Genomic DNA, 110,716 nt, shown 5'->3' with positions numbered 1-110,716 from the left:
CTGCTCCAGCTGCGGGCCCAGCACCGGCTGGAGCTGTCCCGCCTGGTGCAGGAGAACGACGAGCTGCGCGACCGAGTGGCCGAGCTGACCGGCGAGCCGCTGCCCCGGCGCCGCCAGCCCAGCGTCGAGCCGGCCACCCGCCAGCACTACGCTGCCTCCAGTGAGCGCCCCACCCCTGCCAAGCATCGCTAGCCCCCACCTGAGCGTCTCCAGCGTCAACGTCAACGGCGTCCGCGCCGCTGCCGGCAAGGGCCTGCTGGCCTGGCTGGCCGAGACCACGGTGGACGCGGTCTGCCTGCAGGAGACCCGCGCCGACGACACCCAGCTGCGCAAGGCCCTCGCCCCGGCGCTGGACGCCGGCTGGCACCTGGAGTCGGCCGAGCCGGCACTCAAGGGCCGCAACGGAGTCGCGGTGCTCACCCGCAGCCAGCCCAAGGCGGTACGGGTGGGCTTCGGTGCCCCGGAGTTCGAGGACTGCGGCCGCTACCTGGAGGTGGACCTGGCCACCGCGGACGGGGTCGTCACCGTGGCCAGCCTCTACCTGCCCTCCGGCGAGGTCGGCACCCCGCGGCAGGAGGAGAAGGAGCGGTTCATGGCCGACTTCGAGCCCTACCTGGCGAGCCTGGCCGACGGCGCTGCGGTGGTGTGTGGCGACTGGAACATCGCGCACACCGAGAGCGACCTGAAGAACTGGAAGGGCAACCGCAAGTCCTCCGGCTTCCTGCCGCACGAGCGGGAGTGGATGGACCGGGTGCTGTCCCCGGCGGGGGGCTGGGTGGACGTGGTGCGCGCGCAGCACCCCGGGGTGCCCGGCCCCTACACGTGGTGGTCCTACCGCGGCCGTGCCTTCGACAACGACGCCGGCTGGCGCATCGACTACCAGCTGGCCACCCGTGCGCTGGCCGACACCGTGGCCTGGGCCCGCGTGGAGCGTGCCGCCGAGCACGCGCTGCGCTGGTCCGACCACGCCCCCGTCACCGTCGGCTACCGCTGGGCCTCCTAGCGGGCCGACCGAAAGCTCCTGGCCGCTCCACCTGCGTGAGAGGATCACCACCCATGTCCACCCCTGCACCCACCAGCGGAGTCCCGCGCGTGCTGTCCGGCATCCAGCCGACGGCTGACTCCTTCCACCTGGGCAACTACCTGGGTGCGCTGCGGCAGTGGGCCCCGCTGCAGGACGACCACGACGCCTTCTACTGCGTGGTGGACCTGCACGCCATCACCGTCGAGCAGGACCCGCAGGTGCTGCGCCAGCGCACCCGGGTGGCCGCGGCGCAGATCCTGGCGCTGGGCATCGACCCGGCGCGGGCGTCGCTGTTCGTGCAGAGCCACGTGCCCGAGCACACCGAGCTGACCTGGGTGCTCAGCTGCCTCACCGGCTTCGGCGAGGCCAGCCGGATGACGCAGTTCAAGGACAAGTCGCAGCGCTTCGGTCACGACCGCTCCTCGGTGGGCCTGTTCACCTACCCCATCCTGATGGCCGCCGACATCCTGCTGTACCAGGCCGACCGGGTGCCCGTGGGCGAGGACCAGCGCCAGCACCTGGAGCTCACCCGTGACCTGGCGGCCCGCTTCAACACCCGCTACGGCACCACCTTCGTGGTGCCGGAGCCGCACATCATCAAGGACGTCGCCAAGATCTACGACCTGCAGAACCCCACGGCGAAGATGAGCAAGTCGGCCTCCAGCCCGGCCGGCATCGTGGACCTGCTCGACCCGGTGAAGAAGTCGGCCAAGAAGGTGCGCTCGGCGGTCACCGACGACGAGCGCGAGATCCGCTACGACGTGGCGAGCAAGCCCGGCGTCAGCAACCTGCTGACCATCCACTCTGCGCTGTCCGGGCAGTCGATCGCCGACCTGGAGACGAGCTACGCGGACAAGGGCTACGGCGACCTCAAGGTGGACGTGGCCACCGTGCTCACCGAGTTCGTGGAGCCCTTCCAGGCCGCGGTGCAGGGCTACCTGGACGATCCGGCCGAGCTGGACCGCATCCTCGCTGCGGGTGCGCGCCGGGCCCGCGAGGTCGCCTCGGCCACCGTCCGCGACGTCTACGACCGCGTCGGCTTCCTGCCCCCGGCCCGCTAGGCAGTGGCCACCGAGGGGGGAGCGGGGCGGCAGAGCGCGCTGGTGGCCCGGCTGCAGCGCGAGCGGCAGGACCGTCCCTGGCTGGACCACGCGGTGCGCACGGGGCTGCGGTACAAGGCGCAGAAGGGTGACTTCTACGCCGCGGCGATCACCTACTTCAGCGTGCTGGCCTTGTTCCCGCTGGCCATGGTCGGCTTCGCGGTGGCTGCCTTCGTCCTGGCCGACCGCCCCGACCTGCTGGTGGAGCTGCAGGAGTCGATCACCCGCAGCGTGCCCGGCTCGCTGGGCGCCACCATCAACGAGCTGATCACCAAGTCGCTGGCCTCCCGCGGCACCGTGGGGGTGATCGGCCTGCTCGGTGCGCTGTACGCGGGGCTGGGCTGGATGGCCAACCTGCGCGAGGCGCTCACCGAGCAGTGGGACACCCAGCACGACCGGCAGTCGTTCGCGCGCACCAAGGTCGGCGACCTGGGCGCGCTGGTGGGCCTGGGCCTGGCGCTGGTGGTGTCGCTGAGCCTGTCGGCGCTGGGCGGTGGCGGCTACGCCGTGGTGCTGCGCCTGCTCGGGGTGGAGGACGCGCCGGGGATCTTCCTGCTCACCGCGCTGCTGGCCATCGTGCTGTCCGTGGCTGCGACGTGGGGGGTGTTCGTCTGGGTGATCGCCCGGCTGCCGCGCGAGCCGGTCACCTGGCGCAGCGCGATCCGGGCGGCCCTGCTGGCGGCCGTGGCGTTCGAGGTGTTCAAGCAGGTGGGGGTGTTCTACCTGCAGCAGGTCACGGGAGGGCCGGCCGGTGTCACCTTCGGCCCGATCATCGGCATCCTGGTCTTCTTCTACGTCACCTCGCGGCTGGTGCTCTTCGCCACCGCCTGGGCGGCCACCGCCCGGGAGAACCAGGTGCTGCTGGCCACCACGCCGGTGCCCGGACCCGCCGTGATCGCCCCCCAGGTGCAGGTGCGCCGGGGCCCCGGGGTGGGCCTGGGCGTGCTGCTGGTGGGCGTGGGTGCGGCGCTGGCCACCCTGCTGGGCCGCCGCCGCTGAGCCGAGCTCGCGCTGGGACAATGGGCCCATGAGGCTCACTCGTGGATGGTCGTTGTTCCTGCTCGCGTTCGGCGTCTGGAGCTGGTTCATCTGGCCCAGCTTCCTGCGCAACATCTGGGCCGACGAGCGCTCCTTCACCGCCGCCGAGCTGGGCGGTGGCGCCACCCCGTTCTTCGTCGTGCACGCGCTGCTGGTGGCGACGTCGCTGGTGCTGGGGACCGCCATCGGGGTGCTCGGCATCCGGGGCCTGCTCGCCGCCCGGCGCACCGCCGCCTCGGCCGAGGCCCCGCAGGTCCCTGCCGGGCGCTGAGGAGCCCGCACACGAGACAGGACCGCCCTGCTCACCGGGTGGGGGAGCAGGGCGGTCCTGGTGGCGCTGAGGGGTGTCAGCGGGCGAAGAGCAGGGCCCGCTTGACCTCCTGGATGGCCTTGGTGACCTGGATGCCACGGGGGCAGGCGTCGGTGCAGTTGAAGGTGGTGCGGCAGCGCCACACCCCGTCGACGTCGTTGAGGATCTCCAGGCGCTCGGAGGAGCCCTCGTCGCGGCTGTCGAAGATGAACCGGTGCGCGTTGACGATGGCGGCAGGGCCGAAGTAGCTGCCGTCGGACCAGTACACCGGGCACGACGTGGTGCATGCCGCGCACAGGATGCACTTGGTGGTGTCGTCGAAGCGGGCCCGGTCAGCCGCCGACTGGTAGCGCTCGCGGGTGGGCTCGTTCCCGGTGGTGATGAGGAACGGCTTGACCGCGCGGTAGGCCGCGAAGAACGGCTCCATGTCCACCACGAGGTCCTTCTCCACGGGCAGGCCGCGGATGGGCTCGATGGTGATGGTGGTGTCCTTGCCGTCCTTCTCCAGCATGTCCCGCAGCAGGACCTTGCAGGCGAGACGGTTGACGCCGTTGATGCGCACCGCGTCGGAGCCGCAGACACCGTGGGCGCAGGAGCGCCGGAAGGTGAGCGTCCCGTCCAGGTACCACTTGATGTAGTGCAGCAGGTTGAGCACCCGGTCGGTGCGCTGCGCAGGGACCTGGAAGCTGTCCCAGCGGGCGTCGTCGGGAGCGTCGGCGTCGAAGCGACGGATCTTCACCGTCACCATCGTCGAGCCCTCGGAGACGGGCGGCGGCTTGGGGCCGGAGCTCTGCTGCGTGTGGGTCTTCTCTGCAGTGGCAGCCATCAGTACTTACGCTCCATCGGCTCGTAGCGGGTCTGCACGACCGGCTTGTAGTCCAGGCGAATGTCGGAGATGAGGTCGTCGCCCAGCTTGTACGCCATGGTGTGACGCATGAAGTTCACGTCGTCGCGCTCCTGGTAGTCCTCGCGAGCGTGGCCGCCGCGGGTCTCCTTGCGGGCGAGCGCGCCCACCACGGTGATCTCGGCGAGCTCCAGCAGGAAGCCGAGCTCGACCGCCTCGAGCAGGTCGGTGTTGTACCGCTTGCCCTTGTCCTGCACCGTGATCCGCGAGTAGCGCTCCTTGAGCCTGCGGATGTCGGCCAGCGCCTCCTTCAGCGACTCCTCGGTGCGGTACACCGAGGCGTTGCTGTCCATCGAGGCCTGCAGCTCGATGCGGATGTCGGCCACCCGCTCGTCACCGTGCTCGGAGAGGATGAGGGCCATCCAGTCCTCGACCATCTTCGACGGCGCCTCGGGCAGCTCGGTGTGCACCGTGCCGTTGGCGTACTCCGCGGCGGCGATGCCGGCGCGGCGACCGAAGACGTTGATGTCCAGCAGCGAGTTGGTGCCCAGGCGGTTGGAGCCGTGCACCGACACGCACGCGCACTCACCAGCGGCGTAGAGGCCCTTGACCACCGTGGTGTTGTCCGAGAGGACCTCACCGCGAACGTTGGTGGGGATGCCGCCCATGACGTAGTGGCAGGTGGGGAACACCGGCACCGGCTCGACGACGGGGTCGACGCCGAGGTAGGTGCGGGAGAACTCGGTGATGTCGGGCAGCTTGGCCTCGAGGACGTCGGCACCGAGGTGGGTGACGTCCAGGACCACGTAATCCTTGTCCGGTCCGCAGCCCCGGCCCTCGCGGACCTCCAGGACGATGGAGCGGGCCACGATGTCGCGGGGCGCCAGGTCCTTGATGGTGGGGGCGTAGCGCTCCATGAAGCGCTCACCGTCGGCGTTGCGCAGGATGCCGCCCTCACCACGCACGGCCTCGGAGATGAGGATGCCGAGGCCGGCCAGGCCGGTCGGGTGGAACTGGAAGAACTCCATGTCCTCCAGCGGCAGGCCCTTGCGGAAGACGATGCCCAGGCCGTCACCGGTGAGGGTGTGGGCGTTGGAGCTGGTCTTGTAGATCTTGCCCGCGCCGCCGGTGGCGAAGATGACCGACTTGGCGGAGAAGATGTGCAGCTCGCCGGTGGCCAGCTCGTAGGCGATGACGCCGGTGCAGACCTTGCCCTCGGGGGTGTCGGTGAGACACATGTCGAGGACGTAGAACTCGTTGTAGAACTCCACCTCGTGCTTGACGCACTGCTGGTAGAGGGTCTGCAGGATCATGTGACCGGTGCGGTCGGCGGCGTAGCAGGCCCGGCGGACCGCGGACTTGCCGTGGTCGCGGGTGTGCCCACCGAAGCGGCGCTGGTCGATCTTGCCCTCGGGGGTGCGGTTGAACGGCAGCCCCATCTTCTCCAGGTCGAGCACCGCGTCGATGGCCTCCTTGGCCATGATCTCCGCGGCGTCCTGGTCCACCAGGTAGTCGCCACCCTTGACGGTGTCAAAGGTGTGCCACTCCCAGTTGTCCTCCTCGACGTTGGCCAGGGCGGCACACATGCCGCCCTGGGCCGCGCCGGTGTGGGACCGGGTGGGGTAGAGCTTGGTGAGGACCGCGGTGCGTGCCCGCTGGCCCGACTCGATGGCCGCGCGCATACCGGCACCGCCGGCGCCCACGATGACCACGTCGTAAGTGTGTTCCTGCATCAGCAGCTCAGCTCCTGGCTGTAGATCGGGCCGGCGCGACGTGTCCCGGCGGCGTGAAGCAACACACGCCTCAGGCGATGTTGGGGTCGAAGGTGAAGATGACGTACGTGCCGAGCACCACGACGAGCACCACGGACACTGCGAGCAGCGTCTGCAGCCAGAACCGCGTGGAGTCCTTGCGGGCGTAGTCGTTGATGACGATGCGCAGGCCGTTGGCGCCGTGCAGCTCGGCCAGCCAGAGCATCAGCAGGTCCCAGGTCTGCCAGAAGGGGCTGGACCAGCGGCCGGCGACGAAGGCGAAGTTGATGCGGTGCACGCCGCCGTCGAGAACGTTCATGATCAGCAGGTGGCCCAGGACCAGCACCAGCAGGGCCAGGCCGGACACGCGCTGGAAGATCCAGCCGTACATCTCGAAGTTGGTCTTCGCCGGCCGGTGCTGCTTGTAGCCGGGGTGCGGGGCACGCGGGGCGGCAACGCTCGTGCTGTGGTCAGTAGCGGCCATGGTTAGGCACCCCCGAACAGGTCACGCACGGTGCGCTCCATCATGAAGTAGGTGCCGGGGATCATCACGACGATCCAGACGGCGAGGATGATCCAGAGCATCAGGCGCTGGAACTTCGGGCCCTTCTCCCAGAAGTCCACCAGGACGATGCGCACGCCGTTGAGCGCGTGGTACAGCACCGCGCCGACGAGCCCGACCTCCATGAGGTTGACCACGGGGTTCTTGTACGTCTCGATGATGACGTCGTAGTCGTGCGGGGAGACCCGGACGAGCGCGGTGTCGAGAACGTGGACGAAGAGGAAGAAAAAGGTCGCCACACCCGTGATGCGGTGTGCGACCCAGGACCACATTCCTGGGTCGCCCTTGTACAGCGACCGAGTGCGCGGGGCACTCTGTGCTGCCATTGTGCTTACCATCGCGTGCAACGCCTCCAACTTGGCCAGGTACTGCTCGGGACGGCCACCTGCCGTCCTCCTCCGTCGAGCTACCCAGGCACTCAGGCTTGAGCACGTCGAGCAGAGCAGTGCGTTTCTGAATCGTAAACCGGACGTGAACTTGCGCGACACTGGCCTGGGCCGGTGTGAGAAACCAGACAGATCAGCCGTCGGTTCTGGCCGAATCCGTTGGGGAGGACCGCCCGGACGACCTGGACCTATCCGACCAGCACAGCGTAGCCGGGCTTGATCACCTCATCGATGAGGGCCAGCCGTTGGTCGAACGGCAGGAACGAGGACTTCATCGCGTTGATGGTGAACCGCTGCAGATCGGTCCAGCCGTAGCCGAAGGTCTCCATCAGCTTGGCCATCTCCGAGCTCATGGTGCAGTCGCTCATCAGCCGGTTGTCGGTGTTCACGGTCACGCGGAAGCGCAGGTCGGCCAGCAGCCGGAACGGGTGCTCGGCCAGCGAGGCCACCGCCCCGGTCTGCACGTTCGACGACGGGCACAGCTCCAGCGGGATCCGCTTGTCCCGGACGAAGGACGCCAGCCGCCCCAGCTGCGCGGTGCCGTCCTCGGCGAAGGTGATGTCGTCGGTGATCCGCACCCCGTGGCCGAGCCGCTCGGCGCCGCACCACTGGATGGCCTGGTGGATCGACGGCAGCCCGAAGGCCTCGCCGGCGTGGATGGTGAAGTGTGCGTTGGCCTGGCGCAGGTACTCGAAGGCGTCCAGGTGACGGGTGGGTGGGTAGCCCGCCTCGGCGCCGGCGATGTCGAAGCCGACCACGCCGTCGTCGCGGAAGCGCACGGCCAGCTCGGCGATCTCCCGCGACCGAGCCGCGTGGCGCATCGCGGTGACCAGCACCCCGATGCGGATGGGGTGACCCAGCTCGGCCGCCTCGGCCATGCCCGCCCGGAAGCCGTCGAGCACCGCCTGGACCACCTCGTCCAGGCTCAGGCCGTCCTCCATGTGCTGCTCGGGGGCGAAGCGGGACTCGGCGTAGACCACCCCGTCGGCGGCCAGGTCGAGGGCACACTCCCGGGCCACGCGGACCAGGGCGGACCGGCTCTGCATCACCCCGACGGTGTGGGTGAACGTCTCCAGGTACCGCTCCAGCGACCCGGAGTCCGCCGACTCCCGGAACCAGCGCGACAGGCTCGCCGGGTCGTCGGCGGGCAGGTCGCGGTAGCCGCCCTCGCGAGCGAGGTCGAGCACGGTGGCCGGGCGCAGGCCACCGTCGAGGTGATCGTGCAGCAGCACCTTCGGCGCGAGCCGCAGCGCCTCCCCGGCCGGCGTGGTCATCGCCGTCGAAGCCGGTCGTCGAAGCCGGCCTCCAGCTCGCGCCAGGCCGCCGCCTCGCCGTCGAAGGGCGGGCTGGGGGCCAGCCGGGTCGGGTTGGGCCGGAGCACGAAGTCCACGAACCAGCCCAGCGGGGAGGAGCTCACCAGCGCGACGTCCACCGAGTCGTCCCCGGCGGCGTCCGCGGCGTCGGTGAACAGCTCCACCGCCAGCTCCAGCTGCGCCGGGTCGACCGCGCTCGGTCCGTCGGCGATGTCGTCGGCGATGCCGGGCAGCACGTAGGTGTTGTCGTCGGAGACGGTGATCTCCAGCTCGCCGGCCACGGCGGCCTGCTGCACCTCCTCGAAGGTGCTCAGCGCGGCCATGTCGTGGTCGGTGTCCTCGGCGAGGAACCGAGCCAGCGCCCGCGGGGAGGTGAAGACGTCGATCTTGCCGCCGCTGCCGAGGAAGAGAGGCTTGTCGTCGAGGTAGCAGCGCAGCGAGTGCAGCTCCTCGCCGCTGGTGATGATGGTGATCGGGTCGATGCCGACGTTCTCCCAGAAGCCGTCCTCGTGCGCCGCGTCGGCGTCGGGCTCCTCGTCCTCGTCCACCACGTCGAGGTCGTCGGTCTCCTCGGGGTCGTCGTCGGGCTGGGCGGCGAGGAGCTCGTCCCGCGCGGTCTCCAGCGCCTCCTCGTCCACCTCAGGCACGAACACCAGCCCGTCCAGGGCGTCGAGCACGTCGTCCCAGCGCTCGGCCAGCACGGTGCCGAGGTCGTCCCAGAGCTTGCGGCCGTCCTTGCCCAGGAACGCCGTGGGCCCGGCGGGCAGCGCGGCGAAGCCGTCGGTGGAGTCCAGCACCTCGGTGACCTTGTCCAGCTCGCAGACCTCGGCGAGCGCACCGACCATCTGCAGCACGTCGTCGAGCTGGTTCACCGTCCAGGCGTCGGGCTCGCCGGCGGCCAGCTCGGGCACCCCCACGATGTCGTAGCGGTGGTCCTCGTCCGGCTCCAGCTCGGCCACGGCCAGGCTGGTCACTGCCGGCCACGCCGGGTGCTCCACCAGGTCGTGCTCGTCCACCGTCCGGATGAAGGCAGCCAGCTCGGCGACCTCGTCGAAGCAGTAGAGGTGCTCGCCGTGCCCGAGGAAGGCTTCCCACTCCTCGCCGTCTTCCCGCCAGCGCGGCGCCCAGAGGGTGAGCACGTCACCCTCGGTGAGTCCGAGCTCGACCGGAACGATGTCCTGTGCCATGGGGCGAGCCTAGTGGCGACCGGGTGTGCCGGTTGCAGAGGCAGGCCGGCACCGGCGGCAGCGAGCCCGGCAGGCGCGCCGCATATCCTGCCCGCATGCACGTGCATCTGCTCGACCACCCGCTGGCCGCCGCTCGACTCACCACGATGCGCGACGCGCGCACCGACAACGCGGGCTTCCGAGCAGCGCTGGGGGAGCTGACCAAGATGCTGGTCTACGAGGCCACCAGCACCGCCCCGGTCCGCGAGTTCGACGTCCTGACCCCGCTCACCACCACCACCGGGTACGCCCTGGCCAAGCCGCCGCTGCTGGTCCCCGTGCTGCGCGCCGGGCTGGGCATGGTGGAGCAGGCGCACGCGCTGATCCCGGAGGCGCAGATGGGCTTCGTCGGCATGGCCCGGGACGAGGAGACCCACCAGCCGGTCACCTACCTGCAGTCCCTGCCCGACGACCTCTCCAGCACCCCGGTGTTCGTGCTCGACCCGATGCTGGCCACCGGCGGGTCGATGGTGGGCACCGTGGAGCTGCTCACCGGCCGCGGCGCCACCGACATCACCGTGCTGTGCGCGCTGGTCGCCCCCCAGGGAGTGCAGCGGCTGGAGGACAGCGGGCTGCCGATCCGGCTGATCACCGCCAGCATCGACGAGGACCTGGACGAGAACGCCTACATCGTGCCGGGCCTGGGCGACGCCGGCGACCGCCAGTTCGGCCCCCGCTAGCCCACGGCTGGGCCCCGCCCGGTCAGCCCAGGCCGGACACCCGCAGAGTGATGTTCAGCCGGCCCCGCGGCAGGCCGATGGGCACCTCGCAGCTGCCGGGCAGGGTGCGCACCACGCCGTGAAAGGCGAAGCGGGACGGTCCGCCGAAGACGAACAGGTCGCCCGATCGCAGCTCCAGGTCGGTCCACGGCTGGTTGCGGTTCTCGGTGTTGCCGAACCGGAAGACGGCGCTGTCGCCCAGGCTGAGGCTGACCACCGGGTCGTCGGCGCGCTCGTCCTTGTCCTGGTGCAGCCCCATCTTGGCGGTGTCGTCGTAGTAGTTCACCAGCGCCACGTCTGGCCGGTAGTCCGGGGCCGGCCGCCCGTGCGCGGCGGCCACCGCCTCCCGGCCCAGCTCGCCCAGCCAGTCCGGGAACGGCGTCACCGGGGCGTCGTCGACGTCCACCGCGGTGCGGGTGTAGCGGTAGGGCGACCAGTGCCAGCCCAGGCACACCGTCTGCACGCTCATCTGGCCACCGCCGGGTGTGCGGGCGGCGCGCATCGGCGCCGGGGCGGCCGACCACTCCCGGCAGGCGCGCACCAGGCGGCGCTGCGCGGCGAGGTCCAACCAGTCGGGCACGTGCACCGCGCCGGGGGCCACCTCGGTGCGCACGCGGGGGAACAGCTCGCTCACGCGGCGGCTCCCGCGCTCTCCAGCTCCAGCAGGGCGGTCTTGGCGGCCAGCCCACCGAGGTAGCCGCCCAGGGTGCCGTCCGACCGGAGCACCCGGTGGCAGGGGATCACCACCGGCAGGGGGTTGGTGGCGCAGGCGCTGCCCACCGCGCGCACCGCGCGGGGGCTGCCGGCCGCGACGGCGAGACCGCGGTAGCTGGCGGTGCGTCCATAGGCGATCTCCCGCATCCGGTCGAGCACCTGGCGCCGGAAGCCGGAGCTGAGCCGCAGGTCCACCGGCACCGTGAAGGTCTGCCGCTGCCCGGCGAAGTACTCGGCGAGCTCGCGGGCGGGCTGGTCCAGCCGGGCAGGTGCGTGCAGCACCCGAGGGCTGATGCGGGTGGCGAGTGCGGCGAGCACCGCGTCGTGGTCCTCACCGGCGAAGGCGACCCGCACCAGGCCCTGCTCGGTGGCCACCAGCAGCAGCGACCCGACGGGGCTGTCCACCGTGCGGTAGGCGAGGTCGAGCAGCCCGGCGGCGTCGGCGTCGGCGGCCAGCCGGGTGCGGAGGCGGTGCAGGGCGGGCGCCTCGTCGGCGGCTGGGAAGAGCTCTGCAGCGGGCTCGGGGCTGGTCATGGGCGGGCTCCTCGTGGGTAGCGGGCGCGCAGCGTCTTCATGCCGTCGGCCGCGGCGCGGCGGGCAGCGCTCTCGGTGTTCTCCAGCAGCACGGCCACCTCGGCGAACGGCAGGCCACCGACGTGGTGGTACGCGATGGCCTCGCGCTGCTTGCGGGGCAGCGCCGCCAGCGCCGACCACAGCGCGTCGTCCCGGTGCGCGGGGTGCGGGGCCGGGTCGGCCGCCTCCGGCACCTCGGCCACCGGCAGCGGGGTGCGGGCGCGCGTGCGGTGCACGTCGATGGCCTTGCGCTTGGCGATGGTCACCAGCCAGGCCTGGACGTTGGCGTCCTCGGGGAGCTGCGGGTAGGCGCGCAGCGCGGCCAGGAAGGTCTCCGACCAGGCGTCCTCGGCCTCGTCGGGGCCGAGGACGGCGCGACACACCCGCAGCACGGTGGCGCCGTGCTCGCGGACGACGTGCTCGAAAGGTCTCATGGCCACGTCCAGTAGACGCCGCGGGAGCGGCAGACGTGAGATCGCCCCCCGTGCTCGTCGCGCGTGGCCGCACCGCCTGTGGTCGACTCGTCGGGCACTGACCAGCAGAAATGATCGACAGACGACCCAGGGAGACACGATGTCTGAGCGCAACACGGTGATCAGGGCGATGCACGACCTGGGGGGTGCGGCCTGGTTCGGCGGGTCGCTGATGGGCGCGGTCGGACTCAACGGTGCCGCCTCGGACGTGGCCGACCCGGCAGAGCGGTCCCGGGTGGCCGCGGCGGGCTGGGCCCGGTGGGCGCCGGTCAACGCGGTGGCCATCGGGGCGCACCTCGTCGGGGGGCTCGGCCTCGTCCTGGTCAACCGCGGCCGGCTGGCCGGGCAGAAGGGGGCCACCGCCAACACGGTGGTCAAGGCGGCGCTCACCGCGGCGGCCGTGGGGGCCACCGCCTACAGCGGGACGCTGGGCGCCAAGGTCGCCCAGGCCGGCCAGACGCCGGCCGCCGGCGCGACCACCCCGGCGGACAGCACCCCGGAGGCGGTCGCCCAGGCGCAGAAGCAGCTCGCCGTGACGCAGTGGGCCATCCCGGTGCTCACCGGCGCGATCATGGTGCTCGGTTCCCAGCAGGGCGAGCAGCAGCGCCCCGCCGACCTGCTCCGCGGCCTCGCCGACCGACTGGTCTGAGGGCTCACCACCCCGGACGTCGGTCGGGCCACGTCGCGGACGTGGCCCGGCTGGTGCTCGGCGGCAGCTCAGCTCAGCGTGCGCGGCCCTCGGCCAGGGCGCACAGCCGCCGCAGGCTCTCCGTGTTGCGCGGCCAGATGCTGGCCCAGCGCAGCGGGTAGGGGACGAGGCGGCCGGGACCCCGGATCGCGTCCTCGGCCATGGTGACCAGCGTGCCGCCGTCGCGGGGCTCGGTGGTCACCACCACCCGGGCCTCACCGCCGGGGTTTCCGCGGGCCTGCAGCTCCAGGCAGCGGCCCGGGTCGACGCTGACCACCGAGGTGGAGTCGTTCAGGGTGAGCGGCCAGACGCCCACGGAGTGGTACAGCTTCGACTCCGGCTGCGGCCAGCTCTTGTCCACCTCACGAATGGTGGAGGTGCCCACCACCCAGCCGACGTAGAGCCAGCCGTCGTTGAGCACGTCCCACACCTGCTCCGGGGTTGCCGTCGTCGTGCGGGTCACGGTGATCACGGACGTGCTCCTCTGCTGGGGCCGGTTGCCGCGCTCGACCCAGGACTGGTGGCGTCGGCGCCCTTGCAGGATAGGGGCGCCCCCACCGTCCTGCGCGGTGACGACGCTCCAGTTGACGCGCTGGCGCGCAGCGAGAAGCGTGCGTGAGCACCCGATCGTGACGTGTTCTGCCCAGCCTGAGGAGCGCCCGTGACACCTGGCGACCAGACCTTGCCCACCCGCTGGCTCGGCGACCTGGAGGTGAGCGCGCAGGGCCTCGGCTGCATGGGCATGAGTGCCTTCTACGGCCCGCGCGACGACGCCGAGTCCACCGCCACCATCCACGAGGCGCTGGACCTCGGCGTGACGCTGCTGGACACCAGTGACATGTACGGCCCGCACACCAACGAGCGGCTGGTGGGCGCGGCCATCGCCGGCCGGCGCGAGCAGGTCGTGCTGGCCACGAAGTTCGGCATCACCGTGGATCCCGACGGCAACCGCGGGGTCAACGGCACCCCGGCGTACGTGCGCTCGTCCTGCGACGGCTCGCTGCAGCGGCTGGGGGTGGACCACATCGACCTGTACTACCTGCACCGGGTGGACCCGGACACCCCGATCGAGGAGACGGTGGGGGCCATGGCCGAGCTGGTGACGGCCGGCAAGGTGCGCCACCTGGGGCTGTCGGAGGCTGGTGCGGTGACGCTGCGGCGCGCGCACGCCGAGCACCCGATCGCTGCGCTGCAGAGCGAGTGGTCGCTGTGGAGCCGCGACATCGAGCCGGAGATCGTGCCCACCGCCCGCGAGCTGGGCATCGGGATCGTGGCCTACTCCCCGCTGGGCCGCGGCTTCCTCACCGGTGCCATCACCTCCCCGGACGACCTGGCCGACGACGACTTCCGCCGGGCCAACCCGCGCTTCGCGGAGGAGGCCTTCGAGGCCAACATGGCGGTGGTGCGCGGGCTGGAGGAGCTCGCCCGGGAGCGCGGCGTCACCGCGGGTCAGCTGGCCCTGGCCTGGGTGCAGGCCCGCGGCGAGGACGTGGTGCCGATCCCGGGCACCAAGCGCCGCACCTACCTGGAGCAGAACGTGGCGGCGGCGACGCTGGCGCTGACCGACGACGACCTGGTGCGCATCGACGCCCTGGCCCCGGCGGAGGCCTTCACCGGCAGCCGCTACCCCGCCGCCGCCATGCGCGGGCTGGGCATCTAGCCAGCGTCCGGCTGCCCGGGGACTGGCGGCTCGGGGGCACCGAGCAGCGCCAGCACCTCGGTGCGGAGGCGCTCCAGCCGGGCCGCTGCCTGAGCCCGCGCCGCGGGCAGGCTCGCCCGGTCGGCCACCGGCGCCACCACCTCCAGGTAGCACTTGAGCTTGGGCTCGGTGCCGGACGGGCGCACCACCACGCGGACGTCGGCGCCGCGGAGCACCACCGCGTCGGTGCGCGGACGCAGGTCCTCGGCGGCCACCGTGCTGCCGTCCAGGGCTGCGGGCAGCGCCGCCCGCAGCCGCTGCATCATCGCCGAGCTCTGCTCCACGTGCTGCACCCGCACCGACACCTGGTCGCCGGCGTGCAGGCCGTGGCGCAGGGCGAGCTCGTCCAGCACGTCCGGCAGCCCGCGGCCCTGCGCCCGCAGCGTCGCCGCCAGGTCGCAGGCCAGCACGGCCGCGGAGATGCCGTCCTTGTCGCGCACCGCGTCCGGGTCCACGCAGTAGCCGATGGCCTCCTCGTAGGCGTAGACCAGCCCCTCGCCGGCGCGCACCAGCCACTTGAACCCGGTGAGCGTCTCCGCGTGCCGGGCTCCGTGCTCGGCGGCCACCGCGGCCAGCAGCCGTGAGCTGACCACCGTGCTGGCCACCAGCGGGTCGGCGGCGTCCGCAGCGCCGGTGGTGTGCAGGGTGGACAGCACGTGCTGGCCCAGCAGCACCCCCAGCTCGTCGCCGCGCAGCATCCGCCAGCCGTCGGGCGTGGGCACCCCCACCGCACAGCGGTCGGCGTCCGGGTCCAGGGCGACGGCCAGGTCGGCGTCCACCTCCGCGGCCAGCGCCAGCAGCAGGTCGCAGGCACCAGGCTCCTCGGGGTTGGGGAAGGCCACGGTGGGGAAGTCCGGGTCGGGCTCGGCCTGCGCGGCCACCACGTGCACGTCGGTGAAGCCGGCCCGCCGCAGCGCCTCGACGCCCGCCTGCCCGCCCACCCCGTGCAGCGGGGTGAGCGCCACCCGCAGCCGGCGCTCCCGCCCGCGGGGCAGGGCGGCCACCCGGTCCAGGTAGGCCTGCAGCAGCGCCTCCGCCGGCCCCGCGTCCGGCTGCGGGTCGGGCTGGCGGGGCACCTGGTTGGCCGGGCCGACCGCGGCGGTCGCGGTCTCGATCTCGGAGTCGATGGGTGGCACCAGCTGGGCCCCGCCGGCCAGGTAGAGCTTGTAGCCGTTGTCGGCGGCGGGGTTGTGCGAGGCGGTCACCTGCACCCCGGCCACCGCACCCCAGGCGCGCACCGCGAAGGCCAGCACCGGCGTGGGCAGCGGTCGGGGCAGCTGGCGCACCGCAAAGCCGGCGGCGCGCAGCACCTGGGCCGTGGCCTCGGCGAACGCCGCGGAGCCGTGCCGGGCGTCGCGGCCCACCACCACCACGCCGCCGCCGTGGCCGTGCTCGTCCAGCCAGCGGGCCAGCCCGGCGGTGGTGCGCACCACCACGGCCACGTTCATCCCGTTCGGGCCAGCGCGCACCGGCCCGCGCAGCCCCGCGGTGCCGAAGCGCAGCGGCCCGGCGAAGCGCCGCGCCAGCTCCGGGGCGTCCGCGGCAGCCAGCGCGGCCAGCTCGCCGCGGGTGGGCTCGTCCGGGTCGCCGTCCAGCCAGTCCTGCACCTGCTGCGGGGTGGGGTTCACAGGCGGCTCAGCAGGCCGTGCAGCAGCGCGCCCATGTCCTCGGTGGCCGCAGCGCCCGCGGCGAGAACCTCCGCGTGGTCCAGCGGCTGGCCGGTGATGCCGGCGGCCAGGTTGGTCACCAGCGAGATGCCCAGCACGTCAGCGCCGTCGGCCCGGGCGGCGATGGTCTCGTGCACGGTGGACATGCCCACCAGGTCGGCGCCCAGGGTGCGCAGCATCCGGATCTCCGCCGGCGTCTCGTAGTGCGGGCCGGGCAGCCCGGCGTAGACGCCCTCGGTGAGCGTGGGGTCGAGCTCGCGGGCCGCCGCCCGCAGCGCGGGGGAGTAGGCGTCGGTCAGGTCCACGAAGCGCGGGCCCACCAGCGGGGAGCGGGCGGTGAGGTTGAGGTGGTCGGCGATGAGCACCGGCTGGCCCACCGCCATCCCCTCGCGCAGCCCGCCCGCGGCGTTGGTGAGCACCACCGTGCGCACGCCCGCCGCGCACGCCGCCCGCACCGGGTGCACCACGTCGGCCAGGTCGTAGCCCTCGTAGGCGTGGATGCGCCCCAGCAGCACCAGCACCCGCACGCTGCCCACCTGCACCGACCGCACCGCGTTCGCCTGCCCCGCCACGCTGGGGGCGGTGAAGCCGGGCAGCTCGCTCATGGCGATCTCGGCGTCGGCGGTGCCCAGCCGGTCGGCGGCGGGGCGCCAGCCCGAGCCCAGCACCACGGCCACGTCGTGGTGGCTGTGGCCGGTGCGCTCGGCAATGGCCGCAGCGGCCGCCCGGGCCGCGCCGGCGGGGTCGGTGGAGACGTCGGACGGTGGGGTGCTCGCACGGGGAGAGGTCACGCTCGCAGACCCTAGGACCTCCTGCGCCGGCGGTGCCCGGTCGCCGCAACCGGAGGTGCTTGGACGTGGCCTGGCACACGGCCATTAGCATCACCGGAATGACGACGGAGTCTGCACACGACGACGCGGGGCTGCCGGCCAGCGCGCTGGTCGGCGCATCGGACGGCATCGACCCCCAGGCCCTCGCGGCCTGGCGCAAGGCGGTGGCCGGCGTGCTGGCCAAGTCCCGCCGGGTGGAGCCGGCCGAGCTGGGCGAGGAGCCCGAGCGCCTGCTGGACACGCTGACCTACGACGGGATCACCGTCGCCCCGCTCTACACCCCTGGCGACTCGCTGCCCGAGCACCCGCTGCCCGGGGTCGCGCCGTTCACCCGGGGCCGCAACCCGCGCCCGGACGTGACGGTGGGCTGGCACGTGCGCACCCGGGTGGGCCGCGGCGTGGGCGCTGACGCCGACGCCGAGAAGCTCAACCAGGCGGTGCTCACCGACCTGGAGAACGGCGTCACCTCGCTGTGGCTGTCCCTGGGCGGGGACGACATGGCGATGTCCGCGCTGCCCAAGGTCCTCGAGGGCGTGTACCTGGACCTGGCCCCGGTGGTGCTGGACGCCGGCGCCGACTTCGCCGCCGCCGCGCAGGCCTTCCTGGACGTGGTCGACGCCAGCGGGGAGTTCGAGTCCGCCGACGTGGAGGCCTCCCTCGGCGCCGACCCGCTGACCGTGCTCATCCGCACCGGCCAGGACGTCATGCCCGCCGCGGTGGAGCTGGCCCAGCAGGCGGTGGAGCGTCCGGGCCTGCTGCGCAGCCTGGTGGTGGACGGCACCGTGTTCCACGACGCCGGCGCCAGCGACGCCCAGGAGCTGGGCGCGAGCCTGGCCGCCGGGGTGGAGTACCTGCGGGCCCTCACCGACGCCGGCCTGGAGGTCGCCGAGGCCCTGGCCCAGATCGACTTCCGGCACGCCGCCACCGACGACCAGTTCCAGACCATCGCCAAGCTGCGCGCCGGTCGCCGGCTGTGGGCCCGGGTGGCCGAGGTCGTCGGCGCCGCCGCGGCCGGTGGCGCCCGCCAGCACGTCGTCACCTCCGCGGCGATGATGAGCCAGCGCGACCCGTGGGTGAACATGCTGCGCACCACCGTCGCCGCCTTCGGCGCCGGCGTGGGCGGGGCGGACGCGGTCACCGTGCTGCCCTTCGACGCCGCCCTGCCCGACGGCGCACCGGGGGTCTCCGACGCCTTCGCCGCGCGCATCGCCCGCAACACCCAGCTGCTGCTGCTGGAGGAGTCGCACCTCGGTCGCGTGGTCGACCCGGCCGGTGGCTCCTACTACGTGGAGCAGCTCACCGACCAGGTCGCCGAGACGGCGTGGGCGTTCTTCCAGGAGCTCGAGGCGGCCGGCGGCTTCCGCGCGGCGCTGGACAAGGGCTTGCTGGACGAGCGCATCGCCGTCACCCGCGAGCGTCGCAAGGACGACATCGCGCACCGGCGCACCGCCCTCACCGGCGTCAACGAGTTCCCCAACCTGGACGAGGACCCGGTCGCCAACCCCGGGACCACCGGGGACACCGGCGCGCTGCCGGTGATCCGCTACGCCGCGGCGTTCGAGCGCCTGCGGGACCGCTCCGACGCGCACCTGGCGGCCACCGGCTCGCGCCCCACGGCCTTCCTGGCCACCCTGGGCCCCATCGCCGAGCACAACGTGCGGGCCGGCTTCATCACCAACCTGCTGGCCAGCGGCGGCATCGCGGTGGTCAACCCGGGTCCGCTGGACTCCGCCGACGCCGTCCGCGCGGCCTTCGCCGCGGCGGAGAGCCCGGTGGCCGTCGTCTGCGGCACCGACAAGCGCTACGGGGCCGACGGCTCCGCCGCGGTCGCCGCGCTGCGCGAGGCCGGGGCGGGCCAGGTGTTCGTCGCCGGGGCCAAGAAGGGCTTCGCCGACAACGAGCACCAGCCCGACGGCTTCCTGGGCGTGGGCATCAACGCCGTCACCGCACTGACCGGACTACTCGAGACCTTGGGGGTCAAGTGAGCATCCCGAACTTCGCCGAGGTCGAGCTGGGCGGGGACGCCGCCGAGACGGCCCCCACCGTCGCCGACACCGAGCAGTGGACCCAGGCCGCCGCCACCGAGGCGGGCCAGCCCGCCGAGGAGCTGGTGTGGAGCACCCCCGAGGGCATCGACGTCAAGCCGGTGTACACCCGCGCTGACCTCGAGGAGATCGCCAAGCCCAGCGACGGCGAGCCGCCGTACCCGCTGGGCAGCTTCCCCGGCGCGGCGCCCTACCTGCGTGGGCCCTACCCCACGATGTACGTCAACCAGCCGTGGACCATCCGCCAGTACGCGGGCTTCTCCACCGCCTCGGAGTCCAACGCCTTCTACCGCCGCAACCTCGCGGCCGGGCAGAAGGGGCTGTCGGTGGCCTTCGACCTGGCCACCCACCGCGGCTACGACTCCGACCACCCCCGGGTGGCCGGCGACGTGGGCATGGCCGGGGTGGCCATCGACTCCATCTACGACATGCGCGAGCTCTTCGACGGCATCCCGCTGGACCAGATCAGCGTCTCGATGACGATGAACGGTGCGGTGCTGCCCATCCTGGCGCTCTACGTGGCCGCGGCGGAGGAGCAGGGGGTGGAGCCGGAGAAGCTGGCCGGCACCATCCAGAACGACATCCTCAAAGAGTTCATGGTGCGCAACACCTACATCTACCCGCCGAAGCCGTCGATGCGGATCATCTCCGACATCTTCGCCTACACCAGCGAGCGGATGCCGCGCTACAACTCCATCTCCATCTCCGGCTACCACATCCAGGAGGCCGGAGCCACGGCCGACCTGGAGCTGGCCTACACCCTGGCCGACGGCATCGAGTACATCCGGGCCGGCCTGGCTGCCGGCATGGACGTCGACGCCTTCGCCCCGCGGCTGAGCTTCTTCTGGGCCATCGGGATGAACTTCTTCATGGAGGTGGCCAAGCTCCGCGCGGCCCGCCTGCTGTGGGCGGAGCTGGTGGCGGAGTTCGAGCCGAAGAACGCCAAGTCGCTGAGCCTGCGCACGCACAGCCAGACCTCGGGCTGGTCGCTGACCGCCCAGGACGTGTTCAACAACGTGGGCCGCACCTGCATCGAGGCGATGGCCGCGACGCAGGGCCACACCCAGAGCCTGCACACCAACGCCCTGGACGAGGCGCTGGCCCTGCCCACGGAGTTCTCCGCCCGCATTGCCCGCAACACCCAGCTGGTGCTGCAGCAGGAGTCGGGCACCGTGCGCCCGATCGACCCGTGGGGCGGCTCCTCCTACGTGGAGAAGCTCACCCACGACCTCGCCGCCCGCGCCCGCGCGCACATCCGCGAGGTGGAGGAGGCCGGCGGCATGGCGCAGGCCATCGACGAGGGCATCCCCAAGCTGCGCATCGAGGAGGCGGCGGCGCGCACCCAGGCGCGCATCGACTCCGGCCGCCAGCCGGTGGTGGGCGTGAACAAGTACGTGCCGGGTGAGCCCGACACCGTCGAGGTGCGCCGGGTGGACAACGCCCAGGTGCGCCGCGAGCAGCTGGACAAGCTGGAGCGGCTGCGCGCCGAGCGCGACAACGACGCCGTCGAGGCTGCGCTGGCCCAGCTCACCCGCGCCGCCGCGGCCACCGAGGGCGGTATGGAGAACAACCTGCTGGCCCTGGCCATCGACGCGGCCCGGGCCAAGGCCACGGTCGGGGAGATCTCCGAGGCGCTGGAGAAGGTCTACGGCCGGCACGCAGCGGAGATCCGCACCATCAGTGGTGTCTACCGGGACGAGGCGGGATCGGTGTCCAACATCAAGCACGCCACCGAGCTGGTGGAGCAGTTCGCCGAGGCGGAGGGCCGTCGCCCCCGCATCCTGGTGGCCAAGATGGGCCAGGACGGGCACGACCGCGGCCAGAAGGTCATCGCCACCGCGTTCGCCGACATCGGCTTCGACGTGGACGTCGGCCCGCTGTTCCAGACGCCGGAGGAGGTGGCCAACCAGGCCGCCGACGCCGACGTGCACATCATCGGGGTGTCCTCGCTGGCTGCCGGTCACCTCACCCTGGTGCCGGCGCTGCGCGACGCCCTCGCCGAGGTGGGTCGCCCGGACGTGATGATCGTCGTGGGTGGCGTCATCCCGCCGGGGGACTTCGACGAGCTGTACGCGGCCGGGGCCACGGCGATCTTCCCGCCCGGCACCGTCATCGCCGACGCTGCCGCGGGGCTGCTGGTCAAGCTGGCCGAGCAGAACGGGCACACCCTGCAGGGTGCGGACGCGCAGTCGGTGGACACCGGGGCCACGAGCAGCTCGGCCACCCGCACCGCCCCGGCCCAGCCGACCGACACCGCCGACGCCTGAGCATGGGCGCCGCACGTCCGCCGGTTGACGTCGACGCGCTGGCCGAGGGCATCACCGGGGGCAACCGCGCCCAGCTGGCCCGGGCGATCACCCTGGTGGAGTCCACCCGGGCGGACCACCGGCAGCAGGCGCAGGAGCTGCTGCTGAAGCTGCTGCCCAAGGCCGGCGGGGCACACCGGATCGGCATCACCGGTGTGCCCGGCGTGGGCAAGTCCACGTTCATCGACGCCCTGGGCACGCTGCTCACCGGGGACGGGCACCGGGTGGCGGTGCTGGCGGTCGACCCGTCCTCCACCCGCACCGGGGGGTCGATCCTGGGCGACAAGACGCGGATGACGCGGCTGGCCAACGACCCCCAGGCGTTCATCCGGCCCTCGCCCACGGCGGGGACGCTGGGTGGGGTGGCGCGGGCGACGCGCGAGACCATGGTGCTGCTGGAGGCCGCGGGCTTCGACGTGATCCTGGTGGAGACCGTCGGGGTGGGGCAGTCGGAGGTGACCGTGTCGAACATGGTCGACTGCTTCTGCTTCCTCACCCTGGCCCGCACCGGCGACCAGCTGCAGGGCATCAAGAAGGGTGTGCTGGAGCTGGCCGACCTGGTCAGCGTGAACAAGGCCGACGGCAACCACGCCAAGGACGCCGAGCGCGCGGCCCGCGAGCTGGCCGGGGCACTGCGGCTGATCTACCCACCGGACTCGCTGTGGCGCCCACCGGTGCTCACCACGAGCGCGCTGGAGGGCACCGGGCTGCGGGAGTTCTGGGACACCGTGCTGCGCCACCAGAAGGTGCTGCGCGACGCCGGGGAGCTCGACCGCAAGCGCAGCCAGCAGCAGGTGGACTGGACCTGGACCATGGTGCGCGAGCAGCTGCTGGACCGGCTGCGCGACCACCCGCAGGTGCGGGCCCTGCGCGCCGACACCGAGCAGGCCGTGCGCGACGGTGAGCTCACCGCCGCGCTGGCCGCCCAGCAGATCCTGGCCGCCTTCGACGGCTAGCCGCGCCTGGCTAGGTGGTGGCGCCGGGAGAGCTGTCGCCCCGGTCGTGCGCCGTGGTGCCGGCCGACCGCGTGTGCTCGCCGGGGGTCTCCCGGGCGGTGGCCTCCGCGCTGCGCCGCTCGTCCGGGAACAGGAACAGCGTGACCAGCGCGGCGATCACTCCGCCGATCAGCGGCGCCACGATGAACAGCCACAGCTGGCTCAGCGCCGGACCACCCACGATGAGGGCGGGGCCGAGGCTGCGGGCAGGGTTCACCGAGGTGCCGGTGATCGGGATGCCGATGAGGTGCACCGTGGTGAGGGCGAAGCCGATGGCCACCCCGCCGAGCTGCGGCCACGCCGACCTGCGGGTGACGGTCAGCACCACCAGCACGAACAGGAAGGTCAGCACCACCTCGGCCAGGAACGCGCCCCAGCCGTTGACCAGGATCAGCGACTCGGCTCCGAACCCGTCGGCGCCGAGGCCGACGGTCTCCCGGTCGTAGGCCGGCGAGGCCTCGAACATCGCCCACAGCACCAGGGCGCCGATGATGCCGCCGATGAACTGGGCGATCCAGTAGCCGATGGCCTCGGCGATCCCGATGCGTCCAGCGGCCAGGAAGCCGATGGTGACGGCCGGGTTGACGTGGCAGCCGGAGATGGTGCCGAGGGAGTAGACCAGCACCAGCAGGACCAGGCCGAAGGTCAGCGCGGTGGCCACGATGCCGGCCGACGGTGAGGTACCGGTGAGACCGAAGCCGAGCGACAGCGTGGCCACCCCGACTGCGAAGAAGACCAGGAGCGCCGTGCCGAGCAGCTCCGCGAACAGCTTGCGTGGATCCATCGTGCACCTCCGGGCGAGGGCGGGGGTCCGCGCGTGGCACGGAGCCGGTGTGTCCAGAGTGGCCCAGGTCACCGGCACTGTCCACCGCCACCGGCGTGGCGCCCAAGGCGCAGTGGTGTTCCGGGCTGCGCAAGGATGGTGGCGACGTGCCCGCTACGTGCCCTTCGCGGTGGGTACGGCCCGGCTTGTCCACTGTCGCTTCGTCCTCCGGAGGAAACATGTCCGTCCTCGACCGATTCCGCCTCGACGGCAAGGTCGCCGTCATCACGGGCGCGTCCGCAGGTCTCGGCGTGGCCTTTGCCAAGGCGCTGTCGGAGGCGGGGGCCGACACCGCGCTGGGTGCACGCCGGGTCGACCGGCTGGAGTCCACCAAGGCGATGGTGGAGGCCAACGGCCGGCGCGCGATCGCGGTGGCCACCGACGTCGCCAGGCCGGAGGACTGCCAGGCCTTGGTGGACGCGGCGATGGCGGAGTTCGGCCGGGTGGACGTCCTGGTCAACAACGCCGGGATCGGCACCGCGGTACCCGCCACCAAGGAGACCCCGGAGCAGTTCCGCCAGGTCATCGACGTCAACCTCAACGGCTGCTACTGGATGGCACAGGCGTGCGGACGGGTGATGCAGCCGGGCAGCAGCATCGTGAACATCAGCAGCATCCTGGGCCTGACCACCGCTGGGCTGCCGCAGGCCGCCTACGCCGCGAGCAAGGCAGGACTGATCGGGCTGACCCGTGACCTGGCCCAGCAGTGGACCGGGCGCAAGGGCATCCGCGTGAACGCCATCGCTCCGGGGTTCTTCGCGTCGGAGATGACCGACGCCTACGCCCCGGAGTACCTGAGCTCCCAGCAGCCCCGGATGCTGGCCGGCCGGATGGGCGACGCTGAGGAGCTCGCTGCTGCGGTGCTGTTCCTGGCCAGCAGCGCCGGCGGCTACGTCACCGGGCAGACGCTGGCCGTGGACGGCGGCATCACCATCACCTAGCCGGGCGGGACCGGGGCCTGCTCACGCGTCGTGACCGGGCTCCAGGTCCTTGACGTCGCCGAAGGTGACCAGCTCGCCGATCTCCTCGGCGACGCTGCCGGACTCGGGCTCCAGCAGGTGGGCGACGTGGTCGCCGAGCGGCAGCCGCTCCAGGATGCGTCCGCTGAACCAGGCGGTGGCGCCGTCCAGGATCGGCAGTCCCTCCGGCCCCTCGTGCCAGGCGCAGTCGGCGAACTTGTCCACCTCGTCGCCGGTGGTGGAGCCGAAGAGGCGGGCCAGCTCGCGGTCGGCGGGGGAGAGCACGTGCACCGCCAGGTGCGTGGCCTCGGCGGCGACCCGGTAGGTGTGGTTCTTGTTGGACAGCCCGACCAGGAAGCGACGAGGCTCGATGCTCACCTGGGTGGCGAAGCCGACCAGGCAGCCCGAGCGGTGACCGGCAACGGCCGTGGTCACCACGAACATCGGGTAGTTCAGCTGCCCGACCAGGGTCTCGAACGCGGCGCCACCATCGTTGTCAGCTGTCATGGGCTCATCGTCTCGCAGCCCGCCGAGCCCGTGCGCGGCGGACCCCTGCGACACTGGCGCCTGTGGACCAGGAACAGCGTGCGGTGTGCTCGGCCAAGGGGTGCCGAGAGGCCGCGACGTGGGCCGTGGTGTGGAACAACCCGAAGGTGCACACCCCAGAGCGGGAGAAGGTGTGGGTCGCCTGCGGCGAGCACCGCGACAGCCTGGCTGAGCACCTGCGGATGCGCTCGTTCCTGCGCCGGGTGGAGGCACTGAGCGACAGCTAGGCGCAGCAGCTGCTGGTCAGCCGGTGGACCGCTCTGCCTCGGTGAGCTCGACCACCTCGAGCAGGTGCCGCAGCACCGTGTCCGGGCGCTCCATCGGGATGAAGTGCGAGGCGTTCAGCTCCACGTACTGCGCCCCCGGGATGCGGTTCGCGGCGCTGCGCATGTCCTTGGCCGAGGCCAGCACGTCGTGCGTCCCGGCGATGAACACCGTGGGCACCGCGACCTTGCTCAGCGACACCCGGGTGTGCTCGTCGGCGGAGCGCGCCAGGTGCATTCCCCACTGCAGCGGGGTCTCCAGGTAGGTGTGCACCGCCCGGCGCACCACCGCAGGGTCTGCACCGGGAAGCATGAAGCCGCTGTGCTGCAGGGCCTTGGTGGCCAGCGGGCCCAGCCGCAGCTGGCGGAGCACCGGGCTCACCGCCGGGCCCACGGTCTGCAGCGTGCGCGCCACCGCCCGCGCCACCGGCTGCCGCGCGAACCGGGGAATCCGCAGCGGTGCCCCCATCGCGTGGAACGTCCCGCCGGGAACCCCCGCCACGGCCACGATGCCGCGCACCCGGTCCGGGAAGCGCACCGCCAGCTCGAAGGCGGTGTTCACGCCGATGGACCAGCCCAGCACCACCGCCGACTCCACCCCCGCGTCGTCCAGCACCGCCAGGGCGTCCTCCACGAAGGTGTCCACGCCGACTCGCTCACGGTCGGCCGGTCGCTCGGAGCCGCCGATGCCCCGGTGGTTCCAGGAGATCACCCGCACCCCGCAGTCCTTGCGCAGCAGCGACGGCCACACGTGCGGGTTGGTGCCCAGGCCGTTGGCCAGCAGCACCGTGGGCCCGTCGGCGTCGTTGGTCCACGCCTCCACCACGGTGCCGTCGCCGCTGCGCACGGAGTAGAAGTGCAACGACTCTCCCGGGTGGGCGGTGGAGGAACCGTCGCTGGTGGCCCCTCGGCTGCGCTTGATCACCATGGCGCAGAGTCTGCCCCACCCTGAGCGGGGACTGCGGCAGGAGCGTCGCCACCGCGGGGCGATACCGTCTGCGGGAATGTCCCTATCCCAGAGGAGTCGGTGTGCCCTACCTGCAGCGTGACGGCGACGTGTTCGTGCTCAACCTCGGCGAGGAGGGTGCTGCCGACACCGAGAACCGGTTCAGCCCCGACTTCCTCGCCCAGGTGCACGCGCTGCTGGACGAGGTGGAGGCCTCCACCGGCAACGCTGCGCTGGTCACCACCGGCACCGGCAAGTTCTACTCCAACGGGCTGGACCTCGACTGGCTCGCCGGCCACCTCGACCAGACCTCGTCCTACGTGGGCACGATCCAGTCGCTGTTCGCCCGCGTGCTGCTGCTGCCGATGGCCACCGTGGCCGCCGTGCAGGGGCACGCCTTCGCCGGCGGCGGCATGCTCGCCGTGGCCCACGACGAGAAGGTCATGCGCGCCGACCGTGGCTTCTTCTGCCTGCCCGAGGTGGACATCAACATCCCGTTCACCCCCGGCATGGCGGCGCTGCTGCAGGCCCGGCTGTCCAAGGCCACCGCGCACACCGCGATGACCACCGGACGGCGCTACGGCGGAGCCGACGCGGCCGCTGCGGGGATCGTGGACGAGGCCGTCGGCCAGGAGCAGGTGCTGGAGCGGGCCATGGCCCGGGCGCAGGCGCTGGTGGGCAAGCGCGGCGACACCCTGGGCGCCATCAAGCAGGTGATGTACGGCCCGGCCGCAGCCGCGCTCACCGCCGAGGCCACGATCTCCTTTGACGGGAATGCCTGAGCGGGCCACCTCCCCGGCCGTCCCGGCCTGGCTGGAGGACTGGCTGCTCACCGGCCGCGACGAGCTCGTGCGCTGGCGCCGGCACCTGCACGCCCACCCCGAGCTGTCCCGCCACGAGGTGGACACCACCGCCTACGTCGCCGAGCGGCTGCGGGCGGCCGGGCTGGACCCGCGCACCCTGCCCTCGGGCACCGGGCTGGCCTGCGACATCGGCGACCCCGACGCCCCTGGGCCGCTGGTCGCGCTGCGGGCGGACATGGACGCGCTGCCGGTGCAGGAGCTGGTGCAGTCGCCGTACCGCTCGACGATGGACGGGGTGATGCACGCCTGCGGGCACGACGCGCACACCGCGATCCTGCTCGGCACCGCGCTGGCGCTGGCCGCGGCACCCGCGCTGCCCGGCCGGGTGCGGGTGCTGTTCCAGCCCGCGGAGGAGGTGATGCCCGGCGGCGCGCTGGACGTCATCGCCGCCGGCTGGCTGGACGGCGTCTCCCGCATCTACGCCCTGCACTGCGACCCGCACGTGGCCGTCGGCCAGGTGGGGGTGCGCGCCGGTGCGCTCACCTCCGCCGCGGACCGCATCGAGCTGACCGTGCGCTCACCCGGCGGGCACACCGCCCGGCCGCACCTCACCGCTGACCTGGTCCACGCCTTGGGCATGGTCATCACCGGGCTGCCGATGATGCTGACTCGCCGGCTGGACCCCCGGTCGGCGTCGGTGCTGGTGTGGGGCGCGGTGCACGCCGGCGACGCGCCCAACGCCATCCCGCAGGGTGGCGTGCTGCGCGGGACGCTGCGCACCGGCGACCGGGAGACCTGGGCGACGCTGAAGTCGGTGGTCTCGGAGATCGTGGCGTCGCTGCTGGCCCCCACCGGCGTCACCTACGAGCTGGACTACCGGCGTGGCGTGCCCCCGGTGGTCAACGACGTGGACTCGGCGCGGCTGCTGCGCGAGGCGGTCACGCAGGGGCTGGGCGAGCAGGCGGTGTGCGCCACGGTCCAGTCCTCCGGCGGCGAGGACTTCGCCTGGTACCTCGAGCACGTGCCCGGCGCGCTGGCCCGGCTGGGCGTGTGGTCGGGCACCGGCGCGCAGCTGGACCTGCACCAGCCCACCTTCGAGATCGACGAGCGGGCGCTGGAGGTGGGGGTGCGCCTGCTGGTGCACACCACGCTGCAGACCTGGGCGGCAGGCCCGGACGGTCGCGGTCCCGCGGGCATCCCGGAGTCCGAGGGCCAGGCGGGCTAGTCGCTCTTGGTGCCGGGGCCGACGTTGCGGCTGGGCCGGGTGCGCAGGGCGTGCACGTAGTCCACCGGAGCGCCGGCGGCGTAGGCGGCGTCAGCCATCACGCCCAGGTAGCGGGCCGAGGGCAGTCCGCCCTCGTAGGCGTCGATGACGTACAGCCACGCCAGCACCGAGCCGGTGAGGGTCTGCACCCGCAGCCGCAGCTTGCGGTGGATGCCCAGCTCGGCACCCTCCCAGCGGTCCAGGCTCTCCTCGTCGTCGGGGCTCATGTCGTAGAGCACCACGAAGACCTGGGAGTCGGGGTCCTCCACCACCGTGGCCAGCGCGCCCTCCCAGCCCAGGTCCTCGCCGGCGAAGGTGAGCCGCCAGCCGGGCAACCAGCCGGTGCCCGCCATGGGGGAGTGGGGGGCCCGCTGCATCATCTGCTCCGGGTCCATGTTGGAGCCGTAGGCGGCGTAGATCGGCACGGACAAGAGCGTAGCCGCGCGGTGTGGCGCAGCCGTCATCGGTGCAGGCGATACCGTGGGTGCCGTCAAACCCGCGTCCCTTGGTCCTACCGGGCCCCGACGTGGGCATCGAGCATGACCAAGCTTGGAGGAACCAGTGACCCGCATCGTGATCATCGGTGGTGGCCCTGCCGGGTACGAGGCGGCACTCGTGGCGGCGCAGTACGGCGCCGACGTGGTGGTCGTGGAGGCCGAGGGCCTCGGCGGGGCCTGCGTGCTCTACGACTGCGTGCCCTCCAAGACGTTCATCTCCTCCGCGGGCGTGCGCACCGACCTGCGGCGCGCGGCGGACCTGGGTGTGCAGATCGACCTGGACGAGGCCGCGGTGGCCGTGCCCGTGGTGCACGGCCGGGTGAAGTCCCTCGCCCTGGCCCAGTCGGCCGACATCCGGGTGCGCCTGCAGCGCGAGGGCGTGGAGCTCATCCGCGGCAGCGCGCGCCTGGTGGACGACGTCCCCGGCCTGGCCACGCACCGGGTGGCGGTGGAGCGGCTGGACGCGGAGGGCAACGTGACCCCGCCCGAGGAGGGCGAGGCCGAGGTGCTCGACGCCGACGTGGTGCTGCTGGCCACCGGCGCCCGCCCCCGGGTGCTGCCCGGTGCGGTGCCCGACGGCGAGCGGATCCTGGACTGGCGCCAGATCTACGACCTCACCGAGCTGCCCGAGCACCTCATCGTGGTCGGCTCCGGCGTGACCGGCGCGGAGTTCGTCTCCGCCTACACCGAGATGGGCGTCAAGGTCACGCTGGTCTCCAGCCGCGACCGCGTGCTGCCCGGGGAGGACGCCGACGCCGCCGCGGTGCTGGAGGCGGTGCTCGCCGAGCGCGGCGTCACCCTGGTCAAGGAGGCCCGCGCCGAGACGGTGGAGCGCACCGAGTCCGGGGTTCGGGTGGTGATGGCCGACGGTCGCACGGTGGAGGGCAGCCACGCCCTGATGACGGTGGGCTCCGTGCCCAACACCGCAGGCCTGGGCCTGGAGCAGGTCGGCCTGCAGCTCAACCGGGGCGGCTACATCCCGGTGGACCGGGTCTCCCGCACCCAGGTGCCGGGCATCTACGCCGCCGGCGACTGCACCGGCCTGCTGCCGCTGGCCTCCGTGGCCGCGATGCAGGGCCGCACCGCCATGTGGCACGCCCTCGGCGAGGGCGTGCTGCCCATCAAGCTCAAGACCGTGGCCTCGGCGGTGTTCACCCGGCCGGAGCTGGCGACGGTGGGCATCAGCCAGAACGCGATCGACGCCGGCGAGGTGGCCGCGCGCACCGTGCTGCTGCCGCTGGCCACCAACCCGCGCGCCAAGATGCAGGGTCTGCGCCGCGGCTTCGTCAAGCTGTTCTGCCGGCCCTCCACCGGCGTGGTCATCGGTGGCGTGGTGGTGGCCCCGGTGGCGTCGGAGCTGATCCTGCCCATCGCGCTGGCCGTGCAGCACCACCTCACCGTCACCGACCTGGCCCAGACGTTCTCGGTGTACCCGTCGCTGTCCGGGTCGATCACCGAGACCGGCCGCCAGCTGATGGGCCACGACGACCTGGACTAGCTACTCCTCGTCGTCGACCCAGTCGAAGGTGCGGGTGACCGCCTTCTGCCAGCCGGCGTAGAGACGGTCGCGCTCCGCGGGGTCCATCGCCGGTGACCAGGTCTTGTCCTCGCGCCAGTTCTCCCGGATGTCGTCCTCGCTGGCCCAGAACCCCACCGCGAGACCGGCGGCGTAGGCCGCGCCCAGGGCGGTGGTCTCCGCCACCACCGGACGGACCACCTCCACGCCGAGCAGGTCGGCCTGGAACTGCATGAGCAGCTCGTTGACCACCATGCCGCCGTCGACCTTGAGCACCCTGAGGTCGACTCCGGAGTCCTTGTTCATCGCGTCGATCACCGCACGGGTCTGGTAGGCCGTCGCCTCGAGGACGGCCCGGGCGAGGTGGCCCTTGGTGACGTAGCGGGTGAGCCCGACGATGGCGCCGCGGGCGTCGGAGCGCCAGTACGGGGCGAACAGCCCGGAGAAGGCGGGCACGAAGTAGGCCCCGCCGTTGTCGTCCACCGAGCGGGCGTGGGTCTCGATGTCGGCGGCGGTGTCGATCATGCCCAGGTTGTCCCGCAGCCACTGCACCAGCGAGCCGGTGACGGCGATGGATCCCTCCAGCGCGTACACCGGGGCGTTCTCGCCGATCTTGTAGCAGACGGTGGTGAGCAGCCCGTTCTTGCTCATCACCTTCTCGGTGCCGGTGTTCAGCAGCACGAAGTTGCCGGTCCCGTAGGTGTTCTTGGCCTCGCCCGGCACCAGGCAGGCCTGGCCGAAGGTGGCTGCCTGCTGGTCGCCCAGGATGCCGGCGATGGGCACCCGGCTGAGCGTGCCGCGGGCGCGCACCTCGCCGTAGATCTGTGAGGAGCTCTTGATCTCGGGCAGCATCGACTCCGGGATGCCCATGTCCGCGCAGATCGCCGGGTCCCAGGCCAGGGTGTCCAGGTCCATCAGCAGCGTCCGCGAGGCGTTGGTGACGTCGGTCTGGTGCACCCCGCCGTCCGGGCCGCCCGTCATGTTCCACAGCACCCAGGAGTCCATGGTGCCGAAGCACAGCTCGCCGGCCTCGGCCCGCTCCCGCGCTCCCTCGACGTTGTCCAGGATCCACATCACCTTGGGGCCGGAGAAGTACGTGGCCAGCGGCAGCCCGGTGACGTCGCGGTAGCGGTCCGGGCCGTCGTCGGTGCCCAGGGCCGAGCAGATGCGGTCGGTGCGGGTGTCCTGCCAGACGATCGCGTTGTAGATCGGCTCGCCGGTGCGGCGGTCCCACACCACCGCGGTCTCCCGCTGGTTGGTGATGCCCACCGCGGCAATGTCGTCGGCGGTGAGGTCGGCGTCGGCCAGCGCCCCCGCGGTGACGTTGCGGACGTTGTTCCAGACCTCCATCGGGTCGTGCTCCACCCAGCCGGCCCGCGGGAAGATCTGCTCGTGCTCGCGCTGGTCGACGGCAACCACGCGGCCGGAGTGGTCGAAGATCATGCACCGGCTGGACGTGGTGCCCTGGTCGATCGCGGCAACGTACTTCTGGGGGGCGGCGCTGCTGGAGCTGCTCACGGGTCCTCCCTCTCTCCTGGCCGGTCCTGGGCTGCGGTTGTACCGTTCTGAGGTGGGTGACGTAGCCCACACGCTATCGCGTGAGGCGGTGCCGGTGGACGGCGAAGGCGGTGCCGGTGGACGGCGAAGGCAGTGCCGGGAGGCGAGGCCATGACCGACGTGACTCCGCTGCGACGAGCCGTTCGCCAGGGCAGCGGGCTGAAGCGGCTGGGCGGGACCTGGGGGGAGTGCCTGGCCGAGGGCCTGGGCACCTTCGTGCTCATCTCCTTCGGCAACGGCGTGGTGGCGATGGCCGTGGCGGGGCTGCCCGGCTCCGAGCGCACCGAGAGCCCCACCACGTTCTTCCTGGGTGCCGGTGACTGGCTGCTGATCACCTGGGGCTGGGCGCTGGCCGTGGCCTTCGGGGTGTACGTGGCCGGCGGCGTGAGCGGGGCGCACCTCAACCCCGCGGTCACCCTGGCGTTCGCCGTGCGCCGCGGGTTCGCCTGGCGCAAGGTCGCGCCCTACATGGGCTCCCAGGTGGTCGGTGCCTTCCTCGGAGCCGCGCTGGTCTACCTGGTCTACTACGACGCGATCGACGCGTACAACGCGGCGGTGGGGGCCACCAGGAGCTCCGCCGGCGGCAACACCACCTTCTCCATCTTCGGCACCGTGCCTGCGCCGTACTTCGAGGGCGCCATCGCCGGACCGCTGATCGACCAGGTGGTGGGCACCGCGTTCCTCATCGTCTTCGTGGCGGCGGTGGTCGACCTGCGCAACCAGGCGGTGCGGGCCAACCTCGGCCCGCTGCTGGTCGGTCTGGTGGTGGCCGCGATCGGGATGTCCTTCGGCGCCAACGCCGGGTACGCCATCAACCCTGCTCGTGACTTCGGGCCGCGGCTGTTCGCGTTCTTCGCCGGGTGGGGCGAGGTGGCGCTGCCGGGAACGGTGCCGGGCGCCTTCAGCTGGTACTTCTGGATACCCATCGTGGGTCCGCTGGTCGGGGGCGTGGTCGGCGTGCTCATCTACGATTGGTTCATCGGTGACGTGCTGCACGCCAGGTCGGCACTGCAGGCGTCCGACGACGCCTTCGACGCCCCCCGGCACCGTGCTGACGAGACCGACCCGCTCGCCTCCGAGGAGTGACCACGCGGCGCGGCGGAGGCAGCACGACGACACGGTGCACCGCAGGCAGGCACGTCCGACCCAGGGAGCCGACTTGACCGAGCAGCAGCGAGATGGAGTGTTGGGCCCGCGCGAGCGTGCGGAGGCCTGGGAGAAGCTGGGTGCCGAGCAGTTCGACGTGATCGTCATCGGCGGTGGGGTGGTGGGCGCGGGCGCGGCGCTGGACGCGGCCACCCGAGGGCTGCGGGTGGCCCTGGTGGAGGCGCGCGACCTGGCGTCGGGCACGTCCAGCCGCTCGTCCAAGATGTTCCACGGTGGCCTGCGCTACCTGGAGCAGCTGGAGTTCGGCCTGGTGCGCGAGGCGCTGCACGAGCGGGAGCTGTCGCTGTCCACCCTGGCCCCGCACCTGGTCAAGCCGCTGAAGTTCCTCTACCCGCTCACCCACCGGGTGTGGGAGCGCCCGTACGTGGCGGCGGGGATGTTCCTCTACGACACCATGGGCGGGGCCAAGTCGGTGCCGCGCCAGCACCACCTCACCCGGGCGGCAGCGCTGCGGCTGGCTCCGGGGCTCAAGCCCAAGGCGCTGGTCGGCGGCATCCGCTACTACGACACCGTGGTGGACGACGCCCGGCACACCATGACGGTGGCCCGCACGGCGGCGCACTACGGCGCGGTGGTGCGCACCTCCACCCAGGTGGTGGGGTTCCTCCGCGAGGCCGACCGGATCAGCGGGGTGCGGGTGCGCGACTCCGAGGACGGTCGGGAGACCGAGGTGCACGGCCACGCCGTCATCAACGCCACCGGTGTGTGGACCGACGAGCTGCAGCACGTCGCCGGCGGGCGTGGGCGGTTCAAGGTGCGGGCCTCCAAGGGCGTGCACGTCGTGGTGGGTCGGGACAAGATCGTGAGCGAGGCGGCGATGATCCTGCGCACCGAGACCTCGGTGCTGTTCGTCATCCCGTGGGGCCACCACTGGATCATCGGCACCACCGACACCGACTGGAACCTCGACCTGGCGCACCCGGCGGCCACCCGTGCCGACATCGACTACCTGCTCGACCACGTCAACCGGGTGCTGGCGGTGCCGCTGACCCCCGCCGACATCGAGGGCGTCTACGCCGGCCTGCGCCCACTCCTGGCGGGGGAGAGCGAGCAGAGCTCCAAGCTCTCCCGCGAGCACGCCGTGGCCCGGGTCGCGCCCGGGCTGGTGGCCATCGCCGGCGGCAAGTACACCACCTACCGGGTGATGGGCGCCGATGCCGTGGACGTCGCCGCCGAGGACGTGCCCACCCGGGTGGCGGACTCGGTGACCGACAAGGTCCCGCTGCTGGGGGCGGACGGCTACTTCGCGCTGGTGAACCAGGCACAGCAGGTGGGTGAGCGCCACGGGCTGCACCCCTACCGGGTGCGCCACCTGCTCGACCGCTACGGCTCGGAGATCGACCAGGTGCTCGCGCTGGCCGCCGACGACCCGAGCCTGCTGCGTCCCCTCGCGAAGGCGCCGGACTACCTGCGGGTGGAGGCGGTGTACGGCGCTGCGGCCGAGGGCGCGCTGCACCTGGAGGACGTGCTGGCCCGGCGCACCCGCATCTCCATCGAGTACGACCACCGCGGCGTGGACTGCGCCAGGGAGGTGGCCGAGCTGCTGGCCCCGGTGCTCGGGTGGGACGAGGCGACCACCACGCGGGAGGTGGAGACCTACACGTCGCGGGTGCACGCCGAGGTGGAGTCGCAGACCGAGCTCACCGACGCTGCTGCGGACGCGCTGCGCGCCGCCGCCCCCGAGGCGCGGGAGAAGATCGCCGAGCCGCTGACCTGAGCCGCCCTGACGGCTGCTCCGACCAGGCCTAGTCGGTGGCCAGCCGGGCGTGCAGCAGCACGTCTTGCCACTCGTCGTCGAGCAGCGCCGCCTGTCGCAGGCGACCCTCGGCGGTCATGCCGCAGCGCAGCGCGATCGTCGCGGCGGCGGGGTTGTCCGCGGTGTGCAGGTAGCTGAGCCGGTGCAGGCCCAGCCCGCCCAGCCGCTCTGGGGCCAGGGCCAGCCGGGTGACCGCTCCGGCGGCGGTGCCCATGACGCCGCGGCGGCGGTGTGCCGGCGCGGTCCAGCAGGCCAGCTCCGCGCTGCGGTGGGTGTGGTCGACGTTGCGCAGCCGAACCTCGGCGAGCATCTCCCCGGTGGTGGGCTCGCACACGGCCCAGGAGAAACCGGTCTCGTCGGCCCACTGCGTGACGCGCCGCGCCACCGAGGCCACCGCCTCCTCCCGGGTGCGCACGACCAGCTCAGGGGCGTGGCGCAGGGTGGCGGGGTCGTCCGCGGTGGTCAGCAGCGTGGCGCAGTCGTCCACCCGCTCGTCGGCGCGCAGCGCGCGCAGGTACCAGGTGCCGGCGTTGATCTCGATCGGCTCCACGGTCGGGGCTCCCTCGGGGCTGGTCTGGTCGGGTCTCGGGCCGAACGTGCACCGGCCCTGCCTCGCGAAGCTCGCGGGGCAGGGCCGGTGAGTCGATCAGGTGCTGCTAGTCGTTCAGCTCGCAGAGCACGGTGCCCTGGGTGACCGCCGCGCCGGGCTCGACGGAGAGGCCGGAGATGGTGCCGTCCTTGTGGGCGGTGACCGGGTTCTCCATCTTCATCGCCTCGAGCACCGCGATGAGCTCGCCCGCGGTGACCTGCTGGCCCTCCTCGACGGCAACCTTGACGACGGTGCCCTGCATGGGCGCCACCACCGAGTTGCCCGATGCGGCAGCGCCACCACCGGAACGCTTGCGGGACTTGGGCTTCTTGGCCGCAGCCGCGCCACCGCCGCCACCGAGGGCGAGGTCGCCGGGCAGCGACACCTCCAGGCGGCGTCCGCCCACCTCGACCACCACGGTCTGGCGGGGGGTGGTGTCGTCGTCGGCGGGAACCGCGCCGCCGAAGGGCTCGACGGTGTTCTCCCACTCGGTCTCGATCCAGCGGGTGTGCACGTCGAAGCCCTCGTCGGTGCCGATGAAGGCGGGGTCGCGGACGACCAGCCGGTGGAAGGGCACCACGGTGGCCATGCCCTCGACGACGAGCTCGTCGAGCGCGCGGCGGGAGCGCTCCAGCGCCTGCTTGCGGTCGGCGCCGCTGACGATCAGCTTGCCGAGCATGGAGTCGAACTGGCCGCCGATGACGCTGCCGCTCTCCACGCCCACGTCGTTGCGGACGCCGGGGCCGGCGGGGGGGACGAAGCGGGTGACGGTGCCGGGGGCGGGCAGGAAGCCGCGGCCCACGTCCTCACCGTTGAGGCGGAACTCGAAGGAGTGCCCGCGGGGCTCGGGGTCCTCGGTGATCTCCAGGGCCTTGCCCTCGGCGATGCGGAACTGGGCACGCACCAGGTCCATGCCGGTGGTCTCCTCGCTCACCGGGTGCTCCACCTGCAGGCGGGTGTTCACCTCGAGGAAGGAGATGAGCCCGTCCTGGCCCACCAGGTACTCCACCGTGCCGGCGCCGTAGTAGCTGGCCTCCTTGCAGATGGCCTTGGCGCTGGTGTGGATCTCCTTGCGCTGCTCGTCGGTGAGGAACGGCGCGGGGGCCTCCTCGACCAGCTTCTGGAAGCGGCGCTGCAGGGAGCAGTCGCGGGTGCCGACGACGATGACGTTGCCGTGCATGTCGGCCAGGACCTGCGCCTCCACGTGGCGGGGCTTGTCCAGGTAGCGCTCCACGAAGCACTCGCCGCGACCGAAGGCGCTGACGGCCTCGCGGGTGGCGGAGTCGAACAGCTCGGGGATCTCCTCGATGCTGCGGGCGACCTTCATGCCGCGGCCACCGCCACCGAAGGCGGCCTTGATGGCGACGGGCAGACCGTGCTCCTTGGCGAAGGCCACGACCTCGTCGGCGTTGGCCACCGGGTCGTTGGTGCCGGGGACCAGGGGCGCACCCGCGCGGGTGGCGATGTGCCGGGCGGTCACCTTGTCGCCGAGGTCGCGGATGGACTGCGGGCTCGGGCCGATCCAGATGAGGTCGGCGTCGATGACGGCCTGGGCGAAGTCGGCGTTCTCGGAGAGGAAGCCGTAGCCGGGGTGGATCGCGTCCGCGCCGGACTTCTTCGCGGCGTCGAGGAGCTTCTCGATGTTGAGGTAGGAGTCGGCTCCGGTCTGGCCACCGAGCGCGAAGGCCTCGTCGGCCAGGCGCACGTGCGGGGCGTCCGCGTCCGGCTCGGCGTAGACGGCGACGCTGCTGATGCCCGAGTCGGCGCAGGCACGGATGACGCGGACCGCGATCTCGCCACGGTTGGCGACGAGCACCTTCGTGATCGCTGCGCTGTCCTGGGTGGGCGCTGAGCCTGGAGTCGGCACGAAGCCTCCTGTCGTCGCGGGCGATCGCCACGGCGGGGATCGCGGGAGTTTGCCTGTGGAGTCTAGGCAGCCGATGTCGCTGGCTGCTCACGAGGTGGTTGCCGCGCACGTCGTGTCGCGGCAGCCACGGCTCTGCAGGCGGGACTCATCGTCGCACCTGCCCCGGTCCACGCCGCGCGGGGCTCCCGCTCGGTGGTCACGCCGGACCTGGCGAGCTGGGCAGTGGCGACCGGTCAGCAGTGGCGCAGCCCCCACTCGTGGTGGGCGTCTCGGCCGGCTGGCTGCTCGCTCGTGCCGGCCAGCATGCGCGTCGGCTGCCGCGCTGACCAGCCCCTGCGCGCGGCTCAGCGCAGGGTGAGCACGACCTTGCCCAGCGCCTCGCGGCGCTCCAGCGCACCGATGGCGTCGGCAGCCTGCTCCAGCGGGAACACCGAGGGCTGCGGGGCGCTCAGCTCCCCAGAGGCCAGCCACGGCTGGATCTGCGCCCACTGCGACGACACGTACCCGGGGTGCGTCATGAACCACGCGCCCCAGCCGGCCCCCACCACGTCCACGTTGTTGAGCAGCAGCCGGTTCACCTTGACGGTGGGGATGTCACCGCCGGTGAAGCCGACCACCACCAGCCGACCGGCAGGGGCGAGGGCACGGATGCTGTCGGTGAAGCGGTCGCCGCCGACGGGGTCGAGGATGACGTCGACGCCGGTGCCGCCGGTGAGCTCCTTCACCTGGGCCAGCCAGCCCTCGGCCAGCACCACCTCGTCGGCGCCGGCCTCGCGGGCGGTGGCCACCTTGGCCTCGGTGCTCACCACCGCGATGGTGCGCGCGGCGCCGAGCAGCTTGGCCATCCGCAGCGTGGAGGTGCCGATGCCGCCGGCGGCGCCGTGCACCAGCACCGTCTCGCCGTCGGCCAGCCGACCGCGCTTGCCCAGCGCGAAGTGCACGGTGAGGTCGTTGAACAGCAGGCCGGCACCAGCAGCCATGGAGACGGCGTCGGGCAGCGGGAAGGTCATGTCCGGGGACAGGTTGGCCACCTCGGCCATGCCGTCACCCATGCCGGTCAGCCCCACCACCCGGTCGCCCGGGGTGAAGCCGCTGCCCTCCGGCGCCGACAGCACCACCCCGGCCACCTCGCTGCCCGGGGTGAACGGCGGCTCGGGCTTGTACTGGTAGAGCCCGCGGGTGAGCAGCGCGTCGGGAAAGGCGACCCCGGCGGCGTGCACCTGCACCCGCACCAGCGCGTCGTCCTGCTTCGGCTCGGCCACCTCGGCGACCTCGACTGCGTCGGGACCATCGAGGCTGGTGATCTGGACGGCGCGCATGCGGAACCTCTCTGGACGGACGGGAGAACCGGGCTGGACGGGCGACCAGCTGCTGCTCAGGCTTGCTGAGCCTCGCGGACCTGACGCTTGATCCGGCTGAGCATCGCGGAGAGCCCGCGCAGGCGCAACGGGCTGACCGCCTCGCCCAGGCCGAAGGCGAGGTAGAAGTCCTCCGGCACGGCGAGCACGGTCTGCCGGCTCTCCCCGTCCAGGCCCTGGTGCAGGATCGAGGCGAACCCGCGGGTGGTGGGCGACTCCGGCGGGGCGGAGAAGTACAGCCGCACGTGCTCGGCGTCGGCGGCGTCGACCTTGAGGAACAGCGTCGTCTGGCACTCCGGCACCGGCTCGAGGAGCTCCGGGTGCTCGGCCAGCTCGGCGGGCAGGGCGGGCAGCTCGTCGCTGAGCTCCAGCAGCAGCTGCAGCTTGTCCTGACCCTCGACGGCCTCGAAGTCCTCGATGATCTCGGTCAGCTTGGCGGGCAGGGTCACGAGGTCGGGACCTCCCCGCGCTCCGCGCCGCGCACGATCGGCACCCGGACCATGTTGCCCCACTCGGTCCAGGACCCGTCGTAGTTGCGCACCTTGTCGTAGCCCAGCAGGTGGGTGAGCACGAACCAGGTGTGGCTGGAGCGCTCACCGATGCGGCAGTAGGCGATCACGTCGTCACCGGGGGTGAGGCCGGCCTCGTCCTGGTACACCGCCTCCAGCTCGGCGCGGGACTTGAAGCGCCCGTCCTCCGCGGCGGCCTTCGCCCACGGGACGCTGGCGGCGGAGGGGATGTGTCCGCCCCGCAGGGCGCCCTCCTCCGGGTAGTCAGGCATGTGGGTGCGCTCGCCGGTGTACTCCGGCACCGAGCGCACGTCGATGAGGGGACCGCGGCCCAGGTGGGCGAGCACGTCGTCCTTGAAGGCGCGGATGGCCTCGTCGGAGCGCTGCACCACCGGGTACTCGGCGGGGGTGACGGTGGGCTTGTCCCGGGTGAGCTCGCGGCCCTCGGCCTGCCACAGCGTGCGGCCACCGTTCATCAGCCGCACGTCGGGGTGGCCGAAGAGGGTGAAGACCCAGAGGGCGTAGGCGGCCCACCAGTTGCTCTTGTCGCCGTAGATCACCACGGTGTCGTCGCGGCTGATGCCCTTGCTGGCCATCAGCCGGGCAAAGCCCTCGCCGTCGACGTAGTCCCGGGTGACCGGGTCGTTGAGGTCGGTGTGCCAGTCGATCTTGACCGAGCCGGGGATGTGGCCGCTCTCGTAGAGCAGCACGTCCTCGTCGGACTCGACGATCTTCAGGCCGGGCTCGCCCAGGTGCCCGGCCACCCAGCCGGTGGACACCAGGCGCTCGGGATGGGCGTAGTCGGCGAGCTCGGCGTTCTGTTCCGCAGCGACGGGCACAGCTACCTCCAAGGCAAACGTGTGTGTGCGCCAACGTGGCGCATGCAGTGCTGACGTTGCCACAGGTGGCCGACGGATTCCCACGCGGCCCGGCGGTTGCTCGAGGAAACCCTTGGCGCGCTGCATATCCCCAGGTCAGAGGGCTAACGACCTTGTCAACGCGCCAGCGCCACGTTACGTTGCTCACACCAACTTCACGTCCAGGGGGGCCGAGATGCGGGGAAACACACGACGGAGGCGGACAGCGGCGGTGTGCACCGCAGCTGCGGCGACCGCCATGGCGCTGGTGGCGGCACCCAGCGTCCACGCGCAGGAGACCGGTCCGCCACCCCCGTACTCGGTGGTCGTCGGCGGGTTGAACAACCCCTACGACGTGCAGGGCGGCCCGCTGGGTCTGCTCTACGTCACCGAGGCTGGAGCCGGCCAGGTCACCGCCGTGCTGCCCCCGCTGCAGCTCAGCGTCCCGCTGGTGCAGAACCTGGGCGGGATCGCCAGCGCCACCGTGCCGTGGGGCCAGCTGCCCTTCGTCACCGGTGCGCCGGAGCCGGGCACCGAGGCACCGCCGCTGCCCGCGGGCTCACCCGACCCGGCGTCGCTGTACCTGGCCAACCTGTTCGGACCGCCGCAGAAGGTCGCGGACCTCACCGCTTACGAGCGGGCCAACAACCCGGACGGCCAGCTGCAGGAGGGGCCGAACGGCGAGCTGCTCGACGCGTTGTCCAACCCGTTCCGCGTCCTCAAGCGCAGCTACTTCGAGGACGCCTACATCGCCGACGGCGGTGCCAACGACGTGCTGGCGGTCGACTTCCTCGGCAACGTGCGCACGCTGTTCGTCCCACCGACGGTGAACACCGGCGCGTGCGCGGGCCTGCCCAACAACTCGCCGGAGACACCGGGCTGCGACTCGGTGCCCACCGGGCTGGCCTTCGGTCCCGAGGGCAGCCTCTACGTCAGCGCCTTCACCGCCGGGGTGCCCGGGGAGGGCCGGGTGTACGTGATCAACCCGGCCACCGGAGCGCTGGAGAACACCATCACCGGGCTGGACGGGCCCACCGGCGTGGCCGTGGGTCCGGACGGGGCGGTGTACGTCACCGAGGTGACCTACGGAGCGCCGGAGGGGGAGCAGCCCCCGCCGGACGCCCCACCGCCGGGGCGCATCGTGAAGATCGACCCGGACGGGGGCGGACGCTATGCCGCGGCGGTGCCCATGCCGCTGGGGATCACGTTCTCGGACGGGACCCTGTACGCCACCGCGATGTCGCTGGCGGGGCCGGGTGCCGGCCAGGTGGTGGCGGTGTCGCCCGACGGGTTCGAACAGCTCCCGGCGGACTGAGCCGGGCAGGGGCGAGCGGCCGCAGCGCCGCGGCGAGACGGCGGGTGCCGGGTCGAACGAGGACCCGACACCCGCCGATCCCTGTCCCCACGCCATCAGGAGGTTCGGTCGGGCAGTGCTGAGTCGGGCAGGGTCAGGCTCCGGCGGGCGCCCAGAGGGTGTGCACCGCGACGCCCACCTCGGCGAGCAGTCCGCGCAGCAGGGGCAGCCCGATGCCGATGACGCTGGAGGGGTCGCCGTCGATGCCGTCCACGAACCAGCCCCCCAGCCCGTCCAGGGTGAACGAGCCGGCCACCCGCAGCGGCTCCCCGGTGGCCAGGTAGGCCTGCAGCTCCGCCTCGGACGGGTCGGCGAAGCGCACCACGGTGCGGCCCACCCCGGTGGCCTGGCCGGTCACCGCGCCCTCGCGCACCCGCAGCACGGAGTGGCCGGTGAGCAGCTCGCCACTGCCGCCGGCCATCGCGCCCCACCGCTGCCGGGCCACCTCGGTGGTGCCCGGCTTGCCCACCAGAGCACCGCCGATGTGCAGCATGGAGTCGCAGCCGACCACGACGGCGTCGTGCAGCAGCGGGTCTGCGCCCAGGGCGGCGACCACGTCGGCGGCCTTGGCCTGGGCCAGCGCCGTCACCACTGCCTCCGGTGGCGCCTCGCCCAGCTCGGCGACGAGGGCGTCCTCGTCCACCCCGGAGACCCGCACCACCGGCTGCACCCCGGCCGCACGAAGCACGGCGAGGCGAGCCGGTGAGGCGGAGGCCAGCACCAGGGTGGTGGTCACGAGTGCGTCAGCGCGCCCTGACTGGCGAGGTCCACGCGCTCGACGACGGCATCGCCGAGGAGCGCAGCAGCAGCGCCGGGTCGTTCCACAGCGAGCGGGGCTCGGGCTCGGGCTCCGGCGAGGAGCTGGCGGCCGCCACCACGAGCACCAGCGCGGCCAGCTCGGCGTCGGTCGGCTGGCCACGCAGCACCCGCAGCATCGGCTCCGCCTGCGGCTGCTCAGGAGCCGGGGTGGCCTCCTGCGCGTCGGTACCTTCGCTCACGGCGTCCTCGCTCACAGGGGGATGTTCCCGTGCTTCTTGGGCGGCAGCGTCTCCCGCTTGCTCTCCAGGATCTTGAGCGCACGAGCCACCTGGCCACGGGTGTGCGAGGGCTGGATGACCGCGTCGACGTAGCCGCGCTCGGCGCCGATGTAAGGGTTGACGAGGGTGTCCTCGTACTCCTGCTGCAGCTGCTGGTGCAGGGCGTCGACATCCTCGCCGGCCGCCTTGGCCGCCGCCAGCTTGCGACGGTGCACGATGCCCACCGCGCCGGAGGCGCCCATCACGGCGATCTGGCCGGTGGGCCAGGACAGGTTCACGTCGGCACCGAGGTGCTTGGAGCCCATCACGTCGTACGCGCCGCCGTAGGCCTTGCGGGTGATGACGGTGACCTTGGGGACGGTGGCCTCGGCGTAGGCGTAGATCAGCTTGGCGCCGCGCCGGATGATGCCCATGTACTCCTGCTCGGTGCCGGGCAGGAAGCCGGGCACGTCCACCAGGGTCAGCACCGGGACGTTGAAGGCGTCGCAGGTGCGCACGAAGCGGGCGGCCTTCTCGCTGGCGTCGATGTCCAGGCAGCCGGCGAACTGGGTGGGCTGGTTGGCGACGATGCCGACGCTGCGGCCCTCCACCCGGGCGTAGCCGACCAGGATGTTCGGCGCCCACAGCGACTGGACCTCGAGGAACTCGCCGTCGTCGACGATGCGGGAGATGACCTCGTGCATGTCGTAGGGCTGGTTCGCGGAGTCCGGGATCAGCGTGTCCAGCTCGAGGTCGGCCTCGGTGACGTTGTCGGCGATGGAGCCCTCGGTCAGCGGCGGCGCGGGGAAGCGGGGGGCCTCGGAGAGGTTGTTGCTCGGCAGGTAGCTGAGCAGCTCCTTGACGTAGTCCAGCGCGTCCTGCTCGTCGCTGCCCATGTAGTGGGCGACACCGGACTTGCTGTTGTGCGTGCGCGCGCCACCCAGCTCCTCCATGGTGACGTCCTCGCCGGTCACGGTCTTGATGACGTCTGGGCCGGTGATGAACATCTGGCTGGTCTGGTCGACCATCACGATGAAGTCGGTGAGCGCGGGGGAGTAGACGTGACCACCGGCGCAGGGGCCCATGATCAGGGAGATCTGCGGGATGACGCCGGAGGCGTGCACGTTGCGCAGGAAGATCTCGCCGTAGAGGCCGAGGGAGACCACGCCCTCCTGGATGCGGGCGCCGGCGCCCTCGTTGATGCCGACCAGCGGGCGCCCGGTCTTGATGGCCAGGTCCATGACCTTGACGATCTTCTCGCCGTAGACCTCACCGAGGCTGCCGCCGAAGACGGTGGCGTCCTGGCTGAACAGGCACACCTCGCGGCCGTCGATGGTGCCGTAGCCGGTGACGACGCCGTCACCGAGGGGGCGGTTCTTCTCCAACCCGAAGTTGGTGGAGCGGTGCCGCGCCAGCGCGTCCAGCTCCACGAACGAGCCGGGGTCGAGCAGGGCCTCGATGCGCTCGCGGGCGGTCATCTTGCCCATCTCGTGCGCCTTCTCGGCGGCCTTGGCCGACCCGGCATGGATGGCGGCTTCCTCGCGCTGGTGGAAATCGGCGAGCTTGCCTGCGGTGGTGTGGATGTCTGGGGCAGAAGAGACCGCTTCCGCCTGCTCCGTCGCACTGGTCATGTCGCGGACTCTATCGGGCGCGCTCGCGTCGGTGTCAGCATGGCGGCACGTGGGACCATCGAGGCATGTGGACAGACCTGGACAGGCCCCCGCTGGACGCCGCGGCGCTGCGCTCGGCGCTGGTCGAACCGGCCGGTGGGTGGGCGGCCCTGGACGTGGTGACCAGCACCGGGTCCACCAACGCCGACCTGCTCGACGCCGCTCGGGCCGGGGCCGCGGACCGGACGGTGCTCATCGCCGAGGAGCAGGTTTCCGGCCGGGGCCGACACGCCCGTCAGTGGACCAGCCCGCCGCGCGCCGGGGTGAACCTGTCGGTGCTGCTGCGCACTCGCGGTGTGCCGCTGGACCAGCTGGGCTGGCTGCCGCTGCTGACCGGGGTGGCGGTGGCCGAGGCGGTGCAGCAGATCGCCGAGGTGCCGGTGACGCTGAAGTGGCCCAACGACGTGCTGGTGCACGGCCGCAAGCTGGGCGGCATCCTCGCCGAGCTGGCCGCCACCGGGCCGGACCCCGTGGTGGTGGTGGGGCTGGGCCTCAACGTCAGCCTGCGGGCCGAGGAGCTGCCCGTGCCCACCGCGACCTCGCTGGCGCTGGAGCAGTCCGCCTGCACCGATCGCGACCCGGTGGTGCGCGCGGTGCTGCGCGAGCTGGCCCGGCAGGAGCGCGCCTGGCGCGGCAAGGCCGGGGACCCGGTGCTGTCCGGGCTGGCGCAGGCCTACCGGGCGCGCTGCTCCACGCTGGGCCAGGAGGTGCTGGTGCACCTGCCGCACGGCGAAGAGCTCGCAGGAGAGGCGGTGGACGTGGACGCCACCGGCCGCCTGGTGGTGCGCGACGCCACCGGGCGCACCCACGCCCTGTCCGCCGGAGACGTGACACACGTGCGATCCGCGCAGCGGTAGCGTTCCCCGCGCCCGTCGTCGACCTGGGAGGTCTCGTGGCATACCCCGAGGACGCCCTCGCGCCGGAGGAGCAGGTGGTGCTGCACCGGCACCCGCACTGGAAGATGCTGGTCGGCCCCGTGCTGGCGCTGCTGGGCGTGGTGGGGCTGGCGTGCTTCCTGGCGGCCGCGGTGCGCAACCAGAGCTGGGCGCACGCCGGCTGGGTGGTGCTGGCCGTGCTGGCCGCCGCAGCGGTGGGGCGGCTGACGCTGCTGCCGTTCCTGCGCTGGGCCACCACCCACTTCGTGCTCACCGATCGTCGGATCCTGGTGCGCCAGGGGCTGCTGCACCGCTCGGGCCTGGACATCCCGATCACCCGCATCAACAGCGTCCGCTTCCGGCACAGCCTCACCGACCGGCTGCTGCGCACCGGCACGCTGATCGTGGAGTCGGCGTCGCAGGAGCCGCTGGAGTTCGACGACATCCCGCAGGTGGCGCGGGTGCACACGCTGCTCTACCACGAGGTGCTGGACAGCGGTCGGGGCCCGGCGGAGCGCGACCCCGACCGCGAGGCGTGGCCGGACCCGGCAAAGAGCGAGCGTTGAGCGCACCAAGCTCGGGCAGGCATAGGCTGGCTTCTTGTGACGAAGGTGTTGCTCGCGGAGGACGACGAGGCCATCGCGGTGCCGCTCGCCAGGGCCCTGCAGCGGGAGGGCTACGCGGTGGAGGTGGTGGCCGACGGGCCGGACACGCTGAAGCAGGCCACCACTGGTGACTTCGACCTGCTGGTGCTCGACCTGGGGCTGCCCGGCATGGACGGGCTGGAGGTGTGCCGCCGGTTGCGGACCGTGCGTCCGGACGTCGCGGTGCTCATGTTGACCGCGCGCACCGACGAGGTGGACTTCGTGGTGGGCCTGGACGCCGGGGCCGACGACTACGTGGGCAAGCCCTTCCGGGTGGCCGAGCTGATGGCCCGGGTGCGGGCGCTGCTGCGCCGCCGCGGCAGCGGGGGTGACGAGGTGCTCGACATCGCCGGCATCCGGCTGGACCACGCCGCGCGGCGGGTGTACGTGGACGGGCTCGAGGTGAGCCTGGCCAACAAGGAGTACGAGCTGCTCAAGCTGCTGCTGGAGCACGCCGGCCAGGTGGTCACCCGCGAGCAGATCCTCACCGAGGTGTGGGGCGACCCGTCGCTGCGCGGCTCCAAGACCCTGGACATGCACATGTCGTGGCTGCGCCGCAAGATCGGCGGGCACAGCAGCGGTGCCAGCGTCAGCGTGGACAACGGCGACCTCGACCGACGTATCTCCACCGTCCGCGGCGTCGGGTTCCGACTCAACCTCATCTGATCCGGTGGCTGCCTGATGCGCCGTCGCATCCTGATGTCCACCCTGCTGGTGGTGGCACTGACCGCGCTGCTGCTGGGGGTGCCGCTGATGTTCACCACCTGGCGGCTGGTGGACGACGTCACCACCGGTGACCTGGCTGCGCGGCTGGACCGGGTGGCTGCCGACCTCACCGCCCAGGAGGGCGACAACAACCGCATCGACGGCGTGCTGGACACCGACCGGCTGGGCCTGGCCCTGCCCGCGGGCGGACGGCTGCAGGTCACCTACCCCGACGGCAACGGCGCCATGCAGAGCGTGGTGATCGGGGCGCCGGAGGTGGCCAACCCGGTGGTGCAGGTGCTCGACCTGGGGCGCACCGGGTCGCTGGAGCTGCAGGTGCCCAGCGACGGGCTGCGCACCACCCAGCTGCAGGCGATGGCGGTGGTGCTGGTGGTCATCCTGGTGGCCACCGGCGGCGGGGCGCTGATCTCCACCATCACCGCCCGGCGGCTGGCTGGTCCGCTGATGGACGTCGCCCACCGAGCGGCCCGGCTGGGCTCGGGGGACTTCCGGGCCGACCCCACCCGCTACGACATCGCCGAGCTGGACCGCGTCTCCGACGTGCTGGACTCCTCCGCCGCGGAGCTCGCCGCCCTGGTGCGCCGCGAGCGCGAGCTGGTCGGCGACGTGTCCCACCAGCTGCGCAGCCGGCTCACAGCGGTGCGGCTGCGCCTGGACGAGCTGGCCGACCACGCCGACCCGGTGGTGGTGGAGGAGGCCGCGGCCGCGCTGGCCCAGGTGGACCGCCTGACCAACGCCATCAACGACATGGTGACCGCCTCGCGGGCGGTGCGGACCTCCGCCGCCGGCGCCACCGACGCCGCCCGGGTGCTGCACGAGCTGGTGGCGGAGTGGGAGCCGCTCTACACCGACGCCGGCCGGGTGCTGCGGGTGGACGTGCCGGAGAGCGCCACCGCCCGGGTGAACCAGGCGCGGCTGCGCGAGACCGTCGGTGTGCTGCTGGACAACGCGCTGGCCCACGGCGCGGGCGAGGTGCGGCTCACCATGCGGCTGGTGCCCGGGCGCCTGGGTCCCGGCAGCGACTCGTTCATGGAGCCCACCGCGCTCATCGAGGTGGCCGACGAGGGGCCGGGCGTGCCCGACGAGCTGGTCCGGCACGTCTTCGAGCGAGGGTTCAGCGGGGCGGACTCCACCGGCGTGGGGCTGGCGCTGGCCCGGTCGCTGGCCGAGACCGACGGGGGACGGCTGGAGCTGCGAAGGGCACGACCACCGGTGTTCGCGCTGTTCCTCACCGTGCCCCACCCCGACGGCGAGCCCGGCCCGGAGCCGACGCCCAGCCAGCGGCCCGCCACCGTGGCGCGCGAGCCCCGCTAGGGAACGCCCAGCGAGCTCGGACGATCAGCGAGCTCGGACGGTCAGCTGGCCTCGCGCTCAGCCAGGTCGTCGCCGGGAGGTTCCACCGCCGCCAGGTCCTCCTCCAGCTCGAGGAAGACGAACTTGCGGAAGGCCCACCAGCGGAACACCATCGCCAGCAGCGTGCCGATGATCTGCGCGCTGATGAAGTCGGCGATGTTCTCCTCGAGCGGGGTCACGTTGGGCACCCGCAGCTCGAAGACGTAGCTGGAGATCCACAGCGGCGCGGCGTTGATGCCCATGCCGACCGCACTGATCGCGAAGAACAGTGCCGCCTCGTGGTGGGTCTCGCGGCCACCGCGCGCCTTGAACGACCACTCGCGGTTGAGCACGTACGACAGGATCGTGGCCACCAGCACCGCGAAGATCTTGGCGGTCACCGGCTTCTCCGCCAGCACCGTGGTCTTGAGCAGGTAGAAGACGGCGGTGTCCACGATGAAGGTCGTGCCGCCGACCATGGCGAACTTGACTAGCTCACGGTGGGCGAGCGCCAGCTTTTGTAGCGGTGCTGGCATGCGGGCCACAGCCGCGTCGACGAAGGACACGACCCGCACTCTACGAGGCGACCTCGGGCTCCGACGCCTTGACCGGGCCGCCGCGTGGCCCGAGCACGGCTGCGCGGTGCGGGAGGTCACGCGAGCGCGTGGCACGATCTGTGCCTGTGACCGATGACGTGCAGCCCCGTCCCGTGGACCTCGCCACACCGGTGGCGCAAGCCCCGCGACCGGCCCCGGCCCGCGCCGGCGACTCGCCGGTGGTCGCCATGATCGGCGGCGGTCAGCTGGCCAGGATGACGGCCCAGGCCGCGGTCGCGCTGGGCCAGACCCTGCGGGTGCTCTCCGCCGGCCCGCAGGACCCCGCCGCGCAGGTCAGCCCGGACGTGGTGCTCGGTGCGCACACCGACCTGGCCGCGCTGCGGCTGGTGGCCGCCGGTGCCACGGCGGTCACCTTCGATCACGAGCACGTTCCCCAAGAGCACCTGCACACCCTGGTGGCCGAGGGAGTGGCGGTGCTGCCACCGCCGGAGGCGCTGCTGCACGCCCAGGACAAGCTGGTGATGCGCACGCGCCTGGCCGAGCTGGGCGCGCCGGTGCCGCCCTTTGCCGAGGTGCACCGCCCCGAGGACGTCATCGCCTTCGGCGGCACCCACGGCTGGCCGTGCGTGCTCAAGGCCATCCGCGGGGGCTACGACGGCCGCGGGGTGTGGATGCTCGACGCCGCCGAGCAGGCCCGCGCCGTGGTGGCCGAGCAGCTGGCGGCGGGCACCCCGCTGCTGGTGGAGCAGCGGGTGCCGTTCGTCCGGGAGCTGGCCGCCGTGGTGGCGCGCTCGCCGTTCGGGCAGGGCGCGGCCTGGCCGGTGGTGCAGACGGTGCAGCGCGACGGCATCTGCGCGCTGGTGCTGGCCCCGGCACCGCAGCTCTCCGACGCCCTGGCCGAGCAGGCCGAGCAGCTGGCCCTGGGCCTGGCCGCGCAGCTGGGCGTGGTGGGGGTGCTGGCCGTGGAGCTGTTCGAGACCGCCGACGGCGAGCTGCTGGTGAACGAGCTGGCGATGCGCCCGCACAACTCGGGGCACTGGAGCATCGAGGGGGCGCGCACCTCGCAGTTCGAGCAGCACCTGCGGGCGGTGCTGGACTACCCGCTGGGCTCCACCGCCATGACCGCGCCGGTGGTGGTGATGGCCAACGTGCTCGGGGCCGCGGAGGCGCCGGCGATGAGCATGGACGAGCGCACCCACCACCTGTTCGCCCGCCTGCCGCACGCCAAGCTGCACCTCTACGGCAAGGCGGAGCGGCCCGGTCGCAAGGTGGGCCACGTGACGATGCTCGGGGACGACCTGGAGCAGGTGCAGCGCGAGGCGGAGCTGGCGGCACGGTGGATGTCGCACGCGGAGTGGACCGACGGATGGGACGTGCACGGTGAGTGATCCGCAGGTGGGCCTGATCATGGGCAGCGACTCCGACTGGCCGGTGATGCAGGCGGCTGCCGAGGCGCTGGCCGAGTTCGAGGTGCCCTTCGAGGTGGGCGTGGTCTCCGCGCACCGCACCCCGCAGCGCATGCTCGACTACGCCACCAGCGCGGCCGGTCGGGGACTGCGGGTGATCATCGCCGGAGCCGGCGGGGCGGCGCACCTGCCCGGGATGGTGGCCTCGGCCACGCCGCTGCCGGTGATCGGCGTGCCGGTGCCGCTGAAGCACCTCGACGGCATGGACTCGCTGCTGTCCATCGTGCAGATGCCGGCCGGGGTGCCGGTGGCGACGGTGTCGGTGGGCGGGGCGCGCAACGCCGGCCTGCTCGCGGTGCGGGTGCTCGGGGCGAGCGATCCCGCGCTGCGCCAGCGGATGGCGGACTTTCAAGTGGCGCTGGAGAAGTCGGTGCACGCCAAGGACGCAGCGCTGCGCGAGAGCCTGCTGGGCTGAGGCGCCTGCTGCGGTGTGTGGCGGGCGACTACGATCGGGGTTACTAATCGTTAACCAGGAGGAACCCTGTGGCCAGCCAGTTCGGCAACCCCGACTTCGACATGTACCGCCTCGGTGACGAGCACGAGGCCCTGCGCGAGGCAGTGCGCTCGCTCGCCGAGAAGGAGATCGCGCCCTACGCGGCGGACGTCGACGAGCACGAGCGCTACCCCGAGGAGGCCCGCAAGGCCCTCGTGGCCGCCGGCTTCAACGCCGTGCACGTGCCGGAGCGCTTCGGCGGCGAGGGCGCCGACTCGGTCGCGGCCTGCATCGTCATCGAGGAGGTCGCGCGGGTCTGTGGCTCGTCGTCGCTGATCCCGGCGGTGAACAAGCTGGGCACCATGGGGCTGATCCTGTCCGGCAGCGAGGAGCTGCAGCAGCAGGTGCTGCCCTCCATCGCCTCCGGGGCGGCCATGGCCTCCTACGCGCTGAGCGAGCGCGAGGCCGGCTCCGACGCCGCGTCCATGCGCACCCGCGCCAAGGCCGACGGCGACGACTGGATCATCAACGGCACCAAGGCGTGGTGCACCAACGCGGGCGTGTCCCAGTGGTACACCGTGATGGCCGTGACCGACCCCGAGAAGGGTGCCAACGGCATCTCCGCGTTCATGGTCAACGCCGACGACGAGGGCATCTCGGTGGGTGCCAAGGAGCGCAAGCTCGGCATCAAGGGCAGCCCCACGCGCGAGGTCTACTTCGAGCAGTGCCGCGTGCCCGGCGACCGGATGATCGGCGCGCCCGGCACCGGCTTCAAGACCACCCTGAAGACGCTGGACCACACCCGGCCCACCATCGGTGCGCAGGCCGTCGGCATCGCCCAGGGCGCACTCGACGCGGCGATCGCCTACACCAAGGACCGCAAGCAGTTCGGCCAGTCCATCAGCCGGTTCCAGGGCGTGGAGTTCATGCTCGCCGACATGGCCATGAAGATCGAGGCCGCCCGGCACATGGTGTACACCGCCGCGGCGCGCGCAGAGCGGATGGAGCCCAACCTCGGCTTCATCTCCTCGGCCGCCAAGTGCTTCGCCACCGACGTCGCCATGGAGGTGACCACCGACGCCGTGCAGCTCTTCGGTGGCGCCGGCTACACCCGTGACTTCCCGGTGGAGCGGATGATGCGCGACGCCAAGATCACCCAGATCTACGAGGGCACCAACCAGATCCAGCGCATGGTGATGGCCCGCTCGCTGCTCAAGTAGGAGCCCCCGCTCATGTAGAACCCCCGCCTGCGGGTGCAGGCACCAGCGCCGCGCGGTGCGACCGGCAGACACCGGTCCCACCGCGCGGCGCTGTCGTGGGGCCAGGCGCCCGCGCTGTCAGGTCCCCACGTGGCGGAGCGGGCACCGCGGCACCAGTGCCGAGCAGGTCGCCATCGCTGCGGCCACGCCCAGGAGGGCGACCAGTCCCGGGAGCCGGATGCCCTCGGGCGCCTCCTGGATGAGCACGAACGCGCCCATGGCCAGCACGAACCAGCCGAAGACCCGGCGCAGGGCGTCGGCCGGGATGCGGTCGACCAGCCGGGCGCCCAGCAGGCTCCCGACCACGGCGGCGGCGGTGATGGCCCCCACGAGGGACCAGTCGATCGACACCGTGGCCAGGTAGCCCGTCAGCCCGGCGAAGGACTTCATGGCGATGACCAGCAGCGAGGTGCCCACGGCCACCCCCATCGGGAGCCCGGCGAGCAGCGCCAGCGCCGGGACCACCAGGAAGCCGCCGCCCGCGCCGACCAGTCCGGTGACCAGGCCGACGGCCGCGCCGTCGAGCAGGACCCGGCCCACCGGCAGCTGGGCGTGCGCCTGCGCGCCATCGGCCGGCTTGCGGCCGCGGAGCATGGCGACCGCGGTGGCCACCATCATCGCGGCGAACCCGATCATCAGCAGCTGTGCGGGCAGGTGCCCGCCGAGGAGTCCGCCGACCAGCGCGCCGGCCATGCCGGCGGCACCGAAGAGCAGCCCGGTGCGCCACCGGACGCGCCCGCCGCGGGCGTGGCCGACGACGCTGACCGCGGAGGTCACCCCGACCACCACGAGCGAGGCGGCGATCGCCTCCTTGGCGTCCATGCCGGCCACGTAGACCAGCAGGGGCACCATCAGGATCGACCCGCCGCCGCCGAGCAGCCCCAGGGCGAGCCCGACGACGACGGCGAGGGTGACGGTGAGCGCGATCAGCACCGGGTCACCGCCGCTGGCTCAGCTGGTCCAGGGCTGAGCCGGTGGTGCGGGCGCCGCGGGTGTTCCACGGCATCCGCGCCAGGGCCATGCCCATCGCGCAGGTGTTGGAGACGGCGGCGAAGACCAGGCCGCCGCCGACGAACCCGGACAGCCACTTCGCCCGCGGCACGACGGTGCTGCCGAGGACCCCGGTGAGCACGAGCGCCCCGGCGGCCAGGCGCACCTGCCGCTCCAGCTCCCAGCTCTGCCGACCGCGGTTCACCGCGCCGCCGGCCTGCTCCCAGCTCACCATGCCGCCGGCGAGGACGGTGGCGGAGGTGAGGCCGCCCGCCTGCAGCGCCTGCCGGGCCTGTCCCGCCCGCGCGCCGGAGCGGCAGACCAGGACCACGTCGTGGTGGTCGTCGAGCACCGAGCAGAGCTCGTCCAGGGAGGCCTTCAGCTCGTCCAGGGGGACGTTGAGCGCGCCGGGGACGTGGCCCGCCTCGAACTCCGCCGGGGTGCGCACGTCGATCAGCGTGGGGTCCGGGCTGGAGCTGTCGCCGAGGCGCTCGGCGAGGGTGGGGGCGTCGACGTCGGGAGTGCTCATGCGGGGGTCTCCTGGTGGTTCTCGGTGGGGTGGACGAGGGGGCAGCCGGCGAGGCCGGCGCTGTCGAAGGAGTCGTCGACCGCGACGACCTCCACGCCCCGGGCGTCGAGCAGGCTGGCCACGACCGCGGCGCGGTAGCCCCCGGCGCAGTGCACCCAGACCGGGCCGGCCGGCACCTCGTCGAGGCGGTGCAGCACCTCGTGGATCGGGACGTGCGTGGACCCGGCGATGTGGGCCTGCGCTCGCTCCTGGTCGCGGCGCACGTCGAGGATCGCCGTCCGGGGGTTGCCGGCCAGCTCGGCGGCCAGGTCGGCGAAGGTGGCCGTGGCGTGGCTGCGCAGCGGCTGGCCGCCGGCCCAGTCCTCGGGGCGGCCGGTGGCCATGGCGGCCGGCCGGTCGATGCCGATGCGGACCAGCTCGCGCTGGGCCTCGGCGACGTCCTCGGCCGCCTCGCCGAGCAGCGTCACCGGGGTGCCCCAGGGAATCAGCCAGCCGAGGTAGGTGACGAGCTGGCCGTCGAGGCCGAGGCTGAGGGTGCCGGCCACGTGCCCAGCGGCGAACGCGGTGCGGGTGCGCAGGTCCACCACCCACTCGCCGTCGTGGATGCGCCGGCGCAGCTCGGCGGGGTCGGCCTCGGTCGGCAGGGACAGGTCCACCTCGGCGGGGCCGGCGGCGTTGGCCGGGCCCATGTGCGCGTAGTAGGCAGGGTAGGCGTCCAGGCCGGCCAGCAGCTCCGCCACGTAGCGGGCCTCGTCGTTGGTCAGGGCAGGGTTGGCGAGCTTCTCCTGGCCGATGGTGCTGGCGGTCCCGCCGGACTGGGTGGCCGAGCAGAAGCTGCCGAAGCCGTGCGTCGGGTAGATCGCGGTGGGGTCGGGCAGCTCGGCGGCCAGCCGCCGTGCCGAGTGCCACTGGGCGTGGGCGAGGGTGTCGGTGTGGTCGGGGCCGAGCAGGTCGGGGCGGCCGGTGGAGCCGAGGAGCAGCGAGCCACCGGTGAACACCGCGACCGGCTCGTCGCCCTCGGACAGGGCGAAGGACAGGTGGGTGTGGGTGTGCCCCGGGGTGAGCAGGACCGTCACCCGCATCCGGTCACCGACCTCCACGACGTCGCCGTCGGAGACACCGGTGCGCTCGAAGGAGACCGGGTCGTCGGCGTTGAGCAGGTACTGCGCGCCGACCTCGCGGGCCAGCTGGTAGCCGCCGGTGACGTAGTCGTTGTGGATGTGCGACTCGAAGACGTGCGTGATGCGCACCCCGGCGGCCGCCGCCAGCCCGACGACGCGGTCGACGTCACGCTGGGGGTCGACCACCAGGGCGACCTCGCCGTCGTGGGCCAGGTAGGTGCGGTCACCCAGGCCGGGGGTGTCCAGGGGAAGGACGGTGATCGTCATGGGTTCCTCTCGTGCTGTGGTGTCGCCTGGTCAGGAAGCGGTCTGGACCGGGCACCCGGCCTCGATCCACGCCGCGGTGCCGCCGGCCACGCTGGTGGCGTCGGTGCCGACCGCGTGCGCCGGTCGATCTCGGGCCTCACGGCAGCTCCTGAAACGGCGTTTCCTATACCTAGGGGGGTATATGTTCTCCACCGTAGCACGGCAGATCGCCTACCCCCGGGGGTATCGCGTTCCGGTGGGTGGAAGCGCCGTCCTGCCGGCGTGGTCGCCGTCCGCAGAATGACGCGGGACACAGCTTGGGAAGGGACGCACCATGACGAGCCCCGAGACCGCCATCACCAACCTGCTCCACCGCTACGCCGAGCTCATGGACGCCGGCCGGTTGGACGACGCCGCCGCGCTGTTCCGGCACGCCCAGGTGCGCAGCGGGGGAGACCGGGTTCTCGACGAGGCCGGTTTGCTGGCGCAGTGGCGCGCCATGGTGAAGCTGTATCCCGACGGCACGCCGCGGACCAAGCACGTCATCACCAACCCCATCGTGGAGATCGACGAGACGGCCGGCCGCGCCACCTGCCGGTCGTACTACACGGTCCTGCAGGCCACCCCCACGCTGCCGCTGCAAGTGGTGGCGGCCGGGCGGTACCACGACGAGCTGGAGCGGGTGGACGGGACGTGGCGCTTCGCCGCCCGCGACTACACGATGCTCGACCTGGTGGGCGACGTGTCCGAACACCTGGCCTTTCCGGTGCCTGGTGCGGCCACGGCGTTCCCCGGTGCCGACCACGCCGACGTCACCGCCGTGGTCAACCGCTACGCCTACGCCCTGGACGACCGCGACTGGGACCGGCTCGACCAGGTGTTCACCGAGGACGCCGTCGCCCGCTACGGCCACCCCAGCCGCCCGGTGATCGAGGGACGGGTGGCCCTGGTGGACTCGATCAAGGCGATGCTCGGTGGGTGCGGGCCCTCGCAGCACCTGCTGGCCACGCACGTCGTCACCGTCGACGGCGACACCGCGGAGTCCACCTGCAAGGCGCGGGTGTACCACCACGGCGCCGGTGATCGGGCCGCGCTGGACCCCTACGAGTGCTTCGGCGTGTACCGCCACCAGCTGCGCCGAACGGCGGCGGGGTGGCGGATCACCGACCTGCTCTTCCACGTGCAGCACACCGTCGGCGACATCAACGTCCTGCAGCCCGCCCAGGCCTGAGCGGCCTGCGCCGCTCGAGCCTGACCGGCCTGCGCCGCTCGACTACGTCGTCTCGCGCACCGGCACGTCGCTGAGCAGGACGCATCCGAGTGCCGCCGCCTCCGGGCCACGCCAGCCGGGGCGGGTAGCAGACCGGCCGGCGTCGCGGTGCGGAAGCCGAAAAGTATGGTCAGGCACTGATGCCTGATGGTGCCCGTCGGGCGCCTCCCTCAACTCGGATCGGATTGTCGTGCACCCGAACGCCGTTCATGCGGACTCCGCACCCGGGAGCGCCTCGGGGCGCGCCGCTGGGAGCCTGTACCGCCTCGTCTCCACCCGCGCCGACGCCGGCGGCACCGAGGTCTTCGCCTCCAGCGAGCACGTCGCCAGCCCGTGGGGGCCGGACCTGCAGCACGCCGGACCCGTCGCCGGGCTGCTGGTGCGGGCGATGGAGCGAACGAACCCGCGCGAGGGCACCCGCCTCGGTCGCATCAGCGTCGACCTGCTGGGCGCCGTGCCGATGAGCGAGCTGCACGTGCGCGCCTGGGTGGAGCGCCCCGGCCGACGCATCGAGCTGCTGGCGGCGGAGATCACCGCCGCCGACCGCACCGGCACGCTGCGGCCGGTGGCCCGCGCGCACGGGTGGCGGCTGCAGACCAGCGACACCGCCGACGTGCAGCACCTCGCCGACCCGCCGCTGCCGGTGGTCAGCGCCGGGGCCCAGGACCTCGGACACCTGCCGTTCCCGGATGCCTGGCAGCACGGGTTCGTCGATGCGCTGGAGTGGCAGGTGCCGCCCGCCGCCGACCAGCTCGGCACGACCACCGGAGCGTGGATGCGGCTGCGGATGCCGCTGGTGGCGGGCGAGGAGCCGACGGACCTGGAGCGGGTGAGCACCATGGTGGACGTGGCCAACGGGCTGGGAGCGCGCCTGGACGCCGCCGACTGGCTGTTCCTCAACACCGAGCTGACCATCCACCTGTTCCAGCCGCCCACCGGGGAGTGGGTGGGGCTGACGGCGGAGACCTCGGTGGGCAGCGACGGCCTGGCCATGAGCTCGGGAGTCATCCACTCCGCGGCCGGGCCGATCGGCCGCGTCACCCAGAACGTGCTGGTGGAGCGCCGCCCTCGGTAGCGCCTCCGTTGGGGGCGCGGTGTGGTGTGATCTGGTTCACCAGAGGCAGAGGAGCCAGACGTGGGAGCAGCAGGTGCAGACCAGGGCACGGCCACCGAGAGCGCGGTGGACGTCGGCGGGCTGAGCATGCACGTGGTGCAGCAGGGCAGCGGGCCGGCGGTGGTGCTCTGCCACGGTTTCCCCGGGCTCTCCTACAGCTGGCGCCACCAGCTGCCCGCGCTCGCCGCGGCCGGCTACCGGGCCATCGCGGTGGACATGCGCGGCTACGGCCGCACCGACGCCCCCACCGACCCGCAGGCCTACGACCGGGCCAGCACCGTCGCTGACATGGTGGGGCTGCTCGACGCACTGGGCCTGGACGACGCGGTGTTCGTGGGCCACGACTTCGGCGCCGCGCTGGTGTGGGACCTGCCGCAGTGGGCGCCGGGCCGGGTGCGCGCCCTCGTCCAGCTCAGCGTGCCGCGCACGCCGTCGATGCCCGTGCTGCCCAGCGCCGCCTTCGCCCACCAGGCGCAGCGGCACTTCCTGCACCTGCACTACTTCCAGGAACAGGGCGTCGCCGACGCCGAGCTCGACGCCGATCCCCGTGGCTTCCTCAGCCGGGTGTTCTGGGCGCTCAGCGGCGGCTACCGCTACCTGGACATCTTCGCCCACCCCAGCGCGGGCAACGGCTACCTGGACGTGCTGCCGGAGGCGCCGCCGCTGCCCTGGCCGTGGCTGAGCGAGGCCGAGCTCGACCACTACGTGCAGGAGTTCACCCGCACCGGCTTCACCGGCGGCCTCAGCTGGTACCGCGCCCACGACCACATCTGGCGGGAGAAGCAGCAGCGCCCCGACGAACCGGTCACCGTGCCGGTCTGCTTCATCACCGGCGACCGCGACCCGGTGCAGACGATGACCGGGGCCAGGTCGATGGAGCAGATGCGGGCCTCGGTGCCGGGCCTGGCCGCCGAGCACGTCATCGCCGGCGCCGGGCACTTCGTGCAGATGGAGGCGGCCGAGCAGGTCAACCGCATCATGGTGGACTTCCTCGCCAACCTGGACTGATCGGCTAGACGGCCGGCCACTGCGGCGCAGCGCCCGCGACGCGCGGGTCCCCCGCACGGGAGGCCGGTGGGGGGCGGTCGGTCAGGCCGGCCACGCTGCGCTGGTTGCCCGCCTCCGCAAGGGCGGCCGCCGCCACCTCCGCCACCTCGCGCGCAGCCTGCTGGGAGCGGGCGTCGAAGGCGGCCGCGGCGCGGGAGTAGATGTTGACCGAACCCACCGTCGCCCCGTGCCCCGGCACCGCGGTGGAGAGCACGCTGCGCACGCCAGCCTCGGCGGCTCCGCGGGCGAACGCGGGCCAGCGCGCCTCGGCCGTCAGGTCCTCCGCCAGCTGGGTGACACCGCCGGTGCCGGCCAGCAGGCACGGGCCGGCGCCAGCGGCGTACTGCAGGGCATCCATCCGCCCGGCGAGCGGATCGGTGGAGGCCACCGTGAACGGGTCACCCTCGCCCACCAGCGTGACCGACACCTCCTCTGCGCCCGCGACGGCGTCCTTGGCCAGCAGCGCGACCAGGGACAGGATCTCCTCGCGGGCGACGTGGCCGGCCACCCGCGAACCGGGCTCGGCCATCGGCGGCGGTGCCGGTGCGTCGTTGGGCTGAGCTGGCGTGGGCTCCGCGGGAGTGGATGGATCAGGTGTGGCACTCATGGGGCGCTCCTGTGACGCGAGTGCCGCGGGGCCCGCGGCACGACACGGTGAGTACCGAGGCCGGGTGCCGGGGCGGACAGCTCTCGTCGGCACGTCGACGGCCGGTCCCTGTCCTGGACCCCGGCGGCGCCTCGTACGAATCAGCGCAAGTGCGCCGTGTGCATTCGTGCCGCTGACCATAGTCCAGCCGGTCTGGTCCGGCTCGACGCCGAGGGGCGGCCCGGGTGGGCAGCACCAATCTGTGTGGCACAGATCACTGTACGCCGAACCGGGTGGTCAGCGGGCTGCGGACACGGTCGGGCGTGGACCGGACGGGCGCTCGAGTGGTCACCCGCACGACGAGGCGGCCATGGTGGTGCGGCTGAACTGGGGCGAGGCGCTGAACCTGCCGGCCCGCCCGCTGTGGAGGCTGACCCTTGGCGTGGGATGACTAGCCGGTGGGGTGGGCCTGGGCGACGAGGGCGGCCGCGACGTCACGCAGCTTGCGGTTGGCGTCCTGCGAGACCTGCGCCAGGATCGCGAACGCCTCGTCCTCGGAGCAGCGCCGCTCGCCCATGATGATGCCCTTGGCCTGCTCGATCACTGCTCGCGACTGCATCGCGCGCTCCATCTGCTGCGCCAGCTCGGTGGTGGTGGCGTAGAGGTGGGCGTTGGTGATGGCCACCGCGGCGTAGCCGGCGAAGTGCTCGGCGATCTCGACGGCGAGGTCCCCGATGACGCGCGCGCGCAGGGCGTAGATGTTGAGCGCCCCGACGGTCTCCCCGCGCAGCGGCAGCGGCACCGACACCGAGCTGCGCGCGCCGGCCTGCACCGCCTTGGGGATGTAGTCCGGCCAGCGAGTCTCGGTGCGCATGTCGTCCACCAGGACGGTGCGTCCGCTGGTCGCGGAGACCAGGCACGGACCGTGGCCGGTGCTGTACTGGCGCTCGTCGAGGACGAGGGCCAGCTCGCCGGTGGAGGCGAAGGTGAAGGGCCGGGTGCCCTTGAGCAGCGTCACCGAGACCTCGTCCACACCGGGGATGCACTGCTTGGCCAGGGTGGCGACCTGCCCGATGACCTCCTGCAGCGGCGTCTGGTCGAGCACGATGCGACCCAGGGCGCGCAACGGCTCCAGCAGGTCCGCCCGCGGGTCGGGTGTGTCACCCTGCGAGGGAGCGATGCTCCCGGAGGGAAACGATCCGGAAGTAGCCATGAAGGGGTCTCCTGGGTTGGCCCGGGCAGGCAAGCACGTCATTCTACCTGCGCCTCCCGCGCCGGGATGGGGCCCTCGCGGAGGTCGGCGTCAGCGGGGCAGGGTGCTGAAGGTCTTGCGGTAGCCGCTGGGCGAGACGCCGACGGCGCGGGTGAAGTGGTGGCGCAGCAGGGTGGCGGTGCCGAAGCCGCACTGCTCGGCCACCGAGTCGATGTCCAGGTCGGTGCCCTCCAGCAGCCGCTGGGCGTGCAGCACCCGCTGGCTGTTGAGCCACTGCAGCGGGGTGGTGCCGGTCTCGGCGACGAAGCGCCGGGCGAAGGTGCGGGCGGAGGTGTGGGCCTGCGCGGCCAGGCCGGCCACGGTGTGCGGCTGGTCGAGGTGCTCCAGCATCCACCCGAGGATCTCGCCGAGGCCGTCGCTGGTGCAGTCCGGGATGGGGCGCTCGAAGAACTGGCGCTGTCCGCCCTCGCGCTGCGGCGGCACCACCATTCGTCGGGCGATGGCGTTGGTGACGGTGGAGCCGAGCTCCCGGCGCACCAGGTGTAGGCACGCATCGATCCCCGCGGCCGTGCCTGCGCTGGTGATCAGGCTGCCCTCGTCCACGAAGAGCACCTCGGGGTCGACCTGGGCCAGGGGAAAGCGCGCCTGCAGCTCGCGCACGTGGCGCCAGTGGGTGGTGCAGCGGCGGCCGTCCAGCAGTCCCGCCGCCCCGAGGACAAAGGCGCCGGAGCACACGCTGAGCAGCACCGCACCGTTCTCGTGCGCCCGGCGCACCGCCGCCAGCACCTCCGGCGGGTAGTCGCCGAGCGCCTCGACGGCGGGAATGGCGACCAGGTCGGCACCCTCGATCCCCTCCAGGCCGTGGGACGGGACCACCTGCACGCCGACGGGGGAGGTCAGCGGGACTCCGGCCTCGGGGCCGCACACCCGGAAGTCGAAGGGGGGCACCCCGTCCTCGGTGCGGTCGATCCCGAAGACCTCGCAGACCACCCCGAACTCGAAGATGGCGAGGCCGTCCAGGACCAGGGCTGCGACCGACTTCAGCATGTGACCACTCTAACGGCAGGATCTTTGCGAATGCTGTCGTTCCTGCCACTGGTGGCGCTCATTGCGTGGTCGCAGCATTGCTGCCATGACGTTCACCGTGAGCACCCTGTCCCTGCACCGCAGCCACGCACCCGACACGGCCCGCGGGCCCGGGCTGGTCGCCCGCCTGCGTCGGGTAGACCTCTCCCGCTGGTTCACCCCTGCCGCGCCGCTGGTGGGCCGGATGGGTGCGGATCGCGACGCCCAGCGGCTGCGCCGCGACCTCCAGGCGGCCCGCGACCACGCCGAGGGCGACTGGCCGCGCTGAGCAGCAGGGCCCACCCGCTGCGCGCGGAGCGCGACCCGGCACGGTTGGATGGCCGGGACGAGGCCGCGGGAGACGAGGCGGCGCGGGGGAGAAGAGGCCGGGCGTGGATCTCGAGCAGGTGGCCGACGAGCTGTACTCGGTGCTGCCCGAGGACTTCGTCGAGACCCGCAAGGAGCGCCAGGCCGAGGCCCGCGCCGCGGGCGACAAGGCCCTGGCCAAGGCCATCGGCGAGCTGGCCAAACCGACCTCGGCCGCCTGGGTGTGCAACCTGGCGGTGCGCCTGCGTCACGACGAGGTCGCGGGGCTGGTGGAGCTGGGTGCGCAGCTGCGCGAGGCGCAGCAGAACCTGGTGGGCGAGGACCTGCGGGCACTGAACCGCCAGCGCATGCAGCTGCTCTCGGCGCTCACCCGGCAGGCGGCCACCCTGGCCCGCGAGCACGGGCACCGGGTGAGCAGCAGCGTGGCCGGGCAGGTGGAGGACACCCTGCGTGCGGCCATGGCCGACCCGGACGCCGGTGCGGCGCTGCTCACCGGCCGGCTGGTGCAGCCGATGGCCACCAGCGGGTTCGGCACGGTGACCGGCCGCCCGGACCTGCGGCTGGTGCCGCCGCACCAGGAGAAGACCACGCCAGCCCGCAGCCGCGCGACCCCGTCCCCGGCCAAGGCAGCGCCCCGGCCCACACCTGCGCCCCGGCGCCGGGCTGGCGAGAAACACCGGGCCGACGAGCAGAGGCGTGCCGAGGAGCAGCGGGCTGAGGAGCAGCGCCAGGCCGAGGAGGAGCGCCAGGCCGCGGAGCGCCGGCGGCAGGAGCTGGCCGAGGCCCGCCACGCGGCGGAGCGGGCCACGGCCGACGCCGAGGAGGCGCGAGCCACCGCCGAGGAGGAGGCCCACCGGGTGGCGGAGCTCACCGCTCGGCGCGACGAGCTGGCCGACCAGGTGGCGCAGCTGCACGCCCAGCTGCGCCAGACCGAGCGGGCCGCGGACGAGGCGCGCACCGAGCTGGCCCAGGCCCAGCAGCGCACCAGCAGTGCCGAGCGGGACGCCGCCGCCGCCGAGAAGGCCCGGGATCGTGCCGCCGCCCGGGTGGAGTCCCTCGCCGACGGCGACTGAGCCCGGTCAGCGCACCTCGGACAACCGGCCGGTGGCCACGTCGAAGATGAAGCCCCGCACGCTGTCCTTCACCGGGATGTACGGACTGTCCAGGATCTTCTGCACCTGCTGGCGGACGTCGGTCTCGAGGTCGGTGAAGGCCTCGGACGCCCAGCTGGGCCGGGTCCCGACCTCCTGCTCGATGGCGGAGCGGAAGTCCTCGTCGGTGAAGGTGAGCATCCCGCAGTCGGTGTGGTGGATCAGCACGATCTCCCGGGTGCCCAGCAGCCGCTGGCTGATGGCCAGCGAGCGGATCTCGTCGTCGGTGACCACCCCGCCGGCGTTGCGGATGACGTGGGCCTCGCCCTCCTTGATGCCCAGCGCGGCGTGGACGTCGAGCCGGGCGTCCATGCAGGCCAGCACCGCCACGTGCTTGGCCGGGGGCAGCGGCAGGGGCCCGCTGAAGGACGCGGCGTAGGCCTCGTTGTTCGTCAGGTACTCGTCGGTGACGCTCATGGCGGAGTCCGTTCGGTGGGCGGAGCGGGCGGGGGATCAGGACGGGCTGAGCACAGGTTCGCGCACCGAGGCCCCCGACGCTGGCTGGGGCGGCGCCGGCGGCGCCTGCTCGGGCCCGCCGTCACCGAGCAGGCCGCGGCGGCGCAGCAGCGGGACAACCCCCTCGCCGAACCAGTACGCCTCCTCCAGGTGCGGCTGGCCGGAGAGGATGAAGTGGTCCACGCCGAGGGCGGCGTACTCGGCCAGCAGGTCGGCCACCTCCTGGTGGCTGCCCACCAGCGCGGTGCCGGCGCCGGGCCGGATCAGCCCGTAACCGGCCCACAGGCCCGGGTAGACCTCCAGACGCTCGTTGGCGCCGGCGAGCTGCGCGGTCTGGCGGCGCTGGCCCTCCGACTCCACCGTCGCCAGCTTGTCCTGCACCAACGACGCCAGCGCGGGGTCGATGCGTGACTGCAGCCTGGCGGCCTCAGCCCAGGCCTCCTCGGTGGTGTCGCGGCTGATCACGTGCACCCGGATGCCGTGGCTGAGGCTGCGCCCGTGTCGCGCTGCGCGGGCCCGCACGTCGTCGAGCAGCTCCGCGGTCCTGGCCGGTGGCTCGGTCCAGGTGAGGTAGGTGTCGGCGTGCTGGGCGGCCACCTCCCGCCCCGCCGGGCTGGCCCCGCCGAAGAACACCTCGGGCACCGGGGACGGCGGGTTGTGCACGGTGGCGCCCTGCACCTGGTAGTGCTCGCCGGTGTGGTCGAACGGGGTGCCCGACCACGCCCCGCGCAGCACGGTGAGGAACTCCGCGGTGCGCTCGTAGCGGCGGTCGTGGTCGAGCCAGTCACCAAAGCGCCGCTGCTCCTGGGCGTCGCCGCCGGTGACGATGTTCAGCAGCAGTCGCCCGTCGGAGATCTCCTGGTACGCGGCGGCCTGCTGGGCAGCCAGGGTGGGGCTGACCAGGCCGGGGCGGAAGGCCACCAGGAACTTGAGCGTGCGGGTCTCCCGCAGCAGCGCCGCCGTCGTCAGCCAGGCGTCGTTGCAGTGGGTGCCGGTGGGGGTGAGGACGGCCTCGAAGCCGAGCTGCTCCACGGCCCGGGCCACCAGGGCCAGGTAGTCCAGCGACGCGGCGCGCGGAGCCGACGCGGTGCCCAGGTGGGCCTGGGCGCCGATCACCTCGCGGCCGTCGCCGGAGGTGGGCAGGTACCAGTGCAGGTGGATGCTCATGCGGTGACTCCCAGGTGACTGAGGATGGTGGTGCGCAGGGCGACCAGGGCGGGGTCGGAGCGCCGGCGCGGACGGGGCAGGTCGACGGGGAGGTCGTGGGCGATGCGGCCGTCGTCAAGGACGAGGACGCGGTCGGCCAGCAGCACCGCCTCCTCCACGTCGTGGGTGACGAGCAGGACCGCGAAGCCGTGCTGGTCCCACAGCCGCCCGAGCAGCTCGTGGGCGCTGAGCCGGGTGAGCGCGTCCAGCGCGCCGAAGGGCTCGTCCAGCAGCAGCAGCTCGGGGTTGCGCACCAGCGCGCGGGCCAGCGACACCCGCTGGGCCTCACCGCCGGAGAGGGTCAGCGGCCAGGCGTGCACCCGGTGGGTCAGGCCGACCTCGGCCAGCGCGGCCTCGGCCCGCTCCCGGCCGCCCCGACCCAGCCCGAGGGCGACGTTGTCACGCACCCGCTTCCACGGCAGCAGCCGCGGCTCCTGGAAGGCGACGGCCCGGCTGGCGGGCACCTCGATGGTGCCGGTGTGGCCGGTGTCCAGGCCGGCCAGCGCGCGCAGCAGGGTGGACTTGCCGGAGCCGCTGCGCCCCACCAGGGCGACGATCTCACCGGGGGCCAGGTCGAGGTCGACGTCGCGCAGCACCGCGTCGGTGCCGAACGTGCGGCCCACGCCGCGGGCCGTGACCAGCTGGGTCTGCTCGGGGGTGCTCACGCGGGGACGAACGACTGACGCCATGACAGTGCCCTCCCTTCCAGGGTGCGGACGATGCCGTCGGTGGCCAGGCCGAGCAGGGCGTAGACCACCAGGCCCAGCACGACGATGTCGGTGCGGTAGAACTCGCGGGCGTTCATGACGATGTAGCCCAGGCCCGCGTCGGCGTTGATCTGCTCGGCCACGATGAGCGAGAGCCAGGCGATGCCCAGCGACTGCCGCAGCCCGACGAGGGCCTGGGGCAGCGCACCGGGCAGCACGACGTGGCGGGCCAGGGCGAAGCCCTTCAGCCCCAGCGTGCGGGCGGCCTCGACCAGCTTGCCGTCCACGCCGCGGATGCCGGCGAACAGGTTGAGGTACAGCGGGAAGGTGACGCCCAGGGCCACCAGCAGCACCTTGGGCTGCTCCCCGATGCCGAACCACAGGATGAACAGCGGCACCAGCCCCAGGAACGGCACGGTGCGCAGCATCTGCAGCGGTGGGTCCAGCGCCAGCTCGCCCAGGCGGGAGAAGCCGGAGACCAGGGCCAGCACCACCCCGGTCAGCAGGCCCAGGCCGACCCCGACCAGCACCCGCTGCAGGGAGATGCCCACCGCGTCGGAGAGCTGCCCGTTGCGCCATAGCTCCACCGCGGCGTCCACCACCGACAGCGGGGAGGACAGCTTGCGCTCGGAGATCGCGCCGGCGCTGCTGAGGCCCTGCCACAGCGCGAGCAGCAGCAGCGGGCTGACCAGGCGCAACAACCAGCCGGCGCGCAGCCGTCGCCGCGGGTGGGCGGGTCCCGCCGCCGCGGGGGCCTCGGAGGTCACCGCGGGAGCCGCCGGCGGGCGCACCGTCGTGGCGGTCACGGCTGGGCCGCCGTGACGTCGGCGTTGAACCGGTCGTCGAAGAAGTCGCGGACCTTCGGTGCGGACGGGATGAGCTTGACGGCGGCGAAGCGGTCGGCCAGCTCCTGCTGGCGGGCGATCACCCGGTCGTCGATGGGGATCGCCCTGCCCCGGGAGGTGTCGAAGGTGACGGTGGCCACCGCGGCCGGGAGGTTGGTCAGCTGGGAGTAGACCGGCACCCACTGGTCGGGGTGCGCCGCGGCCCAGGCGCGCGCCTTGACCAGCCGCACCAGGAAGTCCTTGATGGCCGCCTCCGTGGTGGGGTCGGCCAGTGCCGCGGTGGAGGCGACGGTGTAGGTGTAGCCGGTGGACAGCGTGGTGCCGTCGGCCACCACCTTCGCCCCGGCGCTGGCGATCGCCACCGCGTAGTAGGGGTTCCAGACCGCCCAGGCGTCCACCTGCCCGGCCGCGAACGCGCTCTGGGCGTCCGGCGGGGCGAGGTAGCGGACGGTGACGTCGTCCTGGGACAGCCCCGCCTGCTGCAGCAGCCCGATGAGCAGGCCGTGCGAGCTGGAACCCTTGGCCACCGCCACGCTCTTGCCCTTGAGGTCGGCGGCCGTGCGGATGCCGGTGCCGTCCCGGGTGAGCAGGAAGTCGTTGGCCTTGTCGCGCTCCTCCACCGAGACGATCCGTGCCTCGATGCCGGCCGCCTGCGCCAGCACCGGCGGGCTGTCGCCCACGCTGCCGAGGTCGATCGCCTTGGCGTTGAGTGCCTCCAGCAGCGGCGGTCCGGCGGTGAAGCTGGCCCACTCCACCTTGTACGGCAGCTCGTCGAGCTGGCCGGAGACCTTGAGCACCGACTGCACCGACTGCACCTGGTCGCCCACGTGCAGGGTCACCCCGGACAGGTCGATCGAGCCGTCGGCGGCGAGCACCGGGGCGGGTGGCTCGTCGGCGCTGCAGCCGACGAGGACGACGGACAGGACGGTGGTGGCCAGCACGGAGAGTGCTCGTCTTCGGGACAGGGGGAACGACATCGGAGGCCTTTCGGGCGCAAGAGGGCAGCGCCGGCCGCCACGGGGCGGGGCGCAGGAAGGGGTGCGAGCAGGGGCGCGCTCAGCGGCGCAGGGCGATCAGCCGGGTCAGGCGGTGCCGGGCCGACAGCTGGCGCCGGCGGTGCGGCACAGGTCGACGTGCCGCCGGCGCGAGAAGGCGGGTCGGATCATGCTCGGGGTGGGCAGGGCCGGCACAGTTGCCTCCATCGGTCCTGGCAGTAGCACCCACTCCCGCGTGCTGCGGGGGGTTGCTGCGACGTCGACGAGCCAGGTCTCTCGGTCGCTCTGGATGGTGTGGCGCAAGGCTAGCGAGGCTGGGCGGCGGCAGACAACGAATCGGCTCAGCGTGAGCCGAACCCCAGGGTGGCGCAGCGCGCCTAGCCGGCAGCGACGGCGGGCTGCTCCACGGTGCGGGCCAGGATGCCCAGCGTCGCGCGCAGCCCGGCCTCCGGGATCACCGGGAAGACGCCCTTGTCGCGGAAGCGGTCGTCGATCTCGCTCCAGTCGTAGTACGAGGTGACCAGGGTGCCGCCCTCGCGGGCCTGGAGCCGGTAGCCGTAGAGGTGCCGGATGGGCGGCTGGATGGTGCCGGAGATCGTCCACTCGATCAGCTCGTCGGGCACCAGGGCGGTGATGATCACCGTGACGTCGTACTTGCCCATGGGGAAGTCGTTGAGCGACTCCCGGTCCATGTGCACCAGGAACTCGTCGCCCACCGCGCGCACCGCGTCGCCCTCGGCGGACTGCAGCATCCCGGAGCTGTCGATGCGCACGTGTCCCTGTGGGTCACACAGCAGCGCAAACACGTCCGCGGGGGACGCGGCCACCTGCCGCTGGACCTCGAAGCGCTCCGTCGTCATGGTGCCCACCCTGGCACGGCCGGGCGCTGGCCGCCGTGGGGAACCCGGGTCACAGGGCGGGGAAGGCCCGGTTGACCACCTCGCCCTGCTCGTAGACGTCGGCGGCGGGACCCAGGATCAGCGGGTCGGGCCGGCCCACCAGCTCGGCGTCCTTCTCGTCGTAGTCGAACAGGCTGAGCACGTGCCGCATGGCGGCCAGCCGGGCCCGCTTCTTGTCGTTGCTCTTCACCACCGTCCACGGCGCCCACTCGCTGTCGGTGTAGAAGAACATCGTCTCCTTGGCGTCGGTGTAGGCGTCCCACTTGTCGATGGACTCGAGGTCGGTGGGGGAGAGCTTCCACTGGCGCACCGGGTCGTTGGCCCGCTTGGCGAAGCGGCTGCGCTGCTCCAGGCGCGACACCGAGAACCAGAACTTGACCAGGTGGATGCCCGAGCGCACCAGCATCCGCTCCAGCTCGGGGGCCTGGCGCAGGAACTCCCAGTACTCGTCGTCGGTGCAGAAGCCCAGCACCCGCTCGACGCCGGCCCGGTTGTACCAGGACCGGTCGAACATGACGATCTCCCCGGCGGCGGGCAGGTGGGCGACGTAGCGCTGGAAGTACCACTGGGTGCGCTCGCGCTCGGTGGGCTTCTCCAGCGCCACCACGTGCGCGCCGCGGGGGTTGAGGTGCTCGGTGAACCGCTTGATGGTGCCGCCCTTGCCCGCGGCGTCGCGGCCCTCGAACAGGATCACCAGCGGCAGCCCCACGTGCTTGGCCCAGACCTGCAGCTTGAGCAGCTCGATCTGCAGCAGCCGCTTCTGCTGCTCGTACTCGCTGCGCCGCAGCTTGTCGGCGTAGGGGTAGCCCTGGCGCCAGGTGTCGGTGTCGCTGGTCATGCCGACCTGACTACCACGACCGCCGCCACGATGACGGTTCGCCGGGCCCCGCGGTGCTCAGGCCGGCTCCGCGGCCAGGCACTGCTGGGCCACGTGCCGCCCGATCGGCAGTGCGGCAGTGGCGGCCGGCGAGGGGGCGTTGAGCACGTGCAGGGTGCGGGCGGTGCGCTGCAGCAGGAAGTCGTGCACCAGGGTGCCGTCGGGGCGCACGGCCTGGGCGCGGATGCCCGCCGCGTGCGGCTGCAGGTCGGCCAGCTCCAGCTGCGGGCAGTACGTGCGGGCCGCGGCCAGGAAGGCCCGCCGGGAGGCCGAGCCCAGCAGCTCCCGGGCCCCGGTGCGCACGTTGCGCCGCGCCAGGTTCCAGAACCCGGCGTAGCCGAGGACGTCGCGGACGTCGGCCAGGTCCACGCTGCCCCGGCGGTACCCCTCCCTGGCCAGCCCCAACACCGCGTTGGGGCCCACGGTCACCCGGCCGTCCACCATCGGGGTGAGGTGCACGCCCAGGAACGGCAGGTCGGGGTCGGGGACCGGGTAGATCAGGTGCGACACCACGTCCCGCCGGTGCGGCGGCAGCTGGAAGTACTCGCCGCGAAACGGCACGATGCGGGCCTCGGGCCTGGCCCCGGCCAGTGCCACCAGCCGGTCGGCCTGCAGCCCGCCGCACACCACCAGCCGGCGGCAGCTCACCACCTGCTCGCCGGCGGTCACCACCACCTCGGTCGCCGACTCCGCGATGGCGCGCACCGCCGCCCCCAGCACCACCTGGCCGCCGAGGCGCTCCACCTCCCGGCGCAGCGCGGCGCACACCAGGGTGAAGTCCACGCTGGCGGTGACCGGCACGTGCAGCGCCGCCAGCCCGGCCACCGCCGGCTCACGCTCGCCCAGCTCCGCGGCGTCCAGGCGCGCCACGGTGATGCCGTTGTGCCCGGCGCGCTCGGCGAGGGCGTCCATCCGGGCCACCTCGCGACCGGTGGTGGCCACCACCAGCTTGCCCAGCTGGCGCACCGGGATGTCGTGGCGGGCGCAGAAGTCCTTGGTGGCCTGGGCGCCGGCCCGGCACAGCCGCGCCTTGAGGCTGCCCGGCTGGTAGTACAGCCCGGAGTGGATGACGCCGCTGTTGTGCCCGGTCTGGTGCCGGCCCAGCGCGGGCTCCTTCTCCAGCAGCACCAGGGACGCGCCGGGTCGCTGCTGGAGCAGGCTCAGCGCGGTGGCCAGGCCGACGATGCCGCCGCCCACCACGCAGTAGTTGTGCACCCGTGCGGCTCCCGCTACTCCGCCGCCCGGGTGCCGCCGACCTCGACCAGCAGCACCCCACCGATGATGAGCACGATGCCCATCCCCATCAGCGGGGTCAGGGGATCGTCGAAGAGGAGCTTGCCCAGCACGGCGACCGCGGCCACGCCGGTGGCGGCCCAGATGCCGTAGGCCACGCCCACCGGCACGCCACGGGTGAGCACCAGGTTGAGCGCGAGGAACGAGCCGGTGTAGCCGGCCACCACCAGCAGGCTGAAACCGAGCCTGCTGAAGCCCTCCGACGCTCGCAGCGAGAGGGTGGCGGTGACCTCCAGCGCGATCGCCAGGACCAGGAACAGCCACCTCATCGGCGGGGCGCCCGACAGGGCACGGAGGGGCGGAGCATGCGCTCAATCTAGACAGCCGAGGGCGGGTGAGACAGTGGGCCCCGAGACGATCCCAGAGCAGGGATCCCAGAGCAGGGATCACAGAGCACAGGAGAGCGTGATGAAGGTGCTGGTGGCGGCGGACAAGTTCCGCGGCTCGCTGTCCGCGCCGCAGGTGACCGCCCACGTGGCTGCCGGGCTGACCCGGGCGCGGCCCGAGGCGACGGTGGTGCAGCTGCCGGTGGCCGACGGGGGCGAGGGCACCCTGGCCGCCGCGGTCGCCGCCGGCTTCCGGCCCGTGCCGGTGGACGCCGCCGGACCCACCGGCGTCCCCTGCCGCACCGGCTACGCCGTGCGGGACGGGGTGGCGGTGGTGGAGCTGGCCGACGTGTCCGGGCTGGACCGGTTGCCCGGCGGCGTGCCGGCCCCGCTGCGCGCCAGCAGCCACGGCACCGGCGAGGTGCTGCGGGCGGTGCTGGACGCCGGCCTCCGCCGGGTGGTGCTGGGCGTGGGCGGCAGCGCGTGCACCGACGGCGGTGCGGGCCTGCTGCAGGCGCTGGGAGCCCGGGTGCTCGACGCCGCCGGGGCCGACGTCGGCCCCGGCGGGGCGGGGCTGGTCGACGTGGCGCAGCTGGACCTGGCCGGGCTGCACCCCGCGCTGGCCGAGACCGAGGTGGTGCTCGCCTCCGACGTGGACAACCCGCTGCTCGGCGCCCACGGTGCCGCCCCGGTGTTCGGGCCGCAGAAGGGGGCCGACGCCGACCAGGTGGCGCTGCTGGAGCGTGCCCTGCAGCAGTGGTCGGCGGTGGTCGAGGCCGCGACCGGCGAGCAGTGGGCGCACCGGCCGGGAGCGGGCGCCGCCGGTGGGGTGGGACTCGCCGCGCTGGCGGTGCTGGGCGCCCACCGCCGCCCCGGGGTGGAGCAGGTGCTGGAGCTGGTGGGCTTCGCCGAGCACCTGGCCGGCGCCGCGCTGGTGGTGACGGGGGAGGGCTCGCTCGACGAGCAGACGCTGCGGGGCAAGACCCCGGTGGGCGTGGCGCGGACCGCGGCGGCCGCCGGGGTGCCCGTGGTGTCGGTGAGCGGGCGCTGCCTGGTGGAGCCCGCCGCGCTGGCAGCGGCGGGCATCGGTCGGGCGTACGCGCTCACCGACCTCGAGCCGGACCCGCAGCGCTGCATGGCCCAGGCGGGCCCGCTGCTGCGTCAGCTGGCCATGCAGGTGGCCCAGGACTGGCTGCCCGGCGGTGGCCGTGCTGGGTGAGACCGTGCGCCAGCCGCTGTGGCGCTCCCGCCCGGTGGCCACCCTGGTGCTGATCAGCCTGCTCGGCTTCACTGGTTTCTGCTTCACCCTCTCGGCGCTGCCCGCCTGGGCGGTGCAGGGTGGCGCCGGCGTGGGCAGCGCCGGGCTGGTCACCGCGGTGCTGCTGGTCAGCACGGTGATTGGGCAGCTGGCGGTGCCGTGGTGGACCGCGCGCTTCGGCGCGGGTCGGGTGATGGCGGTGGGGCTGCTGGCCCTGGGCGCCCCGGCCCCGTTCTACGCGCTCAGCCACGACCTGCGCTGGCTGCTGGCCCTGTCCGTGGTGCGGGGCATCGGCTTCGCCATCCTCACCGTGGTGGGCACCCTGCTGACCTTTGCGCTGGCCCCGCCCGGCCGTCACGGGGAGGCGGTGGGGCTCTACGGCATCGCCATCTCGGTGCCCAACCTGCTGGCCATTCCCGCCGGGGTGGCGCTGACCCAGGCGGGGTTGTTCCCGTGGGCGGCGGTGCTGGCCGGCGCCCCGGTGCTGGCGGTGCCGCTGGCGTGGGGCCTGCACGCGGTGGCCGGCCCCGCCCGGAAGGCCGAGGTCGCTGCCCCTGCTGCCACTGCGGCCGCCGCTGCCCCTGCGGCCGCCGCGCGGTGGTCGGCGGTAGCCGCGGTGCTCAGCCCCTCCGTGGTGCTGCTGGCGGTGACCATCTCCGTCGGCGGGGTGCTCACGGTGCTGCCCATCGAGCGCCCGGACGGACAGCTGGCCGCCACCGCGGTGCTGCTGCTCGGTCTGGCCGGGGCGCTCACCCGCTGGCGGGTGGGGGCGCTGCGCGACCGGGTGCGCGGGGCGTGGCTGCTGCCCACCGCCGTGGTGGTCAGCGGGGTGGGCGGGGCGCTGCTGGCGGTGGGCCTCGGCCGGGCCTCGGGGACGGCGGCCGCGGTGGCCGTGCTGGTGGGGGCCACGGTGTTCGGTGCCGGCCAGGGTGCGGTGCAGAACCTCACCCTGGTGGACGCGTTCGCCCTGGCGGGGCCGGGGCGAGCCGCCACCGCGAGCGCGGTGTGGAACGTCGGCTTCGACCTGGGCACCGGGGTGGGCGCCGTCGCCGTGGGCGCCCTCAGCGCGACCACGCTGGGCTTTCCGCTGACCATGGGGCTCTGCGCGGCGGTGCTCACGTGCACCCTGCCGCTGGCGGTGCGCTCCAGCCGCCGGGCCGCCGCGGGCCGGGTCAGGTGATTCCGTCGGTGCGGTGGTGAATCATGACTACCGTGCCTCCCCGCCGCAAGACCGCCACCACGTTGACCCAGGAGGACGCCGCCGCCCTGCGCGCCGCCCTGGCCGAGGGCAAGCGTCCCACCGTCTACCTGCGCGACGGCGTGCCCAGCCTGGGTGTGCCCGCCGCCAGCAGCGCGCGGGTGGTCTCCGTGCAGGGGGAGTCCACCGTGCTGGCGCGGCCCAAGGGGATCAGCGACGACCTGCCCTACGAGCTGGGCGAGCTCTACGCCTCCCGCTCGGCCGCGCTCGCCGCCGCCGCACCGCCGCCCGAGGCCCCGCCGAAGCGGCGGCCCCGCGCTGTCGCCGCATCCAGGCCAGCGGCCGTCCGCAGTCCGGCACCCGTCGCGGCGGCCCCGTCCGCAGCGGACGCTGAGCCGGCCTCCGCCGCCCCCGCTCCTGCCGCCCCCGCTCCTGCTGTGCCCCCAGCTGTCGTGCCCGCGCCCGGTGCCACCGGGGCGCCCGCCCGCCCCCGGCGCAGCGGCCGCGGCACCCCGGAGCGGGTGACGGTGACCATCACCGGAACCGCGGACGGACAGTGGTCGGTGCAGGCCATCCGCGGCAGCGCCGCCGCGCGCGGCAAGGCCACCCCGGTGAGCCCGGACGCCGTCGCCCGCGCCGTGCACGAGCTGGGCGACGAGGCCACCACCAGCGCCGTGGCAGCGGTGCTCGACCACGCCCGTCGCAGCGCCGAGCAGCGGGTGGCGCAGCTCAGCGCCGAGCTGGAGGCTGCCCGCGCCGCGCTGCAGGCGCTGGCCAGCGCCGAGCCCGACCGCTAGAAGATCCAGACGCCCCAGGTGCCGGGCTTGAGCCCCACCTGCAGCAGCGTGTAGTCCACCAGCACCACCGGCGGGGCCAGCACCAGCATCCAGCTCTGCGGCAGCCGGGCCAGCTCACGGACGTCGCGCCAGCGGTCGGCGATCACCATGGCGCCGATGACCACCAGCGGGAACGACGTCATGGCCAGCACCCGGGTGTGGTCGGCGGTGACTGCCGCCGTGCCCAGCCACAGCAGCACCGCCAGCACCAGGCCCACTTGCTCCCGGCGCGACCAGCCGGGCCAGCAGTGCAGCAGCCCGGTGAGGGCGAAGCCCCACAACCCGGCCAGTGCCGACCACACCAGCAGCGGAGCCTCCGCCGTGGTCGAGCCCAGCAGCCCGGTGAACACCTCCCAGCGGGCCAGGAACGTCAGCCGCGACCCGCCGCCCGCGCCGACGGCGTGCAGGAAGAGCTCCAGCGCCACCTTGCCCACCAGCGCCCCGGCCAGCAGGTGCGCCGTGCGCGGGCGCAGCCCCACCGCCCGCGGCAGCTGAGGCACCAGCGCCAGCAGCACCAGCCCCACCGCGACCTGCTCGAAGTTCTGCCCCCCGGCCAGCACGCCCGCGGCCAGCTGCCACGCCGGTCGGTGGCGCAGCGACACCAGGACCACGATCCAGGCGAGCACGGAGAACGCGTCGTACATCCCGATCCACAGCAGCAGCACCGTGGTGACCGGGGCGAGGACGACAACGGTGGCTGCCACCAACCCGCTGCGCCCGCCCAGGCGCCGCCGCAGCCACAGCGTCAGCCACAGCGCGGCCACCGCCAGGGCGGCCGCGTGCAGCAGCAGGTACGCGGCGGTGCTGTGCACCGGCAGCAGCCGGTAGATGAGCTGGCCGAGCGGGGCACGGAGCAGGAACTGGCTGTCCTCGGGCAGCGGCGCCGTGGGCCACTGCCGCGCGGTCAGCTCGAACAGGTCCAGGTAGTCCACCTTGGCCGGCCCGGTGCGCCACAGCACCCACACGAGCACGCCCGCACAGGCCAGCGGCAGCGACACCACTGCGGCCAGCGCCGGCCGGATCCGGGCCCGCCCGAGGGCTGCCCTGGCCGGGCCCCGGGCGGGATCGGCGGTGGAGTCCGGACGGGGGGAGGGGGGTGCCGTCGTCATGAGGGTCGATGCTCCCGCCGCCTGCTGTGCACGACCTGACCGCTGCCTGGAAGCCCGCGGAGACCCCCAGGAGTGCCCTTACGCTGGCAGAACGTACAGCACGGGGCACCCGGCCGCCGGGGCACGGACGAGGCCCCCGTCAGCACGCCTGGGGCAGCGCGCGCTGACGGGTCGGCTCACTGCTGCGGGCGGGGCAGCATCGAGTCGGAGATGATCTTGCGCTGGATCTCGCTGGTGCCCTCGAAGATGGTGGTCAGCCGGGCGTCGCGCCAGTACCGCTCCACCTGCCGCTCGGTGGTGTAGCCGTTGCCGCCGTGCAGCTGCATCGCCTGGGTGGTGACCGTCGCGGCCATCTCGGTGGCCCGCAGCTTGGCCATCGCGGCCTCGCGGGTGCAGGTGACGCCCTGGTCGAGCAGGTGTGACACCTGGCGGTACATCGCCCGCGACTGCTCCACCTCCGAGGCCATGTCGGCCAGCGCGAAGCGCAGCGCCTGGAAGTCGCTGATCGGGTGGCCGAACTGCTCGCGCTCCTGCAGGTACACCGTGCAGTCCTCCACCGCGGCCTGGGCCAGGCCCACCGCGCGGGCGGCGGTGTGCACCCGGGCGATGTCCAGCCACGCCCCCACGCCGCTGAAGCCACCCTCCTGCTCGCCGGAGGTGACCACGTTGCCCGCCGGGATGCGCACGCCGTCCAGCTCCAGGTCCCAGGTGAGGAAGCCGTGGTAGCCGATCTTGTCGATCGGGCGGCCGGTGAGGCCGGGCACGAACTCCCCGCGCGGCTTGCTCAGCAGGAGCGTCTCCAGGCCGGCCGAGCGGGACTCACCCTCCTCGGGGTCACGCGTGCGGCAGAGGATCTGGATGAAGTCGGCGGCCTTGGCGTTGCCGCACCAGCGCTTCTGCCCGGTGAGCACGTACTCGTCGCCCTCGCGCACCGCGCGGGTGTGCACGCTGGCCAGGTCCGAGCCGGCCTCGGGCTCGGACAGGGCGATGGCCCCGATCCACTCGCCCTTGGCCGACAGCCGCAGCAGGCGCTCGCGCTCGGAGCTGTCGGCCAGCCCGGTGCCCAGCCCCTGCGCCCGGGCGATGATGCTGGCCACGCTCATCCAGGCCCGGGCCAGCTCCTCGGCCACCATGCAGTACTCGAACGCGCCCAGGCCGAGGCCGCCGTGCTCGGTGCCGATGGTGATGCCGAAGTAGCCCAGCTCACCCATCCGGGCGAGCAGCTCCTCGGGGATCAGGCCCTTCTCCGGGTCCAGCCGGTTGGCGACCGGCAGCACCTCGTCCCGGGCGAAGGCGCGCACCTGCTGCTGCAGCGCCTCGCGCTCGGGGGTGCGCCACGGCGGGGGCAGGGTGGGCAGCGCGGGCTGGCGGACGTCGGACACGAATGTCTCCTCGCATCGGGAAGGACGGATCAACAGGTGCTGGGCTGCAACCACTTCTACCGCACGCCGGCACGGGGGCCGCTCACCGGACGGCGGTGACCCGCTCGGTCTCGATGCGACGGGTCTGGCGCTGCTCGTCGGGGTCCTGGTGGGACACCTGCACCAGGGAGGCGCCCGCGGACAGCACCGCCAGCAGCCCGTCCACCAGCTCGGGCGTGGTGGACCAGTCCGCGGTGGACAGCACCCGGTCCTGCGCGGTGAAGCCCTGGGCGGTGGCGGAGGCGGCAGCGGCCTCGAGCACCTCGGCGATGCTGCGTCGGGCCAGGGCGGGCGCGGAGGGTGACAGCGGCACCGGGGCGAAGGCGTCGCCGTGCACGCGCACCGCGGTGGCGTAGTCGGTGACGCCCACGGGGAGGTCGTCCACCCCGCGGCCGAAGGCGTCCAGCGAGAGCACCGCCACCTCCGGCGCCTGCTCGGCCTCGGCGAGTCGGTCCGCCGTGCACAGTGCCGCGTCCACCTCTCCTGCCATCGGTGCAGCCGGGTCGGTCACCACGGCGCCGCACCACCAGGCGCCGAGCAGCACCGCGGCGGTCTGCCAGTGGGCGGGCAGCAGCACCGCCACCCGGTCACCGGGCTGCACCCCCAGCTCGTCGCGCAGCAGGTTGGCGGTCTTGGCGGCCCAGTTGGCCAGGGTGGTGGCCGAGACCTCCACCCGCTCCCCGGTCGCGTCGTCGTAGTAGGTGATGCGCGGGCCCGCGGCGTCGACCTGCAGGACCGGACGCAGCAGCGCATCCGTGAGGGTGGGTTCCGGTGCAGTCATGCCCCTCAGCGTGCCAAGGCGGCGCTCAGCTGATGCAGGGCACCCCGTCGGCGGTGATCGGGGGGACGGCCGGCTCGCTGCTGGTGGGGGTGCTGGACGAGCCTGTGGTGGAGCTGGCGGCAGGGGCACCGGGTCCCTGGTAGGAGCGGCCCAGCACCACGCTCACCGAGCCGCGCGTCACCGAGGTGTCCACCTGCACCGGCAGCCCGCCGAGCTCGGCGGCGACCCTGGCCGCGCCGGGGTCGTCCTTCCTGGGGGCCAGCACCACGCTGTCGCTGCGGGTGCCCGAGGAGCTGTTGCTCACGGTGCCCTCGCGGTAGCCGGTGCTGCTCAGCACGGCCGACACCTGCGAGGCGAGGCCGGAGACGCCGGCGGCGTTGAGCACGTTCACCCGGATGGATGACGCGGCGGGGGCGCTCGCGGTGGGGGTGGGCGTGGCTGTGGTGGCGGGCGCCGGTGCCGACGCCGTCGCGGCCGGCTCCAGCAGTGCCCGGGTGAACTGCTGCACCGCAGCCGGATCCACCCGGACGATGCTCTGCCCCTGGTCGTTCATGTCGTTGGGGTCCGTGACCGGCACGGTCTGGAACTGCACCGCACCCCCGGCCAGGCCCTGCAGCTGCATGGCGAAGCCCACCACGTCCCAGCCCGAGTCGATCACCACCGAGCGCTGCAGCGCCGCGGAGAGGTCGGAGACCTTCCCCGGGTTGGCCAGCGTCTGGGCCTGCAGCACCTTGCGGGCCAGTGACGCCATGAACGCCTGCTGACGGACGATGCGGTCCAGGTCGCCGCGGGGCAGCCCGTGGCGCTGGCGCACGAAGCCCAGGGCCTTGGCGCCGTTCAGCGTCTGCTCGCCGGCGGCGAAGTTCGCGCCCGAGTAGGAGTCCTTGGTGGGAGCGGCGAGGCAGACCGGCACCCCGCCGACGGCGTCGGTCAGCAGCACGAAGCCCAGCAGGCCCACCTCGGCGTAGTGGTCCACGCTGAGCCCGGTGAGGTTCTCCACCGTGGACACCAGGGCCGCACGGCCGGCCTCGGTGGACTTGGTCTCGTTGCCGGCCGGGTCGCCGGCGTGGGTGGTGGCGAGCGTGGCGTTCTCGGCGTCCTTGGCCGCGCCGTAGACACCGTTGATCTTGGTCATCCCGTCCGGTCCCTGCACCCAGGAGTCGCGCGGGATGGAGACGGCGGTGGCCGAGCTCCCGTCGTTGGGCACCCGGATGAGCACGATGGTGTCGGTGTTGGTGGACGTGACGTCGCCGGAGTTCAGCATCTGCTGCTCCTGCGGCGTCAGCGGCTTGCCCTGGGCGTCGGTGCGGCTGTCCATGCCGACCAACAGGATGTCCACCGCGCCGTCCTTGGCGTTGTCGCTGCCCTGCAGGGCACCGGTGGTGGCCAGGTTGCTGGTGAGGGTGTCCAGGGTGTTCCAGGCCGCACCGGTCACCAGCAGCACCATCGCGGAGACCGCCGCAACCGCCACCCGCAGCGCGGTGTGCGGGCGGTGCTCGCGGGATGGTCGCCGGGCTGCCGGGGTGCGCCCACCCCGCTGGCGAGGCCGCCCGGTCTCGGTGCTCGGGCGGGCGCCGCGCTGGGCCGGCGTGGGGGGAGTGCGCCGGCTGGGAGACGGGGGCCGTGCCCCGGCGGCCCTGGAGCCAGTGCCCGCCGGGGAGGATCCCGACGCCGGTGGGCGGATCCGCTCCGCGCGGCCGGAGGAGCCGGGCTCGGCGGCGGAGGACGGGCGGGACGCGTGCGGGCCGTACCGCCGAGGAGTGCCGGAGGAACGCCGCCGACGCGGTCGGTCGTGGTCCTCAGGCCGGTCGGGCACCCTGGCGCTCCATCTCTCGTGCGTCGTCCACGTCGTTGCTGTCTGTCCCGGCTGAGCCGGCGCGCCCCCTCCGATCTCGGCCGAGCCGAGGTCAAGGTTAGCGGCGACACCGGCGGGCAGCCCGTTCCCGCCACCGGCGTGCCAGACTTGTCACGTTGCACGGGCGGTTGTCCGCTGCGTCCCACCACCACCCCCAGGAGGGTCCGAGTGCGTCTGCTCGTCACTGGCGGAGCCGGTTTCATCGGAGCGAACTTCGTGCACCAGACCGTGCGCGAGCGCCCGGACCACCAGGTGCGGGTGCTCGACGCGCTCACCTACGCAGGCAACCGGGCCAGCCTCGACCCGGTGGCCGACGCGGTGGACTTCGTGCACGGCTCCATCGCCGACGCCGAGCTGGTCGACCGGCTGGTCGCTGACGCCGACGTGGTGGTCAACTTCGCCGCCGAGTCGCACAACGACAACTCCCTGGACGAGCCCGAGCCGTTCCTGCAGACCAACCTGGTGGGCACCTACCGGCTGCTGGAGGCGGTGCGCCGGCACGGGGTCCGCCTGCACCACGTCTCCACCGACGAGGTGTTCGGCGACCTCGAGCTCGACGACCCGGCCCGGTTCACCGAGGACACCCCCTACCGTCCGTCCAGCCCGTACTCCTCCACCAAGGCCGGCGCAGACCTGCTGGTGCGGGCCTGGGTGCGCTCCTTCGACATCGCCGCCACCATCTCCAACTGCTCCAACAACTACGGGCCCTACCAGCACGTGGAGAAGTTCATCCCGCGCCAGGTCACCAACGTGCTCAACGGGGTGAAGCCCAAGGTGTACGGCACCGGGGCCAACGTGCGGGACTGGATCCACGTGGACGACCACAACCGGGCGCTGCACGCGGTGCTCGACCGCGGCACCCTCGGCGACACCTACCTGATCGGCGCCGACGGGGAGGCCGACAACCTCACCGTGGTGCGCGCCATCCTGCGGGCGCTGGGCAAGCCCGACGACTGGTTCGACTTCGTCTCCGACCGCCCCGGCCACGACCTGCGGTACGCCATCGACGCGAGCAAGCTGCGCGGCGAGCTGGACTGGAAGCCGCAGTACGCCGACCTGGACAGCGGCCTGGCTGCGACGGTGCAGTGGTACGCCGACAACCGGGCCTGGTGGGAGCCGGCCAAGCAGGCCACCGAGGACGGCTACACCCGGCTCGGCCGATGAGCAGCCCCGACCGGCTGAGCCTGCTGGTCACCGGCGCCAAGGGACAGCTGGGCACCGACGTGGTGGAGCAGGCGCTGGCCGCGGGCCACCAGGTTCGTGCGGCCGCGTCGGCCGACCTGGACGTGACCGACGCCGCGGCCGTGCACGCCGCGGTGGCCGACCTGGCGGCCGGGGAGCAGCCTGCCGTGGTGGTCAACTGCGCGGCGCACACCGCGGTGGACGCCGCCGAGGACGAGCCGGCGGCGGCGGCCGCGGTGAACACCGACGCGCCCGGACACCTGGCGCGGGCCTGTGCCGCCCACGGCGTGCACCTGGTGCACGTCTCCACCGACTACGTCTTCCCCGGTGACGCGAGCCGGCCCTACGAGCCGGGCGACCCCACCGGGCCGCGCTCGGTGTACGGCCGCACCAAGCTGGCCGGGGAGCAGGCCGTGCTCGCGGCCCTGCCCAGCGCCCACGTGGTGCGCACCGCCTGGGTCTACGGCGCGCACGGGTCCAACTTCGTGGCCACCATGCTGCGGCTGGAGGCCACCCACGACACGCTGCGGGTGGTGGACGACCAGCGCGGCTCCCCGACCTGGTCGGCCGACCTCGCCGCCGGGCTGCTGGAGCTGGCGGCGCGCCGCGACCTGCCCGGCGGGGTGCTGCACGCCACCAACAGCGGCGACACCACCTGGTGCGGGCTGGCCCGTGCGGTGTTCGCGGAGGTGGGCGCCGACCCCGAGCGAGTGCACCCGTGCCGCACCGAGGAGTTCCCCCGGCCCGCCCCGCGCCCGGCCTACTCCGTGCTGTCCGCGGCGGCCTGGACCGCGGCCGGGCTCACCCCCCTGCGGCCCTGGGAGCAGGCCCTGCACGCGGCGCTCGCCCAGGGCGGCGTGGGTCGGTGAACACCCGGGTTCGGTAGCAGCCGGAGCCGCGCCGGGCGCGCGGTAGCCTCCCCGGGTGTCTGAACCCTTCCGCGCGTCGTCCCGCCTGGCCGTCGTGACGGTCACCTACTCACCCGGTGAGCACCTGGCGGAGTTCCTGGACAGCCTCGACACCGCCACCACGGAGCGGCCGCTGGTGATCCTGGCCGACAACGGCTCCACCGACGGCGCCCCCGAGGCCGCCGCACAGCGCCACGACCACGTCCGGCTGCTGCACACCGGCGGTAACATCGGCTACGGCGCCGCGGCCAACCGCGGGGTGGCCGAGCTCGACGCCACCGTGGAGTGGGTGCTGGTGGCCAACCCGGACGTGGCCTTCCTGCCCGGCTCGGTGGACGAGCTGCTCGCCGCGGCGGCGCGCTGGCCCCGGGCCGGGGCGCTGGGGCCGCTGATCCGCGAGCCCGACGGCAGCATCTACCCCTCCGCCCGCGAGGTCCCCACCATCCTGGCCGGGTCCGGGCACGCCGTGCTGGCCAACATCTGGCCCGGCAACCCGTGGAGCCGCAGCTACCGCCGCCCGGAGGAGCAGCCCGGCGAGCGCCCGGCGGGCTGGCTGTCCGGCTCCTGCCTGCTGCTGCGCCGCAGCGTCTTCGACCAGCTCGGCGGATTCGACTCGCGGTACTTCATGTACTTCGAGGACGTCGACCTCGGCGACCGCATCACCCGTGCCGGCTGGCACAACGTCTACGTCCCCACCGCGGTGGTCACCCACGCGCAGGGCCACGCCGCCAGCAAGGCCCCCACCCGGATGCTCACCGCCCACCACGACAGCGCCTACCGCTTCCTGGCCGACCGCCACCCGGGTCGCCACCAGGCGCCGCTGCGGGGCGCGCTGCGGCTGGCGCTGCGGGCCCGCAACCGCTGGGCGACCCGCTAGCGAGGCACCTCGGGCGGCGCCCACCGGGGGCTGGTCGGCAGGTGCAGCTCCTGGGTGGCGTCGGGGTCCACGGTGCGCGCGTCCGCCGCAGTGATGCGGTAGCGCGGCAGGATCACGGTGACCGCGGAGTCGGCGGGCGAGCTGGCCAGGTCCGGGGTGATCACCCGCCGGTCACGGCTGCGGGCCCGGGCCAGCACGGCCTCGGCATTCCTGCGTGGGTCGGTGCCCTGCTCGTGCACCGGGTACAGCTCATGCACCACTGTCGCCTCCTCGGCCCCTGCTGCCCAGCACAGTAGTGTTCACTTCCGGCACCCCAGGGCACGACTCGCCGCAACGACGCGGCCACGGAGGGACACGCATGGCACCGCAGGAGACCGACGCCGTCATCTTGGTGGGCGGCAAGGGCACCCGGCTCCGACCGCTCACCATGTCTGCGCCCAAGCCGATGCTGCCCACCGCCGGGCTGCCCTTCCTGGCGCACCTGCTCTCCCGCATCAGGGCCGCCGGGATGCAGCACGTGGTGCTGGGCACCTCCTTCGAGGCGCAGGTGTTCTCCGACTACTTCGGTGACGGCTCCTCGGTGGGCCTGGAGATCGAGTACGTCCACGAGGTGCAGCCGCTGGGCACCGGTGGAGGCATTCGCAACGTCGCCTCCGCGCTGCGCCACGACACCGCCATGGTCTTCAACGGCGACGTGCTGGGCGGCACCGACCTGCGCAAGGTGCTCGACACCCACCGGGCCAACCGCGCCGACGTCACGCTGCACCTGGTGCAGGTCTCCGACGCCCGCGCATTCGGCTGCGTGCCCACCGACGACGACGGCCGGGTCACCGCCTTCCTGGAGAAGACGCCCGACCCGCCGACCAACCAGATCAACGCCGGCTGCTACGTGTTCAACCGCGAGATCATCGAGGCCATCCCGGCCGGGCGCCCGGTGTCGGTGGAGCGGGAGATCTTCCCCGCGCTGCTCAACGACGGGGCACGGGTGTTCGGCCACGTCGACTCCGCGTACTGGCGCGACATGGGCACCCCCGAGGACTTCGTCCGGGGCTCGGCCGACCTGGTCCGCGGCATCGCTCCCTCGGCCGCCCTGCCGGGCACGCCGGGGGAGTCGCTGGTGCTGCCCGGCGCCCGGGTCGACCCCACCGCCATGCTCGTCGGTGGCACCGTGGTGGGCCGCGACGCCGTGGTCGGCGCCGGTGCGCGGCTGGACGGCGCCGTGCTCTTCGACGGTGCCGTGGTGGACGCCGGCGCCGTGGTGGAGCGTTCCATCGTGGGCTTCGGTGCCCGCATCGGCGCCCGTGCCCTGGTGCGCGACGGCGTGATCGGTGACGACGCCGTGATCGGCGTGCGCTGCGAGCTGCTCCGCGGGGCTCGCGTGTGGCCCAAGGTGGAGATCCCCGAGGGCGGCATCCGGTTCTCCACCGACGTGTGATGGGTGCGCCCGGATGACTGTCACCACCACCGCGCCGGTGTGGCAGTGGCGCCCGGACTTCGTGGTCGACCTCGCGGCCGCCCTGCGCCCGCTGCGCCGCGGCCGGGGTGACCCCAGCCAGCGCCAGGTGGGGCCGGTGCACTGGCGGGCCAGCACCACCCCGGACGGGGCGGCGTCGGTGGCGGTGGCCGTCCGGGCCGACGGCTCGGTGCGCGCCCAGGCGTGGGGGCCCGGGGCCGACTGGGCCCTGCACCAGCTGCCCGCGCTGCTGGGTGCCGACGACGACCCCCGCGACTTCACCAGCCACCACGACCGGGTGGCTGCCGCCCGCCACCGGCTGCCGCACCTGCGCCTGGGTGCCACCGGTGTGGTCTGGGACGTGCTGCTGGCCGCGGTGCTGGAGCAGAAGGTGACCTGCGCGGAGGCGTTCCGCTCCTGGCGAGAGCTGGTGTGGCGCTTCGGCACGGCCGCCCCGGGCCCAGCACCGGAGGGGCTGCGGGTGCCGCCCACGCCGGAGGCCGTGCTGGCCGTGCCCGACTGGGAGTGGCACCGCGCCGGGGTGGACCTGCAGCGCCGCCGGACGCTGCTCGCCGCCGCCTCGGTGGCCCACCGGCTGCCGCACGCGGTGGAGCTGGGCGGCCGCGCCGGCCGCGACTGGCTGTGCCTGCTGCCCGGGGTGGGGGAGTGGACCGCCGCCGAGGTCGCCCAGCGCGCCTGGGGCGACCCGGACGCGGTGAGCTTCGGCGACTTCCACCTGGCCACCATCGTCGGCTGGGCCCTGGCCGGGCAGCCGGTGGACGACGACGGGATGGCGCAGCTGCTGGCGCCCTACGCCCCGCAGCGCCACCGTGCGGTGTGCTACCTGTTGGCCAGCGGAGCGCCGCGGCCGCGCTTCGGCCCCCGGCTGAGCCCGCGCAACTTTCGCAGCTGCTGAGCAGGGCGTGCGGTGGCTAGCGGGCGGCGACCCGGGCCAGGGCCAGGCGCACCAGCTCGCCCACCGTGTCGTCCTCGGAGCCGGCCGGCAGCGCGTCCACCGGCCACCAGCGCAGGTCCACCGACTCCGAGCTGCGCACGATCTGTGCACCGGGCGCGGCGTGCACCAGGAAGCGGACGTCCAGGTGGCGGGTGGGCACCCCCAGCGAGCAGGTGATCGGGTGGGTGTCCAGGTGCAGCACGTCCGGGTCGATGGTCAGCGCCGGCAGCCCGGACTCCTCCTGCGCCTCGCGCAGGGCAGCCGCGGCCAGGGTGGCGTCGCCCGGCTCGCAGTGCCCGCCCAGCTGGATCCAGCGCCCCACCTTGGGGTGCAGGGTGAGCAGCACCTGCGTGCTGTCGTGGCTGAGCACCAGGGCCGAGCCGGTGAGGTGGCCCGGGGCGCAGGAGCGCTGGCAGGCGTCCTCGCGCGCGGCCAGGAACGCCAGCATGGTGTGCCGCAGGGCGCTCTGGGCCGGGTCGGGGGTGAGCCAGGCGCCGAGCTGGGCGGCGGCGGCGGCGTGCAGGTCGCTCACCGCAGCACCAGGGTCACCGCAGGCACCAGGGTCACCGCAGCACCAGGGCGGCGTCGGGGTCCTTGCCCGGGCGCACGTCCAGCGGCTGCACCGGGTGGCCCACCGCGATCGCCCCGAGCGGGCGCCAGTCGGCGGGCAGGTCCAGCTCGGCGCGCACCAGCTCGGGGGTGAAGATGGTGGAGCCGATCCAGCACGAGCCCAGCTCCGCCGCGGCCAGCGCCACCAGCAGGCCCTGCACGGCGGCGCCCCCGGCCACGGTGAACATGGTCTCCTCGGCGGCGGTGCGAGCAGCGTCAGGGTAGGTGTGCGCGCCGTCGGGCACGGCGAAGGGCAGCACCACCTCCGGCGCCTCGCGCAGCAGCGACCCACGGCCCACCCGCCGCTCGATCGCCGCCTGGTCCAGGCCATCCGCGGCCAGGTCGGCGCGCCAGGCCGCGGCCATCGCGTCGAGCAGCCGGGTGCGGGCAGCCGGGTCGCGCAGCCAGACGAAGCGCACCGGTGCCGTGTGGTGCGGTGCGGGGGCGGTCAGCGCCGCGCCGACGGCACGGCGCAGCACGGCCGGGTCCACCGGCGCGTCGGTGAAGCTGCGCACCGAGCGCCGCCGCAGCAGCGCCTCGGCCCGGCCCTGGGCCAGCGCCTCGGCGGTGCCCAGGGAGAACATGTCGTCCACCCCGCCGCGCACCAGGTCCGCGGCGGTGGAGCCGTCGTCGACGGGGGAGTAGCCGCGCAGCACCGCCACCGGCACCCCGCCGAGCTTGCCCTTCACCAGGTCGGCGGCAGCGGCGATCTCGTCGGCCACCGCCACCTCGGTGACCACCAGGTCGTTGCCGTGCGCGTCGCTGCCCCCGGCGTAGGGGTGCAGCACCCGCAGCCCGGCCGAGCCGATCGCGGCGTCGGTCTGGCCCACCCGCCAGGCGCGGCCCATGGTGTCGGTGACCACCACGGCCACCGTCACCCCGAGCAGCTCCTGGAGCGTGGCGCGCAGCCGCGCGGCACTGGCGTCGGGGTCCACCGGCAGCAGCGCCAGCTCGGTGACGGCGACGTTGGAGCTGTCCACCCCGGACGCCGCCTGCACCACGCCGATGCGGTTCTGGGTGATCAGCGTCCGGCCGCGGCGGGCCAACACCCGCACGGCCTCGGCCTCCACCAGCTCCCGGCGCAGCTCGTCGCGCTCCTCGGGGTCGGTGGGTGCCGGCACCAGGCGCCCCTCCACCTTGGAGAGCACCTTGCTGGTCACCACCACCACGTCGCCGTCCACCAGCCACGGTGCGGCCGCGGCGAGGGCGGCAGCCAGGTCGTCGCCGGGCCGGAACTCGGGCAGCCCGGGCACCGGCAGCAGCCGCAGCTCGCCGGGTCCCGCGTGGTCGACGACCGAGGAGGTCACAGCGAGACGCCGGCCAGCTCGAGCGCGGCTCGGGCCATCTCGGCGGTGGCGGCCCGGTCAGTCATCAGCAGCGGTGCGGCCCGCACCGCCACGCCGGGCACGTCCGCAGACTCGCCCTCGGCGATCAGCCAGCCGTCCAGCAGCCCGGCCGCCGAGCGCGCGCCGTAGTGCCGGCCCACGGCCTCGGCGGTGGTGTCCACCCCCACCACGGACAGGCAGGTGTCGGCCATGCCGCGCAGCGGTCGGTCGGCCACGATCGGGGAGATGCCCACCACCTTGGCCCTGGTGGTGCGCAGCGCAGCGCGCAGTCCCGGCACGGCGAGCGCGGCTCCCACGCTGACCACCGGGTTGGACGGGGCGATCAGCACCGCGTCGGCGGTCTCGATCGCCTCGAGCACTCCCGGGGCGGGGGTGGCCTGCTCGGCGCCCACCTGGACGAAGGAGTGGGTGGGGACCTGGGCGCGGTAGCGCACCCACCACTCCTGGAAGTGGATGGCGCGGGTTTCTCCGTCGGTGGGGTCGTCCACCACCACGTGGGTCTCGCAGCGGTCGTCGGTGACCGGCAGCAGCCGGATGCTGGACTTCCACCGGGTGCACAGCGCCTCGGTCACCGCCGACAGCGGGTAGCCGGCGCGCAGCATCCGGGTGCGCACCAGGTGGGTGGCGATGTCGCGGTCGCCCAGACCGAACCAGTCGGGGTCGGCGCCGTAGGCAGCCAGCTCCTCCTTGACCGTCCAGGACTCGTCGTGCTGGCCCCAGCCGCGCTCCACGTCCACCCCGCCGCCCAGGGTGTACATGCAGGTGTCCAGGTCGGGGCAGATCCGCAGGCCGTGCATCCAGACGTCGTCGCCGACGTTCACCAGCGCCGTCACCTCGTGCCGGGCGTCGCCGCCGGCTGCATCCCCGCTGCCTCCCGGGCCGGCCTCCAGCCCGAGCAGCGTCTCCACACCCTGCAGGAAGCGTGCTCCGCCGACCCCGCCCACCAGTACCGTCACCTTCACGGGGAGCCAGCCTATTCCGGGCCGGCGCGGGCGCCGTCGCGCGGTTGCGGCCAGCGGCAGACAGCGGCCGTCAGCGCGAGAGCTGCCCACCCGAGCTCCGGCGTGGCCGTCACGGAGAGTGACGCTCGCCGAGGCCGGTGATCGTCGTCCTCGCGGCCTCAGGCGGCCCTCGGGCAGCCCTCTGGCGCCGATGAGCCAGCCGGGTGTCCGCGGTCGGCCAGCGCGGGTGGGCGGCACGAGGACTCTTCCCCGCGACGCCGGGCCCTCGGCGCTCGCCCAACGGCGCTGGTCGAACGGGTGCGGGGGTCGAGGGCAGCCGATAGTGTGCTCGGCCAGGGGTGCTGGGGCGGACCACGCACCGCCGGGCAGCGGGTGGGGAGCGCTGGCCGGGCTCTGACCGGCCGGTTGCTCGACCGGGGCGCGCGAGCGGGAGCTTGTCCGAACTGCCAGAATGACGAAGTTCACATCGTGTCGCCGACCAGCAATGTCGGAGGGCGGTGGTAATGCGCCCAGCCTTCGGCGCTTGACCCTCGGGACGGCGTCGGGTCTAATTACAAGAGTGTTATTACCGGCCGCAACGCAGCCGGAACAGGGCGTCACCTGCATCAGACGCGAGCTTGACCGATGAACTACTGGGGGAAGACGTGCTGAAGGAGGCTGGCGTGCCAGAGCTGAATGGGTATACGAAGCGTGAGGGTCGCGCACTTTCTGTTGTGCCCGATGCGATGGACATGCTCTTCGCTGCCGACCCGGGGGCTGGGGATCTCGACGAGCAGTGGCAGGAGCGGGCCCTGTGCTCGCAGACCGACCCCGAGGCGTTCTTCCCCGAGAAGGGTGGCTCCACCCGCGAGGCCAAGCGGATCTGCACCGGGTGCGAGGTCCGCGACGAGTGCCTGGAGTACGCCCTGGCCCACGACGAGCGGTTCGGCATCTGGGGTGGACTGTCCGAGCGTGAGCGTCGCCGGTTGAAGCGCAGCGCAGTCTGACGCCGGTGACTTCCGGCGAGGGCAGCGACGGTCCAAACCTGGTGCACCCCACGGGTGCGCGGCGTGCGCCGGAGGGGAGCCCCGCGCGCCCCGCCCCCCACTTCCGTGACCCGGCCCGTGCCGCCCAGCAGCAACAGGCCGATCGTGACCGCGCCACCGAGCGCGAGGCGGAGCAGGAGCGCGCCACTCTCGACTCGCGCGCCCGCCGCACCCTGATCCACGCCGTCACCGCCCCGGTGACGCTGCTGCTGGTCTTCCTCGTCGGCATGACCTTCGCCGTCAACCGCAGCCGCATCGGCGCCGCGGTCTCCGGCGGTGCGCTGCTGCCCACCCCGGACGGCAGCACGACGCTGCTGCGCAGCTACCTCGACGAGTGGCACCCGGTCGCCGGCGGCACCTCCTCGCCCGCAGCTGCGCTCACCGGGCTCTTCGGCCTGCTCGGGGTTCCCTTCGGTGGCGCCGCCCTGGCCATGGCCGTGGTGCTGCTCGCCGCCATCCCGCTGGCCGGCCTGTCCGCCTACTGCGCCACCCGCTCGTCGGGGCTGAGCCCAGCGACTCGGGCGGTGCTCGCCGGCATGTGGGCGCTGCTGCCGGCCGGCACCGCGGCCATCGCCGACGGCCAGCTCGACACCGTGTTCACCTTCGTCCTGCTGCCCGTGGTGCTCGCCGGGGTCGTCAGCGTGCTGCGCGGCGCCCCCGCCGCCCTCGACCGCCAGGGGCGTCCCACCGCGCGCTCGAGCTGGCTGGCCACCACCGCAGGCACCGCACTGGGCCTGGCCGTGCTGGCCAGCGCCTCCCCGGTGATGTACGTGCTGGTGCTCGTGGTGGTGCTGGTCGGCTTCGTGGTGCTGCGCACGGTCCCCGGCACGGCGCTGCGCCGGGCCTTCTCGCTCTTCTTCGTCATCCTTCTGCCGGTGGGCCTGCTGCTGCCCTGGCCGGGCGTGCTGCTCAACCACCCGGCGGTGCTGCTGCAGGGGGTGGGCTCCACCCCCGGGCTGGCCGACTTCTCGCCCACCCAGCTGGTCACGCTGGGTCCCGGCATCACGTCGGTCGCCGGAGCGCTGGTGCTGCTGGTGGCGGTGCTGATGATCATCGTGGCACCCACCTGGCGGATGGTGGCCGGTCTCGCGGTGGCCAGCCTGGGGGTGGCCGCTGCGCTGGTGATCGCCGCGCAGCGCTACGCCCGCCTGCCCGACGCGGCCGCCGTGGCCGGCAACGCCGGCCCGGCCGTGGTGCTCACCGCGCTGGGGCTGTTCCTCGTGGTGATGGCGGGCCTGCAGGCCCAGCGGGACCGGCTGGAGCCCGCCGCCCGCACCAGTCCCATGCTCGGGGTGCTCGGCCTTGCCGTGGTGGCCCTGCTCGGCGTCGGCGTGGTGCTCGGCGGCTCGCAGGGCGACGTGCGCGCCCGCCAGGCCCCGCAGCTGCCTCCCGCGATCGCCGCCGACTTGACCGCGCAGCGGGCGCTGGTGCTGGTAACGGCCGACGGAGACCAGCCCGCACGGCTGTCCTCGCCCGCGCTCCCGCAGCTCGGTGACAACGACCTGGTGCCCACCCCCGACGCCGCCGCACGGGTGGTGGGGTGGAGCGCCGCCATCACCGGAGGCGGAGAGAACAGCGTGGCCGCCGCAGTGGCCGAGGCCGCCGCGTCGGGGGTGGGCGCCGTGGTGCTGCCCGCCGGCTCGCGGCTGGGCAGCGGCGCCCCAGCTCGGCTGCTCTCCGAGGCCGGCACCACCAGCGACGGCCGCAGCGTGTTCCGGGTGCGGCTGCCCGCCTACGGCGCCAGGGTGCTCGAGCCCGCGCTGGCCACCGCGGCACGCACGGGCGGTCAGCCGCCGGGGGTGCAGGGCAGCACCGACGTGGCCGCCCGCGGCGCCACCGAGGTGCCCGCCGCACCGCCCGAGCTGGGCGTGAACGTCTCTGCCGGCCCCCAGGGGCGACTGCTGGTGCTGGCCGCCAACACCGAGCCGGGCTGGGACGTCCGCATCAACGGCACGCTGGTGGCGGTGGCTCCGGCCTACGGGCACCTGGTGGGCGTGGCGCTGCCGGACACCGCCAGCGAGATCACCGTGCAGCGCTCGGACACCCTGCGCAGCGTCCTGCTGCTGGTGCAGGCCGGCGTGCTGCTGTTCACCCTGCTGCTGGCGATCCCGCCGCGCCGCCGGGCCGTGCCGGTCAGTCCTGCGGGGGATCCGACGGGTCCTCGTCCTCGTCCTCGCCGTCCGGGTCGATGGTCGCTGCGTCGAGGCCGAGGTAGGTAGCCACCTGCTCCACGAGCACCTCGTGGATCAGGTCGGTGAGCTCCTCGGGCTGCTTGGCGCGCAGCTCCAGCGGCCGACGGAACAGCACGATGCGGGCCCGCGTCACGTCCCCGCGCCGGTCCACCCCGGCCTGCACCAGCCGGGCCAGCGGCACCGCCGCGTCGGCGATCACCTCCGGCGGCCAGGAGGTGGCGGCCGGGTCGTCCCGACGCACTCGCGCGATGTCCACGGCGCGCACCGGCGGAACGTCGTCCACCGCCACGTCCAGCGAACGCAGCTGCTCGTGCCAGCGCTGGTTGATCGGCGCCAGTGCCGCCAGCACCAACCCGTCGAAGCGCTCGGCCCGGGTGCGCCAGGCTGGGACCGTGGTGGGCAGGATCGGGCCGCGCACACCACGCCCGCGCAGCTCCGCTCGCCGCGCTGAGCGCCGCACCCGCGGCAGTGGTCGGGACGCCATGTGCAGCAGAGTACGCAGTCCTCCGGCGAGTCGAGCCCGGCCCGCGCGGGCGGTGGGGCTAAGGTCGCCGCCGTGAGGTCAACACGTCGGTGTTCCCGGCCCGGGTGCACAAGTTCCGCAGTCGCGACGCTGACGTATGTCTACTCCGACTCCACCGCCGTCGTCGGGCCGCTGGCCACCAACGACGAGCCGCACTCCTACGACCTGTGCGAGACCCACGCCACGCGGCTCACCGTGCCGCGCGACTGGGAGGTCGTCCGCCACGTCGGCGGCTTCGCCGCGCAGGGCCCGGACGACGACGACCTCACCGCGCTGGCTGAGGCCGTGCGCGAGGCCGGCCGCTCCGGCTCCGCCCCGCAGCCCCGCTCGGGGGAGGCGCGCGGTTCCGACACCGGCGGCCGCTCGGAGCAGCACCCCAGCGCCGAGGCCACCACCGGGCGCCGTGGGCACCTGCGCGTCCTGCCCGACCCCAACGACTGACTCGGCCGGCCAGACCCGCCGGTTAGGCTGTGCCGGCGCGCGGCAGCCGTGCCGACCGGCGCCCCGCGCAGCAGGTCGAGCAGCAAGTCGAGCAGCGCAGCAAGCAAGAGCAAACAGAGTGGAGCGTGCGTGAACGACCAGGTGCTGGCCGACCGGACCGAGCTGCTGGCGTCGGTGGTCAAGGCCTACGACGTGCGCGGCCTGGTCGGGGAGCAGCTCGACGCGGCCCTGGTGCGTGACCTGGGCGCCGCCTTCGGACGGCTGGTGCGCGACGCCGGCCGCGTCGTCGTCGGCCAGGACATGCGGGCCTCCTCTCCCGAGCTGGCGGAGGCATTCGCCGCCGGCGTGGTGGCGCAGGGCCTGGACGTGGTGCACGTCGGGCTCGCCTCCACCGACCAGCTCTACTTCGCCTCCGGGGCGCTGGACTGCCCGGGGGCCATGTTCACCGCCAGCCACAACCCGGCCACCTACAACGGCATCAAGATGTGTCGCGCGGGGGCCAAGCCCATCGGGCAGGACACCGGCCTGGCGCAGATCCGCGCCGAGGCCGCCCAGCAGGTGCCCGACCTGGACGTCGCGCCGGGCACCGTCAGCCACCAGGACGTGCTCGCCGACTATGCCGCGCACCTGCACGGGCTGGTCGACTGCTCCGCGCTGCGTCCCATGACGGTGGCCGTGGACGCGGGCAACGGCATGGCCGGGCACACCGTGCCCGCCGTGCTGGGCGCGCTCCCGCTGCAGGTGCAGCCGTTGTACTTCGAGCTCGACGGCACCTTCCCCAACCACGAGGCGAACCCGCTGGACCCGGCCAACCTGGTGGACCTGCAGGCCCACGTGCTGGCCACCTCGGCTGACCTCGGGCTGGCCTTCGACGGCGACGCTGACCGGTGCTTCGTGGTGGACGAGCGCGGCGAGCCCGTGTCCCCGTCCGCGGTGACCGCCCTGGTGGCCGCCCGCACCCTGGCGGTCCAGCCCGGCGCCACCATCATCTACAACCTGATCACCTCCCGGGCGGTGCCGGAGCTGGTCACCGAGCTGGGCGGCACCGCGGTGCGCACCCGGGTGGGGCACTCGTTCATCAAGCAGGAGATGGCTGAGCGCGGCGCCGTGTTCGGCGGCGAGCACTCCGCGCACTACTACTTCCAGGACTTCTGGTGCGCCGACTCCGGCATGCTGGCCGCGCTGCACGTGCTGGCCGCGCTCGGTGAGCAGGACCGCCCGCTGTCGGAGCTGATGGCCCAGTACGAGCGCTACGCCGCCTCCGGCGAGGTGAACTCCACCGTTTCCGACGCGGCCGCGGCCACCGCGGCCGTGCGCGAGGCCTTCGCCGACCGCGCCGTGTCGGTGGACACCCTCGACGGGATGACCGTGGACCTGGCCGACGGCGCCTGGTTCAACCTGCGCGCGTCCAACACCGAGCCGCTGCTGCGCCTGAACGTGGAGGCCGCCGACGCCACCGCGGTCGCTGCGCTGCGGGACGAGGTGCTCGCGATCGTGCGGGGGTGACTACCGTGTTCGGTGGACCCCGGGTCGCCGCGCCGAGGTGGCCGGAGCGAACCACTGGACCCGACCGACGGACGGTGTGCAGCACGCACCCCCGTTCCCTGTTGCCCGCACGAGGAGAGGACGGCTGACCATGGCTGTTTCGCTTGACCCCCAGCTGATGGAGATCCTCGCCTGCCCCTGCCCGGAGCACGCCCCGCTGCGGGCCGGCTCGGCCACCGACCCCGACGCGGACGCGCTGACCTGCACCAGCTGTGGTCGCACGTTCCCGGTGGTCGACGGCATCCCGGTGCTGCTGCTGGACGAGGCGCTGCACCCCGAACCGGGCCAGCCCCGGTCGGCTGACCCCGCGACGTCATGACCGCCTCCGGCGCCGCTGCTCGCGCGCTGGCTCCCGCCGACCTGGACGACACCGAGCGCCTGCTCGCTGCCGACGCCGACGGGCGCCTGCGAGGTGCGGCCTCGGCCGGGGCCTCTGTGCGGGCCGTCGCCGCCGCGGTGGCCGAGGGCGCCCTGGCCCGGCTGCAGGGCGCCAGCGTGCGCAGCGTGGTGCTGCTCGCCCCGCGCGGGCCCGCGCGCCACGCCGCGGAGTGGCTGCAGGCCCTGTGCGGTGACAGCAGCACCGTTCCCGTGGTGGTCGCCGCCCAGGCACCGCGCTGGGTGGGCGCGCTGGACGTGGTGGTGGTGCTCTCCGACGACCCCGGCGACCAGCAGCTGGCGGAGTCGGTGGGGCGCGTGGTGGGCCGAGGCGCCGAGCTGGTGCTCGCCGCACCCGAGGAGGGGCTGCTCGCTCCCGCAGCGGCCGGGCGCGCCCTGCTGCTGCCGCCCCGGCTCCCGCTGCCGCAGGGCATGGGGCTCTTCCGCTTCGCCGCGGTGGGCCTGGCCGTGCTGAGCGCGCTGCGCGTGCTGGCGGGCCCCGACCTGGAGGCCCTCGCCGACGAGCTCGACGCCGAGGCCGGCCGCAACCAGCCGGGCACCGAGGTGTTCGCCAACCCGGCCAAGCTGCTGGCGCTGCGCTGCGCCGGGCACCGCCTGGTGGTGGCGGCGGAGCACCCGGCGGCGGTGGTGCTGGCCGGTCACGTGGCCACCTCGCTGCTGCGCAACGCGGCCGTGGTGGTCGGTGCCGCCGAGCTGGCCCAGGTGCTGCTCTCGCGGCGCCACGGTCCGGCCGCGGTGGCGACTCCGGTGGTCGACCCGATCTTCCACGACCCGGACCTCGACGGGCCCCTTCCCGAGCCGCCCCTGCGGGTGCTGCTGCTGGGCACCGCGGAGGAGGAGACGCGCCTGCGTGCGCTCAGCGAGTCGCTGCCGGACGTCGAGCTGGTGCTCGGCACGCTCGACGACGGCCCGCTGCGCCACCACCCAGCGGCAGAGCTGCTGCTGCTGGCCGCGCGGTGCGAGACGGCCGCGGTGTACCTGGGGCTGGCGAGCTGAGCCCAGGGACACCACCAACCGGCAAGGCGAGGGAGCGGAGAACGACGTGCACGAGCTGCTAGGGGTGGTGCGGCACTACGCGTGGGGATCGCGCACCGCCCTCGCCGAGCTGACTGGCCGTCCGGCGCCGGCGCCGCACCCGGAGGCCGAGCTGTGGCTGGGCGCGCACCCTGCCGACCCCGCCACCGTGCGCCGCGCCGACGGCCAGGAGCTCTCGCTGCTCGCCGCGATCGAGGCCGAGCCCGAGGTCCAGCTGGGGGCGGCGTGCTGCGCGCGCTTCGATGGCACGCTGCCGTTCCTCTTCAAGGTGCTCGCGGCCGACGAGCCGCTGTCGCTGCAGGCCCACCCCAGCGCCGAGCAGGCGCGGGAGGGCTACGAGCGGGAGGAGCAGCGCCGCGTGCCGCAGGGCTCGCAGGAGCGCAACTACCGCGACCCCAGCCACAAGCCCGAGCTGCTCTGCGCCCTGACCACCTTCCACGCGCTGGCGGGCTTCCGCCGCGTCGACCGCACCATCGAGCTGCTCACCGCGATGCGCTGCCCCGAGCTGGACACCTACCTGGGCCTGCTCGCGGGGCAGCCGGACTCCCACGGCCTGCGGGCCGTGCTGACGACCTGGATCACCCTGCCGGTGCAGGTGCTGGAGTCGCTGCTGCCCGCGGTGCTGTCCAGCCTCACCAAGCTGGTGGCCGAGGACGGCGACTTCGTGCTGGAGGCGCAGACCACCCTCGAGCTGGGGGAGCGCTACCCGGGCGACGCGGGGGTGCTGGCCTCGCTGCTGCTGAACCGAGTGGTGCTGAAGCCGGGTGAGGCCATCTACCTGCCTGCCGGCAACCTGCACGCCTACCTCAGCGGGGTGGGGGTGGAGGTGATGGCCAACTCCGACAACGTGCTGCGCGGTGGCCTGACCCCCAAGCACGTGGACGTGCCCGAGCTGCTGCGGGTGCTCGACTTCGCCCACGGCGACATGCCGGTGCTCGCCGGCACCCCGTGGTCGGGGGGGCCGGCGAGCCAGGGCGCCACCGAGCTGGGCTACCCCACCCCGACGGAGGAGTTTGCGCTCTCCCGCGTCGAGCTGCCCGCGGGCGACCGGCTGACGCTGGGCCGCGGCAGCCCCCAGGTGCTGCTGTGCACGATTGGCCAGGCCCGGCTGAGCACCGCCGACGGCGCGGAGCTCACCGTGGACAAGGGCGGATCAGTGTGGCTGCCGGCCACCGGTGCGGCGGTGTCGGTTGTGGCAGGAGATGATGGCGCTCAGCTGTTTCGCGTGCGGGACGGCCTGACCACCGACGAGGCACCCACCGGGGCCTGACCCCGCTCACCCAAGGAGTTCACGGATGTCCGCATCAGGCGGTACCAAGGCCATCCTCGCGGCGCTGGTCGCCAACGCGGGAATCGCGGTCGCCAAGTTCGTCGGCTTCCTCGTGACCGGGTCGTCGTCGATGCTCGCCGAGTCGGTGCACTCGGTGGCCGACACCTCCAACCAGGGGCTGCTGCTGCTCGGGCAGAAGCGGGCCAAGAAGGCCGCCACCCAGCTGCACCCGTTCGGCTTCGGCCGCAACCGCTACTTCTACTCCTTCGTGGTGGCGCTGGTGCTGTTCACCCTGGGCTCGATGTTCGCCCTCTACGAGGGCATCCACAAGATCTCCCACCCGGAGGAGCTCACCTCGCCCGGGGTGGCCATCGGAGTGCTGCTGGTGGCCGTCGGCCTGGAGACCTACAGCTTCCGCACCGCCGTGCACGAGTCGCGCCCGCTCAAGGGCAGGGCCAGCTGGTGGCAGTTCATCCGCACCTCGCGCAGCCCCGAGCTGCCCGTGGTGCTGCTGGAGGACGCCGGCGCGCTGGTCGGCCTGCTGCTCGCCCTCGTCGGTGTCGGCATGAGCGTGCTCACCGGTGACCCGGTGTGGGACGGCATCGGAACCGTGAGCATCGGCCTGCTGCTCGGTGTCATCGCCGTCATCCTCATCATCGAGATGCAGAGCCTGCTGATCGGCGAGGGCGCCACCCCGGGGGAGGAGCAGGCCATCCAGGCAGCCCTGGTCGGGGGCGCGATCGACCGCGTGGTGCACCTCAAGACGCAGTACCTGGGTCCGGAGGAGCTGCTGGTGGCCGCCAAGGTCGCCGTGGGCGGCGACGAGACCAGTGCCGGCATCGCCGCCGCCATCGACGCCGCCGAGGAGCGGGTGCGCGCCGCCGTGCCCGCCGCGCGGGTGATCTACCTCGAGCCCGACCTCTACCGCGCCCCTGCCGCAGGGGCGCTGCGCCACGGCGCGGAGCAGGACCAGGGCTAGCGGTCGCTGCGCCCAGACCGGCTGAGCCGCAGCAGGACTACCGCTCACCAGGCCATTGGGCAACGGGGTGGCTACCGTACTAGCGTTCACGGCCCGACCGGTGCAGTTCCCCCTCGTGAGAAGAAGGCAATCCTGATGAGATCAGGCAGCGTGTTCCGGACGAAGTCCGTCGAGCAGTCGATCGCGGACACCGAGGAGCCCGAGCACCAGCTGAAGAAGGCGCTGGGGCCCGTCGACCTCATCGTCTTCGGTGTCGGCGTGGTGATCGGCACCGGCATCTTCGTGCTCACCGGTGAGGCCGCCGGGCTCGAGGCGGGACCTGCCGTGGCGCTGTCCTTCGTCTTCGCCGCCATCGTCTGCGGCCTGGCCGCGCTCTGCTACGCGGAGTTCGCCAGCACCGTGCCGGTGGCCGGCAGCGCCTACACGTTCTCCTACGCCAGCCTGGGCGAGCTGCTGGCCTGGATCATCGGCTGGGACCTCATCCTGGAGATGGCCCTGGGCGCGGCGACCGTGGCGGTCGGCTGGTCGGGCTACCTGCAGGAGCTGCTGGAGACCATCGGGTGGCACCTGCCCTCGTCCATCGCCGGCGAGGAGGCGACGGTCAACGTCACCGCCGCAGCCATCGTGCTCATCCTCACCGGCGTCATCTGCCTGGGCATCAAGGTCTCCAGCCGGGTCAACGCGGTGGCCGTGCTGATCAAGCTGGGCGTGGTGCTGCTGGTGATCGTGGCCGGGTTCTTCTACGTCAAGGCCAGCAACTACGACCCGTTCATCCCGCCGTCGGGCTCACCCAGCGCCAAGCCGGACGAGGCGCCGTCGCTGTCGCTGCTGCAGGAGCTCGGGTTCGCGCCCGGCGCGTTCGGCGTGGGCGGCATCTTCGCCGCCGCCGCCACCGTGTTCTTCGCCTTCATCGGCTTCGACATCGTGGCCACCGCCGCCGAGGAGACCAAGAAGCCGCAGCGCGACATGCCCATCGGCATCTTCGGCTCGCTGGCCATCTGCACCGCGCTCTACGTGCTGGTCTCCGTGGTCATCACCGGCATGGTCAAGTACAACGAGATCGAGGCGTCGGCGCCGTTGGCGGCGGCGTTCCGGTCGGTGGGACAGGACGCCATCGCCACCCTCATCTCCGTGGGCGCCCTGGCCGGTCTGACCACCGTGATGATGATCCTCATGCTCGGCCAGAGCCGGGTGTTCTTCGCGATGAGCCGCGACCGGCTGCTGCCCGCCCCGTTCGCCAAGGTCTCCCCGCGCACCGGCACCCCGGTAGTCACCACCGTGGTCACCGGCATCGTGGTGGCCACCATCGCGGCGCTGGTGCCGCTCACCGAGCTGGCCAAGCTGGTCAACATCGGCACCCTGTTCGCCTTCGTGCTGGTGGCCATCGGCGTGGTGGTGCTGCGCCGCACCCGGCCCGACCTCAAGCGTTCGTTCCGCACGCCGCTCGTGCCCTTCGTGCCCATCGTGTCGGTGCTGGCCAGCGTCTACCTGATGCTCAACCTCCCGGTGGACACCTGGCTGCGCTTCCTCGCCTGGATGGCCATCGGGGTGGTGCTCTACTTCGTCTACGGCCGCAAGCGCAGCACCCTGGCCGAGGGCTACGAGCGGCCCGAGGGCATGCGGCCGGCGGTGTCCTCACCGTCGGACAGCGGCTAGGCAGCTCGCCGAGTCCCGGTTAGGCGGCGTCGAGGCGCGCGCGCTGCTGCGGGGTGAGCGACAGCTCGGTGGCCGCGGCGGAGGCCACGGCGCTCTCCGGGCGGGAGGCACCGGGAATGGGGATGACCACGTCGGCGGCGGAGAGCTCCCAGGCCAGTGCCACCTGCTGCGGGCTCACGTGGTGCTCGGCGGCCACCTCGGCGAACGCCTGGTGAGCCTGGCCCAGCTCGGCCGCCTTGCCGATGCCGCCCAGCGGCGACCAGGGCAGAAAGGCCACGCCCAGCTCGGCGCACAGCTCCAGCTCCGGCCGTGAGGAGCGAAAGCGCGGGGAGTACTCGTTCTGCACGCTGGCCAGGCGCCCGCCCAGCACCCGCTGGGCCAGCCGGATCTGGTCGACGTCGAAGTTGGAGACGCCGGCCATGCTGATCTTGCCCTCGTCCAGCAGCTCGGCCAGCGCGCCCACCGACTCCTCCACGGGGACGGCCGGGTCGGGCCGGTGGAGCTGGTAGAGGTCGATGGTGTCCACCCCGAGGCGCCGCAGCGAGGCCTCGCAGGCCGCGCGCAGGTGCTCGGGGCGCCCGTCCAGGGCCCAGCCGCCGTCGGCGGTGCGGACGTGCCCGCCCTTGGTGGCCACCAGCACGTCCTCGCGGTCACCGCCCCAGTGCCGCAGCGCCTCGGCGACCAGCTCCTCGTTGTGCCCGAAGTCCGAGGCGTCCAGGCTGTAGGCGTCGGCGGTGTCGATCAGCGTGACGCCGGCGTTGAGGGCAGCATGGACGGTGGCCAGCGCGCGCTCGCGGTCCGGTCGGCCCTGCACGGACATGGGCATGCCGCCCAACCCGATTGCGCTGACGGTGCGACTGCCGATCGTGCGGTGCTCCATCGCTACAGCCTGCCCGGTGCCGCACCTGCGCGCCAGCGGCCGAGAACCGATAACCTGTTCAGTTGACCCCCTCGACAAGGAGCAAAATTCTATGACCCTGGCTGCAACCGAGCTGACCGCCGACTCCCGCAACGGCATCGACTACAAGGTCGCCGACCTCGCCCTGGCGGAGTTCGGGCGCAAGGAGATCCGCCTTGCCGAGCACGAGATGCCGGGTCTGACGACGCTGCGCCGGGAGTACTCGGAGGTCAAGCCGCTCAAGGGTGCGCGCATCTCCGGCTCGCTGCACATGACGGTCCAGACGGCCGTGCTCATCGAGACCCTGGTCGACCTGGGCGCCGAGGTCCGCTGGGCCTCCTGCAACATCTTCTCCACCCAGGACCACGCCGCGGCCGCCATCGTCGTGGGCCGCAACGGCACCCCCGAGGAGCCCAAGGGCGTCCCGGTGTTCGCCTGGAAGGGTGAGTCGCTGGAGGAGTACTGGTGGTGCGCCGAGCAGATGCTCACCTGGCCGGGCGGGGAGACCGCGAACATGATCCTCGACGACGGCGGCGACGCCACCATGTACGTCCTCAAGGGCGCGCAGTACGAGAAGACCGGCGTCGTGCCCTCCACCGAGGACACCGACTCCGAGGAGTACCAGGTGGTCCTGGAGACGCTGCGGCGCTCGCTGGAGCAGTCCACCACCAAGTGGACCGAGACCGCCAAGAACATCCGCGGTGTCACCGAGGAGACCACCACCGGCGTCATCCGGCTCTACCAGTTCTCCGCCTCCGGCGAGCTGCCCTTCCCGGCCATCAACGTCAACGACTCGGTGACCAAGAGCAAGTTCGACAACAAGTACGGCACCCGCCACTCGCTGATCGACGGCATCAACCGCGGCACCGACGTGCTCATCGGCGGCAAGGCCTGCCTGGTCGTCGGCTACGGCGACGTGGGCAAGGGCTGTGCCGAGGCGCTCAAGGGCCAGGGTGCCCGCGTGGTCGTCGCCGAGGCCGACCCGATCTGCGCGCTGCAGGCGATGATGGACGGCTACTCCGTGGAGACCGTGGACCAGGCCATCGGCAAGGCCGACATCGTCATCACCGCCACCGGAAACCTGAACATCATCACCCTGGACCACATGCGGCAGATGAAGCACCAGGCCATCCTGGGCAACATCGGCCACTTCGACAACGAGATCGACATGGCGGGGCTGCAGGGCGACAAGGACATCCGTCGCATCAACATCAAGCCCCAGGTGGACGAGTTCATCTTCCCGAACGGCCACACCATCATCGTGCTGAGCGAGGGCCGCCTGCTCAACCTGGGCAACGCCACCGGCCACCCCAGCTTTGTGATGAGCAACTCCTTCGCCAACCAGGTGATCGCGCAGATCGAGCTGTGGACCAAGCCCGACGAGTACGACAACGAGGTGTACCGCCTCCCCAAGCACCTGGACGAGAAGGTGGCCCGCATCCACGTGGAGGCCTTGGGCGGCACGCTGACCAAGCTCACCAAGGAGCAGGCGGAGTACATCGGCGTGGACGTCGAGGGCCCGTACAAGCCCGAGCACTACCGCTACTGAGCACCCGCCCGCTCGGGCCCCGCTAGGCACTGCCCAGCACCGCGGTCATGGCCCTCAGCGCCCTCCAGGGATCTCCTGGGGGCGCTGAGGGCCCTGCCCGTCGTTCGGGGTCGGTTAGGGTAGTTGCCCGTGGGCGTACTCGTGACGGTGGAAGGTCTTGACGGCGCGGGAAAGCGGACGCTGAGCACCGCGCTGACCGCCGAGCTCGCCTCCCGCGGGCTCCGGGTGGGCGCCACCGCGTTTCCCCGCTACGGCCGCTCGGTGCACGCCGACCTGGTCTCCGAGGCGCTGCACGGCAAGGTCGGCGACCTCGGCGACAGCGTGCACGGCATGGCCGTGCTGTTCGCCCTCGACCGCGCCGAGGCCGTCCCCGAGCTCTCCGAGATGCTGGCCAGCAACGACGTGGTGCTGCTCGACCGCTACGCCGCCTCCAACGCCGCCTTCGGTGCGGCCCGGCTGCACCAGGACGCCCGCGGCGAGTTCGCCGAGTGGATCCGGCAGCTGGAGTTCGACCGCCTGCGCCTGCCCGCACCCACCCTGCAGGTGCTGCTGCGGGTGCCCGTCGCCGTGGCCACCGCGCGCGCGGCGGACCGCGAGTCCGCCGACGCCGGCCGCGCCCGCGACGCCTTCGAGCGCGACGCCGGGCTGCAGGAGCGGACCGGGGCGGTCTACGAGGGCCTGGCCGCCGACGGCTGGGCGGGGGCCTGGCACGTCCACGAGCAGCCCGACGCCGCCGACACCGCTGCCCCGGCCGGCGCAGCAGTCGCCGCGGTGACCGCGCTCGCCGACCGGGTGCTGGCGGGGGCGGACGCATGAGCACGGTGGCGCGCAGGCGAGCTCACGCTCGCGTCGCGGGGCAGTGCACCACGACGCAGGTGTCAGGATGGGCGGCATGAAACCACGGATCTTGGTCGTCGACGACGACGCGGCACTGGCAGAGATGCTGACCATCGTGCTGCAGGGCGAGGGCATGGACGCCGCCGTCGTGGGGGACGGGTCCAAGGCGATGGCCGCGGTCCGCGAGTTCAAGCCGGACCTGGTCCTGCTCGACCTGATGCTGCCCGGCATGAACGGCATCGACGTGTGCCGGGTGATCCGGGCGGAGTCGGGCGTGCCGATCGTCATGCTCACCGCCAAGACCGACACCGTGGACGTGGTGCTGGGCCTGGAGTCCGGCGCTGACGACTACGTGATGAAGCCGTTCAAGGCCAAGGAGCTGATCGCGCGGCTGCGGGCCCGGCTGCGGCGCACCGCCGAGGTGCCCGCGGAGATCCTGCACATCGCCGACGTGGAGATCGACGTCCCCGCGCACCAGGTCACCCGCAACGGCACGCCCATCTCGCTCACCCCGCTGGAGTTCGACCTGCTGGTGGCGCTGGCCCGCAAGCCGCGCCAGGTGTTCAGCCGGGACGTGCTCCTGGAGCAGGTGTGGGGCTACCGCCACGCCGCGGACACTCGCCTGGTCAACGTGCACGTGCAGCGCCTGCGCGCCAAGATCGAGGTGGACCCCGAGCGTCCGGAGGTGGTTCTCACCGTCCGCGGCGTGGGGTACCGCGCCGGCCCGCCGTGAGACGAGCGCTCACCAGGCTCGCCCGCCGCGCCGGACGCACCCCGCCCGGCGCAGCGCTGCGGCACCTGTTGCGCGACCTCTGGCACACCTCCGCCGCCGCCGGTCGGGGCTTCATGTACTGGTGGCGGCGGTCCCTGCAGCTGCGGGTGGTGCTGTCCACCCTGGCGCTGTCGGCCGTGCTGGTGCTCACCGTCGGGGTGGCGCTGCTCAGCCAGATCACCGACCGGCTGCTCGACGCCAAGATCAATGCCGCCGTCGAGGAGGTGGAGCGAGCCCGCGCCACCGTGCAGCGCGAGCTGGCAGGTGCCGACGAGAGCAACTCCCTGCGCAGCCGCCTCAACAGCGCCAGCTCGGCGCTGACCAGCCCCGGCATCGACATGGGTGGCTCGGCCAGCGGCGGCGCCGGCGCCTTCGAGCCGGTGCTCATCGTCCGCGGGGACGGCCCGCGTGGCGCCATCGCCAGCGGCCCCATCGCCGAGGTGCCCACGTCGCTGCGCCCGTTCGTGCAGAAGGGGCAGCTGACCTACCAGTACACCTCCATCGCCGGCGCCCCCACCCTCGTCGTCGGCACCCCGGCGCCCTCCGACGTCGCCGGGCTCGAGCTGTACCTGGTGTTCCCGCTGAACGCCGAGGAGCGCTCGATCAGCCTGATCAAGGGCACCATGTCCCTCGGTGGCGGCGTCCTGCTCCTGCTGCTCGGTGGGGTGGCGGCGCTGGTCACCCGCCAGGTGGTCCTGCCCATCCGCACCGCCGTGGATGCGGCGGAGCGCTTCGCCGACGGACAGCTCGAGGCGCGCATGCCGGTGCGCGGGGAGGACGACGTCGCCCGGCTGGGGCTGGCTTTCAACGACATGGCGGCCAACCTCGCCGACCAGATCGCGCAGCTGGAGGAGTTCGGTGCCCTGCAGCGGCAGTTCACCTCCGACGTCAGCCACGAGCTGCGCACCCCGCTGACCACGGTGCGGATGGCGGCCGACGTGCTGCACGCCGGCAGCGACGAGATGGACCCGGCCCTGCGCCGCTCGGCCGAGCTGCTGGTGGCCGAGCTGGACCGCTTCGAGACCCTGCTCAACGACCTGCTGGAGATCAGCAGGCACGACGCGGGCATGGCCGACCTGGCCGCGGAGCCGCTGGACCTGCGCCTGTGCGTGCGTGGTGCGGTGGACACCGTGCGCCACCTGGTGGCCCAGACCGGCAGCGAGCTGCTGCTGGACCTGCCCGAGGACAAGGTGACCGCCGAGGTCGACGCCCGCCGGGTGGAGCGCGTGCTGCGCAACCTGCTGGCCAACGCGCTCGACCACGGTGAGGGCCGGCCGGTGCTGGTGCAGATGCGCGCCTCCGACCAGTCGGTGTCCGTGCTGGTGCGGGACAGCGGGATCGGTCTGCAGCCGGGGGAGGCGGAGAAGGTGTTCAACCGGTTCTGGCGCGCCGACCCCTCCCGGGTGCGCCGCTCCGGCGGCACTGGTCTCGGCCTGGCCATCGCGGTGGAGGACGCCCGCCTGCACGGCGGCTCGCTGCAGGCCTGGGGCGAGCCCGGCCGCGGCGCCTGCTTCCTGCTCACCCTGCCGCTGCGGCGCGGTGCCGCGCTGGTGGACGGTCCCATCCCGCTGGTGCCCACCGAGCCCTTCGACGTCGCCAACGTCGCCGTCGGCGACGTGGTACAGCCACCGTCCACCGCGAGCGTCCCTGACCGTGCCACCGCCGCGCCCGACGTGGGAGTCTCCTGATGCGCCGATTCCGTGTGCTGTCCTGCCTGGTGGCGGTGGCCACCGTGCTCACCGGGTGCGCCACCGTGCCCACCAGCTCCACCCCGCACGTGATCAGCACGGTGCGCACCGATCCGCAGCCGGAGGTGGAGCAGGCGCCGATCGCCGGGCGGGAGCCCGACCTGCTGGTGCGCGACTTCATCTCCGCCAGCAGCGCCCAGCGCGGCCAGCACCGGGTGGCGCGGCAGTACCTCACCGGTGAGGGCTCCCAGCGCTGGGACGACCGCACGTCCACCACGATCCTGACCAACGTGGACACCCTCTACGACGTGCGCGCCGAGAACCGGGTGACCATCCTGCTGCGCGCCGACCGGGTCGGCACGCTCAGCGGGGACGGCACCTACAACCAGGACCAGGGCACCTACGAGGCCCGGCTGACGCTGCTGAAGGTCGACGGCCAGTGGCGCATCGACGCCCTGCCCAGCGGCGTGGTGCTCGAGCGTGCCGACTTCCTGGCCCGCTACCAGCGGGTGCCGGTGTACTTCCTCAACCCCGACCAGAAGAAGGTGGTGGCCGACCCCCGCTGGGTGGCGCGCGACTCCGACTCCCTGGCCGCACGGCTGGTGGAGCTGCTCATCGGCGGACCGAACGCGCAGCTGGCCAGCGGCGTGGTGAACAAGCTGGGCCAGGGAGTGCGGCTGCGCAGCAACGTCACCACCGCGACCGGGGAGAGCGTGCCCGGCGCCGGCGAGGCCAACGGGGTCGGTATCGACCTGGGTGGGCTGGAGTCCCTCGACGCCGGGCAGCGCCAGCTGCTGGCCGCCCAGGTGGTGTGGACCCTGGACAGCGCCGGCGTGCGCGGTCCGTACGTGCTGCTCGCCGACGGGGCCCCGCTGGACGAGCGCTACGCGCTGGGGTGGGACACCGCCGACGTCGCCTCCTTCGACCCCTCGTCCTCATCCGGGGCCGACGTGGGGCTGCACGCGGTGTCCGGCGGCAGCCTGGTCAAGGTGGTCGACGGCAGCGTCAACGCGGTGGGTGGGCCACTGGGTCGGGCCAGCTCGCTGGAGTCAGCCGCCATCTCCCACGACGGGCAGCAGGTCGCCGCGGTCACCATGACGGGCGACCCGAGGCCCGGGGGACAGGTGCAGCTGCTGGTGGGCAGCCTCGGCGGGGCGGTGGCCGTCGCGGCCTCGGGCACGGAGATGACCCGCCCCACCTGGTCCGGGGACGATCGTGCGGCTTGGGTGGTGGTGGACACCGGGACCGTGGTGCGGGTGGTGCGGGAGCCCTCCAGCGGCCAGGTGTCCAGCTCGCCGGTGGACTCCGGCGCGGTGACCGCGCTCGGTGGGCCGATCAGCGCGCTGCGGCTGTCCAGGGACGGCGTCCGTGCGGCGCTCATCGTGGGGGGGCGGGTGTACGTGGCCGTGGTCACCCGGGCGCAGAACGGCGGCTTCGCGCTGACCAGCCCGGTGGCGGTGGCCCCGGACCTCGGGGACGGCGCGGTGTCGCTGGACTGGACCAGTGCCGACACCCTGGTGGTGTCCGGCCGGGGTGACGAGGTGCCGGTGGTCACCGTGGGGGTGGACGGCGCGCTGATCCAGCCGCTGCCCAGCCGCAACCTGTCCCCGCCGGTTCGGTACGTGGCGGCCGCGCCCGCGTCGTCGGTGCTGGCCGCCGACAGCCGGGCGGTGCTGCAGCTCAACGTCCTGGACGCACCCGGTGAGCGCTACTGGCGCGAGGTGGCGGGCCTCGGTGGGGGCTCGAGCACGCCGATCCTGCCCGGCTGAGCCCGCGCGCGGTGCACAGTCGTGCCGCGGTGTCCCCAGCCCTGCGGGTACTCGCCCGTCGGCACCGGCCCCCGGCCACGCTGGACTGGTGCGCGCCCTCGTCGACCTGGTCCTGCCCACCGAGTGCGGTGGCTGCCGCGAGCCCGGCACTCCCTGGTGCGCCGGCTGTGCCGCCGAGCTGGACAGCGAGCCGGTGCCGGCGCGCACCCGGGTGGACGGTGTCCCGCCGGCGTGGGCCACCGGGGCCTACACCGGTGCCCGCCGGGCGGTGGTGGTCGCGGCCAAGGAGCGCGGCCGGCGCGACCTGCTGGTGCACGTGGGGCGGGCCTGGGCGCGGTGCCTGCGCGACCTGCGCGACTGGGGCGAGCTCGACCCGCCCGAGCTGGCCGCCCTGCACCTGGTGCCCGCGCCCAGCCGTGCCCGGGCCGCTCGCCAGCGCGGCGGCGACCCGGTGCTCGCCGCGGCCCGGGTCTGCGCCGCACACCTCGGGGGCAGCACCACCGTGGCGCCGGTCCTCGGCCTGCGCCGGGGGGTGCGTGACTCCGTCGGACTGACCGCGGGGCAGCGGGTGGACAACCTGCACGGCAGGGTGCGGGTGCGCCCCGGGGCGCTGCCACCACCGGGTTCGGCCGTGGTCCTGCTCGACGACGTGCTCACCACCGGCGCCACGGCGGCGGCAAGTGCAAGTGCGTTGCGTGACTGCGGCATTCGCGTGCACGCCGTGCTGGTGCTGGCCGCGGTGCGCTGACCGGCAGCAACCGGTCTCAGCGCGGTGCGAGCACCGCCGATCTCGTGACACGCTGTGACGGAAGGGGTCTGTCTATCCGGGCGGAACGGGGTTAGCGTGAGGACAGCAGCCACGTGAGCCGCAGTTGGGAGGACCGTCCCCGAGAGTGGCGCCGGAAGGCTCTTCCGTGCCGGCGCAGTCACCTTGGGCCAGGCCGGGCAGCTGTGCTCGACCGGGCCATACGCGGAGGTATCTATGACTAGTAAGCAGAGCACCGTGCAGACCCAGGACGACCGCAAGGAAGGCATCGCCGAGCAGCGCAAGCCCGGCTCGGAGGACGCCAGGCCGTTCGTCATCGACGAGCCCGTCGACGAGGTGCCAGACGCAGCCGGCCAGCCGGTCGCGCGCCTGGACATCGAGGGCCGCAACGTCAGCGTGCCGGACTACTTCCGCACCTTCGTGGGCGAGAAGCTCGCCAAGCTCGAGCGCTTCGACAACACCATCGACCTCTTCCGCGTCGAGCTGCAGCACGCCCCCAACCCCCGTCAGGCCAAGAGCTGCCAGCGCGTCGAGCTGACCGCCGTCGGCAAGCACCCGGTGGTGCGGGCCGAGGCGAGCGCGGAGACCTTCCGCGACGCCCTGGAGAACGCCATCAACAAGCTGGAGTCCCGGCTGCGGCGCGCGCACGACCGGCGGACGGTGCACCACGGCCGCAAGGCTCGCCTGTCGGTGGCCGACGCCACCGCCGGCCTGGTTCCCGAGGCCGAGCCCCACGTGGCCGAGCCGGAGGTCGACACCGAGGGTCCGGGGCGCATCGTGCGCACCAAGGAGCACCCGGCGGTGCCGATGACGGTGGACGAGGCGCTGTACGAGATGGAGCTGGTCGGGCACGACTTCTTCCTCTTCCAGTGCGCCGACACCGGCCGGCCCAGCGTGGTCTACCGCAGGCACGCCTTCGACTACGGCCTGCTCAGGCTCGTCTAGGTTCCGACCCTGCGAGCCTCGCCGCGGCGGGCTCGAGGGGCATGATGGGCCACGGCCTGCACGGAGCCGCCTACCATGGGGTCCGGCCAAGGGTTTTCCTTGGCCGGACCCTGCCGTCTATGACCGAGGGACGAGACAAGCTGTGTTGTCGTTTTCCAAGCTGTTGCGCGCAGGCGAAGGCCGCATGGTCAAGCGCCTCATGTCCATCGCTGAGCACGTCAGCAGCCTGTCGCCCGAGGTCGAGTCGCTGACTGACGCCGAGCTGGCGGCCAAGACCGACGAGTTCCGCAAGCGCCACGCCGACGGGGAGAGCCTCGACGAGCTGCTGCCCGAGGCGTACGCCGTCGCCAGGGAGGCCTCCAGCCGCGTGCTGGGCCAGCGCCACTTCGACGTGCAGGTGATGGGCGGGGCTGCGCTGCACCTGGGCAACATCGCGGAGATGAAGACCGGTGAGGGCAAGACGCTGACCTGTGTGCTGCCCGCCTACCTCAACGCCATCGGTGGTGAGGGCGTGCACGTGGTCACCGTCAACGACTACCTGGCCAAGCGTGACTCGGAGTGGATGGGCCGCGTGCACCGCTTCCTCGGCCTCGAGGTGGGCACCATCCTGTCCGGGATGACGCCGCCCGAGCGTCGCGACGCCTACGCCGCCGACATCACCTACGGCACCAACAACGAGTTCGGCTTCGACTACCTGCGCGACAACATGGCCAATTCGCTGGCCGAGTGCGTGCAGCGCGGCCACAACTTCGCCATCGTGGACGAGGTCGACTCCATCCTCATCGACGAGGCCCGCACCCCGCTGATCATCTCGGGCCCGGCCGACGCCTCCTCGCGCTGGTACGGCGAGTTCGCGCGCCTGGCGCCGCTGATGAAGCTCGACGTCCACTACGAGGTGGACATCAAGAAGCGGACCATCGGTGTGCACGAGGCCGGGGTGGAGTTCGTCGAGGACCAGCTGGGCATCGACAACCTCTACGAGGCGGCCAACTCGCCGCTGGTGAGCTACCTGAACAACGCCATCAAGGCCAAGGAGCTCTACCAGCGCGACAAGGACTACATCGTCCGCGACGGCGAGGTGTTCATCGTCGACGAGTTCACCGGTCGCGTGCTGGCCGGTCGCCGCTACAACGAGGGCATGCACCAGGCGCTGGAGGCCAAGGAGGGGGTGGAGATCAAGGCGGAGAACCAGACCCTGGCCACCATCACCCTGCAGAACTACTTCCGGCTCTACGACAAGCTCTCCGGGATGACCGGCACGGCCCAGACCGAGGCCGCCGAGCTGCACCAGATCTACAAGCTCGGCGTCATCCCGATCCACACCAACCGGCCGATGATCCGGGTGGACTCGCCCGACCTCATCTACAAGACCGAGGAAGCCAAGTTCGCGGCCGTGGTCGAGGACATCGTGGAGCGCCACGAGAAGGGCCAGCCGGTGCTGGTCGGCACCACCAGCGTGGAGCGCTCGGAGTACCTGTCCCAGCAGCTGGTCAAGAAGGGTGTGCCACACAGCGTCCTCAACGCCAAGTTCCACGACAAGGAGGCGGTGATCATCGCCCAGGCCGGTCGGGTGGGTGCGGTGACGGTGGCCACCAACATGGCCGGTCGCGGCACCGACGTGGTGCTCGGCGGCAACCCCGAGATCCTCGCCGACGTGGCGCTGCGCGAGCGGGGCCTGGACCCGGTGCGCGACCCGGAGGAGTACCAGGCGGAGTGGGAGCTGATCATCGGCCCGCTCAAGGACGAGGTGAAGCAGGAGGCCGAGCGGGTCCGCGAGGCGGGCGGGCTCTACGTGCTCGGCACCGAGCGGCACGAGTCCCGCCGCATCGACAACCAGCTCCGTGGCCGCTCCGGCCGGCAGGGTGACCCGGGCGAGTCCCGCTTCTACCTGTCGCTGGGTGATGAGCTCATGCGCCGCTTCAACGGGCCGATGATCGAGGCGATCATGAACCGGCTCAACCTCCCCGAGGACGTGCCCATCGAGGCCAAGATGGTCTCCAAGGCGATCCTGTCCGCGCAGACGCAGGTGGAGCAGCAGAACTTCGAGATCCGCAAGAACGTCCTCAAGTACGACGAGGTGATGAACCAGCAGCGCACCATCATCTACCGGGAGCGCCGCCGGATCATGTCCGGCGAGGACGTCGAGGGCCAGATCGAGGGCATGATGACCGACGTGGTCACCGCCTACGTGGACGGCGCCACCGCGGCCGGCTACGCCGAGGACTGGGACCTGGAAGCCCTCTGGACGGCGCTGCGCACCCTGTACCCGGTGAGCATCCGCTGGCAGGACCTGGTGGGCGAGACCGAGGTCGGCGACCAGAGCGACCTCACCCGCGACGGCCTGCTGGAGGCCATCCTCGCCGACGTCCGTGCCGCCTACGTCAAGCGCACCGAGGAGATCGACGCGATCGCCGGCACCGGCGGGATGCGGGACCTCGAGCGTCGGGTGCTGCTGAGCGTGCTCGACCGCAAGTGGCGCGAGCACCTCTACGAGATGGACTACCTCAAGGAGGGCATCGGGCTGCGCGCGATGGCCCAGCGTGACCCGCTGGTGGAGTACCAGCGCGAGGGCTACGACATGTTCCGCGGCATGCTCGAGGGCCTCAAGGAGGAGTCGATCGGCTTCCTGTTCAACGTCACCGTGGAGGTGGCGCCCGCGCCGACCCTGACGGTGGGTGCCCAGCCGCAGCCGGAGCTGGGCAACCTGGCCACCACCCCCGCCCAGCAGCAGCCGCAGCCCACCGAGGCCGAGGCGGAGCAGCAGGTGGTTCCTGCCGCGCCCGCCGCCTTCCGGGCCAAGGGGTTGGACACCGAGCCGGCCGCGGCGGTCACCTACTCGGGTCCGGACGAGACCGGCGGCACCGCGGTGCGCAGCTCCGAGGACGAGACCGGAGCAGCCACCGCCGGCGCGGAGGCTCCCGGCACTCGGCGGGACCGGCGTGCCCAGTCCCGGCAGAAGGCCAAGGGCCCGAAGAGCCCCAAGCGCAAGCGCTGAGAGAGCACCGGCGCGAGGTGGGTCAGCCCCCCGCGCCGGTGCTCGGTCGGCGAACACGGTGCGCAGCGTGCTCGCCGAGGTCCACCCGGCGGCGTGGGGACGGCCGCTAGCCGAGGTGCAGGGCGGTGCAGTGCCAGCCGGTGCGGCCCAGCTCCAGGCGAGCGGCCACGGCGTGCACCCGCCCGTTGCGGGTGACGGTGGCGCAAGCCTCCGCAGCGGTGGGGGTGACCTGCTGGACGTGCACCCGGTTGAGCCGGGTCACGCCCCGTGCCCAGCTGCCGGTCCCGGCGCGCGACAGCAGGGTGACCTGCGCGGCCACCACCGGTCCCATCACCCGGTGCAGCTGCTGCGCACCCCGCCGGCCCTCCAGCACCTCGAAGGTCAGCCGGAACACCTGGTGCGCGCTCGCGGCCGCGGCGGGGCTCACCGGGTCGGGCTGGGCGCGCTGCGGCTGGGGCGGGACGCGTCGCCGGGCCCGGGGCGGCGGGGCAGCGGTGCCGACGCGCAGGTGCTCGGGTGCGGGCTCGCAGACCGGTGCGCGCCGCAGCAGCGTGGCCGGGGGAGTCTCGGCGGGCGGTAGTGCCGCCGCTGCAGCTGCTGGCGGACGGTGCGGGGCCGGGCGGAGTGCGGCTTCTGCAGTGGCGTCGACGGACATGGTGGCTCTCTCCTGGCAGGGCGGCGGTCGGCGTGGGTGACCGGTGGGTGCTCGCGACACCGAGGAGGGGCGGCTCGTCGCTGCAGGAAGTATGGGCGCCGCCACTAGCTGGCCGGGCCAGGTTGCCGCACCTTTGTGGACAATGCTGTGCGGAAGCAAATCTCCTGCGGCGGCTACGCTGCACCCATGCGTGACCGACTCAGCCCGCTCGATGCGTCGTTCCTGTCGCTGGAGCGGGGGACGACCCCCGCGCACATCGGCAGCCTCAGCATCTTCACCCCACCCCGGGCGGGCTTCGGCTACGACGCGCTGGTGTCCCACATCGAGCAGCGGCTGCCGTACGTGCCTCGCTACCGGCAGAAGGTTCGTGACCTGCCCGCCGGCCTGGCCCGCCCGGTGTGGGTGGACGACAACGACTTCGACATCTCCTACCACGTGCGTCGCTCCGCGCTGCCCAGCCCGGGCGACGACGCGCAGCTGCACGAGCTGGTGTCGCGGCTGCTGTCCCGCCGGCTGGACCGGGCCCGCCCGCTGTGGGAGCTGTACCTGGTGGAGGGGCTGGCCAAGGGCCGGGTCGCCATCATCAGCAAGACCCACCAGGCGGTGGTGGACGGGGCGCAGGCCCTGGAGCTGGGCCAGGTGATCCTGGACGACACCCGCAAGCCCGGTGTGCAGCGCACCGGCCTCTGGATGCCCGCGGCCGAACCTGCCGGCACCCGGCTGCTGGCGGAGGCCGCCGTGGAGGTGCTGCGCAGCCCCACCGAGGTGGTCGACGTGGTGCGGTGGGTGGCGCGCGACGCCGCGAACGCGGTGAGCACGGTGACCGAGGCAGCCACCACGGCGGCGGCGATGGTGCGCCGGTTGGCGCGCCCGGCCCCGCCCAGCCCGCTGAACG

110 protein-coding genes and 1 riboswitch (2 of these 111 cut by a window edge) are annotated in these 110,716 nt (G+C 73.1%); of the genes, 57 read left to right on the top strand and 53 right to left on the bottom strand.

Annotated features, from left to right (window positions below; translation table 11 throughout):
* The 5 genes in view from AC3YO9_RS00830 to AC3YO9_RS00810 are tightly spaced (at most 53 nt apart) and all read left to right on the top strand, a layout consistent with a single transcriptional unit that may run on beyond the window.
* Positions 1 to 192 carry the 3' portion of a DivIVA domain-containing protein gene (locus AC3YO9_RS00830; protein WP_127783899.1) on the top strand. It extends 114 nt beyond the left edge of the window, so only the last 192 of its 306 coding nucleotides appear in the window; the start codon falls outside the window, past its left edge; it ends in the stop codon at positions 190 to 192.
* Complete coding sequence (locus AC3YO9_RS00825; protein WP_489981845.1) at positions 161 to 1,003, top strand: exodeoxyribonuclease III; 843 nt, start codon at positions 161 to 163, stop codon at positions 1,001 to 1,003. The genes AC3YO9_RS00830 and AC3YO9_RS00825 overlap by 32 nt, the downstream gene beginning before the upstream one ends.
* Positions 1,004 to 1,056: 53 nt before the next feature.
* Entirely contained in the window at positions 1,057 to 2,085 is a 1,029-nt protein-coding gene (trpS, locus tag AC3YO9_RS00820) for a tryptophan--tRNA ligase (protein ID WP_489981844.1), read from the top strand.
* Positions 2,086 to 2,088: 3 nt separating this feature from the next.
* Entirely contained in the window at positions 2,089 to 3,123 is a 1,035-nt protein-coding gene (yhjD, locus tag AC3YO9_RS00815) for an inner membrane protein YhjD (RefSeq protein ID WP_489981843.1), read from the top strand.
* A 28-nt stretch (positions 3,124 to 3,151) separates the two neighbouring features.
* Complete coding sequence (locus tag AC3YO9_RS00810) at positions 3,152 to 3,433, top strand: SCO4848 family membrane protein (protein WP_489981842.1); 282 nt, start codon at positions 3,152 to 3,154, stop codon at positions 3,431 to 3,433.
* Between the two features lie 76 nt (positions 3,434 to 3,509).
* Here AC3YO9_RS00810 and AC3YO9_RS00805 read toward each other — a convergent pair whose 3' ends face one another.
* From AC3YO9_RS00805 to AC3YO9_RS00780, 6 genes are all read right to left on the bottom strand, one after another.
* Positions 3,510 to 4,298, bottom strand: coding sequence for a succinate dehydrogenase iron-sulfur subunit (locus tag AC3YO9_RS00805; protein WP_127783896.1), 789 nt, complete (start codon positions 4,296 to 4,298; stop codon positions 3,510 to 3,512).
* Entirely contained in the window at positions 4,298 to 6,049 is a 1,752-nt protein-coding gene (sdhA, locus tag AC3YO9_RS00800; protein WP_489981841.1) for a succinate dehydrogenase flavoprotein subunit, read from the bottom strand. Before sdhA ends, AC3YO9_RS00805 begins: the two co-directional genes overlap by 1 nt.
* Before the next feature lie 70 nt (positions 6,050 to 6,119).
* Complete coding sequence (locus AC3YO9_RS00795; RefSeq protein ID WP_127783894.1) at positions 6,120 to 6,551, bottom strand: succinate dehydrogenase hydrophobic membrane anchor subunit; 432 nt, start codon at positions 6,549 to 6,551, stop codon at positions 6,120 to 6,122.
* A gap of 2 nt (positions 6,552 to 6,553) precedes the next feature.
* On the bottom strand, positions 6,554 to 6,967 hold the full coding sequence (sdhC, locus tag AC3YO9_RS00790) for a succinate dehydrogenase, cytochrome b556 subunit (protein ID WP_127783893.1): 414 nt from the start codon (positions 6,965 to 6,967) through the stop codon (positions 6,554 to 6,556).
* Positions 6,968 to 7,203: 236 nt separating this feature from the next.
* Entirely contained in the window at positions 7,204 to 8,289 is a 1,086-nt protein-coding gene (locus AC3YO9_RS00785; RefSeq protein ID WP_127783892.1) for an adenosine deaminase, read from the bottom strand.
* Positions 8,286 to 9,515, bottom strand: coding sequence for a primosomal protein (locus AC3YO9_RS00780; RefSeq protein ID WP_127783891.1), 1,230 nt, complete (start codon positions 9,513 to 9,515; stop codon positions 8,286 to 8,288). The genes AC3YO9_RS00785 and AC3YO9_RS00780 overlap by 4 nt, the downstream gene beginning before the upstream one ends.
* Positions 9,516 to 9,610: 95 nt before the next feature.
* Between AC3YO9_RS00780 and upp the strand changes: the two genes are divergently transcribed.
* Entirely contained in the window at positions 9,611 to 10,234 is a 624-nt protein-coding gene (gene upp, locus AC3YO9_RS00775) for a uracil phosphoribosyltransferase (RefSeq protein ID WP_127783890.1), read from the top strand.
* A 22-nt stretch (positions 10,235 to 10,256) separates the two neighbouring features.
* Here upp and AC3YO9_RS00770 read toward each other — a convergent pair whose 3' ends face one another.
* From AC3YO9_RS00770 to AC3YO9_RS00760, 3 genes are read right to left on the bottom strand one after another with little or no spacing between them, the layout of a single operon-like run.
* Positions 10,257 to 10,907 (bottom strand): alpha-ketoglutarate-dependent dioxygenase AlkB family protein, encoded by a 651-nt coding sequence (locus AC3YO9_RS00770; protein ID WP_489981840.1) that lies wholly within the window; start codon positions 10,905 to 10,907, stop codon positions 10,257 to 10,259.
* On the bottom strand, positions 10,904 to 11,521 hold the full coding sequence (locus AC3YO9_RS00765) for a methylated-DNA--[protein]-cysteine S-methyltransferase (RefSeq protein WP_489981839.1): 618 nt from the start codon (positions 11,519 to 11,521) through the stop codon (positions 10,904 to 10,906). Before AC3YO9_RS00765 ends, AC3YO9_RS00770 begins: the two co-directional genes overlap by 4 nt.
* Positions 11,518 to 11,994 (bottom strand): RNA polymerase sigma factor, encoded by a 477-nt coding sequence (locus AC3YO9_RS00760; RefSeq protein WP_127783887.1) that lies wholly within the window; start codon positions 11,992 to 11,994, stop codon positions 11,518 to 11,520. Before AC3YO9_RS00760 ends, AC3YO9_RS00765 begins: the two co-directional genes overlap by 4 nt.
* Before the next feature lie 139 nt (positions 11,995 to 12,133).
* Between AC3YO9_RS00760 and AC3YO9_RS00755 the strand changes: the two genes are divergently transcribed.
* Entirely contained in the window at positions 12,134 to 12,682 is a 549-nt protein-coding gene (locus AC3YO9_RS00755) for a hypothetical protein (protein ID WP_489981838.1), read from the top strand.
* A gap of 73 nt (positions 12,683 to 12,755) precedes the next feature.
* Here AC3YO9_RS00755 and AC3YO9_RS00750 read toward each other — a convergent pair whose 3' ends face one another.
* Positions 12,756 to 13,193, bottom strand: a complete 438-nt coding sequence (locus AC3YO9_RS00750; protein ID WP_241248956.1) for an SRPBCC family protein — start codon at positions 13,191 to 13,193, stop codon at positions 12,756 to 12,758.
* Positions 13,194 to 13,457: 264 nt separating this feature from the next.
* Here AC3YO9_RS00750 and AC3YO9_RS00745 point away from each other — a divergent pair, with 264 nt between their 5' ends.
* Positions 13,458 to 14,381, top strand: coding sequence for an aldo/keto reductase (locus AC3YO9_RS00745; RefSeq protein WP_489982546.1), 924 nt, complete (start codon positions 13,458 to 13,460; stop codon positions 14,379 to 14,381).
* Here AC3YO9_RS00745 and AC3YO9_RS00740 read toward each other — a convergent pair.
* Positions 14,378 to 16,048: a phospho-sugar mutase gene (locus AC3YO9_RS00740; RefSeq protein ID WP_489981837.1), complete on the bottom strand. Its 1,671-nt coding sequence runs from the start codon at positions 16,046 to 16,048 to the stop codon at positions 14,378 to 14,380. The genes AC3YO9_RS00745 and AC3YO9_RS00740 overlap by 4 nt on opposite strands.
* Complete coding sequence (locus tag AC3YO9_RS00735; RefSeq protein ID WP_489981836.1) at positions 16,045 to 16,878, bottom strand: purine-nucleoside phosphorylase; 834 nt, start codon at positions 16,876 to 16,878, stop codon at positions 16,045 to 16,047. The genes AC3YO9_RS00740 and AC3YO9_RS00735 overlap by 4 nt, the downstream gene beginning before the upstream one ends.
* Positions 16,879 to 16,976: 98 nt before the next feature.
* Between AC3YO9_RS00735 and mutA the strand changes: the two genes are divergently transcribed.
* The 3 genes from mutA to meaB are packed head-to-tail and all read left to right on the top strand — an operon-like array spanning position 16,977 to position 22,224.
* Positions 16,977 to 18,902 carry a methylmalonyl-CoA mutase small subunit gene (gene mutA / locus AC3YO9_RS00730; protein ID WP_489981835.1) on the top strand — a complete coding sequence of 642 codons (1,926 nt, stop codon included), beginning with the start codon at positions 16,977 to 16,979 and terminating at the stop codon, positions 18,900 to 18,902.
* Positions 18,899 to 21,229 (top strand): methylmalonyl-CoA mutase, encoded by a 2,331-nt coding sequence (gene scpA / locus AC3YO9_RS00725; RefSeq protein WP_489981834.1) that lies wholly within the window; start codon positions 18,899 to 18,901, stop codon positions 21,227 to 21,229. Before mutA ends, scpA begins: the two co-directional genes overlap by 4 nt.
* A gap of 2 nt (positions 21,230 to 21,231) precedes the next feature.
* Complete coding sequence (gene meaB, locus AC3YO9_RS00720) at positions 21,232 to 22,224, top strand: methylmalonyl Co-A mutase-associated GTPase MeaB (RefSeq protein ID WP_489981833.1); 993 nt, start codon at positions 21,232 to 21,234, stop codon at positions 22,222 to 22,224.
* A 10-nt stretch (positions 22,225 to 22,234) separates the two neighbouring features.
* Here the strand turns inward: meaB and AC3YO9_RS00715 are convergent, their stop codons facing one another.
* Positions 22,235 to 23,047 (bottom strand): MIP/aquaporin family protein, encoded by an 813-nt coding sequence (locus AC3YO9_RS00715; protein ID WP_489981832.1) that lies wholly within the window; start codon positions 23,045 to 23,047, stop codon positions 22,235 to 22,237.
* Positions 23,048 to 23,265: 218 nt separating this feature from the next.
* On the opposite strand from AC3YO9_RS00715, the gene AC3YO9_RS00710 reads away from it, so the two are divergent.
* Positions 23,266 to 24,027 (top strand): SDR family NAD(P)-dependent oxidoreductase, encoded by a 762-nt coding sequence (locus tag AC3YO9_RS00710; RefSeq protein ID WP_489981831.1) that lies wholly within the window; start codon positions 23,266 to 23,268, stop codon positions 24,025 to 24,027.
* A 21-nt stretch (positions 24,028 to 24,048) separates the two neighbouring features.
* On the opposite strand, the gene AC3YO9_RS00705 is transcribed toward AC3YO9_RS00710, so the two are convergent.
* The gene (locus AC3YO9_RS00705; RefSeq protein WP_127783879.1) at positions 24,049 to 24,552 is read right to left on the bottom strand and encodes a flavin reductase family protein; all 504 of its coding nucleotides are present in this window, start codon (positions 24,550 to 24,552) and stop codon (positions 24,049 to 24,051) included.
* A 62-nt stretch (positions 24,553 to 24,614) separates the two neighbouring features.
* Here AC3YO9_RS00705 and AC3YO9_RS00700 point away from each other — a divergent pair, with 62 nt between their 5' ends.
* Positions 24,615 to 24,818, top strand: a complete 204-nt coding sequence (locus AC3YO9_RS00700) for a hypothetical protein (RefSeq protein WP_489981830.1) — start codon at positions 24,615 to 24,617, stop codon at positions 24,816 to 24,818.
* 16 nt (positions 24,819 to 24,834) lie between these two features.
* On the opposite strand, the gene AC3YO9_RS00695 is transcribed toward AC3YO9_RS00700, so the two are convergent.
* Entirely contained in the window at positions 24,835 to 25,782 is a 948-nt protein-coding gene (locus AC3YO9_RS00695) for an alpha/beta fold hydrolase (protein ID WP_489981829.1), read from the bottom strand.
* Positions 25,783 to 25,883: 101 nt separating this feature from the next.
* Here AC3YO9_RS00695 and AC3YO9_RS00690 point away from each other — a divergent pair, with 101 nt between their 5' ends.
* Positions 25,884 to 26,582, top strand: a complete 699-nt coding sequence (locus AC3YO9_RS00690) for an enoyl-CoA hydratase-related protein (protein WP_127783876.1) — start codon at positions 25,884 to 25,886, stop codon at positions 26,580 to 26,582.
* Entirely contained in the window at positions 26,575 to 27,828 is a 1,254-nt protein-coding gene (locus AC3YO9_RS00685) for an amidohydrolase (protein ID WP_489981828.1), read from the top strand. Before AC3YO9_RS00690 ends, AC3YO9_RS00685 begins: the two co-directional genes overlap by 8 nt.
* Here the strand turns inward: AC3YO9_RS00685 and AC3YO9_RS00680 are convergent.
* Positions 27,825 to 28,292: a gamma-glutamylcyclotransferase family protein gene (locus AC3YO9_RS00680; RefSeq protein ID WP_127783874.1), complete on the bottom strand. Its 468-nt coding sequence runs from the start codon at positions 28,290 to 28,292 to the stop codon at positions 27,825 to 27,827. The genes AC3YO9_RS00685 and AC3YO9_RS00680 overlap by 4 nt on opposite strands.
* A 136-nt stretch (positions 28,293 to 28,428) precedes the next feature.
* Between AC3YO9_RS00680 and AC3YO9_RS00675 the strand changes: the two genes are divergently transcribed.
* Positions 28,429 to 29,862: an NAD(P)H-quinone dehydrogenase gene (locus tag AC3YO9_RS00675; RefSeq protein WP_489981827.1), complete on the top strand. Its 1,434-nt coding sequence runs from the start codon at positions 28,429 to 28,431 to the stop codon at positions 29,860 to 29,862.
* Here the strand turns inward: AC3YO9_RS00675 and glpK are convergent, their stop codons facing one another.
* The gene (gene glpK / locus AC3YO9_RS00670; protein WP_489981826.1) at positions 29,863 to 31,398 is read right to left on the bottom strand and encodes a glycerol kinase GlpK; all 1,536 of its coding nucleotides are present in this window, start codon (positions 31,396 to 31,398) and stop codon (positions 29,863 to 29,865) included.
* A 150-nt stretch (positions 31,399 to 31,548) separates the two neighbouring features.
* Here glpK and AC3YO9_RS00665 point away from each other — a divergent pair, with 150 nt between their 5' ends.
* Both AC3YO9_RS00665 and AC3YO9_RS00660 read left to right on the top strand, forming a co-directional pair.
* Entirely contained in the window at positions 31,549 to 32,523 is a 975-nt protein-coding gene (locus AC3YO9_RS00665; RefSeq protein WP_127783871.1) for an MIP/aquaporin family protein, read from the top strand.
* 73 nt (positions 32,524 to 32,596) lie between these two features.
* Complete coding sequence (locus AC3YO9_RS00660) at positions 32,597 to 34,321, top strand: glycerol-3-phosphate dehydrogenase/oxidase (protein WP_489981825.1); 1,725 nt, start codon at positions 32,597 to 32,599, stop codon at positions 34,319 to 34,321.
* A gap of 28 nt (positions 34,322 to 34,349) precedes the next feature.
* Here the strand turns inward: AC3YO9_RS00660 and AC3YO9_RS00655 are convergent, their stop codons facing one another.
* The 5 genes from AC3YO9_RS00655 to AC3YO9_RS00635 all read right to left on the bottom strand — a co-directional run bounded on the left by AC3YO9_RS00655 (position 34,350) and on the right by AC3YO9_RS00635 (position 39,522).
* Entirely contained in the window at positions 34,350 to 34,910 is a 561-nt protein-coding gene (locus tag AC3YO9_RS00655) for a GNAT family N-acetyltransferase (RefSeq protein WP_489981824.1), read from the bottom strand.
* 106 nt (positions 34,911 to 35,016) lie between these two features.
* On the bottom strand, positions 35,017 to 36,816 hold the full coding sequence (locus AC3YO9_RS00650; protein ID WP_127783868.1) for an acetyl/propionyl/methylcrotonyl-CoA carboxylase subunit alpha: 1,800 nt from the start codon (positions 36,814 to 36,816) through the stop codon (positions 35,017 to 35,019).
* Between the two features lie 344 nt (positions 36,817 to 37,160).
* The gene (locus tag AC3YO9_RS00645; protein ID WP_489981823.1) at positions 37,161 to 38,135 is read right to left on the bottom strand and encodes an NADPH:quinone oxidoreductase family protein; all 975 of its coding nucleotides are present in this window, start codon (positions 38,133 to 38,135) and stop codon (positions 37,161 to 37,163) included.
* Positions 38,136 to 38,191: 56 nt separating this feature from the next.
* Complete coding sequence (locus AC3YO9_RS00640) at positions 38,192 to 38,623, bottom strand: SufE family protein (protein WP_489981822.1); 432 nt, start codon at positions 38,621 to 38,623, stop codon at positions 38,192 to 38,194.
* Positions 38,620 to 39,522 carry a sulfurtransferase gene (locus tag AC3YO9_RS00635; protein ID WP_489981821.1) on the bottom strand — a complete coding sequence of 301 codons (903 nt, stop codon included), beginning with the start codon at positions 39,520 to 39,522 and terminating at the stop codon, positions 38,620 to 38,622. Before AC3YO9_RS00635 ends, AC3YO9_RS00640 begins: the two co-directional genes overlap by 4 nt.
* 250 nt (positions 39,523 to 39,772) lie before the next feature.
* Here AC3YO9_RS00635 and AC3YO9_RS00630 point away from each other — a divergent pair, with 250 nt between their 5' ends.
* Complete coding sequence (locus AC3YO9_RS00630; RefSeq protein ID WP_489981820.1) at positions 39,773 to 40,855, top strand: ScyD/ScyE family protein; 1,083 nt, start codon at positions 39,773 to 39,775, stop codon at positions 40,853 to 40,855.
* 133 nt (positions 40,856 to 40,988) lie between these two features.
* Here the strand turns inward: AC3YO9_RS00630 and AC3YO9_RS00625 are convergent, their stop codons facing one another.
* The 3 genes from AC3YO9_RS00625 to AC3YO9_RS00615 are packed head-to-tail and all read right to left on the bottom strand — an operon-like array spanning position 40,989 to position 43,541.
* Entirely contained in the window at positions 40,989 to 41,630 is a 642-nt protein-coding gene (locus AC3YO9_RS00625) for a Maf family protein (protein ID WP_489981819.1), read from the bottom strand.
* A gap of 7 nt (positions 41,631 to 41,637) precedes the next feature.
* Positions 41,638 to 41,907, bottom strand: coding sequence for an acyl-CoA carboxylase epsilon subunit (locus AC3YO9_RS00620; RefSeq protein WP_489981818.1), 270 nt, complete (start codon positions 41,905 to 41,907; stop codon positions 41,638 to 41,640).
* The gene (locus AC3YO9_RS00615; RefSeq protein WP_489981817.1) at positions 41,904 to 43,541 is read right to left on the bottom strand and encodes an acyl-CoA carboxylase subunit beta; all 1,638 of its coding nucleotides are present in this window, start codon (positions 43,539 to 43,541) and stop codon (positions 41,904 to 41,906) included. The genes AC3YO9_RS00620 and AC3YO9_RS00615 overlap by 4 nt, the downstream gene beginning before the upstream one ends.
* 65 nt (positions 43,542 to 43,606) lie before the next feature.
* Here AC3YO9_RS00615 and AC3YO9_RS00610 point away from each other — a divergent pair, with 65 nt between their 5' ends.
* From AC3YO9_RS00610 to AC3YO9_RS00595, 4 genes are read left to right on the top strand one after another with little or no spacing between them, the layout of a single operon-like run.
* Complete coding sequence (locus AC3YO9_RS00610; protein ID WP_127783863.1) at positions 43,607 to 44,437, top strand: biotin--[acetyl-CoA-carboxylase] ligase; 831 nt, start codon at positions 43,607 to 43,609, stop codon at positions 44,435 to 44,437.
* 35 nt (positions 44,438 to 44,472) lie between these two features.
* The gene (locus AC3YO9_RS00605) at positions 44,473 to 45,021 is read left to right on the top strand and encodes a PH domain-containing protein (RefSeq protein WP_489981816.1); all 549 of its coding nucleotides are present in this window, start codon (positions 44,473 to 44,475) and stop codon (positions 45,019 to 45,021) included.
* Positions 45,022 to 45,057: 36 nt separating this feature from the next.
* Entirely contained in the window at positions 45,058 to 45,765 is a 708-nt protein-coding gene (locus AC3YO9_RS00600; RefSeq protein ID WP_127783861.1) for a response regulator transcription factor, read from the top strand.
* 15 nt (positions 45,766 to 45,780) lie between these two features.
* The gene (locus AC3YO9_RS00595) at positions 45,781 to 47,139 is read left to right on the top strand and encodes a sensor histidine kinase (RefSeq protein WP_489981815.1); all 1,359 of its coding nucleotides are present in this window, start codon (positions 45,781 to 45,783) and stop codon (positions 47,137 to 47,139) included.
* Positions 47,140 to 47,180: 41 nt separating this feature from the next.
* On the opposite strand, the gene AC3YO9_RS00590 is transcribed toward AC3YO9_RS00595, so the two are convergent.
* On the bottom strand, positions 47,181 to 47,723 hold the full coding sequence (locus tag AC3YO9_RS00590; RefSeq protein WP_127783859.1) for a GtrA family protein: 543 nt from the start codon (positions 47,721 to 47,723) through the stop codon (positions 47,181 to 47,183).
* 161 nt (positions 47,724 to 47,884) lie between these two features.
* Here AC3YO9_RS00590 and AC3YO9_RS00585 point away from each other — a divergent pair, with 161 nt between their 5' ends.
* The 3 genes from AC3YO9_RS00585 (at position 47,885) to AC3YO9_RS00575 (ending at position 50,833) form a co-directional block, all read left to right on the top strand.
* Entirely contained in the window at positions 47,885 to 49,102 is a 1,218-nt protein-coding gene (locus AC3YO9_RS00585; protein ID WP_489982545.1) for a 5-(carboxyamino)imidazole ribonucleotide synthase, read from the top strand.
* Positions 49,095 to 49,595, top strand: a complete 501-nt coding sequence (gene purE, locus AC3YO9_RS00580; RefSeq protein WP_277601698.1) for a 5-(carboxyamino)imidazole ribonucleotide mutase — start codon at positions 49,095 to 49,097, stop codon at positions 49,593 to 49,595. The genes AC3YO9_RS00585 and purE overlap by 8 nt, the downstream gene beginning before the upstream one ends.
* A 68-nt stretch (positions 49,596 to 49,663) precedes the next feature.
* A complete protein-coding gene (locus AC3YO9_RS00575) occupies positions 49,664 to 50,833 on the top strand; it encodes an acyl-CoA dehydrogenase family protein (RefSeq protein ID WP_164860664.1) in 1,170 nt (389 codons plus the stop codon).
* A 117-nt stretch (positions 50,834 to 50,950) separates the two neighbouring features.
* On the opposite strand, the gene AC3YO9_RS00570 is transcribed toward AC3YO9_RS00575, so the two are convergent.
* The 3 genes from AC3YO9_RS00570 to AC3YO9_RS00560 are packed head-to-tail and all read right to left on the bottom strand — an operon-like array spanning position 50,951 to position 53,779.
* Positions 50,951 to 51,802 (bottom strand): sulfite exporter TauE/SafE family protein, encoded by an 852-nt coding sequence (locus AC3YO9_RS00570; RefSeq protein ID WP_489982544.1) that lies wholly within the window; start codon positions 51,800 to 51,802, stop codon positions 50,951 to 50,953.
* A gap of 7 nt (positions 51,803 to 51,809) precedes the next feature.
* A complete protein-coding gene (locus tag AC3YO9_RS00565; protein ID WP_489981814.1) occupies positions 51,810 to 52,391 on the bottom strand; it encodes a rhodanese-like domain-containing protein in 582 nt (193 codons plus the stop codon).
* A complete protein-coding gene (locus tag AC3YO9_RS00560; RefSeq protein WP_489981813.1) occupies positions 52,388 to 53,779 on the bottom strand; it encodes a rhodanese-like domain-containing protein in 1,392 nt (463 codons plus the stop codon). The genes AC3YO9_RS00565 and AC3YO9_RS00560 overlap by 4 nt, the downstream gene beginning before the upstream one ends.
* Positions 53,780 to 54,092: 313 nt before the next feature.
* Here AC3YO9_RS00560 and AC3YO9_RS00555 point away from each other — a divergent pair, with 313 nt between their 5' ends.
* The 3 genes from AC3YO9_RS00555 (at position 54,093) to AC3YO9_RS00545 (ending at position 57,150) form a co-directional block, all read left to right on the top strand.
* On the top strand, positions 54,093 to 54,989 hold the full coding sequence (locus AC3YO9_RS00555) for a nuclear transport factor 2 family protein (protein WP_489981812.1): 897 nt from the start codon (positions 54,093 to 54,095) through the stop codon (positions 54,987 to 54,989).
* Between the two features lie 229 nt (positions 54,990 to 55,218).
* A complete protein-coding gene (locus tag AC3YO9_RS00550) occupies positions 55,219 to 56,103 on the top strand; it encodes a thioesterase family protein (protein ID WP_489981811.1) in 885 nt (294 codons plus the stop codon).
* A 126-nt stretch (positions 56,104 to 56,229) separates the two neighbouring features.
* Positions 56,230 to 57,150, top strand: a complete 921-nt coding sequence (locus tag AC3YO9_RS00545; protein ID WP_489982543.1) for an alpha/beta fold hydrolase — start codon at positions 56,230 to 56,232, stop codon at positions 57,148 to 57,150.
* Between the two features lie 4 nt (positions 57,151 to 57,154).
* Here AC3YO9_RS00545 and AC3YO9_RS00540 read toward each other — a convergent pair whose 3' ends face one another.
* The 3 genes from AC3YO9_RS00540 to AC3YO9_RS00530 all read right to left on the bottom strand — a co-directional run bounded on the left by AC3YO9_RS00540 (position 57,155) and on the right by AC3YO9_RS00530 (position 60,035).
* On the bottom strand, positions 57,155 to 57,796 hold the full coding sequence (locus AC3YO9_RS00540; protein WP_489981810.1) for a GAF domain-containing protein: 642 nt from the start codon (positions 57,794 to 57,796) through the stop codon (positions 57,155 to 57,157).
* A 430-nt stretch (positions 57,797 to 58,226) separates the two neighbouring features.
* Positions 58,227 to 58,988 carry an ANTAR domain-containing protein gene (locus AC3YO9_RS00535; RefSeq protein WP_489981809.1) on the bottom strand — a complete coding sequence of 254 codons (762 nt, stop codon included), beginning with the start codon at positions 58,986 to 58,988 and terminating at the stop codon, positions 58,227 to 58,229.
* Positions 58,989 to 59,078: 90 nt separating this feature from the next.
* The gene (locus tag AC3YO9_RS00530; RefSeq protein WP_489981808.1) at positions 59,079 to 60,035 is read right to left on the bottom strand and encodes a helix-turn-helix domain-containing protein; all 957 of its coding nucleotides are present in this window, start codon (positions 60,033 to 60,035) and stop codon (positions 59,079 to 59,081) included.
* Positions 60,036 to 60,120: 85 nt separating this feature from the next.
* On the opposite strand from AC3YO9_RS00530, the gene AC3YO9_RS00525 reads away from it, so the two are divergent.
* Together AC3YO9_RS00525 and AC3YO9_RS00520 are read left to right on the top strand one after the other, a co-directional pair.
* Entirely contained in the window at positions 60,121 to 60,342 is a 222-nt protein-coding gene (locus AC3YO9_RS00525) for a hypothetical protein (protein ID WP_489981807.1), read from the top strand.
* A 103-nt stretch (positions 60,343 to 60,445) separates the two neighbouring features.
* Positions 60,446 to 61,453, top strand: a complete 1,008-nt coding sequence (locus AC3YO9_RS00520; RefSeq protein WP_489981806.1) for a hypothetical protein — start codon at positions 60,446 to 60,448, stop codon at positions 61,451 to 61,453.
* A 6-nt stretch (positions 61,454 to 61,459) separates the two neighbouring features.
* On the opposite strand, the gene AC3YO9_RS00515 is transcribed toward AC3YO9_RS00520, so the two are convergent.
* From AC3YO9_RS00515 to AC3YO9_RS00470, 10 genes are all read right to left on the bottom strand, one after another.
* Entirely contained in the window at positions 61,460 to 61,948 is a 489-nt protein-coding gene (locus tag AC3YO9_RS00515) for a beta-class carbonic anhydrase (RefSeq protein WP_489981805.1), read from the bottom strand.
* 36 nt (positions 61,949 to 61,984) lie between these two features.
* Positions 61,985 to 63,154, bottom strand: coding sequence for an LLM class flavin-dependent oxidoreductase (locus AC3YO9_RS00510; protein WP_489981804.1), 1,170 nt, complete (start codon positions 63,152 to 63,154; stop codon positions 61,985 to 61,987).
* Positions 63,151 to 63,882 (bottom strand): ABC transporter ATP-binding protein, encoded by a 732-nt coding sequence (locus AC3YO9_RS00505; RefSeq protein ID WP_489981803.1) that lies wholly within the window; start codon positions 63,880 to 63,882, stop codon positions 63,151 to 63,153. Before AC3YO9_RS00505 ends, AC3YO9_RS00510 begins: the two co-directional genes overlap by 4 nt.
* A complete protein-coding gene (locus AC3YO9_RS00500; RefSeq protein ID WP_489981802.1) occupies positions 63,855 to 64,706 on the bottom strand; it encodes an ABC transporter permease subunit in 852 nt (283 codons plus the stop codon). Before AC3YO9_RS00500 ends, AC3YO9_RS00505 begins: the two co-directional genes overlap by 28 nt.
* A complete protein-coding gene (locus tag AC3YO9_RS00495; RefSeq protein ID WP_489981801.1) occupies positions 64,703 to 65,686 on the bottom strand; it encodes an ABC transporter substrate-binding protein in 984 nt (327 codons plus the stop codon). Before AC3YO9_RS00495 ends, AC3YO9_RS00500 begins: the two co-directional genes overlap by 4 nt.
* A 141-nt stretch (positions 65,687 to 65,827) precedes the next feature.
* Positions 65,828 to 65,911 (bottom strand): putative leader peptide, encoded by an 84-nt coding sequence (locus AC3YO9_RS00490; RefSeq protein WP_489982542.1) that lies wholly within the window; start codon positions 65,909 to 65,911, stop codon positions 65,828 to 65,830.
* Between the two features lie 29 nt (positions 65,912 to 65,940).
* A riboswitch (SAM riboswitch) is annotated at positions 65,941 to 66,036 on the bottom strand.
* Between the two features lie 81 nt (positions 66,037 to 66,117).
* Complete coding sequence (locus tag AC3YO9_RS00485) at positions 66,118 to 66,600, bottom strand: SRPBCC family protein (RefSeq protein WP_127783845.1); 483 nt, start codon at positions 66,598 to 66,600, stop codon at positions 66,118 to 66,120.
* 49 nt (positions 66,601 to 66,649) lie between these two features.
* Complete coding sequence (gene ppk2 / locus AC3YO9_RS00480) at positions 66,650 to 67,477, bottom strand: polyphosphate kinase 2 (RefSeq protein ID WP_127783844.1); 828 nt, start codon at positions 67,475 to 67,477, stop codon at positions 66,650 to 66,652.
* A gap of 57 nt (positions 67,478 to 67,534) precedes the next feature.
* Positions 67,535 to 68,731: an L-2-hydroxyglutarate oxidase gene (lhgO, locus tag AC3YO9_RS00475; protein ID WP_489981800.1), complete on the bottom strand. Its 1,197-nt coding sequence runs from the start codon at positions 68,729 to 68,731 to the stop codon at positions 67,535 to 67,537.
* A gap of 14 nt (positions 68,732 to 68,745) precedes the next feature.
* Positions 68,746 to 69,078, bottom strand: coding sequence for a DMT family transporter (locus AC3YO9_RS00470; protein ID WP_127783842.1), 333 nt, complete (start codon positions 69,076 to 69,078; stop codon positions 68,746 to 68,748).
* A gap of 136 nt (positions 69,079 to 69,214) precedes the next feature.
* On the opposite strand from AC3YO9_RS00470, the gene AC3YO9_RS00465 reads away from it, so the two are divergent.
* Genes AC3YO9_RS00465 through AC3YO9_RS00455 form a run of 3 tightly spaced genes read left to right on the top strand, consistent with a single transcriptional unit; the run spans position 69,215 to position 72,388 of the window.
* The gene (locus AC3YO9_RS00465; RefSeq protein ID WP_489981799.1) at positions 69,215 to 70,354 is read left to right on the top strand and encodes a glycerate kinase; all 1,140 of its coding nucleotides are present in this window, start codon (positions 69,215 to 69,217) and stop codon (positions 70,352 to 70,354) included.
* Positions 70,338 to 71,573, top strand: coding sequence for an MFS transporter (locus AC3YO9_RS00460; protein ID WP_489981798.1), 1,236 nt, complete (start codon positions 70,338 to 70,340; stop codon positions 71,571 to 71,573). The genes AC3YO9_RS00465 and AC3YO9_RS00460 overlap by 17 nt, the downstream gene beginning before the upstream one ends.
* A 23-nt stretch (positions 71,574 to 71,596) precedes the next feature.
* Entirely contained in the window at positions 71,597 to 72,388 is a 792-nt protein-coding gene (locus AC3YO9_RS00455) for a DUF6319 family protein (protein WP_489981797.1), read from the top strand.
* Here AC3YO9_RS00455 and AC3YO9_RS00450 read toward each other — a convergent pair.
* The 4 genes from AC3YO9_RS00450 to AC3YO9_RS00435 all read right to left on the bottom strand — a co-directional run bounded on the left by AC3YO9_RS00450 (position 72,385) and on the right by AC3YO9_RS00435 (position 77,209).
* Positions 72,385 to 73,536 carry a hypothetical protein gene (locus AC3YO9_RS00450; protein WP_489981796.1) on the bottom strand — a complete coding sequence of 384 codons (1,152 nt, stop codon included), beginning with the start codon at positions 73,534 to 73,536 and terminating at the stop codon, positions 72,385 to 72,387. The genes AC3YO9_RS00455 and AC3YO9_RS00450 overlap by 4 nt on opposite strands.
* Positions 73,537 to 73,712: 176 nt before the next feature.
* The gene (locus AC3YO9_RS00445; RefSeq protein ID WP_489981795.1) at positions 73,713 to 74,918 is read right to left on the bottom strand and encodes an acyl-CoA dehydrogenase family protein; all 1,206 of its coding nucleotides are present in this window, start codon (positions 74,916 to 74,918) and stop codon (positions 73,713 to 73,715) included.
* An 82-nt stretch (positions 74,919 to 75,000) separates the two neighbouring features.
* Positions 75,001 to 75,747, bottom strand: coding sequence for a TIGR03089 family protein (locus AC3YO9_RS00440; protein ID WP_241249924.1), 747 nt, complete (start codon positions 75,745 to 75,747; stop codon positions 75,001 to 75,003).
* 16 nt (positions 75,748 to 75,763) lie between these two features.
* Positions 75,764 to 77,209 (bottom strand): LCP family protein, encoded by a 1,446-nt coding sequence (locus AC3YO9_RS00435; RefSeq protein WP_489981794.1) that lies wholly within the window; start codon positions 77,207 to 77,209, stop codon positions 75,764 to 75,766.
* Positions 77,210 to 77,761: 552 nt separating this feature from the next.
* On the opposite strand from AC3YO9_RS00435, the gene rfbB reads away from it, so the two are divergent.
* From rfbB to AC3YO9_RS00420, 3 genes are read left to right on the top strand one after another with little or no spacing between them, the layout of a single operon-like run.
* Positions 77,762 to 78,757, top strand: coding sequence for a dTDP-glucose 4,6-dehydratase (gene rfbB / locus AC3YO9_RS00430; protein WP_489981793.1), 996 nt, complete (start codon positions 77,762 to 77,764; stop codon positions 78,755 to 78,757).
* On the top strand, positions 78,754 to 79,644 hold the full coding sequence (gene rfbD / locus AC3YO9_RS00425) for a dTDP-4-dehydrorhamnose reductase (RefSeq protein WP_489981792.1): 891 nt from the start codon (positions 78,754 to 78,756) through the stop codon (positions 79,642 to 79,644). Before rfbB ends, rfbD begins: the two co-directional genes overlap by 4 nt.
* Positions 79,645 to 79,699: 55 nt before the next feature.
* Complete coding sequence (locus AC3YO9_RS00420) at positions 79,700 to 80,560, top strand: glycosyltransferase family 2 protein (protein ID WP_489981791.1); 861 nt, start codon at positions 79,700 to 79,702, stop codon at positions 80,558 to 80,560.
* Here the strand turns inward: AC3YO9_RS00420 and AC3YO9_RS00415 are convergent.
* On the bottom strand, positions 80,557 to 80,820 hold the full coding sequence (locus AC3YO9_RS00415) for a hypothetical protein (RefSeq protein ID WP_489981790.1): 264 nt from the start codon (positions 80,818 to 80,820) through the stop codon (positions 80,557 to 80,559). The two genes, AC3YO9_RS00420 and AC3YO9_RS00415, sit on opposite strands and share 4 nt — an antisense overlap.
* Before the next feature lie 98 nt (positions 80,821 to 80,918).
* On the opposite strand from AC3YO9_RS00415, the gene manB reads away from it, so the two are divergent.
* Both manB and AC3YO9_RS00405 read left to right on the top strand, forming a co-directional pair.
* Positions 80,919 to 81,995 (top strand): mannose-1-phosphate guanylyltransferase, encoded by a 1,077-nt coding sequence (gene manB, locus AC3YO9_RS00410; RefSeq protein WP_489981789.1) that lies wholly within the window; start codon positions 80,919 to 80,921, stop codon positions 81,993 to 81,995.
* A gap of 13 nt (positions 81,996 to 82,008) precedes the next feature.
* Positions 82,009 to 82,929, top strand: a complete 921-nt coding sequence (locus AC3YO9_RS00405; protein ID WP_489981788.1) for a DNA-3-methyladenine glycosylase family protein — start codon at positions 82,009 to 82,011, stop codon at positions 82,927 to 82,929.
* A 16-nt stretch (positions 82,930 to 82,945) separates the two neighbouring features.
* Here AC3YO9_RS00405 and AC3YO9_RS00400 read toward each other — a convergent pair whose 3' ends face one another.
* The 3 genes from AC3YO9_RS00400 to cofD are packed head-to-tail and all read right to left on the bottom strand — an operon-like array spanning position 82,946 to position 85,885.
* Positions 82,946 to 83,500, bottom strand: coding sequence for an NUDIX hydrolase (locus AC3YO9_RS00400; protein WP_489981787.1), 555 nt, complete (start codon positions 83,498 to 83,500; stop codon positions 82,946 to 82,948).
* 31 nt (positions 83,501 to 83,531) lie between these two features.
* Positions 83,532 to 84,884, bottom strand: coding sequence for a coenzyme F420-0:L-glutamate ligase (locus tag AC3YO9_RS00395; protein ID WP_127783832.1), 1,353 nt, complete (start codon positions 84,882 to 84,884; stop codon positions 83,532 to 83,534).
* Positions 84,881 to 85,885 (bottom strand): 2-phospho-L-lactate transferase, encoded by a 1,005-nt coding sequence (gene cofD / locus AC3YO9_RS00390; RefSeq protein WP_489981786.1) that lies wholly within the window; start codon positions 85,883 to 85,885, stop codon positions 84,881 to 84,883. The genes AC3YO9_RS00395 and cofD overlap by 4 nt, the downstream gene beginning before the upstream one ends.
* A gap of 725 nt (positions 85,886 to 86,610) precedes the next feature.
* On the opposite strand from cofD, the gene AC3YO9_RS00385 reads away from it, so the two are divergent.
* Positions 86,611 to 86,871 carry a WhiB family transcriptional regulator gene (locus AC3YO9_RS00385; protein ID WP_206518262.1) on the top strand — a complete coding sequence of 87 codons (261 nt, stop codon included), beginning with the start codon at positions 86,611 to 86,613 and terminating at the stop codon, positions 86,869 to 86,871.
* A gap of 5 nt (positions 86,872 to 86,876) precedes the next feature.
* Positions 86,877 to 89,129 carry a hypothetical protein gene (locus AC3YO9_RS00380; RefSeq protein WP_489981785.1) on the top strand — a complete coding sequence of 751 codons (2,253 nt, stop codon included), beginning with the start codon at positions 86,877 to 86,879 and terminating at the stop codon, positions 89,127 to 89,129.
* Here AC3YO9_RS00380 and AC3YO9_RS00375 read toward each other — a convergent pair.
* On the bottom strand, positions 89,044 to 89,586 hold the full coding sequence (locus AC3YO9_RS00375) for a metallopeptidase family protein (protein ID WP_127783829.1): 543 nt from the start codon (positions 89,584 to 89,586) through the stop codon (positions 89,044 to 89,046). The two genes, AC3YO9_RS00380 and AC3YO9_RS00375, sit on opposite strands and share 86 nt — an antisense overlap.
* A gap of 72 nt (positions 89,587 to 89,658) precedes the next feature.
* On the opposite strand from AC3YO9_RS00375, the gene AC3YO9_RS00370 reads away from it, so the two are divergent.
* The 7 genes from AC3YO9_RS00370 (at position 89,659) to AC3YO9_RS00340 (ending at position 96,947) form a co-directional block, all read left to right on the top strand.
* Positions 89,659 to 90,066: a DUF3499 domain-containing protein gene (locus AC3YO9_RS00370; protein ID WP_127783828.1), complete on the top strand. Its 408-nt coding sequence runs from the start codon at positions 89,659 to 89,661 to the stop codon at positions 90,064 to 90,066.
* 144 nt (positions 90,067 to 90,210) lie between these two features.
* Positions 90,211 to 91,572 (top strand): phosphomannomutase/phosphoglucomutase, encoded by a 1,362-nt coding sequence (locus AC3YO9_RS00365; RefSeq protein ID WP_489982541.1) that lies wholly within the window; start codon positions 90,211 to 90,213, stop codon positions 91,570 to 91,572.
* Positions 91,573 to 91,702: 130 nt separating this feature from the next.
* Positions 91,703 to 91,930 carry a Trm112 family protein gene (locus tag AC3YO9_RS00360; RefSeq protein WP_127783827.1) on the top strand — a complete coding sequence of 76 codons (228 nt, stop codon included), beginning with the start codon at positions 91,703 to 91,705 and terminating at the stop codon, positions 91,928 to 91,930.
* On the top strand, positions 91,927 to 93,003 hold the full coding sequence (locus AC3YO9_RS00355; RefSeq protein ID WP_489981784.1) for a tobH protein: 1,077 nt from the start codon (positions 91,927 to 91,929) through the stop codon (positions 93,001 to 93,003). Before AC3YO9_RS00360 ends, AC3YO9_RS00355 begins: the two co-directional genes overlap by 4 nt.
* Before the next feature lie 46 nt (positions 93,004 to 93,049).
* Positions 93,050 to 94,312 (top strand): mannose-6-phosphate isomerase, class I, encoded by a 1,263-nt coding sequence (manA, locus tag AC3YO9_RS00350; protein WP_489981783.1) that lies wholly within the window; start codon positions 93,050 to 93,052, stop codon positions 94,310 to 94,312.
* A gap of 25 nt (positions 94,313 to 94,337) precedes the next feature.
* Positions 94,338 to 95,291: a cation diffusion facilitator family transporter gene (locus tag AC3YO9_RS00345; protein ID WP_127783824.1), complete on the top strand. Its 954-nt coding sequence runs from the start codon at positions 94,338 to 94,340 to the stop codon at positions 95,289 to 95,291.
* Between the two features lie 135 nt (positions 95,292 to 95,426).
* On the top strand, positions 95,427 to 96,947 hold the full coding sequence (locus AC3YO9_RS00340) for an amino acid permease (protein WP_127783823.1): 1,521 nt from the start codon (positions 95,427 to 95,429) through the stop codon (positions 96,945 to 96,947).
* 19 nt (positions 96,948 to 96,966) lie between these two features.
* On the opposite strand, the gene AC3YO9_RS00335 is transcribed toward AC3YO9_RS00340, so the two are convergent.
* Positions 96,967 to 97,827 (bottom strand): aldo/keto reductase, encoded by an 861-nt coding sequence (locus tag AC3YO9_RS00335; RefSeq protein WP_489981782.1) that lies wholly within the window; start codon positions 97,825 to 97,827, stop codon positions 96,967 to 96,969.
* 91 nt (positions 97,828 to 97,918) lie between these two features.
* Between AC3YO9_RS00335 and ahcY the strand changes: the two genes are divergently transcribed.
* From ahcY to secA, 8 genes are all read left to right on the top strand, one after another.
* The gene (ahcY, locus tag AC3YO9_RS00330; protein WP_127783821.1) at positions 97,919 to 99,394 is read left to right on the top strand and encodes an adenosylhomocysteinase; all 1,476 of its coding nucleotides are present in this window, start codon (positions 97,919 to 97,921) and stop codon (positions 99,392 to 99,394) included.
* A gap of 129 nt (positions 99,395 to 99,523) precedes the next feature.
* Positions 99,524 to 100,210 (top strand): dTMP kinase, encoded by a 687-nt coding sequence (locus AC3YO9_RS00325; protein WP_489981781.1) that lies wholly within the window; start codon positions 99,524 to 99,526, stop codon positions 100,208 to 100,210.
* 67 nt (positions 100,211 to 100,277) lie between these two features.
* On the top strand, positions 100,278 to 100,964 hold the full coding sequence (gene mtrA, locus AC3YO9_RS00320) for an MtrAB system response regulator MtrA (RefSeq protein WP_127783819.1): 687 nt from the start codon (positions 100,278 to 100,280) through the stop codon (positions 100,962 to 100,964).
* Positions 100,965 to 101,077: 113 nt separating this feature from the next.
* Positions 101,078 to 102,691, top strand: coding sequence for an MtrAB system histidine kinase MtrB (mtrB, locus tag AC3YO9_RS00315; protein ID WP_127784893.1), 1,614 nt, complete (start codon positions 101,078 to 101,080; stop codon positions 102,689 to 102,691).
* Complete coding sequence (lpqB, locus tag AC3YO9_RS00310; RefSeq protein WP_127783818.1) at positions 102,691 to 104,460, top strand: MtrAB system accessory lipoprotein LpqB; 1,770 nt, start codon at positions 102,691 to 102,693, stop codon at positions 104,458 to 104,460. Before mtrB ends, lpqB begins: the two co-directional genes overlap by 1 nt.
* Before the next feature lie 85 nt (positions 104,461 to 104,545).
* A complete protein-coding gene (locus AC3YO9_RS00305) occupies positions 104,546 to 105,208 on the top strand; it encodes a ComF family protein (RefSeq protein WP_489982540.1) in 663 nt (220 codons plus the stop codon).
* A gap of 234 nt (positions 105,209 to 105,442) precedes the next feature.
* A complete protein-coding gene (gene hpf, locus AC3YO9_RS00300) occupies positions 105,443 to 106,171 on the top strand; it encodes a ribosome hibernation-promoting factor, HPF/YfiA family (RefSeq protein ID WP_489981780.1) in 729 nt (242 codons plus the stop codon).
* A 184-nt stretch (positions 106,172 to 106,355) separates the two neighbouring features.
* Positions 106,356 to 109,166: a preprotein translocase subunit SecA gene (gene secA, locus AC3YO9_RS00295; RefSeq protein WP_489981779.1), complete on the top strand. Its 2,811-nt coding sequence runs from the start codon at positions 106,356 to 106,358 to the stop codon at positions 109,164 to 109,166.
* Positions 109,167 to 109,272: 106 nt separating this feature from the next.
* On the opposite strand, the gene AC3YO9_RS00290 is transcribed toward secA, so the two are convergent.
* Positions 109,273 to 109,821: an Rv3235 family protein gene (locus AC3YO9_RS00290; protein WP_489981778.1), complete on the bottom strand. Its 549-nt coding sequence runs from the start codon at positions 109,819 to 109,821 to the stop codon at positions 109,273 to 109,275.
* A 186-nt stretch (positions 109,822 to 110,007) separates the two neighbouring features.
* On the opposite strand from AC3YO9_RS00290, the gene AC3YO9_RS00285 reads away from it, so the two are divergent.
* On the top strand, positions 110,008 to 110,716 hold the 5' end (the start) of the coding sequence (locus AC3YO9_RS00285) for a WS/DGAT/MGAT family O-acyltransferase (RefSeq protein ID WP_489981777.1). Its footprint extends 752 nt past the window's final position; 709 of the gene's 1,461 nt are visible here — the first part of the coding sequence; the start codon lies at positions 110,008 to 110,010; its stop codon lies off the right edge, out of view.

This window comes from Rhodococcus sp. Z6_132 (assembly GCF_058133635.1).
The sequence above is the reverse complement of the archived record's forward strand: the minus strand, read 5'-3'. Positions and strand labels throughout refer to the sequence as shown.

What these genes read in the sequence shown, in the direction of transcription:
- trpS (WP_489981844.1), top strand. Translation starts at nt 1,057, where the DNA reads ATGTCCACCCCTGCACCCACCAGCGGAGTCCCGCGCGTGCTGTCCGGC.
- AC3YO9_RS00810 (WP_489981842.1), top strand. Translation starts at nt 3,152, where the DNA reads ATGAGGCTCACTCGTGGATGGTCGTTGTTCCTGCTCGCGTTCGGCGTC.
- AC3YO9_RS00805 (WP_127783896.1), bottom strand. Translation starts at nt 4,298, where the DNA reads ATGGCTGCCACTGCAGAGAAGACCCACACGCAGCAGAGCTCCGGCCCC.
- sdhA (WP_489981841.1), bottom strand. Translation starts at nt 6,049, where the DNA reads ATGCAGGAACACACTTACGACGTGGTCATCGTGGGCGCCGGCGGTGCC.
- AC3YO9_RS00795 (WP_127783894.1), bottom strand. Translation starts at nt 6,551, where the DNA reads ATGGCCGCTACTGACCACAGCACGAGCGTTGCCGCCCCGCGTGCCCCG.
- sdhC (WP_127783893.1), bottom strand. Translation starts at nt 6,967, where the DNA reads ATGGTAAGCACAATGGCAGCACAGAGTGCCCCGCGCACTCGGTCGCTG.
- AC3YO9_RS00785 (WP_127783892.1), bottom strand. Translation starts at nt 8,289, where the DNA reads ATGACCACGCCGGCCGGGGAGGCGCTGCGGCTCGCGCCGAAGGTGCTG.
- AC3YO9_RS00780 (WP_127783891.1), bottom strand. Translation starts at nt 9,515, where the DNA reads ATGGCACAGGACATCGTTCCGGTCGAGCTCGGACTCACCGAGGGTGAC.
- upp (WP_127783890.1), top strand. Translation starts at nt 9,611, where the DNA reads ATGCACGTGCATCTGCTCGACCACCCGCTGGCCGCCGCTCGACTCACC.
- AC3YO9_RS00765 (WP_489981839.1), bottom strand. Translation starts at nt 11,521, where the DNA reads ATGACCAGCCCCGAGCCCGCTGCAGAGCTCTTCCCAGCCGCCGACGAG.
- AC3YO9_RS00760 (WP_127783887.1), bottom strand. Translation starts at nt 11,994, where the DNA reads ATGAGACCTTTCGAGCACGTCGTCCGCGAGCACGGCGCCACCGTGCTG.
- AC3YO9_RS00755 (WP_489981838.1), top strand. Translation starts at nt 12,134, where the DNA reads ATGTCTGAGCGCAACACGGTGATCAGGGCGATGCACGACCTGGGGGGT.
- AC3YO9_RS00745 (WP_489982546.1), top strand. Translation starts at nt 13,458, where the DNA reads ATGGGCATGAGTGCCTTCTACGGCCCGCGCGACGACGCCGAGTCCACC.
- mutA (WP_489981835.1), top strand. Translation starts at nt 16,977, where the DNA reads ATGACGACGGAGTCTGCACACGACGACGCGGGGCTGCCGGCCAGCGCG.
- meaB (WP_489981833.1), top strand. Translation starts at nt 21,232, where the DNA reads ATGGGCGCCGCACGTCCGCCGGTTGACGTCGACGCGCTGGCCGAGGGC.
- AC3YO9_RS00715 (WP_489981832.1), bottom strand. Translation starts at nt 23,047, where the DNA reads ATGGATCCACGCAAGCTGTTCGCGGAGCTGCTCGGCACGGCGCTCCTG.
- AC3YO9_RS00710 (WP_489981831.1), top strand. Translation starts at nt 23,266, where the DNA reads ATGTCCGTCCTCGACCGATTCCGCCTCGACGGCAAGGTCGCCGTCATC.
- AC3YO9_RS00705 (WP_127783879.1), bottom strand. Translation starts at nt 24,552, where the DNA reads ATGACAGCTGACAACGATGGTGGCGCCGCGTTCGAGACCCTGGTCGGG.
- AC3YO9_RS00695 (WP_489981829.1), bottom strand. Translation starts at nt 25,782, where the DNA reads ATGGTGATCAAGCGCAGCCGAGGGGCCACCAGCGACGGTTCCTCCACC.
- AC3YO9_RS00685 (WP_489981828.1), top strand. Translation starts at nt 26,575, where the DNA reads ATGCCTGAGCGGGCCACCTCCCCGGCCGTCCCGGCCTGGCTGGAGGAC.
- AC3YO9_RS00665 (WP_127783871.1), top strand. Translation starts at nt 31,549, where the DNA reads ATGACCGACGTGACTCCGCTGCGACGAGCCGTTCGCCAGGGCAGCGGG.
- AC3YO9_RS00645 (WP_489981823.1), bottom strand. Translation starts at nt 38,135, where the DNA reads ATGCGCGCCGTCCAGATCACCAGCCTCGATGGTCCCGACGCAGTCGAG.
- AC3YO9_RS00615 (WP_489981817.1), bottom strand. Translation starts at nt 43,541, where the DNA reads ATGACCAGTGCGACGGAGCAGGCGGAAGCGGTCTCTTCTGCCCCAGAC.
- AC3YO9_RS00610 (WP_127783863.1), top strand. Translation starts at nt 43,607, where the DNA reads ATGTGGACAGACCTGGACAGGCCCCCGCTGGACGCCGCGGCGCTGCGC.
- AC3YO9_RS00595 (WP_489981815.1), top strand. Translation starts at nt 45,781, where the DNA reads ATGCGCCGTCGCATCCTGATGTCCACCCTGCTGGTGGTGGCACTGACC.
- AC3YO9_RS00565 (WP_489981814.1), bottom strand. Translation starts at nt 52,391, where the DNA reads ATGAGCACTCCCGACGTCGACGCCCCCACCCTCGCCGAGCGCCTCGGC.
- AC3YO9_RS00560 (WP_489981813.1), bottom strand. Translation starts at nt 53,779, where the DNA reads ATGACGATCACCGTCCTTCCCCTGGACACCCCCGGCCTGGGTGACCGC.
- AC3YO9_RS00555 (WP_489981812.1), top strand. Translation starts at nt 54,093, where the DNA reads ATGACGAGCCCCGAGACCGCCATCACCAACCTGCTCCACCGCTACGCC.
- AC3YO9_RS00545 (WP_489982543.1), top strand. Translation starts at nt 56,230, where the DNA reads ATGCACGTGGTGCAGCAGGGCAGCGGGCCGGCGGTGGTGCTCTGCCAC.
- AC3YO9_RS00540 (WP_489981810.1), bottom strand. Translation starts at nt 57,796, where the DNA reads ATGAGTGCCACACCTGATCCATCCACTCCCGCGGAGCCCACGCCAGCT.
- AC3YO9_RS00535 (WP_489981809.1), bottom strand. Translation starts at nt 58,988, where the DNA reads ATGGCTACTTCCGGATCGTTTCCCTCCGGGAGCATCGCTCCCTCGCAG.
- AC3YO9_RS00530 (WP_489981808.1), bottom strand. Translation starts at nt 60,035, where the DNA reads ATGCTGAAGTCGGTCGCAGCCCTGGTCCTGGACGGCCTCGCCATCTTC.
- AC3YO9_RS00525 (WP_489981807.1), top strand. Translation starts at nt 60,121, where the DNA reads ATGACGTTCACCGTGAGCACCCTGTCCCTGCACCGCAGCCACGCACCC.
- AC3YO9_RS00515 (WP_489981805.1), bottom strand. Translation starts at nt 61,948, where the DNA reads ATGAGCGTCACCGACGAGTACCTGACGAACAACGAGGCCTACGCCGCG.
- AC3YO9_RS00510 (WP_489981804.1), bottom strand. Translation starts at nt 63,154, where the DNA reads ATGAGCATCCACCTGCACTGGTACCTGCCCACCTCCGGCGACGGCCGC.
- AC3YO9_RS00505 (WP_489981803.1), bottom strand. Translation starts at nt 63,882, where the DNA reads ATGGCGTCAGTCGTTCGTCCCCGCGTGAGCACCCCCGAGCAGACCCAG.
- AC3YO9_RS00490 (WP_489982542.1), bottom strand. Translation starts at nt 65,911, where the DNA reads ATGATCCGACCCGCCTTCTCGCGCCGGCGGCACGTCGACCTGTGCCGC.
- AC3YO9_RS00485 (WP_127783845.1), bottom strand. Translation starts at nt 66,600, where the DNA reads ATGACGACGGAGCGCTTCGAGGTCCAGCGGCAGGTGGCCGCGTCCCCC.
- ppk2 (WP_127783844.1), bottom strand. Translation starts at nt 67,477, where the DNA reads ATGACCAGCGACACCGACACCTGGCGCCAGGGCTACCCCTACGCCGAC.
- AC3YO9_RS00470 (WP_127783842.1), bottom strand. Translation starts at nt 69,078, where the DNA reads ATGAGGTGGCTGTTCCTGGTCCTGGCGATCGCGCTGGAGGTCACCGCC.
- AC3YO9_RS00455 (WP_489981797.1), top strand. Translation starts at nt 71,597, where the DNA reads ATGACTACCGTGCCTCCCCGCCGCAAGACCGCCACCACGTTGACCCAG.
- AC3YO9_RS00450 (WP_489981796.1), bottom strand. Translation starts at nt 73,536, where the DNA reads ATGACGACGGCACCCCCCTCCCCCCGTCCGGACTCCACCGCCGATCCC.
- rfbD (WP_489981792.1), top strand. Translation starts at nt 78,754, where the DNA reads ATGAGCAGCCCCGACCGGCTGAGCCTGCTGGTCACCGGCGCCAAGGGA.
- manB (WP_489981789.1), top strand. Translation starts at nt 80,919, where the DNA reads ATGGCACCGCAGGAGACCGACGCCGTCATCTTGGTGGGCGGCAAGGGC.
- AC3YO9_RS00405 (WP_489981788.1), top strand. Translation starts at nt 82,009, where the DNA reads ATGACTGTCACCACCACCGCGCCGGTGTGGCAGTGGCGCCCGGACTTC.
- AC3YO9_RS00385 (WP_206518262.1), top strand. Translation starts at nt 86,611, where the DNA reads ATGGACATGCTCTTCGCTGCCGACCCGGGGGCTGGGGATCTCGACGAG.
- AC3YO9_RS00375 (WP_127783829.1), bottom strand. Translation starts at nt 89,586, where the DNA reads ATGGCGTCCCGACCACTGCCGCGGGTGCGGCGCTCAGCGCGGCGAGCG.
- AC3YO9_RS00360 (WP_127783827.1), top strand. Translation starts at nt 91,703, where the DNA reads ATGGCTGTTTCGCTTGACCCCCAGCTGATGGAGATCCTCGCCTGCCCC.
- AC3YO9_RS00355 (WP_489981784.1), top strand. Translation starts at nt 91,927, where the DNA reads ATGACCGCCTCCGGCGCCGCTGCTCGCGCGCTGGCTCCCGCCGACCTG.
- AC3YO9_RS00345 (WP_127783824.1), top strand. Translation starts at nt 94,338, where the DNA reads ATGTCCGCATCAGGCGGTACCAAGGCCATCCTCGCGGCGCTGGTCGCC.
- AC3YO9_RS00340 (WP_127783823.1), top strand. Translation starts at nt 95,427, where the DNA reads ATGAGATCAGGCAGCGTGTTCCGGACGAAGTCCGTCGAGCAGTCGATC.
- AC3YO9_RS00335 (WP_489981782.1), bottom strand. Translation starts at nt 97,827, where the DNA reads ATGGAGCACCGCACGATCGGCAGTCGCACCGTCAGCGCAATCGGGTTG.
- ahcY (WP_127783821.1), top strand. Translation starts at nt 97,919, where the DNA reads ATGACCCTGGCTGCAACCGAGCTGACCGCCGACTCCCGCAACGGCATC.
- mtrA (WP_127783819.1), top strand. Translation starts at nt 100,278, where the DNA reads ATGGGCGGCATGAAACCACGGATCTTGGTCGTCGACGACGACGCGGCA.
- mtrB (WP_127784893.1), top strand. Translation starts at nt 101,078, where the DNA reads ATGTACTGGTGGCGGCGGTCCCTGCAGCTGCGGGTGGTGCTGTCCACC.
- lpqB (WP_127783818.1), top strand. Translation starts at nt 102,691, where the DNA reads ATGCGCCGATTCCGTGTGCTGTCCTGCCTGGTGGCGGTGGCCACCGTG.
- hpf (WP_489981780.1), top strand. Translation starts at nt 105,443, where the DNA reads ATGACTAGTAAGCAGAGCACCGTGCAGACCCAGGACGACCGCAAGGAA.
- secA (WP_489981779.1), top strand. Translation starts at nt 106,356, where the DNA reads ATGGTCAAGCGCCTCATGTCCATCGCTGAGCACGTCAGCAGCCTGTCG.
- AC3YO9_RS00290 (WP_489981778.1), bottom strand. Translation starts at nt 109,821, where the DNA reads ATGTCCGTCGACGCCACTGCAGAAGCCGCACTCCGCCCGGCCCCGCAC.